Below are 89409 nucleotides of genomic sequence, written 5' to 3'. Positions count from 1 at the left end.
ATTTTGTGGGTGACTGTTTTTCAGACGTGTGCTCTCCCTATTTGTTCGCCGTGGCCCACCCGACCCTGGGGTCGGACTCACCCGCGGCCGACGGCGCCGGCCCGGGGCCGGCGCCGTCGGCGAGTCGATCACTGACCGCGGACCTCGGACTTCACCTGCTGCCCGGACTGGCGGGCGTGCTGGCCGACCTCCTGGGCCGAGCCCTTGGCCTGCTCGACGGTCGTCTGCGTGGCCTCCTGGGCGACCTGCTTGACCTGGTCGGCGGCCTCGCCGACCATCGTGCCGGCGTCGTCCTTCAGCTTCTGCGCGGACTCCGTCAGCGCCTCCTTCACCGGCTCGACGGCGCCACTGGCGCGTTCGCTGAGCTGTCGGACGGCGTCCTGCTCGGCCCGCGTCGCCGGGATCAGCGTCGCGACCAGCGCACCCGCGCCGAACGCGATCAGCCCCGCCGCCAGCGGGTTGCCGCGGGCCTGTTGCCGTGCCTGGTGGGGCGCCTGCTGCACGGCGTGCGCGGCCTCTTGTGCCTTCTCGCCGACGGTGGACGCGGCCTGCTGGGCCTTGTCCCCGACGGTCGAGGCGGCGTCCTGCGCGCGCTCGCCGACGGTGGTGGCCATGCCCGCCGTCCGGTCCTGCACCGTGGCGGCGGTCTCCGGAACCGTGCCCATGACTCGCTCCTTCAACGTGCTCATGCGGTGTCGGACCCGGTCGGCCCGGCGGTGCGCGATGTTGCGCGGCCTGGCGTGGTCGACGATCCGGTTGGCGTCCGCCACCAACTCGGCGCGGGTGCGGTCGATGTCGTGCCTTATTTGGTCGGGTGACGGGCCCATTCCGCGTCCTCCTTCAAGGTCTCGATGGTGCGCTCCGGCTTGGGGTTGACCTTCCGCAGCCGAGCGCGGCCGGTGGAGAACAGGGCGAACCCGGCGACGGCCCACAGCACGGCGACGACGAGCGTCGCCCAGCCCAGGCCCATGAACGTCGCCAGGCCGAATGCCAGCGCGAGGCTGAGCAGCACCGCGGTCATGTAGCCCGCGAAACCGGCCGCCCCGAGCATCCCGGCGGCCTTGCCCGCCTTGGTCGCCTCCTGCCGGATCTCGGCCTTGGCGAGCTCGAGCTCCTGGCGCATCAGCCGGGACAGGTCTTCGGCCAGGTCGCCGACGAGCCGGCCCAGCGAGGGCTCCTCATCGACCGGCGGCACGGCTCCGGGAGGCGGTGTCGCTCCGGTCGCCGGTACCGCGCCGCTCGGCACGCGGCTCTCCGGCACCTGCCCCCGCGGTACCCGCCCACCGGCCAAGCGGGTCGTCTCAGCGCTGGACATACGGCGATCCCTCCGGCTGGTAAGGGGCGCGCGGCGTCGGCGCGCCGTACTCGGACGGCACCGGCGACGGTGACGACGGCGTCGCGCTCGGCGGCGGCACGGCGGTCGGCGTGGTCACCGGCGTCGTCGGCACCTGGTCGGTGTAGCCGCGCTGCACCTGCTGCGGCTGGTCGGAGGCGCTCATGCTCTTCGCGGCGCGGGCGACCAGGAAACCGGCCACCGCCGCGCCGATCAGGAACGTCCCCGGCTTGCGCCGCGCGAAGTCCTGGGCGGAGTCGAGCAGCCCGCGCGCACCCCGTTCGTCGAGGTACCGCGCAGCCTGCCGACCGGCGTCGGAGACCTGGCGCAACGCGCCCGCGGTCAGCGAGTCGGGGCCCGAGCCGTCGGCCATCGTGCCCAGCTCGTCGGCGATCCGGTCGATCTGCCGCGACACCCGCCGCGCCTGCTCCTCGGCCTCGGTCGCGACCCGCTCCCGCATGTCGTGCACCACGTGCTTGGCCTGGCCCGTCGCCTCGTGGGCCACCTGCCCGACCTGCTCGCGCGCGGTCGAACGCACGTCACCGGCCGCCTGCCTGGCGTGCTGCGCCACGGCCGCGCCCTCCTGTCCGGCGGTCTCGCGGACCGCACCCACCTGGTTCTCGTCCACGACTGACTCCTCAAGGTCGGCGTGCTCTCCCTACCCAGCTACCCCCGTGGCCGACGCCTAATCACCCTCGCGACGACGGCGATCCCGACGCGCGCCGCCGTTCGCGCGCTGCCGCGGAATAGTCGAAAAATGTGTGACGACCCTGCGGCCGGTGTTTCGGCCGCAGGGTCGTCGTGGGTAGTCGGTTGATTATCCGGTCAGTCGGTCAGAACGAGAAGACGGTGCCCGTCTCCTGCTCCATCACGCACTCGTTCGGGAATTCCTCCACGTACTGCACGGGAGTGCCGCGCCAGGAGCCGAACGCGACCACGGTCACCGGCCGGTAGTCGAACGTGCACACCTGCGGCTCGGTGCCCGCCAACTGCGTGAAGTCACCGTCGGCGGCCGCGATCTCACCGCAGGCGGCCTGCGCCGCGCGGTGGTCGCCCGCCGCCGGGTCGCAGGTCAGCCGGGTGCTCTCGACACCGGTCTCCTCCTGGTAGACCGCCAGCACGAGGTCCGTCTCCGGCGGCGCGGCGGCCGCCGTCCCGGTGGCGATCAGCGGAGCGGCCAGCAGGCCGGACGCGAACAGGGAAGCCATGAGGGTTCGTGTTCGTCGCATGGCCCCGGGGTGACCCGATCGGGTGGCACGTATTCGGACGGATTCCCATCTCACCGGGATGTCGTAATCTGTGAATTAACGTTTCCAATTCGTCCGGAATAGCTCACCAAGTGGGTCGCGCGCTGATCCCGCCGTCCACCACCAGGTCATTTCCGGTGATCCAGGACGCCATCGGGGAGGCGAGGAAGACGCAGGCGTCACCAACGTCCTCGGGTCGACCGAGCCGGCCGAGCGGCGCGGCCCTCGTCCACCGGTCGACCCCGTCGGGCCAGTCCTCGGCCAGCCCGGGCCGGTCGACGAGGCCGGGTGAGACGGTGTTGACGCGGATGCCGCGCGGCCCGTACTCCAGCGCGGCCGACCGCGCGTGCATGATCAGGGCGGCCTTGGACGCGCTGTAGTGCGCGTGCCCGGCGGCGGGGCGCGAGCCCTCGACCGAGGCGATGTGGGTGACCGAACCGCCCGCCGGCAACACCTCGGCGGCGGCCTGCGTGCAGGAGAACGCGCTGGTGAGGTTCACGTCCACCACCTCGCGCCACTGCGCGGCCGTCATGCCCGGCAGGTCCTGCACCGGCTGCACGCCCGCGTTGTTGACCACCGCGTCCAGCCGGCCACCCCACTCCGCCGCTTCACGCACCAGCCGACGGCACTCGTCCTCGTCGGCGAGGTCGGCCCGGATCCCGATCGCCCGGCCGCCGCTCTCCGTGATCCGCGCGACGAGCTCCGACACGTCACTGCGCCGGCTGTGCGCCACCACCGCCGCACCGGCCCGCGCGAACCGCGCCGCGATCCCGTGCCCTATGAGCCCACCGGCCCCGGTGACGAGCGCGACCGTGTTGACGAGAAGTCCTGTCACGGGCACGGAGGGTAGCGCCACAAGGGCGCGCGCCCTTCGCGCCGGCCGAACCCGAGTTCGGGTGCTCACCAAGGGTTCCCGGTCCGGTCACCGGGCCGAGCGGTACCTTCCGGGTTCTTGCCCTGCCCTTCCACCCGCTCGACCTGGGCGAGGACGCGTTGCGGGCCTTGTTCGGCTTCGTCCTGGAAGGCCTGCCCGACGCGGCGGACGTCGACGCGGACCAGGTGCTCCTGCACGGGTTCCGGGTGACCGACCCGAGGTGAAGGCCGGGTCTCAGACCGGTGCGAGGGGGCTGTGGGGTTCGCTGGGGAGCTCGACCCGGATCTCGTCGCCGGGGCGGATCTCGCCGCCCACGAGGACGACCGACATGATGCCCGCCTTGCGGACCACGTTGCCGTGCTCGTCGCGGCCGACGACCTGCTTGAGCAGGCCGTCCTGGAACCCGTCGATCTGCGGGCACGGGTTGCGCAGGCCCGTCACCTCGACCACGGCCTCGGCGCCCAGGTGCAGGCGGGTGCCGGTCGGCAGCGCGAGCAGGTCGACACCGCGCGTCGTCACGTTCTCGCCCAGTTGGCCCGGTTCGACGGGGAAGCCCGAGGCGTTCAGCTCGTCGTGCAGCTCGGCGTGCATCAGGTGGACCTGGCGCAGGTTCGGCTGCGTGGGGTCGCGCTTGACGCGCGACCGGTGCTTCACCGTGACGCCCTGGTGCACGTCGCCCTCGACGCCGAGCCCGGCGAGCAGGGTGATCGAGTCCTGGTTGGGCTTGGTGAACGTGTACTCCCCGCTCCGGCTCACGGCCGTGATCGTCCCCATGCGCCCGACCCTACCGAAGTAAGACTTTCGGGCCCGGCGGCGATATGAGCAGTGCACACCTTTCTGGGGACGACGGTGAAGATCATGGATGACGAGTTGAACCACCGGGCACGCGCATTGCTGCGCGCGGTCGCCGCGGGACGCGCCGAGGTGACCCGCAGCAGCGAGCCCGACCTGAAGGTCGACGGCCTGCTGTGCTGCGACCAGGGCGCGGCGCGGGAGCTGGCGCACGCCGGGCTGCTCCGTCCGGCGCAACGCGACGACTCCGGGCCGTGGGTCCCGGCCGAGCTGACGCCCGCGGGCCGCGCGGTGCTCGCCTGACCCGTGCCGGCCGACGCCCGAACGGGGCGCGCCTGTCCGGGTCGTCCTCGGCTTCCCGACTCTTGACGCTGCGTGCACGGAGCGGTTGACTGCGTGTCCGTAACCGGTTTCGGTACCGGTTCCGGGTCGCCGTTGACCGTAGTCGAGGAGTGCACTGTGCGAGTCACGATCGCCGAAGTCGCCCAACGCGCCCAGGTGAGCAAGGCGACCGTGTCCCGCGTCCTCAACGGCAAGCCGGACGTCGACGCGGCGACCGCGGCACGCGTGCGCCAGGTGATCGCGGACGTCGGGTACGTGCCCAGCGCGCGTGCGGTCGGGCTGGCGCGCGGGCGGGCGAGGACGGTGGGGATGCTGGTCCCGTCGTTGACCTGGCCGTGGACCGGTGAGGTGGTGCAGGGCGCGGTGGACGAGCTGGAGGCCGAGGGCTACGGGCTGCTGCTCTACACCGTGAACCGGGGTGCCGAGTCGTTGGCGCAGTTCGCCAGCCACGTGTCCGCGAAGGCGTTCGACGGGCTGCTGGTGATCGAGCCGCCGGACACGTTGAGCTACATCGAGACCCTGCACGACCAGGGGCTGCCCGTCGTGATGATCGACGACCGGGGCAGCCGGCCCGGGTTCCCGTCGGTGTGCACGACGAACCGGGAGGGCGCGCAGGCGGCGGCGCAGCACCTGGTGGCGGCCGGCCGCACGGGGTTCGCCGTGGTGACCGGGCCGGCGAACTTCGGGTGCGTGCGCGAGCGGTTGGACGGGTTCCTGGACGCGCTCGGGGCCGCGGGCGTGCACGTCGACCCGCGGCTGGTGGTGGAGGGCGACTTCGGCACCGACCGCGGCGCGGTGGCGACCGAGAAGCTGATGGCCACCGGGTTGCGCTTCGACGCCGTCTTCGCGCAGAACGACCTGTCCGCGCTCGGGGTGATCCGGGCGCTCAACGCCGCCGGGCGGAAGGTGCCCGACGACGTCGCCGTGGTCGGCTTCGACGACATACCGATCGCCGCGCACGCCGAGCTGACCACGGTGCGCCAGCCGATGCGGGAGATGGGCGAGGCCGCCGCGCGCCTGCTGCTGTCCCGGCTGGAAGGCGCGGCGCCGACGCGGGAACCGGTCGTGCTGCCGACGACCTTCGTCGCCCGCCGCACGGGCTGATCGGCGCTTTTCGTCGCCGACGACACGTTTCGGCTTGACGGCGGTCCGTCCCGGGTACCACCCGGGTGATCGTCAGGGGGACGGAACGACGTTGGGAGTCGACAATGCCTTGGGTTGAACGCCATCGCCGCCGCCTGCCGCACAGCTGGTTCCGCACCACGTCCGTGGAGCGGCACTACCGCAGGTCGCCCGCCACCATCCCGACCGTGATCGCGGTGGTCCTCGCGATCGTCCTGCTGATCGTGCTGTTCTGACGGCGACGCCGCGCTGGAGCGGGTCGCGATGACCCGGTACGACGTGGTGGTGCTGGACCGGGACCTGCCCGAGGTGCACGGCGACGACGTGTGCCGGGCCGTCGGGCAACGGTGGCAGGGCTCGGTGCGGGTGTTGAGTTCGCTGGTGCTGTCGCCGCGTGTGGGTGGCGGGATCGTTGCTACGGAGGGGTTTTCGCCGAAGTCCTGTTGATGTCGGTGTCGCCGGCTTCGCCCTGCCGGCGAGCGCCGTCGCCGAGGAATCCGCATGACCGACGAGAACCGCACCGTGCCGTGGGTCGCGACCGGCGGCACGGCGGTGCTCAAGCGCGGCGAGCGGGTGTCGGCCTCGGAGATCGCGCAGGGCGACCGCGTCACCGCGATCAACACGCCGGGTGGCAAGGCGGGCGGCGCGGCGCGTCATCATCCACGGCGCCGAGGACGACTAGTGAGCTAGCAGCACTTCGCCCCGCTGTTCCCGATCCTCCGAGGGCTCCCGGCTGTTCCAGTTCTGGGAACGGCCGGGAGCCCGTCGAGCTGACGCGGCCGGTCCTGCTGGTCGAACAACCCCGCCGGGCGGCGGCACGCCGACCCGTTCGCGCACAGCGGCTCCACGCACCAGGCGTCCCGGCCAACCGGCGGCGTCAGGACCGCGTGCCCGACCAGGCCGCCCACAGCTCGGCGTACCGACCGCCGGCGGCCAGCAGCTCCTCGTGCGTGCCGCTCTCCACCACCCGGCCCGCCTCCATCACCACCACGCGGTCCGCCGTCACGGCCTGGGTCAGGCGGTGCGCCACCAGCAGACCGGTCCGCCCGTCCAACGCCCGCGCCGCCGCCTCCTCCAGCTCGCGCGCGCCCGCGCTGCCCGCGTCGGCGGTCGCCTCGTCGAGGATCGCCACCGGCGGATCGGCCAGCACGAGCCGTGCCAGCGCCAGCTGCTGCGCCTGCGCCACGGTCAACCGGTGCCCGCCCTCGCCGACCACGGTCGCCAGGCCCGACGGCAGCGCGGAGGCCCAGCCGAGCGCCCCGACCCGCGCCAACGCCGCCCCGATCTCGTCGTCGGTGGCCCCCGGGCGGGCCAGCCGCAGGTCCTCGGCCAGCGGACCGGCGAAGACGTGCACCTCCTGCGTGATCAACGCGACCGACCGCTCGGCGGACGCCAGCTCCACCCCGCCGATGCTGATGCACCCCGTAGTCGGCTCGTGCACCCCCGCGATCAGCTTCGCCAACGTGGTCTTGCCCGCGCCGGAGGCCCCGACCAGCGCCACCCGCTCGCCCGCGGCCAGCTCCAGGTCGACGTCCCGCAGCACCGGGTGACCGTCCACGTAGGAGTACGAGACGCCGGCCAGCTTGATCGTGGTGTCCGCGGGCCGCACCCGGCCCTCCAGCACGGGCATCGGCTCGTCGGTCACGCCCACCAGCCGGGACAGCGACGCGGTGGCGGCCTGCGCGTCGTCGGCCAGCGCCAGGGCGGCGTTGATCGGGTTGAACAGGCTGTGGAAGTACAGCGCCGCGGCGGTCGCCGTGCCCACCGACGCCGTACCGGCGCCGACCAGCCAGAACCCGGTCACCAGCACGCCCGCCAGCCCGATGAACTCGGCCGCGTTGAGCCGACCGTAGAACCGGGTCAGCAGCCGGATGCCGCGCAACGCGAGGTCCACCGCCTGCTGCGACCGCGACCGGACCTGCGCCACGTGCGCCGGGGCCAACCCGAACGTCCGCACGGTCGCCGCACCGCCGATGGAGTCCAGCAACTGCTGTTGCTGCACGCCCACGGCGACGCGCTGCGCCGCGTACAGCTTCACCGCGCGCCCGCCGTACCACCGCACGGTGTGCACGTGGATCGGCATCGCCAGCAGCACGGGGATCAGGAACCGCCAGTCCAGCACCGCGATGCCGACGACGGTCAGCCCGATGGTCAGCGCGGAGCGCGCCATCACCGGCAACGCGTTGCGCACCGCGTCGGCGATCACCTGCACGTCCCGCGTCACCCGCGAGGTCAGGTCGCCGGAGCCCGCCTTCTCCACCCGCTCCAGCGGCAGGTGCAGCGCCCGTTCCACGAACTTCTCGCGCAGGTCGGCGAGCATCCCCTCGCCCAGCCGCGCCACCAACGACGTGCCGAACGCCGTCGACACGCCCTGGACGACCGCGACCAGCACCAACACCACCACGGGCCATGCGATGGCGGAGGACCCCGCGCCCACCAGGTCCACGATCCGGCCGAGCACCGGCGCGGTGAGCAGCCCCACCGCCGTGCCCGCCAGCAGCACCAGCAGCGCCGCCCACGCCAACGCGCGGCGCGGCCGGACCAGGTCGCCGACCGCCGCCCACGTCCGGGCGGCGGAAGCGGTCGCCAGCAACTCGCGCATCAGCCCAACACCACCAGTCGGTAGTCCTCGTCCGCCACCAGGTCCGCGTGCGCGCCGGACGAGACGACGGCGCCGTCGGCCAGGAACACCACGCGGTCCGCGGCGGCCAGCAGCGCCGGGCTCGTGGCCACCACGATCGTCGTCGACCCGGCCCGCATCCGCTTGATCCCGGCGGCCAGCGACACCTCCGTCACCGCGTCCACCGCGGTCGTCGGGTCGTGCACCACCAGCACCGGGGGAGCGGCGGCCAGGGCGCGCGCCAGCGCCACCCGCTGCCGCTGCCCGCCCGACAGCGACCGGCCGCGTGCCGAGATCACCGTATCCAACCCGTCGGGCAACGCCCGCGCCACGTCGTCCACCCGTGCCGCCTCCAACGCCTCGCCCAGCCTCGCCCCGCCGGCCGCCACGTTGTCCCGCACCGACCCCTCGAACAGGTCCGCGTCGTGCGCCGCGACCAGCACCGCCGCCCGCAGCGCCGAACCCTCCACAGTGGACAGCGGCACGCCGTCCACCGCCACCGCGCCGGCCGCGGGGTCCACCTCCCGCGCCAGCACGGCCAGCAACGACACCGCGTCCGCCGGATCACGGGCGACCACACCGAGCAGCTCGCCGGGCGACGCGGTCAACGACACACCGCGCAACGACCCGGACACCACGTCGGTCAGCTCGACCCGCCCGGCCACCGGTGACGGCAGGGGCGACGAACCCGGCGGCACGTCCGGGGGAGCGGCCAGCACCTCGGCGACCCGCGCCGCCGACGCCCGGCCCTGCGCCAGCAGCCCGTTGACCCAGGAGAAGATCGACAGCGGCCACAGCAGGAACTGCGCCAACCCGACCGCGGCCACCAACTGGCCGACGGTGATCGTCCCCGCCGCGGCCAGGTGCCCGCCGACCAGCGCCACGATCGCCAGGAACACGCCGGTCATCGCCAGCATCGAGCCGTCCAGCCAGGCCCGCGACTTGGCCGCGCGGATCGCGGCCTCCATGGACGACCGGCTGGTCACCCGGTACCGCCGCGCCGCCGTGGCCTCCGCGCCGATGCCCTTCAACGCCCGCAGCCCGGCGACCAGGTCGGCCGCGACCCCGGACGCCAGCGCGGCCCGGTCCTGCTCGGCGTCGCTGCGCCGTTCGAGTGGTTTGCCGAGCACGTGCGCCAGGCCGAGCAGGACCGGCGCGGCCACCAGCACCAGCAGCCCGAGCACCCACGACACCCGCAGCAACGCCACCGCGCCCACCAGCACGCCGATCACCGCCGAGAACGCGATGGGCAGCGCCAGGTTCACCTGCCCGACGCGCTGCGCGTCGCTGGTCGCGATGTTCGCCAGCTCCCCGGACAGCCTGCCGTGCGCCGCGCCGCCATCCGCCGAGAGCACCCGCGCGGCCAACGTCGACCGCACCTCGTGCGCGGCCTGGTGCGACGCCTTCTCCCCGCTGCGCAAGGAGAAGCGGAAGCTCAACGACAGCGCCACGAACACCGCGGCCAGCACGCCGATCCAGAGCACCAGCCGCCCGCTCGCGCCGGTGCGCACCGCTTCGTCGATCACCACGCCGATCAGGAGGGGCACTGCGGCCTCGCCGGCCTGGTGCGCCGCGCCGAGCGCCGACGCGACGGTCACCGACTTCCACTGCCCGGTCACCGCACCCTTGAGGACATCGGTCCTGAGGTCGGTTCTCACCCCTGTGCCCGCCTTCCGCTGAGTGCTAGGTGAGGCTACCCTAATCAGAAGAGAGGCCTGGATCACTCCCGCGGAGGATCAACTTAGGTTAGGGTAACCAAAGTTTGATCACGCCCTGTTCTCGCACCGATGGGACAGCCATGCCACAGCCACCGGTCTTCGACGTCCTCGGCGTCGGCTTCGGGCCCTCCAACCTGGCCCTCGCGATCGCCGTCACCGAGTACAACGCCACCGCGCGTGCCGAAGACGTGGTGACCGCCCACTTCCTGGAACGCCAGCCGCGGTTCGGCTGGCACCGCGGGATGCTGATCGACGACGCGACCATGCAGGTCTCGTTCCTCAAGGACCTGGTGACGCTGCGGAACCCCCACAGCACCTTCACCTTCCTGAGCTACCTGCACAGCAAGGGCAGGCTGGTCGACTTCATCAACCACAAGAACCTGTTCCCGCTGCGGGTCGAGTTCCACGACTACTTCGAGTGGGCCGCCGGCCGCGTCGACGACCTGGTGTCCTACGACCACGACGTGGTGGAGGTGCGGCCGGTGGTCGAGGACGGCGTGATCACGCACTTCGACGTCGTCTCGCGCACGTCGACGGGCGAGGTGGAGGTGCGCCGCGCCCGCAACCTGGTGCTGGCCACCGGCCTGCGCCCGGCCCTGCCCGAGGGCGTCCGGCCGTCCGAGCGGGTCTGGCACAACCGGGACTTCCTGCACCGCGTCGAGTCGCTGGCCGACCCGCGCCGCCTCGTCGTGGTCGGCGCCGGGCAGAGCGGCGCCGAGGTCACCGCGTTCCTGCACGAGAGGTTCCCGGCCGCCGAGGTGTGCGCGGTGTTCGCCCGCTACGGCTACAGCCCGGCCGACGACAGCTCGTTCGCGAACCGGATCTTCGACCCCGCCGCCGTCGACGACTACTTCGCCGCGCCCGAGCAGGTCAAGCGCAAGCTGATGGACTACCACGGCAACACCAACTACGCGGTGGTCGACAACGAGCTGATCGCCGAGCTGTACCGGCGGGTGTACCGGGAGAAGGTGCTGGGCGAGCAGCGGCTGCGGCTGCTCAACCTCTCCCGCGTGGCCGAGCTGGACGACCGCGGGGACGGCGTGGTGGTGACCGTCGAGTCGCTGAGCACCGGCGCGCGCGAGGTGCTCGACGCGGACGCGATCGTCTACGCCACCGGCTACCGCGAGGCCGACCCGACCGGGCTGCTCGGCGAGCTGGCCGGCCGCTGCGCCCGCGACGCGCACGGCAGGCTCGGCGTCGGCCGCGACTACCGCCTGGACACCGACGACGACCTGCTGGCCGGCCTCTACCTCCAGGGCGGCACCGAGCACACCCACGGCATCTCGTCGTCGTTGCTGTCCAACACCTCCGTGCGGGTGGGGGAGATCCTCCAGTCCGTGCTCGGCCGCCGCACGCCGGCAGTGCCCTCGCCGCCCGAATACGCGATCAGCGTCTCACGGGTGAGCTGAAACGCCCCGCAGTTTGTTAGGTTTCGCAAACCTAACCTGGTACAGCGGCGCGCCGCCGCGCCTCCGAAAGGGAAACCCTGTGATGTCCACGAAGTTCAAGCTGGTCGCGGCCGTCTCGGCCGCAGCGCTGGCGCTGGCCGCCTGCGGGGGCGGCGGCGACGCCGGCTCCGGCGGGACGAGCCAGACCAACGCGGCCTCCACCGGCGCGTTCCCGGTCTCGGTCGAGCACAAGTACGGCACCACCGAGATCAAGGCCGAGCCGAAGAAGGTCGTCACGCTCGGCCTGTCCGACCAGGAGCCCGTGCTGGCCCTCGGGGTCAAGCCGGTCGGGGTCGTGGACTGGTTCAAGGAGCGGCCCTACGGCAACTGGCCGTGGACCAAGGAACTCTGGGGCTCCACCCAGCCGGAGGTCGTCGGCGAGCGCGACGAGTACAACCTGGAGAAGGTCGCCGCGCTCAAGCCCGACCTGATCCTCGCGGTCTACTCCGGCATGAAGCAGGAGCAGTACGACACGCTGTCCAAGATCGCGCCCGTGGTCGCGCAGCCCAAGGCGTTCCCGGACTACGCCGCGCCGTGGCAGGACCAGACCCTGCACATCGGCAAGGCGCTGGGCAAGGCGAAGGAGGCGCAGGCGCTGATCGACGGCGTCGCGAAGAAGTTCGGCGAGGCCAAGGCCGCGCACCCCGAGTGGGCCGGCAAGAAGATGGTGGTGGCCGACAGCTTCAAGCCCGGCCAGTACTCCGCGTTCGCGCCGACCGACCCGAAGGCCATCTTCATGAAGGAGCTGGGCTTCACCCTCGTGGACGAGATCGGCAAGCTCGCCGGCCAGCTGAACGTGGCCGAGTTCAGCGAGGAGCGGTTCGACCTGCTCGACGCCGACCGCCTGGTGTGGCTCATGTTCGACCAGAGCGCGTGGGAGCGGGTCAAGTCCGTGCCCGCCTACCAGCGGCTCAAGGTCGTCAGCGAGAAGCGCGACCTGTTCCTCACCTACATGGACCCGCCGATCGGCGCGGCCATGTCGTTCAACACGGTGCTGAGCGTGCCCTACGGCATCGAGCAGGTCGTGCCGCTGCTCGAAGCGATCAAGAACTAGTCGGCGGATCCACCGCGGGTGGGGGTGCCGGCGTGCACCCCCACCCGCGGTGTGCGTGCGGGGAAGTCGGGAAGGAACGGGAAGGTCGTGACCATGGCGCTGCCCTTGACCGGTGCGCAGACCGGTGTCTGGTTGGCACAGCAGCTGGAGCCCGACAACCCCGTCTACAACGTGGCGTGGTACCTGGAGCTGCGCGGACCGGTCGACCACGACCGGCTGGAGGCGGCCGTCCGGCAGGTGATCGGGGAGACCGGCGCGCTGCACGTGCGGTTCACCGAGGACGGCCAGGTGCCGACGCCGCCGACCACCGACGTCACGCTCCTGTCGTTCGACTCGCTCGCCGACGCGCGGGCGTGGATGGACGACGACCTGGCGCGGCTGACGGACATCACCGCCGGACCGCTGTTCCACCACGCGCTGCTGCGCATCGCCGACGACCACGTGCTCTGGTACCAGCGCTACCACCACCTCGCGGTCGACGCCTACGGCTGCGTGCTGATCACCCGCCGCGCCGGCGAGCTGTACGAGGGCGCCGCGGAGCCGCGGCCCAAGCCGATCCAGGCGCTGGTCGACGCCGACCTCGCCTACCGCGACTCGGCGGCCCGCGAGGAGGACCGGGCGTTCTGGCACGCGAAGATGGCCGACCACCCCGAGCCGGTGCGGCTCGTGCCGCGGGCCGCCGGGCAGGTGCGCGAGGTCGTCCGCCGCACCGTCGAGCTGCCGGACCCGTTGACCTCGCGGCAGGTCATCGCCGCCGTCGCCGCCTACACCCACCGCGTGACCGGCGCGTCGGACCTGGTGCTGGCCATGCCGGTGACCGGTCGGCGCGACGCGGTCAGCCGGGTCACGCCCGGCATGGCGTCCACCGTGCTGCCGCTGCGCGTCACCGTGCGGCCGGACAGCACCATCACCGGCCTGATCGCCGACGTCGACCGCGAGATCCGCGAGGTCGTCCCGCGCAGCGCCTACCGCGGCGAGGACCTGGCCCGCGAGCTCGGCCTGCGCGACGGCATCCCGGAGCTGGTCGGGCCGACGGTCAACTACCTGGGCTTCGGCCGGGAGATGGGCTTCGCCGACCTCGACCCGGCGTTCCACACGCTGTCGCTGGGCCCCGTCAACGACCTGACCACCTCGTTCCTGCAACGCGCCGACGGCAGGCTGGTCGTCACGTTCGAGGCGAACGCCGCCGTGTGCACGCCGCAGGAGCTGGCCGACCACCAGCGCCGCTTCCTGCGCGTGCTCGACGCCGACCCGGACCGGCCCGTGGCGTCGATCGACCTGGTGGACGACGCGGAACGCTCGCGGCTGCTGGACTTCGGCACGTCGCCGCGCGAGGTGGACGAGGTGACGTGGCCCGGCGCGGTCGAACGCCAGGCCGCGCTGCGCCCGGACGCCGTCGCGGTGGTGTGCGAGGACGTGTCGCTGACCTACGCCGAGCTGAACGCCGCCGCCAACCGGCTCGCCCGCGCGCTCGTCGCCTCGGGGGTGCGGGCCGAGGACGTCGTGGGCGTGGCCCTGCCCCGGTCGGTCGACCTGGTCGTCACGCTGCTCGCGGTGATGAAGGCGGGCGCGGGGTACCTGCCGCTGGACCTCGACCACCCGCGCGACCGGGTCGACTACATGGTCGCCGACGCGGGCGCCCGGCTCGTCATCACGCCGGAGACCCGGTTCGACCTGCCCGCCGACGGCTCCGACCTGGGGTTGGACATCGCGCTCGACCAGGCCGCGTACGTGATCTACACGTCCGGCTCGACCGGGCGGCCCAAGGGCGTCGTGGTGACGCACGAGGGCATCGGCAGCCTCATCGCGACCGCGGTGGACCGGATCGGCATCACGCCGGACAGCCGGGTCGTGCAGTTCGCGTCCGTCGGGTTCGACGTGGCCGTGTGGGACCTGTGCATGTCGCTCGGCGTCGGCGGGCGCGCGGTCGTCGTGCCGTCGCACCGGCGGGTCGCGGGTGGGGAGTTGACCTCCTACATCGCCGCGCACGAGGCCACGCACATGATCCTGCCGCCGTCGCTGGTCGCCGCGCTGCCGCCGGAGTGCGAGCTGCCCGAGGGCGCGGTGCTGGTCGTCGGCACGGAGACCGTGCCGACCGAGCTGATCGCCCGGTGGGCGCGGCGGTTGCGCGTCGTCGCCGCGTACGGCCTGACCGAGGCCACGGTGAACTCCACGCTGTGGGCCGCCCAGCCCGACTGGACCGGGCCCGTGCCGATCGGCGTGCCGGACCCGAACACCCGCTGCTACGTCCTCGACTCGGCGCTGCGGCCGGTGCCGGTGGGCGTCGAGGGCGAGCTGTACGTCGGCGGGCGCGGGCTCGCGCGGGGGTACCGGGGACAGGCGGCGCTGACCGCGTCCCGGTTCGTCGCCGATCCCTTCGCCGGACCCGGTTCCCGCATGTACCGGACGGGCGACCGGGCGAAGTGGCGCGCCGACGGGAACCTCGACTTCCTGGGCCGGTCCGACGGCCAGGTGAAGATCCGGGGTTTCCGGATCGAGCCGGGCGAGGTCGAGAGCGTCCTCATGGCGCACCCGGAGATCGCGCAGGCCGCCGTGCTGGTGCGGGAGGACCACCGGCGGGTGAAGCGGCTGGTCGCGTACGTGGTCGGCACGGCGTCGCCGGCGGACGCGCGCGAGCACGTCTCCTCGGCGTTGCCGGAGTACATGGTGCCGTCGGTCGTGGTGCCGATGGCGGGGCCGCTGCCGCTGACCCCGAACGGCAAGCTGGACCGCGCGGCGCTGCCGGAGCCGGACTGGACCGCCCTGGCCGGTGACGCGCCGGCCACGAACCCGGTCGAGCGGACGTTGGTGGAGCTGGTCGAGGCGGTGCTGGGGCTGACGCCCGGGATCCACGACAACTTCTTCGAGCTGGGCGGCGACAGCATCGTCACGATGCAGTTGGTGTCGCGGGCGCGTGACGCGGGCCTGGAGTTCACCCCGCGCGAGGTGTTCGAGCACCGGACCGTGGCCGGGTTGGCGCGGGTCGCGCGGGTGGCCGGGGCCGACGAGGTCTCGCTGGACGGGTTCTCCTCGGACGTGCTGCCGGCGTCGCCGTTGCAGGAGGGCTTCTTCTTCCACGCGCGGTACGACGCCGACGACTCGTACGTGGTGCAGGAAGTGCTGAGCCTGGACGTCGACCGGGACGCCGTGCAGGGGCTGCTGGACCGGCACCCGTTGCTGCGGGCGGGTTTCCGCCAGACCGACCGCGGGCGCGTGGAGCAGGTGATCGCGGAGGCGTCGACGCTGCCGTGGCGCGAGTACCCGGCCACCGACGACGTCGAGGCCGTGCTGGCCGCGGAACGGGCGGAGCCCTTCGACCTGTCCCGGCCGCCGTTGATGCGCGCGGCCCGGCACGGCGACCGGCTGGTGCTGACGCTGCACCACATCCTGCTGGACGGGTGGTCGGTCGGGCTGCTGCGGCGTGAGCTGGTCGGCGGCCGGCTGGAGCCGGTCGACCACCGGCGCTACTTCGCGTGGCTGGCGAGCCGCGACCGCGACGCGGCGCACGAGGCCTGGCGCGCGGCACTGTCCGATGTGGACGAACCGACGAAGGTGGTCGGCACGGTCTCGCCGCGCCACGGGCAGCACCGCGTGCGGCTCCCCGCCGAGCTGAGCGCGGCGTTGTCGGGCCAGGCGCGGCGGCGCGGCCTCACCCTGAGCACGGTCCTGCACGGCGCGTGGGGCCTGCTGCTCGGCGGCCTCACCGGGCGGGCGGACGTCGTCTACGGCACCACCGTGGCCGGGCGGCCGGCCGAGGTGCCCGGCATCGAGAACGCGGTCGGGCTGTTCATCAACACCGTCCCCGTCCGCCAGCGCTGGCGGGGCGCGGACAGCCTGGCGACCACCTTCCAGCACCTGCAGAGCGAGCAGGCGCGGCTGCTGGACCACCAGCACCTCGGCCTCGCCGAGATCCAGCGCGTCACCGGGCACGGCGAGCTGTTCGACACCCTCGTCGTGGTGGAGAACTTCCCCGACCTGGTCGACGACGTCGAGATCCGCGACCAGGTGCACTACCCGCTGGCCCTGGTCGCCCTGCCCGGCGACCGCATCGAACTGCGCCTCAAGCACCGCCTCCCCGACGCCGAGGCGGCCGCCCTCGCCCAGCGGCTGGTCCGGCTGCTGTCCGCGTTCGCCACCACCCCCGACCGGCCGGTGGCGAGCCTCGACCTCGTCTCCGACGCCGAAGCCGAGTGGCTGGGGCGGCTCAACGCGACCGCCGTCGACGTGCCGGAAGGCACGCTCGTCAGCCGGATCGCCGACCAGAGCGCCCGCACCCCGGACGCCGTCGCGGTCGTCTACGACGACGTCACCCTCACCTACGCCGAACTCGACCGGCGCTCCACCGCGCTGGCCCGCAGGCTGCGCGGCCACCGCGTCGTCGGCGTGGCCGTGCCGAGGTCCGCCGAGCTGCTGGTGGCGCTGCTGGGCGTGCTCAAGGCCGGCGCCGCGTACCTGCCCCTCGACCTCGACTACCCGGCCGAGCGCGTCGAGTTCATGCTGGCCGACTCCGGCGCGACCACCGTCGTCCGGCCCGAGGACTGCGCCGACACCGAAGCCCCGCCGGTCGACCTCCCCGCACCCCACCCGGACCAGCCCGCCTACCTGATCTACACGTCCGGCTCGACCGGGCGGCCCAAGGGCGTCGTCGTCACGCACCGCGCGATTGTGAACCGGCTCGCCTGGATGCAGCACGAGTACGGCCTCACCGCCGACGACCGCGTGCTGCAGAAGACGCCCTCCAGCTTCGACGTCTCGGTGTGGGAGTTCTTCTGGGCCCTGTGCGAGGGCGCGGCCGTCGTGCTCGCCAAGCCGGACGGCCACCGCGACCCCGCCTACCTCGCCGACCTGATCCGCCGCGAGCGGATCACCACGCTGCACTTCGTGCCGTCGATGCTGGCCGCGTTCCTCGGCGTCCCCGAGGTGCACGAGGACGCGGCGTGGTCGGCGAGCCTGCGCCGCGCGTTCAGCAGCGGCGAGGCGTTGACCGGCGACGTGGCCGCCCGGTGGCTCGCGCTCACCGCCGTGCCGCTGCACAACCTCTACGGCCCCACCGAAGCCGCCGTCGACGTCACCTACTTCGAGTACGACGCCGCACCGGATCCGGCCGTGCCGATCGGCCGCCCGGTCTGGAACACGCGGCTGCACGTGCTCGACCCGTTCCTGCGGCCCGTCCCCGCCGGCGTGCCGGGTGAGCTGTACCTGGCGGGCGTCCAGCTCGCCCTCGGCTACCACGGCCGGTTCGCGCTCACCGCCGAGCGGTTCGTCGCCGACCCGTTCGGCGCGCCCGGCGACCGCATGTACCGCACGGGCGACCTGGTGGTGCGCCGCCCGGACGGCGTGCTCGTCTACCTCGGCCGCACGGACCGGCAGGTCAAGGTGCGCGGCAACCGGATCGAGCTGGGCGAGGTCGAGGCCGCGCTGGTCAGGCAGCCCGGCGTCCGGCGGGCCGCGGTCATCGCCCGGGACAACCAGCTCCTCGCCTACGTGACACCGGCCGACGTCGACCTCGACGCGGTGCGGGCCGGCGTCGCCGACGCCCTGCCCGCCGCGATGGCGCCGCACGCGATCGTGGCGCTGCCCGACCTCCCGCTCACCCCCAGCGGCAAGCTCGACCAGAACGCGCTGCCCTCGCCCACCCTCGCCAAGGCCGAACGCCGTGCGCCGCGCAACGACCGCGAACGCCTGCTGTGCGAGGTGTTCGCCGACGTGCTCGGCCTGGCCGACCTCGGCGTGGACGACGACTTCTTCGTGCTGGGCGGCGACAGCATCACGTCCATCGCGGTGTCCAGCCGGGCCCGGAGGCTGGGCGTCGAGATCAGCCCGCGCGACGTGTTCGAGCACCGCACGGTCGCCGCGCTGGCCGCCGTCGAGACCACCGCGGACACCGCCGACGACGCGCCGCTGCTCGTGCTGACCGACGAGCAGCGCGCCGCGCTGCCCGAGGCGGAGGACGTCTGGCCGCTCTCGCCGTTGCAGGAAGGCCTGTACTTCCACGCCAGCTACGACACCGGCGCGCTCGACGTCTACCTCTCCCAGGAGACGATGGACTTCGCCGGCCGGCTGGACGTCGAACGCCTGCGCCGCGCGGGCGCCGCGCTGCTGGACCGCAACCCGAGCCTGCGCGCCGGGTTCACCAGCGACGGCGTGCCGTCACCCGTGCAGTTCATCGCGCCCGGCCTGGAGATCCCGGTGCGCGTGGTCGAGGCCGAGGACGCCGACGTGCCGGACCTGCTGGCCGCCGACCGGCGCGAGCGGTTCGACCTGGCCGCGCCGCCGCTGTGCCGGTTCCTGGTGCTGCGGCTGCCCGACGGCCGCGACCGGCTCGTCATCACGCACCACCTGATCCTGTGGGACGGCTGGTCGGCGTGGCTGTTCCTGGAGCAGCTGCTGGAGCTGTACCGCGACGTCGACGCCGAGCTCCCGCCGCCCGGCAGCTACCGCGACTACCTGGCCTGGCTGGCCCGGCAGGACCACGACGCGGCCCTGCGGGCGTGGCGCACCGCGCTGTCCGGCCTGCGCGAGCCCACCCTGGTCGCGCCCGTCGACCGGTCGCGCGAGCCGGTCATCCCGGCCGAGTTCCAGCAGGAGCTGACCGAGGAGCTGACCGAGCGCATCCGGGCGCAGGCCCGGCGGCACGGCCTGACCGCGAACGCCGTGTTCAACGCCGCGTGGGCGATGGTGCTGGCGAGCCAGGTCGGCCGCGACGACGTGGTGTTCGGCACCGCCGTCGCGGGCCGCCCGGTCGAGGTCGACGGCGTCGAGCACGTCATCGGCATGTTCCTCAACACCATCCCCACCCGCATCGCGATCGACCCGCGCGAGACCGTGCTGGAGCTGCTGCGGCGCGTCCAGGCCGAGCGGACCGCGCTCATGTCCTACGAGCACGTCGGCCTCGGCGAGATCCAGCAGGAGGCGGGCCACCGGCAGCTGTTCGACACGCTGTTCGTGCTGCGCACCGGCGACGGCGACGACCGCCAGGGCGGGTTCGCGGCCCGGCACGGCGTGCTCGAAGTGTCCAATGTGGACGGCACGCACTTCCCGCTGACGCTCATCATCACGCCCGGCGCGCGCACCCGCGTCACGCTGGCGTCCCGGCCGGACGTCTTCACCGCCGACGCCGCCGAGGCCCTGCTCACCCGGTACACCACCGTGCTGCGCCGACTGGTCGAATCGCCGGACGCGCTCCTCGGCGCGCTCGACGTGCTGCCCGACCGCGAACGGCGCGCGCTGGAGGCCGAGTGGGACGGCAGCGCCAACCCCATGGTGTCCGAGACCATCGCCGACCTGCTCGTCGCCCAGGCCCGCAAGACCCCGGACGCGACCGCGCTCGTGTTCGGCGACCAGCGGCTGACCTACGCCGAACTGCAGGACCGGATCGACGCCCTGGCCCGGCTGCTGATCAGCCGGGGCGCGGGGCCGGAGCGGGTGGTCGCGCTGGCATTGCCGCGCACGATCGAGATGGTGGTGGCGTTGTTCGCGGTGCTCCGCACCGGGGCCGCCTACCTGCCGCTGGACCTCGACCACCCGGCCGACCGGCTGCTGCTGATGATCGAGGACACCGCGCCGCTGTGCGTGCTCTCGACCACGGCGGTCGGGCTGGTTCCGGACGCGCTGTGCCTCGACGACCTGCCGGAGGGCCCGCGGGACGTCGAGTGGCCCACGTTCTCGCTGGACCACCCGGCGTACGTGATCTACACCTCCGGCTCCACCGGCCGGCCGAAGGGCGTCGTCACGCCGTACCGCGGCCTGACGAACATGCAGCTCAACCACCAGCAGGCGATCTTCGCGCCCGCCATCGCGGCGGCCGGCGGTCGGCGGCTGCGCATCGCGCACACCGTGTCGTTCGCGTTCGACATGTCGTGGGAAGAGCTGCTGTGGCTGGTCGAGGGCCACGAGGTGCACGTGTGCGACGAGGAGCTGCGCCGGGACGCGGCGGCCCTGGTGGCGTACTGCGACGAGCACCTGGTCGACGTGGTCAACGTGACCCCGACCTACGCCCAGCTGCTGATCGAGGAGGGCCTGCTGGAGGGCCACGTGCCCGCGCTGGTGCTGCTCGGCGGCGAGGCCGTGCCGGAATCGGTGTGGCAGCGGCTGCGCGAGACGCCCGGCACGTACGGCTACAACCTGTACGGGCCCACCGAGTACACGATCAACACGCTCGGCGCGTCCACCGAGGACAGCGAGACGGCGACCGTCGGCAAGGCGATCTGGAACACCAGGGCCTACGTGCTGGACGCGCGCCTGCGGCCGGTACCGCCCGGCTCGCCCGGCGAGCTCTACATCGCGGGTGTCGGCCTGGCCCGCGGCTACCACGACCGGTTCGGCCTGACCGCCGAGCGGTTCGTCGCCGACCCGTACGGGCCGCCCGGGACCCGCATGTACCGCACGGGTGACCTGGTGCGCGCGCGGGCCGACGGCAACCTGGACTTCCTCGGCCGCACCGACGACCAGGTCAAGATCCGCGGCTACCGGGTCGAGCTCGGCGAGGTCGAGTCGGCCCTGGCCGCCCAGCCGGGCGTGACGCACGCGGCGGTCGTCGTGGACGCGGGTCCGGGCGGGGTGAAGCGCCTCGTCGGGTACGTGGTCGCCGACACCGATCCCGCGGCGCTGCGGGAGAACCTGAAGCGCGGCCTGCCCGACTACATGGTGCCCGCCGCGATCATGCCGGTGGACGCGCTGCCGCTCACCGTGAACGGCAAGCTCGACGTGCGCGCCCTGCCGAAGCCGGTGGTCTCCGGCGCGGTCTCGTCGCGCGCCGCCGCCACCCGGGAAGAGGAAGTGCTGTGCGGCTTGTTCGCCGACGTGCTCGGGGTGCCGTCGGTGGGCGTGGACGACAACTTCTTCGACCTCGGCGGCCACTCGCTGCTCGCCACCCGGTTGGTCAGCCGGGCCCGCACGGCGCTGGGCGTGGACCTGGCGATCCGTGACCTGTTCGACGCGCCCACGGTCGCGGAACTGGCCCTGCGGGCCGGTGGTGGGTCGGTTCGGCCGCCGCTGGCGCCGGTCGAGCGGCCCGCCGAGCTGCCGCTGTCGTCGGCGCAGCAGCGGTTGTGGCTGATCCAGCAGATGGAGGGCACGTCCGCCGCTTACAACTTCCCGCTGGTGTTCACGCTGCACGGCGCGCTGGACGTGGCCGCGTTCACCGCCGCCGTCGGCGACGTGGTCGACCGGCACGAGGCGCTGCGGACGGTGTTCGGCGAGCACGAGGGCACGCCGTTCCAGCGGGTGCTGCCCGACGCCACGCCGGTCGTGGCGGTCCGGGAGGCGTCCCGCGAGGACGTGCCGGACATCGTGCGCGCCGAGGTCGAGCGGCCGTTCGACCTGCGCACCGAGCTGCCGCTGCGGGTGACGATCGCGTCGTTGGCGCACGACGAGCACCTGATCGTCATCCTGCTGCACCACATCACCACCGACGAGTGGTCCGACCGGCCGTTCCTGCGCGACCTCGCGACGGCGTACCGGGCGCGGCGGGCCGGTGAGGCTCCCGGGTGGGAGCCGCTGCCCGTGCAGTACGCGGATTACACCGTGTGGCAGCGGGACGTGCTGGACGTCGTCGGCGAGCAGCAGCTGGACTTCTGGGCGCGGGCGCTGGCCGGCGCGCCGGAGGAGCTGGAGCTCCCGGTGGACCGGCCGCGGCCGGGACGCCCCACGTTCCGCGGCTCGGACCTGGAAGTGGTGTTCGAGCAGGCCGCGGCCGATCGGCTGCGGGCGTTCGCGCAGACGTCCGGCGCGTCGATGTTCATGGTGCTGCAGGCCGCCGTCGCCGCCCTGCTGAGCAGGTTGGGCGCGGGCGAGGACATCCCGTTGGGCGCGCCGATCGCGGGCCGCACCGACGAGGCGCTGGACGACCTGGTCGGCTTCTTCGTCAACACGCTCGTGCTGCGGGCCGACCTGTCCGGCGACCCGGGCTTCGCCGAGCTCGTCGGGCGGGTGAAGGAGACGTCGCTGGCGGCGTTCTCGCACCAGGACGTGCCGTTCGAGGCCGTGGTCGACCGGCTGAACCCGACCCGTTCGGCGGCGCGCAACCCGCTGTTCCAGGTGATGGTCGGCTACCACAGCCGCGGCGGCGACGCGGGCTCGTTCGACGGCCTGCCGGTGACGTGGGTCGGCCACGAGACCACGACCGCGAAGTTCGACCTGGTGTTCAGCTTCACCGAGGTGGTCGACGGCCCGGTGGTGTGCCGGCTGGAGTACGCGACCGACCTGTTCGACCGGGTGACCGTCGAACGGCTCGGCGCGCGGCTGACCACGCTGGTCGACGCCGTGCTGGCCGCGCCGTCCGCGCCGGTGAGCGCGGTGGACCTGCTCGCGCCCGACGAGCGCCGGCGCGTGGTCGACGAGTTCAACCGGACCGCCAGGGCGGTGCCGGAGGAGGCGTTCACGACGATGTTCGCCCGGTGCGTCGCCGAGAAGCCGGACGCGGTCGCCGTGGTCGACCGCCACCGCTCGGTCGACTACGCCTGGCTGGACGCCCGGTCCAACCGGATCGCCCGCCTGCTCGCGGCACGCGGGGTCGGCCGCGAGTCCGTGGTCGGCATCGCGGTGCCCAAGTCGGCGGACATGGTCGCCACCGTGCTGGCGGTGCTGAAGCTCGGCGCGGCCTACCTCCCGCTCGACCTCTCGCACCCGGCGGACCGGATCGCGTACCTGATCGAGGACTCGGCGGCCTCGGTCGTCGTGACCACGTCCGACGCCCCGGTGCCGGCGCCCGCCGTGCTGCTGGATTCCCCGGACGTGGTCGAGGAGCTGGCCGCGCTGGACGGGACCGCGGTGGGGGACGGGCCGCTCGGGCTCGACTCGGCGATGTACGTGATCTACACGTCCGGCTCGACCGGTCGGCCCAAGGGCGTGGTGGTGCCGCACGAGGGCATCTCCAGCCTCGCCGCGACCGCCATCGACCGGATGGGGCTCACCGCCGAGAGCCGGGTGCTGCAGTTCGCCTCGGTCGGCTTCGACGTGGCGGTGTTCGAGCTGACCATGGCGCTCTGCGTGGGCGGACGGCTGGTGTTCGCGCCGGACGAGGTGCGCGTGGCGGGCCCGGAGCTGACCGACTTCCTGCGCGACCGGCGGATCACGCACATGATCCTGCCGCCGTCGCTGGTGTCCGCGCTGCCCGCCGACTGCGAGCTGCCCGAGGGCTCCACCATCCTGGTCGGCACCGAGACCGTGCCGCCGGACGTGATCGGCCGCTGGGCCGGGCGGCTGAACCTGCTCGCCGCGTACGGCCTCACCGAGGCCACGGTCAACTCCACGCTGTGGAGGGCCGTGCCGGAGTGGGACTCGGCCGTGCCGATCGGCGTCCCCGACCCCAACACCACCGTGTACGTGCTGGACGACCGGCTGCGGCCGGTGCCGCCCGGCGTGGTCGGCGAGCTGTACGTGTCCGGTCGCGGCCTGGCCCGCGGGTACATCGGCCAGGCCGCGCTGACGGCGTCGCGGTTCGTCGCCTCGCCGTTCGGCCCGCCGGGAGCCCGCATGTACCGCACCGGCGACCGCGCGCGCTGGCGTGCGGACGGCAACCTGGACTTCCTCGGCCGCGTCGACACCCAGGTCAAGATCCGCGGCTTCCGGATCGAGCTCGGCGAGATCGAAGCCGCCCTGACCAGGCACCCAGCCGTGGCGCAGGCGGCCGTCGTCGCCGACCGCACGGGTGACGTGACCCGGCTCGTCGGGTACGTGGTCGGCTCGACGGAGGACGACCTGCGCGCGCTCGTCGCCGAACGGCTGCCCGAGTACATGGTCCCGGCCACGGTGATCTTCCTGGACGGCCCGCTGCCGTTGACGCCCAACGGCAAGCTCGACCGCCGCGCGCTGCCGCGACCCGACTGGTCCGCGCTGACCGGCGACGACCGGCCGGTCACGCCGGAGCAGAAGGCGATCGCGGAGCTGTTCGCCGAGATCCTCGGTGTGTCGCCGGGTGTCCACGACAACTTCTTCACCCTCGGCGGCCACTCGATGGCGTCCATGCGGCTGGTCGGCAAGATCCGGTCGGTGTTCGGGGTCGACATCGCGTTGCGCGACGTGTTCGACTCGCCCACCGTCGCCGGGCTGGCCGGGCGGCTGACCGGCGCCACGTCGGCCCGGCCGCGGCTGCGCCGCTTCGACCGGCCGGTGGACCTGCCGACGGCGCCGGTGCAGCGGGGTCCGGTCTCCTGGGACCACGCGCTGGCGTTGAAGGCCTCGACGCCGTTCGACGTGCCGGCGCTCGTCGCCGCCTACGCGGACGTGGTCGAGCGGCACGAGCCGCTGCGCACGGTGCTGGACGGTGACGTGCAGCGCGCCGTCGCGGTGCCGCCGCTGGAGGTCGAGCCGGTGGTGGCGCTGGACGAGGCGCTGCCCGCGTTCGCCGCCGGGCCCGTGGAGCCCGGCCGCCCGCCCGTGCGGGCCCGGCTGGTCGTGGACGCCTCCGGCGCGCAGGCGTTGCTGCTGACCATGAGCTACCTCGCGGTGGACGAGTGGTCGGTGGTGCCGCTGTTCCGGGACCTCCAGCGGGCCTACGCGGCACGCCGGCGCGGCGAAGCTCCACAGTGGACCGGCCTGCCCGTGACCTACGCCGACTACGCGCTGTGGTCGGCGGAGGTCGTGGCGGCGGTGGGGGAGAAGCAGCACGCGTTCTGGCGCGACGCGCTGCGCGACCTGCCCGACCTGGCCCTGCCCCGCTCCGGGGACCGGCGGCCCGGCCGCCACCCCGCCGCGGTGGTCCCGTTCTCGCTGCCCGCGTCGCTGCACGCGGCCGTCGACCGACTGGCCACCCGGACCGGCACCAGCATGTTCATGGTGGTGCAGGCCGCCGTGGCCGCCGCGCTCACGCCGTACGGCACGGACCTCCCGATCGGCACGATGGTCGCCGGGCGGACCGAGGAGGCGCTGGCCGACCTGGTCGGCTGCTTCGCCAACCGGATCGTGCTGCGCACCGACACCGCCGGCCGCCCGAGCTACACCGAGCTGCTGGCCCGCGTCCGCGCCACCGACCTGGCCGCGTTCGACCACGCGGACGTGCCGGTGCCCGTGGAACCGCAGGTGATGATCATCCACCACGAGAAGGCGGTCCTGTCGACCCTGGAGGGCGGCACGGGCTCGCTCGAAGCCGTGCCGACCGGCGCCACACCCGCCGAGCTGACCGTCAGCTTCTACGAACCGCGGGACGACGGCCCGGTGCCGTGCTACCTCGTCTACGCGACCGACCTGTACACCCCGACCACCGCCCAACACCTGGTCGACGCGGTGCTGCACCACCTGCACCGCGCGACGACCGACCCCGACCGGAGGATCGAGCCGTGACCAACCCGTTCGAAGACCCCGAAGGCCGTTTCCACGTCCTGGTCAACGACGAGGGCCAGCACTCGCTGTGGCCGTCGTTCGCCGACGTCCCCGCCGGCTGGACCACGCGCTTCGGCCCCGACACGCGCGACGCCTGCGTGGCGTACGTGGAGGAGCACTGGACCGACCTGCGCCCCCTCTCCCTGCGCTGACCTTCTTACTGTTCCAACAGGCTTCGCAGCAGTCGACGGGCGTCGTCGCGGAACACCTCGCTCCACTGGGCGAGGTTCCGCGCGGCGTGCACGCGGACGTGCTTAGGGATCCGGTCGTCGAACGCCACCTCACGTGCCGCGATGACGGCTGATTCCCGGTGCTCGCGGTGGTTGGCGACGAGTGCTTCGGCACTGCGCAGCCGGACCAGCGGCGGGAGGTCGCGATCCCGCGTCATCTCGCGCAACGGGTGCGTGGCTTGGAGTGGTGCGATGGCAGCGATGGCCTTCAACGCGTGCAACCTGTGCAGTGGGTTCTCCGCCGCGCACAGCTCACCGAGGATCTTCAGCGCTTCCGCCCGCCTGCTCCGCGCCGCCTTCTGCAACACTACGGCCGCTCGCACCCGACTGGCCGTCGGCAAGGTGGTGTCCACGGCCATCGAATGCGCGATCTCGGCCGCTTGGGCGCGGCCGGGCCCACCGAACCTGACCAGGTCCGACGCCGCCGCGCACCGCAACGCGGGTTGTTGCGCGACATCGGACGCTATCTCGCGAAGCAGTTCGGCTCCCCTGGCACGGTCATCCGGCCGGTAGTCGACCAACTTCTTCGCGGCGAGCCGTCGGACGATAAGGGACATGCGCTCGTCGTCGCGCACGGCTCGGACTTCGTCCAACCCGTCCACGTGGCGGAGCCTGAACAGCGCGTCGAGCCGTCGGCGCGAGGAGGCCCGCTCGTCCGAAGCGACCTGCCGCAGGAAGTCCAGCACTTCAGCAGGCGGGTTCCGCAGGAGATCGGTGATCAGCTCCACGGCCCGGAACCGGGTGTGCAGCCGCTCCACCTCGTTTTCGACCACCCCCAGGAGGTGGGCTACTGCTTCACGTCGGTGCGGCGTGCCGCAGTCGGCCAGGGCACGCCAGGCGCGGAACCGGATCCTGCTGTCCGAGAGCAATTCGGTCAGCGTGGCGACTGCTTCAGGCACGGACTGGCGCGAGGATCCTACGAGCGCAACCGCCGCCGTGACACGGTCTGCGGATGTCGACTCGACAGCGGTCATCACGTCCCGCGCGACCGCAGTCACCACTTCGGCCAACGGCGGGTCGACGTAACGCGGGAGGCGCACCGCGACGGGCGTAATGGCGTCGGTCACGATCTCCCGCAGGACGGCATTCCTGGCCCGCTCGGTGACGCGGTGGAGTGCCTGGCGCCGGGTGGGCGTGGATGCACTCGGGTGGTGCACGACGGCGAGGTTGAGCTTGTTGATTTCACCCTGTCGAAGCGCTTTGAGCCTGTCGAGTCCCTGGACCAGTTCGAGCTGCTCGGCCAAGGTCACCAGCGGGTGGACGAGCAACCGCCTGAGCGTCGCGACGCACTCGCGCCACCGGGACCGGTCGAGCCGGACCAGGTCGTGCGCGGCTCGACAGCGCTCCTCGACCACGACATCCTTGTCGTTCAGGACCGCTTCGAAGAAGCCGATGGCATCCGTCGCGGACGGTTCGAACCGCGCCAACGTCATGATGGCATCGCTGCGCTCGGCGACAGCGAGGTGGACATCGGCCGCCAGCCGCCGGAGTTCCCGGATCGACCCTTCATCGGGCCGACCGTGCAGATCGATCACCAGTTCCGCGGCTTGCTGCTTCGCATCACGGTCGGTGTCCCGGTTCAACCGCGCGAGGGCGAGTGCAGTGACATCGGCGCCCAATCGCGCGAGCTGGAGCAACTTCAACTTCCACGACAGAGCCGACGCGTGCAGGGTGACGTCGGCTACCAGGTCGAGCGCTTCCGCGATGTGGCGGGGATCAAGCGCGGCCAGGATGGTTGCGGCTTCGGTTCGCTCGTTCGGTTGCACCAGGTGGTCGAGCATGACCTCACGCACCGATGTCGCAGTCGACTCGTCGTGGTGGCCAAGTGCGATCAGCGCCTCGGCTCCCGCTATGACCACGTCGGCATCGGCGCTCGCACCGATCACGCCCTGGATGTGGTCCGCCAGCCGAGCCCGCGCCTGCAGAGCCATCCTTGGGAAGTTGTTTATCACCGATCTCGTCATGCTCGCGAAGTCGGTTCTCCACAGCTCGATGGCGGTGGACAACAAGGCCGGGTGGAATCTGCGATGGAGTCCCACGAGCTGGGAGCACGCCTGGTATCGGGTGATCCAGGGAAGTTTCGTATCGGCGAAGACGCGCAGCAGATGGTCCGCAGCCCGATCGTGGTCCTCGGCGTTTATCTCCAAACTTGCGAAGGCGAACCTCGTGTAGGCGTCTTCGTTCGTCCTGGAGATCAGGAGATCGAGCTGCGCTTCGTCGGCTGCCTCCGCGTATCGGGTGTCGAGTGAGGCGAGCACCCGCCAAGCCCTGGAAGCGTCGTAGTGGCGGAGGTCGCCGCTGAGGACGTCAAGCAGGTTCGCCACCACCTCAGCGTGGAATTCCGGCCCGAGGCGGCTCAACTCGTCGGCTGCGTAGCACCGCAACCCCGGTTCGACCTCCGGATCGACGAGTTCACGGCGTAACCGGTTGATGCCGTTGGTCCGGTGTGGTTCGCCGAACTCAGCCAGGCGACCAAGGGCACCTTCTCTTTCGAACCCGGTGATCAAGGGGTCGTCGGCGATGCGCAGCAGGTGTCGTGCCGCCTCGCTGTGGTAGTCCGGGCTGAAGTCGGCGAGCGTTCGAGCCGCCCAGTAGACCGCGTTCTCGTCGGCCTGGTGATCGTTGATCGTTTCGCGCAGGCGGATCGCCGCGTCGTGAGGGTCGCACGCGCCGAGGTCGATCAACGCCACCAGGACGCTGCGTCGTTCCGAGTGCGACCTGTGGAGTTCGGTCATCATGGCTCGCAGGCGATCCGCGGCGGTGGCGCGGTGCTTCGGCCCCAGTTCGGCGAGCACCTCTGCCGCGGCAACACGGTGGTAGCAGGGGAGCCGCTTGAGCTCTGCTCGTTCGATGAGAGCGGTCGCCGCCTGTTCCAGGTGATGTGCTCCCAGAGAAGCGAGGGCGGTGGCGGCGTCCCTGCGCCCGATCATCGACTCGACCGGATCGCGCAACACCGCCAGGAAGACCTCGGCGCACCTGCCGTGGAACTCGACGCCTATTTCCACCAGGCCGGTCGCGATCTCGACCAGGTCGCCGTTCGGCATGAGCGGGTCGTCGAGGAAGTCCAGCAGGGCCTTCGCGGCGTCGTCGCGTCCCTCGTGGCTGAGGCTCGCGAGGACGACGGCCGCGGTGCGGCAGTCGGACATCACGGCGTACGGGTCGGCCAGCACAGCGCGTAGGCCGCGTTCGGCCGCGTCACGTTCGGAGGGCCCGCACTGCGACAACGCCTCGGCGGCGGCGAGGCGATCGGTCACCGCGACAGTCGTGTCGTCGGCGACGGCGCAGAGCAGCGTGACCGCTTCCGGGGTGTGGGCGGTGCGCAGGCGGGTGGCCAGGGCGGTGGCCGCCTCGATCCGGGACTGCCAGGGTGCACGGTCGTCGCGCGCGAGGTCGAGCAGCCACGACACGAGTGCGGGGTGGTGGGCGGCACGGCTCGCGTGGCGCAGCACCTCCGCTCCCAGGTACTCCGTGGTCATGGCCCACGCCCGCGTCGTGGCCAGGAAGTCGTCGACGACCGCGGGACCGGCCGGGAGGTGCTGGGCGAGGAGCTTCGCCGCCAGGACGTGGTGGTTCACACCGCCTCCCCCGTGCAACCACCGCACCACGTGATCGGCCTGGTCCGGGTGCAGACGCGTGTAGTGCAGCAGCACGGCGCGCGAGTGCCGGCCCTGGTCACCCTGCAACGCGGTGTGCAGCAGGGCGTTGAAGTCGTCGTGGTCGGCGGCGAAGGAGGTAGGCAGCTCACGGGCTCTGGCGGTGGCCGCCAGGTGCTCGGCGAAGCTGTGGTGCAGGAAGCGCAGGTCGTCGCCGCGCTGGACGAGCGGGCCGACCCTGGTGAGGAAGGTGGTCAGCTCGTCGGTCCACCCGACCCGCACCGGCAGGCGTTCGGAGACCCAGGTGCGGGCGGCGGCCATCAGCGAGGTGTCGGTCTGGAGGCGGACGCGGCCCAGGTGCTCCAGCAGGTCGTCGCGCAGGTGGTCGAAGGGACCCGGAGCCGTCGGGTGGGCGGTGAGCAGGTAGTCCAAGTAAGCCTTGTAGAGCTCGTACTGGTTGTCCGGCAGCGGGCGGTCGCCGAACTGCTCGAAGATGATCGCGGCGATGGTCGCCAACAGGGGTACGCGGACCAGTTCGTCGAGGTGCGCGGCTTGGAGCTGCCGGACGAAGCGGTCGGCCTCGCCGGGGCTGTCGTCGAACCAGTTGTGCGCGAAGCGGCGCAGCGCCTCCTCGTCGAACGGTTGCAGCTCGTACCGGGCGGCGGACGCGCGCTGCAGCGGTGCGAGGATCGAGCCCTCGATCGGCCTGGTGGTCACCACGACGCGGTAGGGCGAACCCGGTGCGGCGCAAGCCTCCAGCACGTGCAGCAGCCGGCTCTGGTCGGCCGGGTCGGCGACCTCGTCCAAGCCGTCGATCAGCAAGAGCCACCGGCAGTCGGCTACCCGTTCGGAGACCTGTGCGGCGCTGACCTCGGACCACAGCAGCGAGCCGTAGTCGGCCCCGATGCTGTCCACGAGCGCCTTGGGGAACGGCAGGTCCAGGCGGGTGGCCAGTTCGCGAGCGGTGAGCCGCAGGGGCACCACCGGTTCGGCCAACGGCGGCGGGTCGTCGCTGCCGGACCACTGGGCGGCGATCTCACCCGCGAGCCGGAGCGACAGCGTCGACTTGCCCTGTCCCGGACCACCGGTGACGAGGACGTGCTCATCGTCGTCCAACGCCTGCTGCACCGTCCGCGCCGGCGGCCTGACGGTCAGCCGCGGCTTCGGCGCGGCCCGCTCGCGCAGCAGCCCGCGCTCGTCCAACTCCGGTTCCGTGCGGTGCTGCTCGTCGTGCGCGTCCTCGGTCCCTGCCCCCAGTTCCTGGCGGACGTACACCGTGTCCAACGACGGCGTGCGCGCGCCGGGCAGCCGGTACGGCAGCTTGCGGGCCTCGGCCTCCTGCGCCCGCAGCAGCGACCGCACCTCAGCGGGGAGGGCGGGTAACGACGACCAGTCGTCGGGAGCCTCCCGGCGGCTCGACCGCTCGGCCCTGCGCCGCTGCTCGCGCCCGTCCCACGCCGCCCGCCACAGCCGCACCGCCCGTTCCCGGTCCATGGCCAGCGCGGTGACCAGTGCGTCCAAGACCTGGCGGCTCGGCAGGTAGCGACCTCCGCACACCTCGGACACCTTGGAGCGGGACAGGCCCACCCGCTGCGCGACCCAGTCCTGGGTGACGCGGGCGGCGGCGCGGTGTCGCTCGACCTCGGCGGCGAAGGTTCGTTCCTGCGCAGACGGCTCCACTCGTCACCCCTCGGCGTGTCCCCGGTCGTGTCCCGGAAACGTCCCTCCGCTGTCGGGACGTCCTCCAGTCGACCCACGCTAGCGGCAACGGAGATCACCGGACGGGTGGAAAGGGGACGACATGACGAACGAGCTGTCGATCACCGCAATCATGTGGTTCGCCGTGTGCGTCCTGCTCTCAGGGCAGACGGTCGTGCTCGTCGTCCTGTGCCGCGTCCTGCGCCCTTCCACGATGCCGGTCACCGTCAACGTCGTCGCCGGGAGTGCCGACGACGTCGTGCAGGCGGGCAGCATCGGATCCGGGTAGCGGTGCCATCGAGTGGTGCGGGGACACCCTCGCCACGCCGTGGTCGAGGTCGACCGCGAGCGGTGGTGCGCCCTGGGCGTCTTCCTCGCGCATCACGGCCACGGAGTCGCGGTGGTCGAGTTCCATCCGCTTGGAGCCGTAGAACATCGCCGTGATCTCGTTGACGGTCGTCGTGGCCAGCGGTGTGCCGGCGCGCTTGCGGCGGCGTTGGCGCAGCAGTTCGTAGACCGCGATCCCGACCACCGACAACGTCCCGCCGGGGATGCTCCACGCCAACACCGTCTCCACCGCGTCCACACCACCCGAACGGGCGGGGGAGCGTCGCGGTTCCGGGTGCCTCGTGGGGGGGGGGGGAGCCCCCCCCCGACGGGGGCGGGGGCGTACACCAAGAAAAACCTGGGGGAGGCCGGGTAAACCCCCGCCCCCCCCGCGCCCACCCCCCCCGCCCGGGCGGGGGCGCGGCGGGGTGCGGGGGGCCCGGGGGGGTGGCCCCAACCCCCCCCACGAGGCGCGCGGGTCAGTACACGAAGCACTCCGTGCTGCTGCCCGTGTAACCCGCCGCACGCACGTCGGCCGGGGCGAACGAGCCGGCGAACCGGCGGTCGACCTCGGCGCGCTCGGCGGCGTTCGGCAGGTCGTTGCGGCACGACACCGGCGCGCTGGAGCCGGACATCAGGTCGGCGCACAGGCCGGTCCGCCGGTCCGGCAGGCCGAGGATGTGCCCGATCTCGTGCGTCGAGATCCGCGGCCGGTAGTAGCCCTGCTGGACGGCCTGGCGTCCCATGTAGACGGTGCCGTTGCCGAGCGACGACACGTAGGCCCGCGGCCAGCCGTTGTCCGCGAGGATGCGGATGTTGACGCCGGAGGTGGAGGTCCGGCGGGCCAGCCTGACGTTGGACACCGAGTTGTTCCAGTTCGTCGCGGCGAGATCCCAGTCCGCGGTGAACTCCTGGGCCTGGCTCACGTCGTAGTACAGGGTGCGCACCAGGGCCTGCGGCTCCGCCGACGCGGCGGGCGCCGCCACCGCGACCAGCGGCAGCAGCAGGCCCAGCACGCCGGCGAGGACGCCGACGGCCTTTCGTACGAGCATGGTGGTCTCCTTGGGGTACAGGGAAAGGGAGCCGTGTGACAGGGGAGGCTCCCGCCACCCAACGAACCAGTGCGTAGCCGGTTGTCACCAGCCCCATACGTAGGGTTGTTCGGCTGTGGTCGGGTGCGTCCGCCGTGTGAAGCTGCGGCCATGACAGCCGAGACCACCGTTTCCCAGTGGCGCGACCAGGCGCTCGCGCCCCTCCTGCTCGCCTACCACCTGCGGACCGAGGCCGAGAAGGGCGTCGCGGTGTCCGCCGTCGGGGACCTGCCGCCGCGCTACCGGGCCGAGGTGCTCGACCCGCGGGCCGCGTTCGCCGCCGACACCGTGTGGGTGGCCGAGACCGGCGGGAACGCGGTGGGCTGCGTGGTGGCGTCCCCTTCGACCGGCGGCTCGCTGGAGGCCAAGCGGCTGTGGGTGGACCCGGCCCGGCGGGGCAAGGGGGCGGCGAAGGCGCTGGTCGGCGCGGTGCTCGGACACGCCGCCGACATCGGTGCGGCCTCGGTGCGCTTGTCCGTGTGGCACTGGCGGCAGGGCGCCATCGGCCTCTACGAACGCCTCGGCTTCACCCGGGTCGGCTCGTGGGACGACCGGCCCGGCCTGGTGTGCATGGAACGCCGGCAGGAATAGTTGACTCTGACTAGTTGCTCATGAATAGTCAGAGTTGACTAGGAGGTGGCGGTGAAGTCCAAGCGGAAGGTCGGCAACCTGCTCGGGTTGGCGGTGCTCGGCTATCTCGTCCGCGAGCCCCTGCACCCCTACGAGCTGAGCCGGCTCATGCGGGCGCACGGTGACGATCGCAGCATCAAGTTCACCCACGGCTCGCTCTACATGGTGTTCGGGCAGCTCGCGAAGGCCGGGTTCATCGTGGAGCACGGGACGTCCCGCGAGGGGCAGCGGCCGGAGCGCACGGTCTACGCGTTGACCGACGCCGGCCGCGCCGAGCTGAAGGACTGGATGCGCGAGCTCGTCGCCGAACCGGTGCACGAGCACCCGCGGTTCGTCGCGGCCCTGTCCATGATCGCGGCCCTGCACCCGGACGAGGTCGTCGTCCTCCTGCGCGACCGGCTGGACGGGCTGCGCCGGCAGCTGGACGAGGCCGAGGCGATCCTGGCCGGCGCCGACGCGCACCCGCTCTTCCTGGTCGAGGAGGAGTACCGCATCGCGCTGCTGAACGCCGAGGTGGCGTTCGTCCGGCACTTCCTGGAGCGCATCGACGACTGGCGCCCGCTGTGGGCGGGCTTCCACGAGGAGGAACGATGAGAGCGACCGTCATCGGCGGCGGCATCGGCGGGCCCGTGGCCGCGCTGGCCCTGCGCAAGGCCGGGATCGAGGCGACCGTCCACGAGCGGTACGACCGGACGGCCGACGGCTCGGGCGGCGCGCTCAGCATCGCGCCCAACGGCTTGCAGGCCCTGGAGGTGGTGGGCCTGGCCGACGCGGTGCGCGAGATCGGCACGCCGATCACCGCGATGGAGTTGCAGAGCTGGACGGGCAAGACGCTCGGCCGGTTCGGCAGCGAGCCGCCGCAGCTGCTGGTGTGGCGCTACGACCTCTACCGCGTGCTGCGCGACGAGACGGTCCGGCGCGGGATCGCCATCGAGCACGGCCGGGACCTCGTCGACGCCGTCGACCGCGGCACGCACGTCACGGCGCGCTTCGCCGACGGCTCCGAGGTGGACGCCGACCTGCTGGTCGGCGCGGACGGCATCCGGTCGACCGTGCGGCGGGTCATCGACCCGGGCGCGCCGGGCCCGCGGCACACCGGTCTGCTCGGCTTCGGCGCGCGGTTGGCGCGGACCGGTGAGCCGTCCTCCGGCGGCGCGATGCGGCTCGTGTCGGGCAAGCGCGCGTTCTTCGGCTACCAGGTCGACGACGACGGCTCCGGCGGCTGGTTCGCCAACCTGCCCCGCCGGACACCGCTGACCACGGCCGAGGCCAGGGCCACGAGCCCGCGGCGGTGGCTGGCCGTGCTGGGCGAGGCCTTCGCCGCCGACCGCACGCCCGCCGCGCGGATGATCGCCGCCACCGACCCGGCCGACCTGGTCGTGACGGGCGCGTTGGAGGACGTGCCGAGCGTGCCGAAGTGGAGCCGCGGCAGGCTGGTCCTGGTCGGCGACGCCGCGCACGCCACGTCGCCGAGCTCGGGCCAGGGCGCCTCGCTGGCGTTCGAGAGCGCCGTGCAACTGGCCCGCTGCCTGCGCGACCTCCCGTACGACGAGGCGTTCCGGGCCTACGAGGCGCTGCGCCGCAGCCGGGTGGAGCGGATCATCGCCCAGGCCGCGCGGACCAACCGCGACAAGGCCGCCGGTCCCGTCGGCCGCCTGCTTCGGGACGCCCTGATGCCGCTGGCGTTCAAGTTCGTCGACCCGGCGAAGTTCACCTGGCAGTTCGACCACCGGATCGAGTGGGACGACACCCTCAGCCACGCCTAGTGCCTGAGGCGAGCCCTTCCGGTCTCAGTGCGTCTTGTCGTAGCGATCGGCCATCGCCTGGTAGGCGTTCACCGCCGTGACCTCGCGGAAGTGCTTCGCGGCCTTGTCCCAGTCCCACGTCAGCTTGTCCCCGTGGTACTTCATGTCCAGGCCGCTGAAGGTCAGCTCGAGCATGAAGTCGCGCTTGGTGTCCACGATGAAGGCGCTGAGAGTCGTGCCGGTGCCGGTGTCCCCCAGCAGGACGGTCGCCTTGTCCCACGGACCGTCCGCGGTGCGCTCGGCCGCGTTGCCGCCCGATTTCGCGTAGACGTCGCGCATGAGCTGCAACTTCAGGTCGTAGCGCCCGGTCGGCGTCTTGTACTTCTCTTCGTGGTAGAGGTGGCCCTCCATGTTGGCGTTGCCGAACCCGATGGAGATCCTCCCCTCGGCGTCGCTGCTCGCGTGCCTGGGGTCGTCGTAGAAGAGGGCACGCCCCTCGCAGAGCTTGACCCCGGCCGTGTTCGTGCCGTTCGTGCTGAGCAGGTCGTCGGCGAACTTCTGGTAGTCGAGGAACTCGGCGAGCTCGCGCACGTGGTCGGCGAACATCTCGCAGGCGTCCCAGCCCTCGATGGTGCCCGCCTTCACCTCTTCCATCGACCGGACGCTGGGAGCGGTCGGAGGAGCCGGAGGCGTGCCCCCGTTGCCGCCGCCACCTCCGCACGCGGCGAGCAGGAGACCGGTGGCGAGGACCGCCACGAAGCCCTTGCCCGGCCTTCGCCGACGACCGGGTGTCGATGGGGTGGTCACGGCGCGCGTCCTCCGGGGTGGGTGTCGATCGGGGAGTCCGTCGTCTTGGCGGCGGGTGCCCGCGCGCCGGTGCGACAGCTGATCGTCACGTTAGGGGACCAGCGGTTCCGCCGGTGTCCGGCGAACACCCGACACCGGCCGCCGTCGTCTCGCGGAGCACCGCCCACGCGTCCGCCACCGGGCCGACGTGCCCGAGCTTGTCGGGGTTGATCACCGTGCGGATCGTCCGGACCCGGCCGTCGAGGATGTCGAGCGCCCAGGTGTTGACCACCTTGCCGTCCCGGTCGCGGAACACCGCGCCCGGCTCGCCGTTGACCTGCCGCGGCTCGACCACACCGCCGATCCGGACGAACGGCGGCACGAGCGCGGCGAGCACCCGGGCCACCTTCTCCGCGCCGACGAACCGCCCGGCCCACTGCGGCGCCTTGCCGCCGGCGTCGCCGACCAGGTGCACGTCGGCGGCGAGCAGCTCGCGCACGCCGTCCACGTCCCCTTCCCGGAAGGCGTCGAAGAACCGCCCGGCGAGTTCCTCGCGCTCCCGCCGGTCGGCCTCGAACCGGGGCCGGCCCGCGTCCATGTGCCGGCGCGCCCGCACCGCGAGCTGGCGGCACGCCGCCTCCGACCGACCCACCGCCGCCGCGACCTCGGGGAAGCCGAACCCGAACACCTCCCGCAGCACGAACACCGCCCGTTCGATCGGGGAGAGCCGCTCCAGCAGGAGCAGCGCCGCCATGGACAGCGAGTCCGCCAGCTCCGCCGACCGCTCCGGGTCCTGGTACGGGTCGGTGAGCAGCGGTTCGGGGAACCACGGCCCGACGTACCGCTCGCGCCGGACGCGGGCCGAGCGCAGCACGTCGATCGAGATCCGGGTGACCACCGCGGCGAGGAACGCCTTGGTCGACGCCGGTCGGGTCGGGGAGGCGTCGTGGCGCAACCAGGTCTCCTGGACCGCGTCCTCGGCCTCGGCGACGCTGCCCAGGATCCGGTAGGCGATCGAGAACAGCAGCGGCCGCAGCTGCTCGAACTCCTCGTCACGGGTCACCAGGACACCGGGCCTTCCGCGCCGAAGAACCCACCGGTCGGTCCGTCCGCGCCGAGCGTGGCCAGCTGCACCACGACCGAGGCGCCCTGCTCGACGGTGAGGAACCCGGTGTGGTTGTTGCTGTCGGTGTCGACGTAGCCGGGCGCGACCGCGTTGACGAGCACGCCGTCCTTTCGCAGCTCGTTGGCGTACTGCACGGTCAGCGCGTTCAACGCGGACTTGGACGGCGAGTACGCCGCCGACGGCAGCAGCGCGGCGAACGGGCCGGCGGGGTCGCTGGTGAGGGTCAGGGACGCGGCGTGGCTGCTGACGTTCACCACGCGCGGCGCGGGTGAGCGCCGCAGCAGCGGCAGCACGGCGTTGGTCACCGCGATCACCCCGAAGACGTTGGTCTCGAACACCGCCCGGACCATGTCCAGGTCGACGGTGCTCGGCACCTGGTCGTGCGCGTCCGCGGGCGAGACCTGCCCGGAACCGGTGATGCCCGCGTTGTTGACCAGCACGTCGAGGCGGCCGAAGCGCTCCTCGACCTGCCTCGCGACCTCATCGACGGTGGCCTGGTCGGTGACGTCCAACGTGACCGCGTGCGCGTCGCCACCCGCCGCGCGCAACGCCTCGGCGGCCTCCTCGCCGCGCCGCCGGTCCCGCGCGCCGACCAGGACCGTGAAGCCCAGCGCCGCGAGCCGCCCCGCGACCCCGCGCCCGATCCCCTTGTTCGCCCCGGTGACCAGCGCGACCCCGTGCTCGCCCATGACCTGCTCCTGTCCCGCGTCGAATCCTTGTCGCAACCCGAGACGAGACAGCACCGGCACCTGTGACATCCGGCCGGGCAACACCGGGGCTGCGACGGCGTGCGGTGCCCGCAGCAGGTCGGTAGCTTGCGGTATGGCCTTCACCGATGAGGAGATCGCGTACCTGCGGTCGCAGCCGCTCGGTCGGTTGGCGACCCTCGGCGCGGGCGGGCAGCCCGACGTGGTGCCGGTGGCCGTCGAGTTCGACGGCGAGGTCCTGTGGGTCGGCGGCGGCGCGACCGTGCGCGACACCCGGAAGTTCCGCAACGTCGCCGCCGGGAACCACAAGGTGGCGCTGGTGGTCGACGACCTGGTGTCACTCGAACCGTTCGTGGCTCGCGGCATCCGCGTGTACGGCGACGCGGCCCAGCCGTTCGACCGGGTCGGCATGGTCGGGCCCGGCACCTACCTGCGCATCACGCCGACCGTGTCCTGGAGCTGGAACCTCGCGGGCGAGCCCGTCGGTGACGAGTGGTACGCGGCGCGGAAGACCGTGCACTAGGAGAAGCGGCCCAGCAGCAGGTCCAGGCGGGCCCGGCGGTGGCCGGGGCGCAGGCGGCGACCGTGGTCGAGGGTGGCCTGGCCGTGCAGCGCGCTCCAGAACACCTCGGTCCTGGTCTCCACGTCGTCGTCACCGGCCAGGGGCCCGACGGCGGCCACGAACTCGCCGAACGCGGCCCGCAGCTCGGGCGGCGACTCGGCGGTGCCGAACGACAGGTCGACCTCGCGCACGAACATCGCCTCGTACAGCGCGGGCCGCTCGGCGGCGAAGTCCAGGTAGGCCATCGCCAGGGCGCGTAGCGCCCGCGCGGGCGAGCGGTGGGCCGTGCGGGCGGCGCGCAGGCGCTCGGTCATGTCGGCGAAACCCTGCACGGCCACCGCGCGCACGATCGCGTCCTTGCCCTTGAAGTGGCTGTAGAGCACCGGTTGGCTGTACTCGACGCGCTCGGCCAGCCGACGGGTGGTGACCGCGTCCCACCCCTCGGCCTCGGCCAGCTCCCTGGCCGCGTCGACGATCAGCCGCCCGCGCTCGGCGCGTTCGCGCTCACGGCGCTCCTGGATGGACACACCCCGGATGCTAGCAGCGCTAGACATTCGAGCGCACGGCGAGCTAGTGTCGCTCTCGTACCTAGCACTGCTAGCACCAGGAGTCGGGACATGTCACACCACCGGATCAACACGGTCCTCGCCGCGCTCGTCGTCCTCGCCGGCCTCTACTTCGGCCTCGGCTTCCTGCTCGACCCGCAGAGCGCGGCGGCGGGGTTCGGCATCGACCCCTGGCCGCGGGAACCGGGGTACTTCGTGGTCAAGGGCGTCCGCGACATCGCCTACGCGCTCACCGCGCTGATCCTGCTGCTGTTCCGGCACCGCCGCGCCCTCGGCTGGGTGGTGCTGGCCGACGCGGTCATCCCGATCGGCGACTGCGTCGCCGTGTTCACCAACGGCGGCACGGTGGCCTACGCGCTGGCCGTGCACGGCTCGGCGGCCGTGCTGGTGCTCATCGTGGCGGCGTCGCTGCTGTGGGAGACCCGGAAGCGGGCGACCCCGCGGCCGTGAGCAGGAACGCGGGGGACCACCAGTAGTCGTGCAGCCGGGTGACCCGGACCTCGGTGAACCCGGCCCGCTCGACCTGCTCCGCCCACCGCGCCGCGGGCTGCTCCCAGGTGGCCCGGGTCGCGCCCGGCACCAGCTGGCCGGTCAGCACCGGCATCAGGAACCCCTGCGCCACCAGGTCTCGGTCCTCCTCGTACTCGGCCAGCCCGCGTTCGTAGGCCTCGGCCAGGAACCTGAGGTGCTCCGGGCTCGCGGGCGGCAGGTCCGGCACGTCGAACTCGACCACGGCGAGCACCCCGACGTGCCCGACCAGGTCGGCCAGCACGCCGTCGCGCACCTCGTGCGGCAGCGTGTGCAGGGCGAACGTCGACTGCGCCACGTCGAACACCGCGTCCGCCGGCAACGCCGCCGCGAACGGCTCCACCCTCGTGCGCCGGGCGTCGACGTCGTACCCGGCCAGCGCCCGCACCGCCTCGTCGAGCAGCGCCGCGGACGGCTCGACCAGCGTCACCGAGGCCGGCGCGTGCTCCGAGGCCAGGACGGGCCGCAGCGCCCGCCCGTCACCGCAGCCGACGTCCAGCAGGCTCGACGGCCGCGTCCGCGCGTACACCCGCGCCAACGCCTCGGTGACCGCCCGGTACAGGCCCACGTTGCCGCCACCGTCGATGAACGCCTCGAACGCCGCGGGCTGGTCGTACACCGAGCCGGTCCGCGCCGCCGCCAGGTGCTCGGCCAACGCCGCCGCCAGCGGTGTGCCCCCACCGCGCAGCGCCTCCCTCGCGCCGTCGACGTCGCCGCCCGCCAGTGCCCGCAGAGCTTCCTCGCTGTGGTTCGTCACGCCCCGAGCATGCCAAACGCCGCGGGTCGTCACCGGGAGTTGGCCGGACGTTGGTCAGTCGTTGGCGTGTCGCGCTGCACTGTCACCTGAACGAATCCGAGCAGGGGGAGAGATTTCCGTGGGAACGCGAGGGCACGGCGGCGACGCGGCCGGGGAGGGCCGGCGATGACCGACCAGTGGACCGGAGCCGGGATCTTCGAGAGCTACGCGAGCTTCGTCAAGACGATCGAGGGTGACGCGCAGAGCGAGACCGAACGCGTGCTGGACATCACGTTCGGCGCGATCGACGTGGTCGCCTCGACGGTGGCGCTGGCGATCGACCCGATCGGCACGCTGCTCGCGGCCGGGATCGGGTGGCTGATCGAGCACGTCAGCTTCCTGCGCGAGCCGCTGGACATGCTGATGGGCGACCGCGACGCCATTCAGGCGCACATCGAGCTGGTGAAGGCCGACGCCAAGCAGATCCGCGACCAGGCCGAGCTGCACAAGACGGCGATGGACCAGTTCACCGGCTGGGAGGGCAAGGCGGCCGAGGCGTTCAGGCAGAGCATGGACCGGCTCGGCGGCGAGCTGGACTCGCTGGCCGAGGTCGTGGACGGCACGGCGCGCGTCACGGCGGTGACCGGCACGCTGATCATCATCCTGCGCGACATCGTGCGCGACCTGATCGCCGGCCTGCTCGCCCAGCTCGTCAAGGGCGCGTTGATCGCGGCGGCGGCCGCGGTGTTCACCCTGGGCGCGTCCATCGTCGGGTTCATCGGGTACGCGGTCGGGGCGGCCACCGCGCTGGCCGTGCAGATCGGCGCCCGGATCGCCAAGCTGATCGCCGCGCTGGGCAGGCAGGCCGCGCGGCTGGGCAAGCTCGGCGGTTCGATGGGCTCGATCGCGCAGGGCTTCTCGCGGTTCGGCGACGCGGGCGGCATCGTGCACGAGTCGGTCAAGGCGGGCGGCGGGTACGGCGACTTCTACGGCGACGGCAAGAGCGGCGCGCCGGACCAGTCGAAGGCGGCCGTCTGATGGCCCGCCACGGAGGCGGTGGCTCCACGCCGCCGCCCGGCAGCCCGGACAGCACCACCAGCACGACCAGCAACCCGTTCAGCGACCGGTACGAGGTCAGCCCGCCGCCCTCGCCCAACCCGTTCTCGGACTTCTACCAGATCAGCGACAACGGCAGCGCGATGAGCCTGGACAACCTGGACTGGCAGGCGCAGAACCTCGACAACCTGGGCGCCGGCCTCACCACGACGAGCCAGAACCTCGGCTCGCACCAGGCCACGGCCGACGCGTACGGCGCGTTCGGCAGCATGATCGCGTCACCGCTGAACACGACGATCAGCCAGGGCGCGGACACGACCAAGGCCGCCGCGGACGCCGCCGCCAACGCCGCCCAGAAGGTCCGCGACTCGGCCGAGACGATGCGCACGACCGACAGCGACATCACCGACGACCTGAACAGCATCGGGCAGGACAACGACGTCTACCAGGGACCGCCCGGCTCGTCGGGCGGGCGTTCCGACGGCGGCACGGGCGGTCAGGGCGACCGCGCCGACGGCGACAACGGCACCGTGCCGCCGCCTCCCGAGGTGACCGGTGACGGCCCGATGGCGCCACCGCCGAACGCCACGCCGATGCCGAACCCGGACCCCAGGCCGATCGGCGACCGCATCGGCGACATCCGGCAGCAGCTCGGCGTGAACAACGACGTCGGCGCGGTCGTCGTGCCCACGGGCAACCGGCCGGACGGCCGCCCGTACACCCTCGACACGCCGGTCATGGACCTGCCGCCGGGCAACCGCCACGGCCTCACCCCCGAGCAGCAGGGGATGACCCTCGGCGAGATGATGGGCTTCCCGCCGGACCTCATGGCCGACCCGGACTTCGCCGGCACCCCGGCCAAGGACGCCCTCGACATGCAGGGCGGCGGCGCCTACAACGGCGACAGCAACCTGCTCATGCTCGACGACCAGCACAACGACAACGCGACGCTGGTGCACGAGGTCGGGCACGCCAGGCAGAACGAGCACGGCTTCAACCACCACAACTCGCACAACACGTTGCTGGAGTACCAGAACGTGCTGGTCAACGAGAACGCCCACCACGACGCCAACGGCAACCCGCCGCGACTGGCCTACCAGCCGCCGCCGGGCCAACCCCCGACCGACTGGAACGGCCTGCGCGACTACGTCCAGGGCAACCCGGTGACCCTCAACGGGCAGCAGCTCACCCCGAACCCCGCCCACCGGGACCAGAACCTGGTCCTGCTCGACCAGATCGAGCAGCTCACCGGACCCGGCGGCCCGTACGCCGCGGACGGCGCACGGGTGCGCGACAACCTGATCAAGGAGTTCTTCGCCAAGGAGAAGCAGTTGCAGGGGTAGTGCGCGCGCCCGCCCCCGGCTAGCCGCGGCCGGGGGCCGGGCTGCGCATCACGATCAGGTCGCCGTGACCGCCGTACCCCAGCACGTGCTCGGCGTACTGCGTGCCGTCGAACGTGATCAGCCACCACTCGCGGCCGACCGGCAGCAGCATCGGGTGCGGGATGTTCGTGCCGTACGGCGCGTCGAGCGTGCCCAGCTTGCGCATCGCCAGGTCGTACACGGGGTAGTTGCGCGCGTCGCCGTCGCTGGCGAAGAGGTACCACTCGCGGCCGACCCGCTGGATGATCGTGCCCTCGGTCTGGTCCACGGCGGTGTCCGCGCCGACCAGCCGCGTCCGCGTGTAGTCCGCGCCGGGGGCGGCGACGGCGAGCGCCGGGTGGAAGACGAACGCGGGCTGCTGCGCCTCGCTCTCCACGAACGCGAGGTGCCAGCGGTCGTTCACGCGGGTCAGCGCCGGGTCCCACGAGCTGACGGAGGTCGGCAGCGGCAGCCGCTCGGTGCGCAGCACGTGCACGCCGCGCAGCACGTTCGCGGTGGTCGCGGCGTGCCGGATGTGCACGCCCCGGAACGCGAAGTCGCCCCACGAGCTCATGAGCAGGATGAACCGGCCGGTGCGGTCGTCGTACACGACCTGCCCGGCGTGGTCGCCCAGCACCACGCCGTCGCGCTCGAAGAACAGGATCGCGACCTGCTCCAGGCGGGACGGGTCGGCCAGGTCGATCGTCCACACCGCCCAGTGCGCCTGCTGGAAGAAGCCCAGCCCGGCGTTGGTCATGGTCAGGTACAGCTTGCCGTCGCGGATGAACGGCCTGCCGTCGGCGTGCTGCACCACGTGCGGGTCGCGGACGCCGGCCTGGCCGAAGTAGCCCGCGCGCACCCGGCCCAGCCGCACGTCGCCGCCGCGCCCGCCGTAGGCGTAGTCGAGGCCGCCCAGCACCGCGGGCACCCGCAGGTCGACCAGCGCGCGCACGCCGTCCCGCTCGGTCAGCACGGGCTGCCAGCCGGTGCCCGTGCCGGTGGTGTCGACCAGGACGGTGACCGCGTTCTCGTTGACCACGACGGCGAACCGGAACGCGCCGGTCACGCGCACGTCGGCGGACTTCAGCGTGGTCGTCGCGCCGCCGGTGGTCACCTCGATCGTCGCCTTGCCGGTGGTCGCGTCGAGCGTGCCGAGCACGGACGTGCCGCCGCCGGCCAGGCCCGCCACCACCACGCCCTCGGCGCGCTGCACCTCCACCAGCACCGACCCGAACGGCGCACGGGGCCGGACACCGGTGCCGACCAGCGTGTCCGCCGTGGTGACCGGTGGTGTGATCGCGCTGTCGTACTGCACGAACCGCGGCGCGACCAGGTCGAACGGGCGGTGCTTGTGCGCCACCGCGAAGTGCAGGTCGAACGGAGTCGTCGCCGGCTGACCCATCGCGGGCACGTTACCGAACAGCGTCGAGAGCGCCCCGACCGCACCCGCCGCCCCGGCGTGGCGCAGCAACGCGCGTCGATCCATGTCCCGTGCCGCCATCGGACCTCCTCGGACTCCTGCCGGTACTTGTCAACCATGTGTTACAGGCAGGTGTGACCAAGTGTCCAGGGCTCAGGCGGTCAGCACGAGCTTCCCGCGCCCGTGCCCCTCGGCGGCGGCCCGGTGCGCCGCGGCGGCGTCGGCCAGCGGGAACGCCCGGCCGACGGTGGTGACGAGCTCGCCCTTCGCGGCGAGATCCGCCACTTCGGCCAGGCGTTCGGCGGACCGCCGCGGCGGCCCTTCGGTGAACACCACGCCCAGCTCGGCGGCGGCCGCCCCGTCGGCGATGGTGACGATGCGGTCCGTGCCGCCGCGCAGCTCGATCGAGGCGGGCAGCGCGCCCTTGCCCGCGACGTCGAACACCGCGTCGACACCCTCGGGCGCCAACGCGCGCACCCGCCGCACCAGGCCCTCGCCGTACGTCGTCGGCGTGGCGCCGAGCGCGGCGACGTGCTCCTGGTTGGCCGGGCCGGCGGTGCCGATGACCCGCAGCCCCGCCAGCACGCCCAGCTGCACGGCGATCGTGCCGACACCGCCCGCCGCGCCGTGCACCAGCAGCGTCTCGCCCGGCTCGACGCCGAGCAGGCCGAACACGCGGTCGGTGGTCTCGACGGCCACGGGCAGCGTCACGGCGTGCTCCCACGACAGCCCTTCCGGCTTGCGCGCGACCGTGGTGGCCAGCGCGTACTCGGCGTACGCGCCGGTGTCGGACCAGCCGAGCACCTCGTCGCCGACCGACCAGCCGTCGACCTCCGAGCCGACCGCGTCGACCACGCCCGCGACCTCGACGCCGAGGATCGTGGGCAGCGGCGTGCTGAAGAACGCTTCCATGGCGCCGGCGCGGACCTTCGCGTCGTACGGGTTCACCCCGACCGCCCGCACCCGCAGGCGCACCTGGCCGGGCCCCGGCCCGGGCTGTTCGACCTCGTCCAGGCGCAGGCTCTCGGGCCCGCCGAAGCGGCTCAGCACAACGGCTTTCACGGTGTCTCCTCTGCGGGGCGGAGCTTGGCGACCAGTTCACCGCGGCTGCGCACGTCGACCTTGCCGAACACCGACTTCAAGTGGTCCTGCACGGTGTGCGCGGAGATGACGAGCCGGGCCGCGATGTCCGAAGTGGACCGCCCGGCGATGACCTCGTGGCACACCTCGCGCTCCCGGGCGGTGAGGCCGTAGGCGGCGAGGAGCAGGCCGAGCAGCTCGGCGCCGGACGCCCGTTCGACGGTCACCACCGTCTCGCGGTCGTCCTCCGCGATCAACCGGCAGGCCTGCAGCAGGACCCAGCCGCCGGACGCGTCGCGCACGCGCGCCCGGAACGTGCCGGACGGCGCCGCCCGCGCCCCGGTCACCACGGCACGCAGCATCAGCGCGAACCGGCCGGGCGCGATCGCGTCCAGCTCCTCCCGCCAGGTCCGGGCGGCCGCCGTGGCCGCACGCGGCTCGCCGTCCGGGCCGACCACCACGATCGCCGGCTCGCCACCGGCCCGGGGGTTCCCACCCCGCGCCGCCACCCTCGTCGCGGCGGCCAGCGCGGGCGCGACGGAGGCGACGAAGTCGACCTCCCGGTCGGTGAACTCGCCGCGCCGCACCAGGCCCGCCGCGCCCCAGCACGTGCCGTCCACCCGGAACACCACGCGCAGCTCGTGGCTCAGGCCGAGCGGTCGCCACACCTCGTTGAGCCTGCCGCTGCGGGCGCCGTCGCGGCGCGGCACGTCCGACAGCCGCGCCACCGGCTCCGGGCGGCGGGCCAGCTCGGCGAACGTGTGCGGCTCGTCGCCGCCGTACTCGCAGGCCGCCAGCAGCGGCTCGTACTCGGCGGGGATGGCGTTCGGGCCGCTGGTCATCGTGCTGATCACGGCGGTGTCCGGGTCGAGCGACGCCCAGCAGGTCAGGTCGGTCGGCACGACCCGCTCGACCACGTCGATCGCGGCCCGGTGCAGCTCGGCGACCCCGAGGCCCGCCGCGGCCAGCGCGGCGATCTCGCGCCGCGCGCCGACTGCCCGGCCTTCCCACATGCTCGGAGTATGCGCCGGTGACGGCCGCGCTTCCATCCCACATTTCCGGGATGGCGGCCGGTCGCGGACCGCTCCTACCGTCGGGCCATGGAGGCACACCTGCGCACCGCCCGCCAGGGCTTCGAGGGGGAGTGGTCGTCGTGAACGCCGTCGCCCAGGTCGCCGCCGGGGTGGCGGCGGGGATCCACGTGCTGGTGTTCGTGTGGGAGACGTTGCTGTTCCGGCGGCCCGGCGTCCACTGGGGCGTGTTCAAGGTGCCCACCGAGGACGTCGAACCGGTCCGGCTGTGGTCGTTCAACGTCGGCCTGTACAACCTGTTCCTCGGCTCCGGGACGATCGCCGGCCTGATCGCGCTGAACACGGGCGACGAAGCGGTCGGCCGCGCGCTCGTGTTCTACACGTGCGGGTTCATGGTCCTGGCCGGCATCGGCCTCGGCGTGTCGGACCGGCTCGCGCTGAGCCGCCCCAAGGGCGCCGGGGTCGGCGGCACGATCGCGCAGATCACCCCGGCACTCGTCGCGATCGTCGCGCTCGCCCTCAGCTGACCACCCGTCGCCGGCCGATCACCGGTGGACGCAGGAGACCAGCGCGGTGAACGCCGCCCAGGCCTCCTCGGGACCGAACAGCCGCGGCGGCAGCACGTAGCGCACCGCCTCGTACGACAGGTCGCCCCATGGCTCACGCCGGTGCACGCGGCCCAGGACGCGATCGCAGCCGGTGCACGCGAGCCACGGGACCACGACGAGGCCGTCCTCCGCGACCGGCTCGCCGTCGACCACCCGGACCCGGCCGCCGTCGCGGGACCGGCAGCGGCGCAGGGTCGGTTCCACCGACTCGCGCACGCCCCAGACCTCGGCGATGACGGCGATGCCCGCCCGCTCGTCCCCGCTGATCGCCACGTCGCCGTCGACCAGGCCGGTGACGAGCAGGTCGATCCCGGCCTCCTGCTCGCCGATGTCCCGGCACTCGAGCACGTCCCTCACCCGGTCGGGCGGCAGCAGCGCCGCCAGCCCGCGCCACGCGGCTGCCTCGTCCTCGTCCACGTCGCCGAGGCTAACCGGACGATCGACTCACCCGATGTGTCGGTTAGCCTTACCTAAACTTCGGGGAGGTGCGGGTGTCGCGCGACGCGGTGCGAGGGGTCGGCCTGCTGGTGTCGATCGGCGTGCTGGGCCTGATCGTGCTGCTCAGCCTGTGGATCGGCACCAAGAGCATCCCGTTCGCCGACACCTTCGCCCTGCTGCTGGCCGACGACGGCACCGGCGACGCGGCCATCGTGCGCGGCGTCCGCGTGCCGCGGGCCGTGCTCGGCCTGCTGGTCGGCGCGGCGCTCGGCCTGTCCGGCGCGGTGATGCAGGCGTTGACCCGCAACCCGCTGGCCGACCCCGGCCTGCTCGGCGTGAACATGGGCGCGGCGGCGGCGATCGTGTCCGCCATCGCGTTCTTCGGGATCACCAGCCCCACCGGGTACGTGTGGTTCGCGCTGCTCGGCGCGGCGGGCACGGCGACCGTCGTCTACGTCCTGGGCGCGGCGGGCCGCGGCACGGCCACCCCCGACCGGCTGGTGCTCAGCGGCGCGGCGATGACCGCCGTGCTCTACGCCTACGTCTCGGCGATCCTGCTGCTGTTCACGCACACGTTCGACTCGTTCCGGTTCTGGAACGTCGGCTCGCTCGCCGGCCGCGACTTCGAGCTGATCGGCCAGGTCTCGCCGTTCGTGCTGCCCGGCATCCTGATCGCGTTCCTGCTCGCCCGGAACCTCAACGTGCTGGCGCTCGGCGACCACACCGGCAAGGCGCTCGGTGCGAACGTCCACCGCACGCGCGCGTTCAGCGTCCTCGCCGTCACGCTCATGGCGGGCGCCGCGACCGCCGCCGCCGGGCCGATCGCGTTCGTCGGGCTGACCGTGCCGCACGTGGCCCGCATGATCGGCGGCAGCGACCAGCGCTGGGTGCTCGCGTACTCCGCGGTGCTCTCGCCCGTCCTGCTGCTCGGCTCGGACATCGTCGGCCGCGTCGTCATCGCGCCGCAGGAGATGGAGGTCGGCATCATCACCGCGTTCATCGGCGCGCCGGTGTTCATCGCGCTGTGCCGGCGTCGGAAGTTGGCCACGCTGTGAAGACCATCCGCACCCCTGCCGTCTCGCTGCGGATCAGCGAACGCGCCCTGCTCGTCAGCACGGCCATCGTGCTGCTGACCGCGGCCGCCGCCGTCGCCACCATGGTCACCGGCGACTTCCCGCTCACCGTCGGCGAGGTGCTGGCCACGGTCGTCGGGCAGGGCGACGGCTACGCCGACTTCGTCGTCTTCACGCTGCGCCTGCCACGCCTGATCACCGGCCTGCTGGTCGGCGCGGCGCTCGCGCTCAGCGGCGCGATCCTGCAGAGCCTGTCCCGCAACCCGCTGGCCAGCCCCGACATCATCGGCTTCACCCAGGGCGCGGCCACCGGCGCGATCGCGGTCCTCGTGCTCGCGCAGGGCAGCATGGCGGCCACCGCGCTCGGCGCGACCGTCGCGGGCCTGCTCACGTCCACCGCCGTCTACCTGCTGGCGCTCAAGCAGGGCGTGCAGGGCTTCCGGCTGGTGCTCATCGGCATCGGCGTGAGCGCGATGCTGCTCGCGGCCAACTCCTACCTGCTCACGCGGGCCACGCTGGAGAGCGCGCTGGCCGCGCAGGCGTGGCTGGTCGGCGGCCTGAACAACCGGGGCTGGGACCAGGCCCAGGTGGTCGCCGCGGTGCTGGCCGTGCTGCTGCCGTGCGCGCTGGCGCTCGGCCGGCGGCTGGCGCTGCTGGAGATGGGCGACAGCGCCGCGACCGGCCTCGGGGTGAACGCCGAGCGGACCCGCCTGGCGCTGCTCGCGGTGAGCGTCGGCCTGGCCGCCGTCGCCACGGCCGCCGCCGGGCCGATCAGCTTCGTGGCCCTGGCCGCGCCGCAGGTCGCCCGACGGCTCACCGGCGCGTCCGGACCCGGTCTGGCCGCCTCGGCGCTCACCGGGGGTCTGCTGCTGGTCGTCAGCGACTTCGCGGTGCAACGGCTGTTCCCGACGACCCAGCTGCCGGTCGGCATCGCCACCGGCGCGATCGGCGGGCTCTACCTGGTGTGGCTGCTGGCCCACGAGTGGCGGAAGGGGAGCACGACGTGACCGTGCCCGAGGCGGAGCCGACCGGACGACTGCGCGGTGCGCGACTGACGCTGTCCTACGACGAGCGCGTCGTCGTGTCCGGGTTGGACGTCGAGATCCCGGACGGCTCGTTCACCGTCATCGTGGGCCCCAACGCCTGCGGCAAGTCCACCGTGCTCAAGGCGTTGGCGCGGATGCTCAAGCCGCGCGCCGGCGCGGTGTACCTCGACGGCCAGGCGATCTCGACGTACCGCTCCAAGGAGGTCGCCCGCCGGTTGGGCCTGCTGCCGCAGACCTCCATCGCGCCCGGCGGCATCACCGTCGGCGAACTCGTGGCCCGGGGCCGCTACCCGCACCAGCGGCTGCTGCGGCAGTGGTCCGTCGAGGACGAGGAGGTCACCGCGGGCGCGATGCGGATGACCGGCGTGCACGACCTGGCCGACCGCCTGGTGGACGAGCTGTCGGGCGGGCAGCGGCAACGCGTGTGGCTGGCCATGGTGCTGGCGCAGCAGACGTCGATCCTGCTGCTGGACGAGCCGACCACGTTCCTCGACATCGCCCACCAGGTCGAGGTGCTCGACCTGTGCGCCGACCTGCACGAGGACGGCAACCACACCCTCGTCGCCGTGCTGCACGACCTGAACCAGGCGTGCCGCTACGCCACCCACCTGATCGCGATGAAGCCCGGCGTCGGCGTGGTGGCGCAGGGCAGGCCGGCCGACATCGTGACCGCCGAGCTGGTGGAGGACGTGTTCGGCCTGCCGTGCCGGGTGATCGCCGACCCGGAGACCGACACCCCGCTGATCGTGCCGTTGCGGCGGCAGCGCGTCGCCCAACCGTCCACCGCGTAGCGAGCCCTCGGCTCAGACCTGCCACCTCGCGCGGCCCGGGGGTTCCGGGGTCAGGTCGGAGTCGAAGGCGGCGGCGATGGCGTCCACGTCCCACGAGTCGCGGGTCAGCACGGGCTGCTTCACGGCGTACTGCGAGATCACGTGCAGCTTGTCCGGCAGGAAGCGGATCAGCTGGCTGGTCACGCCGCCGGCCAGGTCGCTGAGCAGGTACGTCACCAAAGGCGCCATCCTGTCGGGCGTCTGGTCCCGCGAGCTGATCTCCTCGGCGCGGGGGTCGAGGTCCATCATCGGGGTCCACGCGAGCGGCGCGACGGCGTTGACGCGGACGTCCCGCGCGGCCAGCGAACCGGCCCACGACAGGGTCAACGACGCCACCGCGCCCTTCGACGCCGAGTAGGCCGCGGCGCCGGCGCGGCCCAGCATCGCGCCCGACACGACGTTCACGATCGAGCCGCCGCGCATCACCTTCGCCGCCGCCGTGCCGCAGTACATCGTGCCGAGCACGTTCACCTCGACCACCGAGCGCAGCACGTCCGGCTCGTCCTCCCACGGCTCGGCGAAGTGCGTGACGCCCGCGTTGTTCACCAGCCCGTCGACCCGCCCGAACGACGACGCGCACAAGTCCACGAGCGCCTGCGCGACCGCCGGATCGGTCACCGACCCGGTGTGCGCCACGGCCTCGCCGCCCGCGTCCACGATCGAGGCGACGACCGACGGAGCACCCTCGACGTCGTTCACCACGACCCGCGCGCCCGCCGCCGCCGCGTGCCGCGCGTACGCCTCGCCCAACCCGCGACCCGCGCCGGTCACGATCACGGCCTTGCCGTCCAGGATCCCCATGCCTACCCCCGATAACCGGCCTTCGCGTCGTCCGCCCGCACCCGGTCGAGTTCGGCGCGGTCCAACCGCGCCGTCACGACCCGCGGGCCCGTGCCCGCCTCGACCACCCGCCGCCCGTCCGGGTGCCACACCCCGCTGCCGCCGCACGAGCGCCAACCGGGGCCCGCGCCCGCCAGGTTCGCCACCAGCGCGTACATCCGGTGGTCCATCGCACGGGCGGCGGGGTGCACGTCGAGCCGCCGTTCCTGGCCCTCGGTGTACAGCGCCGACACCGCGTAGACGTCCGCGCCCCGCCGCGCCACCTCCAGCGCGTGCTCGGGCACCGCCGCGTCGTAGCAGACCGCGAGCGCGACCCGCCACCCGCGGACGTCCAGCGGCGGCGCGGGCTCACCCGGCTCGAACAGCTCCCGCTCCGCCCGGCTCGGGTACTGCTTGCCGACCACCTCGACCGAACCGTCCGGGGCCAGCGCCACCGACGCCAGCAACCGGCGACCGTCCGGCCCGAGCCACGCCGCGCCGACCACCGCCGTCGCCCCGTGCGCCCGGCACGCCTCGCGGACCACGTCCAGCCTCGGGTCGTCGGCCGTCACCCAGCACGCCGGATCGGCGAGCCGGTCCAGGTCGTAGCCGGTCAGCGACAGCAGCGGGAACAGCACCAGGCCGGCGCCCTCCGCCTCGGCGACCGTGAGGGCCGCACGGCGCGCGTTCTCCGCCACGTCACCGGGCACGGGCGCGTGCTGCGCGACGGCGACCACCAACTCGTCGGATTCCACATCACCGATCATTTCACGCGATCGGGCGACGCGGGACAGGGTCCCCGCGAAACGCTCACGAAAACGTGGTAAACATAAAGGTTGACTTCGCCGGAAATGGCGGAATTGGAGATGGTTCGAGTATATCACAGGGGGCAAGCGTGACCACCGGTGAATTGTCGGCCGAACAGCGGCGGATCGCCTTCCTGCACGACCGGCTGGAGCTGGAGCGGGCCGCCGCGCGAGCGGAGCTGGATGCCGCGCTCAAGGATGGCCACGAGCAGCGCTGGCACCGCGAAGTGGCCGTCCGAACGCTGTCCGAGCAGGTCAGCCGCCTGGGCGTGGCGGAGGAGAACCTGTGCTTCGGCCGCATCGACACCACCGAGGACCGCGTCTACGTCGGCCGGATCGGCTTGTTCGACACCGAGCGCGACTACGAGCCGTTGTTGACCGACTGGCGCGCGCCGGCCGCCCGCCCGTTCTACACCGCGACCGCGGCGAACCCGGAAGGAGTGACGCTGCGCCGCCATTTCCGCACCAAGGGCAAGCACCTGGAGAGCTTCTACGACGACGAGCTCCAGCTCACCTCGAAAGCGCTGCTCGACGCGTTGAACGCACCCCGCTCCGACACCATGCGCGACATCGTGGCGACCATCCAGGCCGAGCAGGACGAGGTGATCCGCCTCCCGCACCGGGGCGTGCTGGTGATCGAGGGCGGGCCGGGCACGGGCAAGACGGCGGTGGCGCTGCACCGCGTGGCCTACCTGCTCTACGCGCAGCGCGACCGGCTCTCCCGCCACGGCGTGCTGGTGGTCGGCCCGAACCCGGGCTTCCTGCGGTACATCGGCGACGTGCTGCCGTCCCTCGGCGAGACCGACGTCGTGTTCGCCACGCCGGGCGAGCTGTTCCCCGGCGTGCGGACCGAACGCGAGGACACCCCGGAGCTCCAAGCCCTCAAGGGCGGCCTCACGGCCGTCGACCTGCTGGTGGCGGCCATCGCCGACCGGCAGGAGACGCCCGTCGAGCCGATCCCGGTCGAACTGGAGGACGTCACCGTTCCGCTCACCGCCGAGATCGCCGCTTGGGCGAGGGAACGGGCGCGCGCCGCCGGGCTCAAGCACAACGAGGCCCAGCCCTTGTTCCACGAGGCCCTCGTGGACGCGCTGGTCGCACCGGCGCTCGACCTCATCGGCGAGGACTGGCCCGAACTCGCGGCCGACGTGCGCCGCGAACTCGCCGGCCACCCGGACGTGCGGCGGGCCGCCACCGCGCTGTGGCCGATCCTCACCCCGCAGCAACTCCTCGCCGACCTCTACGCGGGCCGCTGCTCCGCCCTCGGCCACCCCGAACTGCACCGCGACGACCCGCACGCGTGGACGGTCTCCGACGTGCCGCTGCTGGACGAGGCCGCCGAACTGCTCGGCTCCGACGGCCGGGCCGAACGACGCGCGGCGCGGGAGCGCAGGCGGGCCGTCGAGTACGCGCAGGGCGTGCTGCACGTCATCGACACCGACCAGGCCATGCACGAGGACGAGCTGCGGGCCGTCGACCTGGTCGACGCCGAGTGGCTGGCCGACCGCCACACCGCCGTCGACCACCGCGTCCTCGCCGAGCGCGCCGCCGTCGACCGGGAGTGGACCTACGGCCACATCGTGGTCGACGAGGCGCAGGAACTGTCCGAAATGGACTGGCGGCTGCTGGCCAGGCGCGGGCCGAACCGGTCCATGACCGTCGTCGGCGACCTGGCCCAACGCCAATCCGCCGCGGGCGCCCGCGACTGGCGGACGGTGCTCGAACCCCTCGCCCGCGACCGCTGGCAGTACCGCCGGCTCACGGTCAACTACCGCACTCCCGCCGAGATCATGGCCTACGCCGCGGGCGCGCTGGCCGAAGTGGACCCGACCGCCGTCCCGCCGACGTCCGTGCGGCACGGCGAAGCGCCGCTCGAAGTCACCGGCGCCGACCCGGAGTCGTTCCGCCCGCCCACCGGCACGTTCGCCGTGATCGCACCGGCCGGCCCCCTCACGCCGCGTGCGGCCAAGGGCCTGGAGTTCGACACCGTCGTCGTGGTCGACCCCGACCGCATGACACCGGCCGAGCGGTACGTCGCCCTGACCCGCGCCACCCGACGCCTGGTCGTCGTGCGCACGTCTGCGGAGGAGCGGTGCGCACCGCTCCCCGGTGGGTCGGCGACGGAGACCGCGGTCGGGTGTCAAGCGGGCCGGGCGTGGTGATCAGGACACTCGTCAGGCACCTGCCGTGCGCGTACTGGATCACCAGCTCGTGTCGATCGGTGGTGGGCCCAACGCGCGGCAATGGCCGGGCCCGCTTCGCGCAACCTGCGGAAGTAGGTCACTTCCGTCCGGCGATATGTCAGGATTGCCCTATTCTCGGCGGTCGAGCGTCCCGGTGGATCGGTGTCGTGCGGCAAAGCGGTAGCCCTCGACAGTTCGGGCAGTTAATTGCGACAGTTGCAGTTGGTGAGGAAGTTTCCGCCAAGCGGCCGGGGTCGTCTGCTGACGTGCCCCCGCGGGGTGGGCGCCGGAGTCCCCGCCCCGCGGGTCGTTCTGGCTCACGGGCCGTGACCGAGGGGGTCATGGCGGCCAAGCGGTCGTTGTGGTCAGCGGTAACCGCAGGCGGCGGGGTCGCCGGAGGCCATGTTGCGGGCGCCCCACTCGTTCAGCGGCTCCAGTGCGGCGTTCAGCGAGTGCCCCAGTGGCGTCAGGGAGTACTCGACCCGGGCGGGTACCTCGTCGAACTCCTCGCGGCGGACCAGGTTGTCCGCCTCCATTTCCCGCAGGTGCTGGTAGAGCATTTTCTCGCTGATTCCCGGAATGAGTCGCCTCAATTGGCCGAACCGCTTGCTCTCGTCGGCGATGGCCCAGATTATGAGTACCTTCCACTTGCCCGCAATAAGGTCCACTGCGGCGTCCAATCCGCAGACGTAACTCTTGGTCTTCATGTTCATCCCCCTGACGACTTGGTAAGTGCTTACCTTCCCGTAAGTACTTGTCCGCACCTGAACACCGGATACTGTAACGAGCGTGCGGAGCATTGTGTAACGGTTGCTGCGGTGATGTCGAGGATGCCGGACGGAGGATCGATGAGCGGGACCAGCGCCAGATGCCGGCAGTCTTCGTCGCCGGGGCACCTCTGTCGTGGGGGTGACCCGGATCGGGCCCGCAGGGCGGACGAGGTCGCGAACCCCGTGGCGCGGACTTCCGCAGTGGCGACCCCTGTGCTGGTAGTGGCGCCATCCCGCCGGTCCGCACGGCGGGCCGCGAGAGACCCTCGTCGCCGACACCACCCCGATTTCCGGCTTCGGGACCACACCTATCAGGTCTATCCCGACTGATGTTAGCAAGGTTGTCCGCAGGTCGGGATCGTGCATACGAGCGGCGGCTCGGCGCAGCCGAGGGGCGCCGCTTCGGGTTTCACCTGTTCGGATCAATGGGGCCGAAACAGGTGACTCAGCGTGTCCGGGTGTGTAGTGTCATTCGCGCCGGTCTTCACGTCCTAATCGCCGGTGCGGACTCCGTGGAATTGCGATATCCGACACCGAAGCGTCTCGTCGGAGCCTTGTGGCGTTAGCCGGGACGTGCACTTCCGGCGTGGTAAGCTGAATTTGCACTCCGGTGGAGGTCAATGGTCGTTGACATCAACGGATTTGTGCCGCAACCGTAATGGCCTTATTTGGGGCGTCGTCCACGCGCATATCGGATCGGTGGGGTCGGTCCGGCAGCCGGGCGACCACGAGGCCGCTTGGTGGTCGGACACGACTGCCTGAAGACGAATCGTAGGCTTGGGGGACACGATGCGGTTTCAGATGTTAGGCCCGCTGACGGCGTTAGACGACGATGGCCACCCGATCCCGCTGGGAGGCGCTCGGCAGCGCGCCACCCTCGGCCTGTTGCTGCTGCAGGCCAACCAGGTGCTGGCCACCAGCCAGTTGTTGCGGGCGCTGTGGCCCGGTGATGACGCGCCGACCTCGGCGCGGAAAATCCTGCAGAACGCGGTCTGGGGACTGCGGACCGTCCTCTCCGCCTACGGCGGTGAGGAGGGAGCGCCCAGCCTGGTGACGCAGCCGCCGGGCTACGTGCTCCGGCTCGACGTCGACCAGGTGGACCTGCACCGCTTCACGCGTCAGGCTTCCGAGGGCCAGGCGCTGCTCACGAGCGGTGAACCCGCCAGGGCGACGGAGGTGTTGCGCGAGGCGCTGTCGATGTGGCGCGGTTCGGTGCTGGCGGATCTGGTCGAGTCCGGCGTCAACTGGCCGGAACTCACCGCGGTGCAGCAGTCGCGGCTCGACGCCATGGAGAACCTGTTCGAAGCCGAGCTGGCCTGCGGGCGTCACCACGCGGTGCTGGGGCCGCTGCAGACCATGGTGGAGACCGAGCTGCTGCGCGAGCGCTCGTGCGGCCAGCTCATGCTCGCCCTCTACCGCTGCGGGCGGCACGCCGACGCGCTCACCGTCTTCACCAGGACGCGAGCCGCGCTGGCCGATCTCGGTCTGGAACCCGGCCACGGCTTGCGGGCGCTGCAGCAGGCCATTCTCACGCACGACCCGGCGCTCACCCCGGCTGAGCGGATCGCGGTGGTGTCGACCGAGGCGGAGTCGGTGGCGCCCGCCACCGAACCGGTTCCGCCCGCACCGCCCGCGCTCGAACCGGGCCGCGTCCAGGTCGCGGACGAGCCCGCCGAGCCGGATCGCCCCGACAGTAGGCCGGCACGGCAGACCGTGAGCGTGCTGCTGGTCCGTGCGCGCCCGGCGGTGGCGGACGATGTCGTCCCCGCCCAGCGCATGGACGTCCACTTCGACATCATCGCCGTCGACGTGCGCCGGGCCGTGCAGGCGAAGGGCGGCCTCATCCTGGCGTCGATCGGCTCGGTCACCGCCGTGCTGTTCGACGCCCCGCACGGCGGCGGGCACGCCGAACGCGCGGTCCGCGCCGTGGACGGGTTGGCCGAAATCCTCGGCAGCCGCGTCGCACCGGGGCTCCGGCCCGAGGTCACCGCCGCGATCGTGACGGGCGAGGCCACGGTCAGGTACTCGCGCTCCGGCGAGGCCGTGGTGGTCGCGGGCACGCTCGTCGAGCAGGCGCAGTGCCTGCTGGCCGACGTGCCGGCGGGCGAGGTCCGGGTGTGCGGGCGGACGTTGTGGATGACCAGATCGCTGTTCACGTACCGGGTCGCTCGCAACGGCGAGTCGGCCACCCTCGGCGACCCGCCGGCGGGTAACGCCCTGCCGTTCGCGGACCGCGAGCGCGAGATGGACCTGCTGGCCGGGATGTTCGACCGGGTCCGCCACCGTGCCCGTCCGGACATGGCGACCATCCTGGGCGAGGAGGGCATCGGCAAGACGCACTTCCTCATGGAGTTCGTGCGCCGACTGGAGAAGGGTGAAGACGCCACCGTCCTGGTCGGACGGCCGTCGGTGCGGTGCGGGCACGACCCGCTGGCCCTGCCCAGCCAGATCGTCGTGGAGTACTGCGGCATCAACCCGGGGGACTCCTCGGCCACGGTGTCGGCCAAGCTGTCGTACGTGCTCGACCAGGTGGTGGCCGACGACGAGGAGTTCCGGTCGCTGCGCTACTGGTTGCGCCACTGCGTCGATCCGGAGCGCGACGGCGCCGCCGGGTCGAACGTCGGCGAGGTCCTGCGAGCGTGGCGGCTGTTCGTGGAGGACATCGCGCTCACCAAACCGGTGATGATGGCGGTGGACGACCTGCACCTGGCCCACCCCGCCGTGATGGACGCGGTGGAGGCCCTCGTCGAGACCCCTCGCACGGTGCCGCTCCTCGTGGTCGCCACCGCGCAGCCGCGCCTGCTGGACCGCAGGCCGGCCTGGGGCAGTGGGAAGCGGCAAGCCACGACCATCACCCTGGACCCGCTCTTCGGCGACGGCGGAGAGCGGGCGGTCGAACCGCGCAGGGGCGGCAAGGCGTCGCGCCTCGTCACCCCTGCGCCCATGATCGAGCCGGAGTTGGACTACCTGGCCCGCTGACCCGCGGTGGTGGTGGTGATCGTGCCACCACCACCGTTCTCCGCCCTGCCGACAGGGCCGGCACGGCACCGTTCCGCTCGGAGACGGGACCACCGCACCGCCCGGGTACGACGACACCGCGTGTCCGGGCCGCAGCGGCCCGGACACGCGGTGCCGTCAGAGAACCCTTACCGGGCAACCCTCACAGCGGGATGGTCTCCAGGGCGACGGGGCGGTCGACCGCCATGATCCACTTGCCGTCGGGCTCGCGGATCAGGACGTCGGTGCAGATGCCGTTGATGCGCACCGGCTTGCCGTCGTCGTCGGTGACCTCCAGTCGGAAGTCCACCACGATCAACGACGTGTGCCCGCCCGCCACGTAGGCGTACTTCACCGTGGAGTCCAGCTTGGGGTTGCGCGCCAGGAGCTCTGTGATCGCGGCGGTCCGGTCGGCGCCCGTGCGCGGGGCGCCGGTCAGGTTCGAGATGGCGTCGTCGCGGTAGAGGCTGTCGAAGATGGCGCCCTTGCCGGAGTTGAAGGCGGCCAGGAAGACCGCGTTCTGCACCTCCGGGTCGTCGGTCAGTTCCAGGTTGTCCAGATCCAGTTGCGCCGTCATGAGCGGCTGCTCGCTTTCTCTCGGTCGGTGACTCTTGCCCGGTCCCGCCGGACGGGGCCGGATCAGAGGAAGTAGTTCCGGGGGTCCAACCCGAGCAGGACGCGGCCCTGCACCTCCAGGCTGGTGGTCGCGTTCAGCAGGCCGTGCTGGGCCATGCCCCGCACGTCGCGCTGGAACCGCTGGAGGGGGACGTTGCGCGCGATCACCGTGGCACCGCTGGCGCTGTAGAGCAGGTCCACGGCCTCCTTGGCCAGCTCGATGGCGAACGCGCTCTGGCCGCGGATGTCCGCGCGTTCCTCCCACGTGGGCTGCACGCCTTCGTCGGCGCGGCGCTGGACCAGGCCGACCATGCGGTCGAGCATCGCCTCGGCGGCGGTGATCTTGTTCGCCGCGGTGGCGACCTGGACGTGGGTCAGCGGGTGGTCGCTTTGGTCGGTCCAGCTCGAGTAGGAGATGCCGCGACCGTTCAGCCGGTCGACGAACAGCTCGTACGCGCCGCGCGCCATGCCGACGAACGCGGCGAGCGACTCGGCCAGCACCAACGGGTAGAGGCAGTAGTCGCGGCCGGTGGCGCCGGTGTTCGACCGGTCGTCCAGCGTCCCCAGCACGGCCTTCTCGGCGTCCGCGACCCGGTGCGCCGGGACGAAGACGTCCGTGGCGGTGCTGCTCACGCTGCCAGTGCCGCGTGCTGCCGACACGTCCCAGTCGTCGGCGAGGGTCATGTCCGACAGCGGCACCAGCGCCACGGACTCGCCCACCGGGCCGTCCGGGCCCTCCACGATGGCGGCCATCATGTTCCAGTCGGCGGCCTTGGCGCCGGTGTTGAACCGCCACGTGCCGCTGAGCCGGTAGCCGCCGTCGACCGGGGTCAGCGTGCCGCCCGGCGTGAACCCACCGGAGACGCGGACCGCGCCCGAGCCGTAGACCTCTTCCTGCGCCTTGTCCGGGAACAGCGACACCATCCACGCGGTGCTCACCCACACCATCGACACCCAGCCGGTGGAGGGGCACCCGCGCGCGATCTCGGCCAGCACCGCGGCCTTCTCGGCCAGCGGCAGGTCCAAGCCCCCGAACCGACTCGGCACGGCCATGGCGAAGACACCGGCCTGCCCCAGCAGGTCGATGTTCTCCTGGGGGATCCAGCCGTTCGCGTCCGCCTCCGCGCCGTTGGCGCGCAGTGTGGAAACGAGGTCCCGCACCGCTTCCAGAACCGCCGGACGGGCGGTGTCGGTCGTGGTCACCATGCCTCCTTCGCGCTTTCGCACGGGTATGACGGCGAGGTCGCCCGGCTTGGTCGCCGGCGCCGAACGCGTCCCACCCCCGGGCCGTTCACCGGCGGGTTGTCGACGCTTGCCGCCAAAGCTACCGAGGCACGTTGCGAAGGTGTCCAACACGCAATCACTGCGCGGTAACCCCGCAGGTCGCGCGACTCCCCGCGGAGGCGCTGACCAGCCGATGAGCAGCCGGTTACCGATCTCCGACCCGCCCGCGACCGTCGATGACCAAACGGTGGAGAATACTTTTCCCGCCATCTCGAACGAGTACCGCAGCGCTGCTTCACTGATGGTCATGACGACCAACAAACCCATCCTGGTGCTCGGTGGAACAGGCAAGACCGGAAAGCGGGTTGTCGCACGGCTCCGTGCCCGCGGGTTCACCGCGCGCGCCGCGAGCCGCAGCGGCGAGACGACCTTCGACTGGCACGACGAGAGCACCTGGGACGCGGCCCTCGACGGGGTCGGGGCCGTCTACATGGTCGACCTGGTCGACGAGGCGGTGGAGTGGAACCCGGCGGTCTCGGTGCGGTCGTTCTGCGAGAAGGCCGTCGCCACCGGCGTCGAGCGCGTGACCCTGCTCCAGGCCCGGACCGATGAGGAGGCGGGTGGCAAGTCGCTGACCGGCAGCGAGGACATCGTCCGCGCGTCCGGTCTCGAGTGGACCATCCTGCGGCCGACGTGGTTCACGCAGAACTTCGACGAGGGCGTGTTGCTCGACAGCATCATGGCCGGTCACCTGCGAGTGCCCGCGGGTGACGGCCTGGAGCCGTTCATCGACTGCGACGACATCGCCGAGGTCGCCGTGGCGTCGCTGACCCAGGAGGGTCACGCGGGCCAGGTCTACGAGCTGACCGGTCCCGAGGCGATCACCTTCGGCCAAGCGGTCGCGGAGATCGCCCGCGCCACCGGCCGCGAGATCCGCTACGAGGCCGTCACGCACGAGCAGTACGTCGACGACCTGGTCGCCGTCGGCGCACCGCGCGAGTACGCCCAGCTGCTGGCCGACCTGATCGGCCAGATCCGCGAGGGCAAGAACGCCCACCTGTCCGACGGTGTGCAGCGCGCTCTCGGTCGCGAACCGATCAGCTTCGCCGAGTACGCCAAGAACGCCGTCGCCAACGGCGCCTGGCAGGTGTGAGCCCGGCGGGCCGCACGTTCCCCACCGCACCCGGCCTGCTCGTCGAACTCCTGCGCCAAGCGGGCCGGCCGGCAGACCGAGTACGCACAGGAAGGCAAGGCATGTCCGCGCACACCTCCCCGGTGCCGTCCCGCACGGTCGGCGGCGCCGTGGCGCCCGACGTCCTGCGTCGCGTCATGTCCCGGTTCGCCACCGGCGTGGTCGTGCTCACCGTCGGCGGTGAGCACCTCCGCGGCATGACGGCGAACGCGTTCGGCTCGGTGTCGCTGACACCCCCGCTCGTGCTGTGCTGCGTCGCGCAGTCCGCGGTGATGCACGGCGCGCTCACCGCCACCGGCGCGTTCGGGGTGTCGGTGATGGGCGCGGACCAGGAGCAGGTCGCCCGCCACTTCGCGGACAAGCGCCGACCGGACGGCCACGCGCAGTTCGATCCGCTCACCTGGCGTCCCGGACCCCGCACCGGGGCACCGCTGATCGGCGGCGCGCTGGCGTGGCTCGAGTGCGAGGTCAGCGCCGTCCACCCGGCGGGCGACCACTCGGTGATCGTCGGGACCGTGCTGGACGCCGAGACCGCCGCGGAGGGCTCCGGGCTGCTGTTCTTCGAGGGCGCGTTCCGGCGGGTGGCCCCCTTGGAGGCGTTCGGCGCCGGCTGACGGCGGCACGGCCGTCGCACGGTCGGCGCCCCCGCCCAGCCGCCCGCACGTCGCAGTCCACTGAGGATCGGACCGCGCGCCGCCGGGCCAACGCGCGGTGGTGGCGTCCTCCGCCGGCCGGATATCGCTACAGTGGTCGCACAACCGGTTACCCGGAGTTGCGTTCCACCCCCGTCCCCGGTTACCCATGAGGAGCACAGATGAACGAGCCCGGCGCGGAGCCGGTCACCGACAGCCCGTACGCGGCGGTCGCCGAGCACGTCGCGCGGTACCTCGCCAGCGACGGGCGCGACGGTCACCTGGAAGCGGGTGTCCCGAACCTCGTCCTGACCACCACGGGGCGCAAGAGCGGCAAGCTCCGCAGGACCGCCATGTTCTACACGAAGGACGGTGAGCGCTACGTCATCGTCGCCTCCCACATGAGCGGCGGCCCGAAGCACCCCGACTGGTACCTCAACCTGGTCGCCAACCCGGAGGTGCTCGTCCAGGTCGGCTCGGACAAGTTCACCGCGCGTGCGCGCACGGCGGACGCGGGGGAGAAGCCGCGGCTGTGGGCCCTGATGACGAAGCTGTGGCCCGCGTACGACACCTACCAGGCCACCGCGTCCAGGGATATCCCCGTGGTGGTCCTGGAGCGCGTTTAGCGACCGAGGGGGAACGTCCCGCAGGGGGCGGACGGCAGCTGCCGTCCGCCCCCTGCGGCGTTCCCGGGAGGGAGCGGCTCTGAGTCGAAAGTGGACGGTCCATTACCGACGATGAGCGGCCGGTGGTCGGCACCTGGTTACGGTCTCGGGGTCCGGTGTGAGGACAGGGGGTCCGGGCATCGCGGCGTGATGTCCACCGTGGACTGACCGGTCCCACTTCGAGTACCTCAGGAGGAACGCGTGACCACCGCGCACTACGACACCATAGTCATCGGAGCCGGCTTCGCCGGCATAACCGCAGCGCGTGAACTCGGCTCGCAGGGCAAGCGCACACTGGTGCTGGAGGCCAAGGACCGGGTGGGTGGTCGCGCCTACACCGAGACGCTGGCCGGTCACCTCGTCGAGCTCGGCGGCGCGTGGGTCCACTGGACCCAGCCCCACGTGTGGACCGAGATCACCCGTTACGGCCTCGGCATCGTGCCCGACGAGAAGGCCGTGTTCGCCAACTTCCCCGGCGCCGACGGCCGGATGAAGACCTACCCGGGTGAGGAGGTCCTGGCGCGGCAGCAGGAGCTGCTGGAGCGGCTCTTCGCGGGCTGGGAGGAGTACTTCGAGCGTCCCCACGACCCGTGGTTCCGGGCGGAGAAGCTGGCCGAGGTCGACAAGCTCTCGCTCCGCGACCGCATCCTGGAGCTGGAGCTGTCGCCCGAGGACGAGAACCTGCTGTGGGGCTGGGCGTCGGGCGAGTCCGGTGGCCGCAGCTCCCGCGGCGCGCTGACCATGCCCGGCCACTGGTGGGCCATGGGCGGGCTCCAGCTGATCGGCTTCGACGCCATCTTCAACCTCCGGTTGGAGGTGGGCATGCAGAAGCTCGCGGAGCTGATGGCCTCCGACGTCGCCGGGAGCGAGTTACGGCTGAACACCGCGGTCAAGGCCGTGCACGCCGACGGCGCCGCGGTGACCGTGACGGCGGCGTCCGGCGAGGTCTTCACCGCGTCGACCGCCGTGGTGACGGTCCCGGTCAACGTGTGGAAGAACATCGAGTTCAGCCCGGCGCTGCCCGAGCCCCACCTGCGGGCCAGCACCGAGACCATCGGCGTGCCGAACGCGGTCAAGCTCGCACTGCACCTCCGCGGTGACTTCGAGGGCGCGTTCTACGCGCAGGGCGAAGAGGGCGCGGCGTTCATCGGGCTCTTCCCGCACCGCGTGCTGCCCGACGGCACCCACCTCGTCGTGGGCTTCTGCGTCGAGGAAGGGGTGGACGTCAACGACCGCAAGCAGGTCGAAGACGCCGTGCGCCACTTGGAGCCGCGGGCCGAGGTCATCGACTACAAGCTCCACGACTGGGGCCGCGACGAGTTCAGCGGGGGTGGCTGGGCCTACCGCCAGCCGGGCCAGCTCACCACCATGCACGAGATCCAGCGGCCGCAGGGCCGGGTGGCGTTCGCGTCGGGTGACATGGCCAACGGCTGGAGCGGCTGCGTCGACGGCGCGATCGAGTCCGGCATCGTGGCCGCCCGCCACGTCGCCGGCCTGCTCGGCCGGGACTGAGCAGCGGCTCCGGGACGACCGGTCCCGGAGTTGTGCTCCGCCGACCGGAAAGCGACGGTCCCGTGGGCGGCGGCTCGATCCCAGTCGCCTGGCGCTACGTACGCGAGGCGCGACAGTGCGCACTCCGCTCAAGCGCCACGCCCTCGACTGCCACGCGACCGGAAGGCGGTCGACCGGGCGCCCACACCGGGCCACCGCGATCACCGCAGCCGTCCTCGTCCTGCACCACGTCGGGACCCGCCGTCATCCACGATGAAAAACGCACACTGACCAATTGGTAAGTACTGACTTTTTTATCAGTAGTTGATCAATCGTCTGCCGCGTGTGATTCTTGCCCGAAGCACGCGCATCATTCGCTCAGCGGAGCTGAACAGGAGATTCCGCACATGTTCACTGGCAAGAGGGCCGTGATCACCGGTGGCACCCACGGGATGGGGCTGGCCATCGTGAAGGCGCTGCTCGCGGGTGGTGCCGAGGTGCTGACGACCGGCTACAACGAGCGCAACGTCGAGGCGGCGCAGCGCGAACTGGGGTCGAAGGCGCACGTGGTGCGCTCCGACACCACGGACCTGGCCGACATCGAGGTCCTGGCCAAGCTGGTCGAGGAGAAGTTGGGCACGGTCGACTACCTGCACATCAACGCCGGGTTCGCCGAGATCGAACCGTTCGACTCGGTCACCGAGGCCGGCTTCGACAAGACCTTCGCCATCAACACCAAGGGCGCCTTCTTCACCGTGCAGCGACTGCTGCCCTTGATCTCCGACGGCGGCGCTGTGGTCTTCACGACCGCGGTCGCGGACGGCACGGGTACCCCCGGCATGTCGACGTTCTCCGGCGCGAAGGCGGCGGTGCGGGCGTTCGCGCAGGTGCTCGCGGCCGAACTGCTGCCGAGGCGCATCCGGGTCAACGTGGTCAGCCCCGGGTTCATCAGGACCCCGACCATGGGTGTGGCCACCGCGAGCCCGGAGTACCGCGAGGAGTTCGAGACGGCGGGCGCGGCGCTGACCCCGCTCGGTCGCATCGGCACGCCGGAGGAGGTGGCGCAGGCATCGCTGTTCCTGGCGTTCGGCGCGACCTTCACCACCGGGATCGAGCTGCCGGTCGACGGCGGCATCGCCCAGGGTCTGGTCCCGCTCGGCGCCGAGTAAGCCCGGATCGACAATACAAATTGCCGTGGAATGCCGGGCCTCACCAGTGGTCCGGTATCACGCGGCTGGACTCGCCGTGCGCGGGAAACAGGAACGACGATGGCGACGACAGTCACCTCATTCACCGAAATCCAGGGCAAATTCTTCGAGTACATCGCGGACATCAAGTACTGCACGATGATCACGGTGGACAAGAGGAACCGGCCCAGGGCCAGGGTTCTGCTGCCCATCTGGGAGGTGGTGGACGACCAGCCGGTGGGGTGGCTGGCCGCCTACAAGACGCCGGTGAAGGCGGCGCACCTGGCGCGCAACCCGCACGCCACCTTCTCGTACTGGTCCCCGCGCCAGAACGTGGTCCACATCGACACCGCGTCGACGTGGGTCGACGACCCGGAGGTCAAACGCGAGATCTGGGACCTGTACCGCAAGGGCTCGCCCGCCACCGTCGGGTACGACCCGATCAGGTACTGGCGAGGTGGCCCCGAAGACCCCGAGTACCACCTGCTCCGCATGGAGCCGTACCGGGTGCAGGTCGTCCGCGGGACGGACTTGTTCGCACGTATCTGGCAGTCGGACACCGCGTGACCGTCCCGCCGACGGCTCTGGTTCGAAGGTCGGCAGGCGACCCGACCAGCGGACGTCGCATCGAGAGCAGCAACACCGTGAACCACCGGAAGGACAAGTGATGTCAGGGGACAACCGCTCGGCCGCGGGCACCGCGGCGACGAACGAACCGGCGGGTGCCGTCGGCGCGGAGGAGGCCGTCGAGGCCCCGAAGAACCCGTTGCGCTGGAAGGCGCTCGTGGTGCTGTGCGCGGCCTTCTTCATGGTCCAGCTCGACGCGCAGATCGTCCTGTTGGCGCTGCCGTCGATGCAGGCCGAGATCGGCCTCACCGCCGCGGGCGCGCAGTGGGTCATGAGCTCCTACCTGCTGACCTTCGGTGGCTTGCTGCTGCTGGGCGGTCGCGCCGCCGACGTCTTCGGCCGGCGCCGCATGTTCGCCGTCGGCATGGCGCTCTTCCTGGTCGCCTCCCTGATCGCCGGTCTGGCCTGGGACCCCACCATCCTGATCGCGGCGCGGGTCGGCCAGGGCATCTCGGCCGCCATCATCTCGCCGACGGCGCTGTCCCTGGTGATGGTCACCTTCACCGACAAGACCGAACTGGGCAAGGCGCTGGCGATCTGGGCTGCCAACGGCGCCGCGGGCGCCATGGCCGCGCTGTTGATCGGTGGTCCGATCAACGACCTCCTCGGCTGGGAGTGGATCTTCTTCATCAACGTGCCGGTGGCGCTGCTGGTGCTGGCGTTGACCCCCAAGCTGCTGCCCGAGAGCAGGGTTGCGGACCAGGGCAAGGGCTTCGACCCGCTCGGCGCGCTCACGATCACCCTGGCGATGGTCGCCTTCATCTACGCCGTCGTGGAGACGCCGGTCGCGGGCTGGCTGAGCGGGCAGACCCTCGGCCTGCTGGCCGCGACCGTCGTGCTGTTCGGGTTGTTCGTCGTCATCGAGAAGCGGGTCTCCGCGCCGATGGTGCCGCTGAGCCTGTTCCGCAACCGCAACCTGGTCGGCGGCAACGTGGTCATGCTGCTCGTCGGCATGGTGACCTTCGGCGCGGTGCTGATCATCTCGCTGTACGCGCAGCAGGTGCTGGGCTACACCGCGCTCGCCTTCGGCGTCAGCACCGTCATCTACACGGTGATGTCGACTATCGGCTCCCAGATCGGCGCCCGGGTCGTCGCCAAGATCGGGTTCCGCACCCTGGCGGTGATCGCGATGGCCCTCATGGCGATCGGCACCCTGCTGCTGACCCAGGTCGACGTGGACGGCACCTACTTCGCCGACCTGTTCTGGGGCCTGCTGCTCTTCGGCCTCGGTCTGGGCATGGGCTTCGTCGGCGTCACGATCGCCGCGCTGGCCGACGTCCCGGGGGAGCACTCCGGTGTGGCCTCCGGCATCAACACCGCGGGCTTCCAGATGGGTGGCGCGCTCGGTGTCGCCGTGGCGACCTCGGTGGCGGTGACCTTCACCCGCGGTGGTGACCAGAAGGTGGCCCTGAACGAAGGCTTCCAGGCGGGCTTCTGGGCGATGACCTTCCTCGCCGTGGCCAGCCTCCTGGTCGGCCTGGTGCTGTTCAAGGCGCCGAAGCCCACCGCGACCGCCGAGAACTAGCGGCTCCCTCCCGTGCGCGGGTGTCCGGCTTCCCCCGGCTGCCCGCGCATTGGTCGCACGGGAGCGCCGACGGCGGCTCGCACGGTCGCCGCCGGCACGGATCGTCCGTGTCCCCTGATGGAGCCGTGCCGGCTCGTGGGCACTCGCTGGAGGCCGTTCCCGCGCAACCAAGGAGGCCGCCGACAATCCAGTCGGCGGCCTCCTCCGTGCGTGCGGGTCAGCCCGGCAGCAGCGCCATCCCGTCGGCTTTGCCCAGGATCGCGCACAACCCTCGCAGGGCTTGGCCGAACCGCTCGATCGCCTCGTCGGTGATACCCAGTGAGGGCTCCACCCGCAGGGTGTGCGCCGCGCTGGCGGTGGGGAAGACCCGGATGGCGTGCTCGCGCAGCAGGTACCCGGCCGCCACGTAGCCGATCAGGCCCGCACGGGCGTTGTCCCGCAGCACCTCCGAGGTCGACTCGGACAGGTCGTGGAACTCGATGCCCAGCATGAGGCCCTTGCCCCGGACCTGCGAGACGACGTCGGGGAACTCCGCGGCCACGGCGTCCAGCTCCGCGCGCAGCCGCGCCCCCCGCGCGACGGCCCGCTCGTACGCCGCGCCGCCGTCCGCCTCCAGCATCTCCACGACCTTGATGCCGATGTGGCAGGACAGCGCGTCCTTGGCGAACGTCGAGCTGTGCACCAGCTCGAAGTCGCTGCGGTAGCGGCTCTGCCGCACCAGCAGCGCCGCGGTCTTGGCGATGCCGCCGCCGAGGCCCTTGGCCAGCACGAAGTAGTCGCCGAGCAGACCGACGCCGGAGGCGGAGAACAGCCGCCCGGTGCGCCCCATGCCGCTCTGCACCTCGTCGACGACCACGGGGAAGCCCACGGCGTCGGCCGCGGCGCGGATCTCCGCCGCCGACTCCGGCGACAGCACGTGGATGCCGCCCTCACCCTGCACCGGCTCGACGAAGAACGCGCCGATCGCCGGGTACTCGCGCTCGACCAGTGTCACCTGCCCGTCGACCACGACCGGGGACGGCAGGACCGTGCGCTCCTCGGCCAGCACCTCGGCGAGCGCGCCCGGCTCGCCGACCGGGACGAACCTGGCCTGCGCGGCGAGCGCGCGGAACGGCGCCCGGTAACCCGCGTGGTGGGTGAGCTGCACGCTGCCCGCCAGCTTGCCGTGGAAGGAGCCCTCCAGCGTCAGGAAGACCGGGCCTCGGCCCAGGATCTCGCCGTGGCGGCGGCCGAGCTCGGCCACCAGGGCGTCGAAGTCCGAGCCCTCGGCCAGGCCGAGTCGGGCACGCGCCTCGGCGGACACGGTGGCCGTGCCGTCGGCGACTGCGGCGCGGGCGGTCGCGATGTCGGCCTCCACCGCCGCGTGCAGCTCGCCGACGCGGATCACCCGGTCCAGCTCGGCGTGCTTCATCGCCGTCTCGATGCCTTCGGCGCCGCTGTTGGCGAACACCGCCGAGTAGGGCTCGTCGATGCCGAACTCGCGGTGCAGCACCCGGTTCAGCGCGGCGGCCAGCTCGTTGGCGTAGGGGTGGTAGGAGAGCTGCGCGTGCAGGGGCACTCGCTTCGCCAGCAGATCACGCGCCAGCGCCACCAGTTCGGGGTGGTTGTGGCCGAACACCAGCGTGCCGTAGCCGCCGACCAGGTCCAGTACGGCGACCTCATCACCATTGTGGTCGCGGTAGTAGAGGGTGTCGCCCTCACCGCGCACGTACTCCCGGTCGAGGCCGAGGCCGGCGAGCAGCCTCCGCATGTGGGCCTCGGCGAGTTCCGGTTCCATCGTGGGAGCAGCCATGTGCCCTCTCCGTCGTGCTCGCTCGGGTCATCGCCGTCCGGGGCGGGGCGGGCGGACGATTACCCGCCGATGACCGCGTTGCGTGTGGTCGTCCTGTCTGCCCGGCCGGCGCCGGGGCCGGTGGACGCGTGCGGGCGGGGGAGGGCCCGAGCCCGCCCCCGCCGTCGCGCCCCGCGGTGTCGCTCGTGTCGCTCAGGCCTCGCCGAACGGGTTGTCCACGACGTAGCGCCAGCGCCCGTCCTCGCCCAGGCGCAGCACGTCCAGGCCGATACCGGTGTGGTGCTCGGCCTCGAAGCCCTGGCCCGCCGGGATGTCCAGCTCCCAGTCGACCACCAGCAGCGCGGTGTCGTCGGTGACGAAGGACTCGCGCAGCTCGGCCTTCATCGACGGCTTGCGGGCCAGGTAAGCGCGGAGGCCGTCCTCGTGTTCCTTGCCGCTGACCGGGTTGCCCGGCTCCCACACCGAGACCGCGTCCTCGGTGTAGAGGCCCAGCACGGCCTCGACCGCGCCGGAGTTCATCGCGCGCACGTAGGTCGCGGTCATCTCGCGGGGGTCCGTCACTGGGCCGATCTCGTCCACGATGCTCGTCATCTGCCGGTCTACTCCCTCGTCGGTGAGCTGTGCCGGGACCGCACTCCCGGTCGCGCCCAACGTAGCCAGGACTTCCCACTGCGAATCCACGCTCGGGTAACCGCCGCGCGCCGCGGTGGGCGAGCGGAACGGGTATGTCCTTTGTGGATGGTTTTCGGTCGACGCGCGGTCTGCGACCGGTAACCGGACGGTCATCACTCTTCCGAGTGCTGCCCAGCACCTCCCTCCGGCCCGCGGTCACCGTTGGTCCACGGGACGGGCAGGGACGGTGCACGTGCAGGTACGTGGAGCGATTGCCGAGCGGTGAGTGCGCGTTGGACCTTTGCGCCGGCAACGCCGTTATGGTCGATTTCGGGACGATCGCAGGAGCGGGTCCGTTGGTATTCGCCAACCTTCCACATTTCGCATGAAGAGGTGGCCGAGCGCGATGACGACACAGCACGACAGGGTTGCGGACGAGGCGATCGCCGTCGTCGGACTGTCCTGCCGGCTCCCGTCGGCGGCGGACCCGTCGGCTTTCTGGCGGTTGTTGACCAACGGTGGCAGTGCCATCACCGACGCTCCCGAGGGGCGGTGGGACGACCACCGCGGCGAAGGCGGCGGCGACATCCGCCGAGGTGGGTTCCTGGCCGAGCCGGACGCGTTCGACGCCCGGTTCTTCGGCATCTCGCCGCGCGAGGCGACGGCCATGGACCCCCGGCAGCGGTTGGTGCTCGAGCTGGCCTGGGAGGCGTTGGAGGACGCGGGCATACGACCGGCAACCCTGAGCGGCAGCCGCACCTCGGTGTTCGTCGGCACGCTGCGCGACGACTACGCGGGGCTGCTCGGAGACCAGGCGATCACGCGACACTCCCTGCCCGGCCTCAACCGGGGTGTCATCGCCAACCGCGTCTCCTACTTCCTGGGGCTGCGCGGTCCAAGCCTCACCGTGGACTCGGCCCAGTCGTCGTCGCTCGTCGCCGTGCACCTGGCAGTCCGCAGCATCCTGTCCGGCGAGTCCGACGCGGCGCTGGTGGCCGGCGTCCACCTCAACCTGTCCACCGAGGGCGCCATCGCCACCGAGCGGTTCCGCGGGCTGTCCCCGGACGGCACCGCCTACGTCTTCGACGCGCGCGCCAACGGTTTCGTGCGGGGCGAGGGCGGGGGCGTCGTCGTGCTCAAGCCGCTGGCGAAGGCCCTCGCGGACGGCGACCGCGTGCACGGCGTCATCCTGGGCACCGCGGTGAACAACGACGGCGCGACGCCCGGCCTCACCGTGCCCGGCCGCAGCGCCCAGGAACAGGTCCTGCGCGAGGCCTGGCAGCGCGCCGGGGTGACCGCGGACGACGTCCAGTACGTCGAGGCGCACGGCGCCGGCACCCCCGTCGGCGACCCGATCGAGGCCGCCGCCCTGGGTGCGGCGCTCGGCGCGGACCGCACCTCGCCGCTGCGCATCGGCTCGGCCAAGACCAACGTCGGCCACCTGGAGGGCGCGGCGGGCATCGTCGGCCTGCTCAAGGTGCTGCTGGCGCTGCGCCACCGGGAGCTGCCGCCGAGCCTCAACTTCGAGCACCCCAACCCGGACATCGACTTCGCCGCGCTCAACCTGGCCGTGCAGCGCGAACTCACGCCGTGGCCACACCCGGAGCGCACCCTCGTCGCCGGCGTCAGCTCGTTCGGCGTGGGCGGCACCAACGGGCACGTCGTGGTCGCCGAGGCGCCGGTCACCGCCGCGAACGACGACAAGGGCACCCGCTCCGTGCTGCCGTGGGTGCTCTCGGCCCGGTCGCCGGAGGCTCTGCGGGCACAGGCCGAACGGCTGCGCGCAGCCGCCGTCGACCTCCACCCCCTCGACGTGGCGCACTCGCTGGCGGCCACCCGCACCGCGTTCGACCACCGCGCCGTCGTGCTCGGCAGGGACCGCGAAGCGCTGCTCGCGTCCCTGGACCAGGTCGCCGCCGGCCTGCCGTCCGCCGACGTGGTCGTCGACGAGGCACAGGACGGCCCGCTCGCCGTGGTGTTCACCGGACAGGGCGCGCAGCGCGTGGGCATGGGCCTGGAGCTGTACGCCGAACTCCCGGCGTTCGCCGCCGCCTTCGACGAGATCTGCTCCCACGTCGACCCGCTGCTGGGTCGCGAGCTGCGCGAGGTGATCGCCTCCGGCGAGGGCCTCGACCGGACCGAGTACACGCAGCCCGCCCTTTTCGCCGTGGAGGTCGCGCTCTTCCGGTTGGTCGAGTCGTGGGGCGTGCGGCCGGCCGTCGTGGCCGGCCACTCGGTCGGCGAGTTGGCCGCCGCGCACGTCGCCGGGGTGCTGTCCCTGTCGGACGCGGCCAAGCTCGTCGTCAGCCGCGGCGCCCTGATGCAGGCGCTGCCCGAGGGCGGCGCGATGGTCGCCGTGGAGGCCTCCGAGGCCGAGGTGCTGCCGTACGTGGTGGACGGCCTCTCCATCGCCGGGATCAACGGACCCCGCGCGGTCGTGCTCTCCGGCGACGAGGAGATCGCGCTCGCCGTCGCCGCCCGGTTCGCCGGGCAGGGGCGCAAGACCAAGCACCTGAAGATCAGCCTCGCGTCGCACTCCGAGCGCGTGGAGCCGATACTGGACGAGTTCCTCGCCGTCGCGTCCACGCTCACCTACCACGAGCCCGCCCTCGACCTCGTCTCCACGGTCACCGGCGACGCCGGGGCCGACTGGACCGCACCGGGGTACTGGGTCGACAACCTGCGCCGTCCGGTGCGCTTCCTCGACGCGGCCCGGACGCTGGAGACGCGGGGCGTGCGCACCGTGCTGGAGCTGGGCCCGGACGGCGTGCTGTCCGGCATGGTCGCCGACTCGGTGCTCGACCCGACCGCGGTTCGCGCCGTGTCCGCGCTGCGCAAGGGCCGCCCCGAGGTGAAGTCGCTGCTGACCGCCCTCGCCGCCGTGCACGTGCGCGGCGGCGCCGTCGACTGGGTGGCGGCGCACGTCGGCCTCGGGGCGGAGCGGGTGGACCTGCCGACCTACGCGTTCCAACGGGAGCGGTATTGGCCGGACACCACCCGTGCGCCCGCCGTGACCGCGTCGCCGGCCGGCACCGCGACGACGGCCCCCGTGCCGGCGCCGCGCACCCCGGTCGACCGCGACCTCGCCGCGTTGGTCCTCGCGCACGTCGCCGCCGTCCTCGGGCACGACGACCACCGGCAGGTGGACCCGCGGAGCACGTTCGGCGACCTCGGCTTCGACTCGCTGACGGGCGTCGAGTTGCGGGACGCGCTGGCCGCGGCCACCGGACGGCGACTGCCCGGCGGCGTGCTGTTCGACCACCCGACCCCGGCCGCGCTGATCGAGTTCCTGACCGGTGACGGTGAGCACGACGACGAGGTCGCCGCCACCGACGCGGACGAGCCGATCGCCATCGTCGGCATCGCGTGCCGCTACCCCGGCGGCATCGCGGGGCCCGAGGACCTGTGGCGGCTCGTCGAGTCCGGCGGCGACGCGATCTCCGCGTTCCCGACCGACCGCGCCTGGGACGAGGACCTGTTCGACGCCGACGCGAGCCGCGGCGGCAAGAGCTACGTCCGCAGCGGCGGGTTCCTGCACGACGCGGCCTCCTTCGACGCCGGGTTCTTCGGGATCTCCCCGCGCGAGGCGCTCGGCATGGACCCGCAGCAGCGCCTGCTGCTGGAGGCGACCTGGGAGGGCTTGGAGCGCGCGGGCGTGGATCCGACCGCGCTGCGCGGCTCCCGCACCGGCGTGTTCGTCGGCGCGACCACGATGGACTACGGCCCGCGCATGCACGAGGCCGCCGAAGGCGTGGACGGCTACCTCCTCACCGGCACCTCGCCGAGCGTGATGTCGGGCCGCATCGCCTACCAGTTGGGCCTGGTGGGCCCGGCGCTCACGGTGGACACGGCCTGTTCGTCGTCGCTCGTGGCGCTGCACCTGGCGGTGCGGTCGCTGCGCTCGGGCGAGTCGACGCTGGCCATCGCGGGCGGCGTGGCGGTGATGTCCAACCCGGGCATGTTCGTCGAGTTCTCCCGGCAGCGGGGGCTGGCCCCGGACGGCCGGTGCAAGTCCTTCGCCGCCTCCGCCGACGGCACCGCCTGGTCGGAGGGGGTGGGCGTGCTCGTCGTCGAGCGGCTGTCCGACGCCCACCGCAACGGGCACCCGGTGCTGGGCATCATCCGCGGCACGGCGATCAACCAGGACGGCGCGTCCAACGGCCTGACCGCGCCCAACGGCCGGTCGCAGCGCCGCGTCATCCGCCAGGCGCTGGCCGACGCGGGGCTGCGTCCGTCCGATGTGGATGCCGTCGAGGCGCACGGCACGGGCACCGCGCTGGGCGACCCGATCGAGGCCGAGGCGTTGCTGGCGGCCTACGGGCAGGAGCGGGAGACGCCGCTGTACCTGGGTTCGTTGAAGTCGAACATCGGTCACGCCCAGGCGGCAGCGGGTGTGGGTGGCGTGATCAAGATGGTCGAGGCGATGCGGCGTGGTGTGCTTCCCCGCACGCTGCACGTCGACCAGCCGACGCCGCACGTCGACTGGTCGTCGGGCTCGGTGGAGCTGCTCACCGAGGCCCGTGAGTGGCCCGAGGTCGACCGGCCCCGGCGGGCCGCCGTGTCGTCCTTCGGCATCAGCGGCACCAACGCGCACGTCATCGTCGAGCAGGCGCCCGCCGAGGACGAGCCGGTCGCCCAGCCGGTGACCGCGCCGGTGCCGTGGGTGGTCTCCGGCCTGGACCGCGCCGCGCTGCGCGCCCAGGCCGGGCGACTCCGGTCCTTCCTCGCCGAGCGCCCGGAACTGTCCTCGGCCGCCGTCGGCCGAGCCCTGGCCGCCCGGACCGCGCTGCCCGAGCGCGCCGTGGTGCTCGGCCAGGACCGGGACGACCTGCTGGCCGGGCTGGACGCGGTGCGCGACGGCGCCGACGCGCCCGGCGTGGTGATCGGCACGGCGGGTCGGGGCAAGACGGCGTTCCTGTTCACCGGCCAGGGCGCGCAACGTCTCGGCATGGGCCGCGAGCTGCACGAGACGTCGTCCGTGTTCGCCGCCGCCCTGGACGAGGTGTTCGCCGCCTTCGACCCCCACCTGGACCGGCCGCTGCGCGAGCTGGTCTTCGGCGAGGGCGACGAGCTGCACGAGACCCGCTACACGCAGCCCGCGCTGTTCGCCGTCGAGGTGGCGCTGTACCGGCTGGCCGAGCACCACGGCCTCGTCCCCGATCTGGTGGCGGGCCACTCGATCGGCGAGCTGGCCGCCGCGAACGTGGCGGGCGTGCTGTCCCTGGACGACGCGGCCAAGCTGGTCGCCGCCCGCGGCCGGCTGATGCACCAGGCGCGCGCCGGCGGCGTGATGATCGCGGTCGAGGCGACCGCGGAAGAGGCCGCGGAGTCCGTGGCCGGGCACGAGGACCGGGCCGCCGTCGCCGCCGTCAACGGGCCGTCCGCCGTGGTGCTCGCCGGTGACGCCGAGGTGGTCGAGGCCATCGTCGCGACGTGGCGGGAACGCGGCCGGCGCACCCGCGCGCTGCGCGTCAGCCACGCGTTCCACTCGCCCCACATGGACGACGTGCTCGACGAGTTCCGCGCCGTCGCCGAGACCGTCGAGTACCGCGAGCCGGTCGTCCCGATCGTCGCCGGGAGCACCGGCGACCTCACCGACGTGGGCTCGGCGGACTACTGGGTCCGGCACCTCCGCGGCACGGTGCGGTTCCTCGACGTCGTCCGGTTCCTGGAGGCGGAGGGGGCGGTGGTGTTCGTCGAGATCGGTCCCGACCCGGTGCTGACGGCGATGGCGCGGGAATCGGCCGCGGGCGAGGTGGTCGCCGTGTCGCTGCTGCGGTCCGGCCGGTCCGAGCAGGAGACGTTCCGGGCGGGCCTGGCCACCGCGTTCGCCAACGGCGCGCCGGTCGCACCCGGGACGTTCTTCGGCCCGGCGCCGCACGTCGAGCTGCCGACCTACGCGTTCCAGCGCAGCCGCTACTGGCTCGCCGCCACCCCGCGCCGCGCCGACTCCGGCCACCCGTTGCTCACCGGGTCCGTGGACCTCGCCGACCGTGACGAGGTCGTGCTCACCGGCCGCATCTCCGCCCGCGAGCACCCCTGGCTGGTCGACCACCGGATCAGCGGGTCGGTGCTCCTGCCCGGCACCGCGTTCCTGGAGCTGGCGCTGGCCGCCGGTGAGCGGGTCGGCGCGGGCCGGGTCGAGGAGCTGGTCCTGGAGGCGCCGCTGCAGCTCGACGAGCCGGTGACCGTGCAAGTGGCGCTGGGGGAGGACACCGCCGCGGGCCGGCCGTTCACCGTGCACTCGCGCGTCGACGGCGCCTCCGACTGGGTCCGGCACGCCTCGGGCCACCTCGCCGCGGGCGAGCAGGTGGCGGGGGAAGACCTGCTCGACTGGCCGCCCGCCGGCGCGGAGGAGCAGCCGCTGGACGACGTCTACGACCGGCTCGCCGAACTGGGCTACGAGTACGGCCCGGCATTCCAGGGACTGACCGCGTGGTGGCGCGACGGCACGGACCTGCTGGCCGAAGTGCGGCTGCCCGTCGAGGGACCCCGGTTGAGCCTGCACCCGGCGCTGCTGGACGCCGTGCTGCACCCGCTGGTGTTGGTCGCCGCCGGGCGCGGCGCGGCCGGCGAGATCCGGCTGCCCTACTCGTGGGGCAACGTCACCCTGCACGCCGCCGGGGCGACCGCCCTGCGGGCCAGGCTGTCCCCGACCGGGCCGGACACCGTCGCCATCACCCTCACCGACTCCGCCGGCGCGGCCGTCGCGACGGTCGGCGAGCTCGCGCTGCGGCCGGTGGCCCGGGACAAGGTGGGCGGGGTCGACCCGGTGTACGCGCTGACCTGGCCGCGCGTCGAGCGGCCCGCGCCGGGCGACGTCGCCGACCTCGACGTGGTGGTGCTGCCCGCAGGGGGTCCGGACGCCGCCGCCGCGCACGACGCCACCCACCGCGTCGCGGCGGCCGTGCGGGAGTGGATGGCGCGGCAGGACGCGCGCGACCGCCTGGTGCTCGTCACGCGCGGCGCGGTGGCCGTGCGGCCGGACGAGGGCGTCGCCGATCTGGCCAACGCCCCGGTGTGGGGCTTCGGCCGCGTGGTGCAGGCGGAGCACCCCGGCCGGGTCGTGCTGCTGGACGTCCCCGTCGACGAGGATCCAGACCGCTGGCTGCCGCTGGTGGCGGGTTCGGCCGAGCCGCAGCTGGCCGTGCGCGACGGCGGACTGCACGCCCCGCGCCTGACCCGTGCCTCGACCACCGCCGCGCCCGCCCTCGACCCCGGCGGCACGGTGCTGATCACCGGCGGCACCGGCGGCCTCGGCGCGCTGTTCGCGCGCCACCTCGTCACCACGCACGGCGCCCGCCGCCTCGTGCTCACCAGCCGACGGGGTCCCGCGACGCCCGGTGTCGACCGACTCGTCGCCGACCTGACCGCCCGCGGCGCGAGCGTGGAGGTGGTGGCGGCCGACGCGGCGGACCCGGTGGCGATGGGCGGGTTGCTGGCCGGCATCCCCGACGCCCACCCGCTCACCGCGGTCGTGCACACGGCGGGCGTACTGGCCGACGGCACCGTGGAGCAGCTCACCGCCGAGCGGATCGACCGGGTGCTCACGCCCAAGGTCGACGCGGCCCACCTCCTGCACGAGCTGACGAAGGACCGGCCGCTCGCCGCGTTCGTGCTGTTCTCCTCCATTTCCGGCGTCGTCGGCATGGCGGGCCAGGCCAACTACGCCGCCGCCAACACCTACCTCGACGCCCTCGCCGGGCACCGTCGCTCCCTCGGCCTGGCCGCCACCTCGCTGGCCTGGGGCCTGTGGGCCGGCGCGGGCGGCATGGGCGGCACGCTCACCGAGTCCGACGTGGCCCGGTGGACGCGGCTGGGTGTCGTGCCGCTGACCCCGGAGCAGGGCACCGCCCTGTTCGACGCGGCACTGGCCACCGGCGAGGCCTTGCTGGTGCCGGCTCGACTGGACCTGGCCGCGCTGCGCGAGGACCCGCCCGCCGTGGCGCGCGCCCTGGTGCCCGCCCGCTCGAGGAAGGCCGCGAAGGCGGAGTCGAACTGGACCCGGCGGATCGCGGCGCTGCCCGAGGCCGAGCGAGCCGGCGCGGTGCTGGACCTGGTCCGCTCACTCAGCGCGGCGGCCGTGGGCCACGCGGACGCGGCCGGCATCGACCCGGCCAAGGCGTTCCGCGAGCAGGGCTTCGACTCGCTGGCCGGCGTGGAGCTGCGCAACAAGCTCATCGCCGCGACCGGGTTGCGGCTGTCCACCACGGTGGTGTTCGACCACCCGTCCCCCTCCGCGCTCGCCGCGCACGTGCAGCAGCACGTGGCGGGTGCGAGCGCGGTCGCGGTGCGGGCCACCAGGCAGGTCCGGACCGACGAGCCGATCGCCATCGTGGGCATGGCTTGCCGGTACCCGGGCGGCGTGCGGTCGCCGGGGGACCTGTGGCGGCTCGTCGAGGAAGGCGTCGACGCCGTCAGCGGGTTCCCGACCAACCGCGGCTGGGACGTCGACGCGCTCTACGACCCCGACCCGGAGCGGACCGGCACCTCCTACACCCGGCACGGTGGGTTCCTGCACGACGCGGACAAGTTCGACGCCGACTTCTTCGCCATGTCGCCGCGCGAGGCCACGGCCACCGACCCGCAGCAGCGGCTGCTGCTGGAGACCGCCTGGGAGACCTTCGAGTCCGCCGCCATCGACCCGGAAACGCTGCGCGGTTCCCGCACCGGTGTGTACGCGGGCGTGATGTACGACGACTACGCCTCGCGGCTGCCCGCCGTGCCCGCCGAGTTCGAGGGCCTCGTGTTGGCGGGCAACCTGTCCAGCGTCGTCTCCGGCCGGCTGTCCTACGCCTACGGCCTGGAGGGGCCCTCGGTCACTGTGGACACGGCGTGCTCGTCGTCGTTGGTGGCGATGCACCTGGCGGCCAAGGCGCTGCGCGACGGCGAGGCCGACTTGGCGTTGGCGGGCGGCGTGACCGTGATGGCCGGGCCCAGCACGTTCGTCGGGTTCTCGCGGTTGGGTGGTTTGTCGGTTGACGGTAGGTGTCGTTCGTTCTCGGCTGGTGCGTCTGGTACGGGTTGGTCGGAGGGTGTGGGTCTGCTGTTGTTGGAGCGGTTGTCGGATGCGCGTCGCAACGGGCACCAGGTGTTGGCGGTGGTGCGTGGCAGTGCGGTGAATCAGGATGGTGCGTCGAATGGTTTGACTGCTCCGAATGGTCCGGCGCAGGAGCGGGTGATTCGTGCCGCGTTGGAGGGTGCGGGTCTGGGTCCGTCCGATGTGGACGCGGTGGAGGCGCACGGGACGGGTACGCGGTTGGGTGATCCGATCGAGGCGCAGGCGCTGCTGGCCACCTACGGCGAGGACCGGAAGACCCCGCTGTACCTGGGTTCGTTGAAGTCGAACATCGGTCACGCCCAGGCGGCGGCGGGTGTCGGCGGGGTGATCAAGATGGTCGAGGCGATGCGGCACGGTGTGCTCCCCCGCACGCTGCACGTGGACGAGCCGACGCCGCACGTCGACTGGTCGTCGGGCTCGGTCGAGTTGCTCACCGAGGCCCGGCCGTGGCCGGAGACCGGTCGCCCGCGCCGGGCGGGCGTGTCCTCGTTCGGCATCAGCGGCACCAACGCGCACGTTGTCATCGAGCAGCCGCCAACCGAGCCCGTGCCCGAGCGGGAGCCGGTCGACGGGCCGGTGGCGTGGGTGCTGTCCGCCAAGGACGAGGCTGGCCTGCGGGCGCAGGCCGCGGCGTTGCGCGAGTTCGCCGCGGCGGCTGTGGCCCCGGAGCCGGTGGACGTCGGCTTCTCGCTGGCCACCGGCCGGGCGGTGCTGGAGCACCGGGCCGCGGTCGTCGGCGACCGGGACGGCCTGCTGCGCGCGCTGGACGTGCTCGCCCGGGGCGAAGTGTCCCCGGCGGTGCTGCGCGGCGACGGACCGCGGCCCGGGAAGGTCGCGTTCCTCTTCACCGGCCAGGGCAGCCAGCGGCTCGGCATGGGCCGCGAGCTGTACGAGACCTCGCCGGTGTTCGCCGCCGCGCTCGACGCCGTGTGCGAGCACCTGGACCCGGTCCTGGCCCGCCCGCTCAAGGACGTGCTGTTCGCGCCGGTGGACTCGGCGGACTCGGCGCTGCTGGACCAGACGTCGTTCGCCCAGGCCGCGCTGTTCGCCGTCGAGGTGGCGCTGTTCCGGTTGCTGGAGCACTGGGGCGTGCGCCCGGACTACCTGCTCGGCCACTCCATCGGCGAGGTGATCGCCGCCCACGTGGCGGGCGTGCTCGACCTGGCCGACGCCGCGAAGCTGGTCGCCGCCCGGGGCCGCCTCATGCAGGCCGCCCGCGACGGCGGGGCGATGGTCGCCCTCCAAGCGGGCGAGGAGGAGGTGCTCGCCTCGCTGGCCGGGCGTGACGGCACCGCGGTCGTCGCCGCGGTCAACGGCCCCTCGGCCACGGTGATCTCCGGCGACGAGGACGCCGTGGAGGAGGTCTCGGCGGGCTGGCGGGCCGCGGGCCGCAGGGTCAAGCGCCTGCCGGTGAGCCACGCGTTCCACTCCCCGCACATGGACGACGTGCTCGACGAGTTCCGCGCCGCGATCGCGGACCTGACTTTCCACGAGCCGCGCATCCCGGTCGTGTCCAACCTGACCGGGGCGCTCGCGACCACCGGGCAGCTCACGTCGCCCGACCACTGGGTCCGGCACGTGCGCGCCGCGGTGCGGTTCTCCGACGGCGTGCGGTTCCTGGAGGCCGAGGGCGTCACCGACTACCTGGAGGTCGGACCGGACGGCGTGCTGTCCGCACTGGTCCGCGAGACCGTCACCGGCCCGGTGGGCGCACTGGTCCCGGTGCTGCGCTCGGGCCGCCCGGAGGGCCTGACCGCGCTGACCGCGATCACCGCGCTGCACGTGCGCGGTCGTGCGGCCGACCCGGCGCGGCTGTTCCCCGGCGGCCGGCGGGTCGACCTGCCCACCTACCCGTTCCGGGGCGAGCGCTACTGGTTGGAAGCCCCGGCCGCGGCGGGCGACGCCACCGACCTCGGCCTGACCGGCGCGGAACACCCCTTGCTGGGCGCGGTGGTCGGACTGGCCGGCCGGGACGAGGTGGTGTTCACCGCGCGGCTGTCCCGCCGCACCCACCCGTGGCTGGCGGACCACGTCGTGCGCGGCTCGGTCCTGGTGCCCGGCACCGGGTTCGTCGAGATGCTGTTGCGAGCGGGCGAGCAGGTCGGGTGCCACGAGGTGGAGGACCTGACCCTGGCCGCGCCGCTGCCGCTGCCCGGGCGCGGCGGCGTGTGGGTGCAACTGGTGGTCGGCGCGCCCGACGCCGCCGGCCGCCGGGAGGCGCGGGTCCACTCACGGGTGGACGACGACGAGTTGTGGACCGCGCACGCGACCGCCGTGCTCGCCCCGGCCTCCGAACCGGTGGTAGAGGGCTTGGCGCAGTGGCCGCCCGCCGCGGACGAGGTGAACCTCGACGGCGTCTACGACCGCCTCCGCGAGCACGGCTACGACTACGGGCCGGCTTTCCAAGGCCTGCGCCGGGTGTGGCGGGGCGAGGGCGAACTGTTCGCCGAGGTCGGGCCCGCCCGGGACCGCCACGGTGACGCGTTCGTCCTGCACCCCGCCTCGCTGGACGCCGCGTTGCACGCCCTGCTGCCCGGTGTCGCGGCCGAGGCCACCCCGGCGTGGCTGCCCTTCGCCTGGAGCGGCGTGCGGGTGGCCGCCTCGGGCACGTCGGCGCTGCGGGTGCGACTGTCGATCACCGCGTCCGCCGAGGACTCGCAGACCGTGTCGCTGGTGGTGGCCGACGGTGTCGGCGCGCCGGTCGCGGCGGTCGACTCGCTGGTGCTGCGCCCGGTGTCGGGCGTGGCGCGGGCCGCCGACGGCCTGTTCGTGTCCCGATGGGTTCCCGTGCCGGACGCGACCGCGGGCGCGGGGATGACCGTCGAGCGGGTGCCGTCCGGCACCCCGGGCGAGGTCGTGCACGGCCTGCTGGCCACCCTGCGGCGGTGGTTGGCCGAGCAGTCCGGGCAACTGGCGGTGGTGCTGCGGTCCGACGACCTGTCCCACGCGGCGGCGCGTGGCCTGGTGCGGACCGCCCAGACCGAGCACCCCGGCCGCTTCGTGCTGGTCGAGATCGACGACGACCCGCGCTCGGCGGCGCTGCTGGACACGGCGCTGCGCACCGGTGAGCCTCAGGTGGCCGTCCGTGCCGGCGATGTGGTCGTGCCGCGGGTGGTGCGGGCGGCCGGCGACCCGGGACGAGCTCCGGACTGGCGCCGGGGAACGGTGTTGATCACCGGTGGCACCGGTGCGCTGGGCGCGGTACTGGCCCGGCACCTCGTGGTCGAGCACGGGGCCACCGACCTGGTGCTGCTCAGCAGGCGCGGTCCGGCGGCACCCGGCGCGGAGCGGCTGGCAGCCGAGCTGACCTCGCTCGGCGCGGCGGTCGACGTGGTGGCGTGCGACGTCACCGACCGGGACTCCTTGGCGGCGGCCATCGGAAGCCGGCGGTTGGGCGCCGTCGTGCACACCGCCGGGCTCACCGACGACGGCGTGCTCACCGCCCTGGAGGCGGTGCAGGTCGACCGGGTGCTGCGGCCGAAGGTGGACGCGGCCTGGCACCTGCACGAGCTGACCCGCGACCACGACCTGTCCGCGTTCGTCGTGTACTCGTCGGTCGCCGGCCTGCTGGGCACGGCGGGGCAGGCCAACTACGCCGCCGCCAACACCTGGCTCGACGGCTTGGCCGAGCACCGACGCGCGCTGGGCCTGCCCGGCACGTCGCTGGCGTGGGGCCTGTGGGCGGAGGCCAGCGAGCTGAGCGGCCATCTGTCCGAAGTGGACCGACGTCGGCTCGCCCGGTCGGGGCTGAAGCCGCTGGGCAATGCCGAGGCGATGGCGCTGTTCGACGCCGCGCTCGCGTCGTCCGAGCCGGTGCTGGCGGTGACCAGGCTGGACACCGCGGCCCTGCGCGCCTTGGGTGACGAGCAGCCCGTGCTGCTTCGTGGCCTGGTACGGGCGCCGCGGCAGCGGACCGCCGCCTCGACCGCGACCGGCGGCGAACCCGCGCTGCCGCAGCGCCTGGCCGGCCTGGACCGGGTCGAGCGGCTGCGGGTGCTGACGGACCTCGTGCGGTCCAGGGTCGCCGCGGTGCTCGGCCACGCCGACGCGAGCGCGGTCGACCCGGACCGCGCGTTCCAGGAGTTGGGCTTCGACTCGCTGACGGCGGTCGAGCTGCGCAACCAGGTCGCCTCGGCGTCCGGGCTGCGGCTGCCCACCACGCTCGTGTTCGACTACCCGTCACCCGCCGCGCTGGCCGACCACCTGCACAGCCGGCTCGGGGTCGACGACGAGCCCGACGTGCTGGCCGACCTCGACCGGCTGCGCATCGCGCTGCGCTCGGCCGGCGACGACGCGGAGCGCTCCGGCGCCATCGCCGACCGGTTGCGCGAGCTGCTCGACCTCGTCGCGGGCCACCCGCGCGACGAGGAGACGGACGACCTGGACGTGGCCAGCGACGAGGACCTCTTCGCGCTGGTCGACGACTTCGACTGAGTATCCGACTATCCCGCCCGGACACGACCGGCCCGGACACGACTGGGGAGCGAGAACACGTGGCTGACGAGGCGAAGCTTCGCGAGTACCTCAAGCGGGCGATCGCGGATGCCCGGGACGCGCGCAGGAAGCTGCGTGAGTTGGAGGACAAGGACAGCGAGCCGATCGCCATCGTGGGCATGGCTTGCCGGTACCCGGGCGGCGTGCGGTCGCCGGAGGACCTGTGGCGGCTCGTCGCCGACGGCGTGGACGCCGTCAGCGGGTTCCCGACCAACCGCGGCTGGGACGTCGACGCGCTCTACGACCCCGACCCGGAGCGGACCGGCACCTCCTACACGCGGCACGGTGGGTTCCTGCACGACGCGGACCAGTTCGACGCCGACTTCTTCGGCATGTCGCCGCGCGAGGCCTTGGCGACCGACCCGCAGCAGCGGCTGCTGTTGGAGACCGCGTGGGAGGCCTTGGAGACGGCGGGACTGTGGCCGGGGTCCCTGCGCGGCTCGCGCACCGGCGTGTTCACCGGCGTGATGTACAACGACTACGGCTCGCGACCCCGGCTGTCCTCGTCGGACTTCGAGGGCTACTTGTTCAGCGGCAGCGCGGGCAGCATCGCGGCGGGCCGGCTGGCCTACACGTTCGGCCTGGAGGGGCCGGCGGTCGCGGTGGACACGGCGTGCTCGTCGTCGTTGGTGGCGATGCACCTGGCGGCGACGGCACTGCGCCGCGGTGAGTGCGACCTCGCGCTCGCGGGCGGTGTGACGGTGATGTCCACGCCGACCGCCTTCGTCGAGTTCTCGCGGTTGGGTGGTTTGTCGGCTGACGGTAGGTGTCGTTCGTTCTCCGCTGGTGCGTCTGGTACGGGTTGGTCGGAGGGTGTGGGTCTGCTGTTGTTGGAGCGGTTGTCGGATGCGCGTCGTCATGGGCACGCGGTGTTGGCGGTGCTGCGGGGCAGCGCGGTGAACCAGGACGGGGCGTCGAATGGTTTGACTGCTCCGAATGGTCCGGCGCAGGAGCGGGTGATTCGTGCCGCGTTGGAGGGTGCGGGTCTGGGTCCGTCCGATGTGGACGCGGTGGAGGCGCACGGGACGGGCACGCGCCTCGGTGACCCGATCGAGGCGCAGGCGTTGTTGGCGGCTTATGGGCAGGGGCGGGAGAGGCCGCTGTACCTGGGTTCGTTGAAGTCGAACATCGGTCACGCGCAGGCGGCGGCGGGTGTGGGTGGTGTGATCAAGATGGTGGAGGCGATGCGGCGTGGTGTGCTGCCCCGCACGCTGCACGTCGATGAGCCGACGCCTCACGTTGACTGGGAGTCGGGCGCGGTGGAGCTGCTCACCGAGGCCCGGCCGTGGCCCGAGACCGGTCGCCCCCGCCGGGCGGGCGTGTCCTCGTTCGGCTTCGGCGGCACCAACGCGCACGTGATCGTCGAGCAGCCACCGGACCCCGAACCGGTCGAGGCGGAGTCGGTGTCCATCGTGCTGCCTGTGGTGCCGTTCGTGGTGTCCGGCCGGACCGAGGCCGCCGCCCGCGCCCAGGCCGCGGTGCAGGCCACCGCAGAGGGCTCCGACCTCGACGTGGCGTACTCGCTGGCCACCACCCGGCAGCCGGCTGCCTGGCGGGCCGCCGGCGTGGACCGTGCGGTCGGCGAGCCGGCGGTCGTCGCCGGGGGCGGCACGGCGTTGCTGTTCACCGGCCAGGGTTCGCAGCGGGTGGGCATGGGTCTGGAGCTGGCCCGGACCTTCCCCGTGTTCGCCGCGGCCCTGGACGACGTGCTGGCCCGCTTCGACCCGTCGCTGCGCGAGGTGATCGCGTCCGGCGAGGGCTTGGACAGAACCGGTGCCGCCCAGCCCGCGCTGTTCGCCGTCGAGGTGGCGCTGTTCCGGTTGCTGGAGCACTGGGGCGTGCGGCCGGACGTCCTGGTCGGGCACTCCATCGGCGAGTTGGCCGCCGCGCACGTGGCGGGCGTGCTGTCCCTGGACGACGCGGCCAAGCTGGTCGCCGCCCGGGGCCGGCTGATGCAGGCACTGCCGGAGCGCGGCGCGATGGTCGCCGTCCAGGCCGAGGAGGGCGAAGTCCGGCCGCTGCTGGGCGACCGGGTCTCCATCGCCGCGATCAACGGCCCTGCCTCCGTCGTGCTGTCCGGTGACGAGGACGCCGTCCTCGCGGCCGCCGCGACACTCGGGGAGCAGGGCCGCCGCACCAAGCGGCTGCGGGTCAGCCACGCGTTCCACTCCGCCGAGATGGACCCGATGCTGCCGGAGTTCCGCTCGGTCGCCGAGGGCTTGACCTACCACCGGCCGGAGGTGCCGGTGGTCTCCACCGTGACCGGCGCGATCGCAGACCGGCTGACCGAGCCCGGCTACTGGGTCGAGCAGGTCCGTCGCGAGGTCCGCTTCGCGGATGCCGTGGACGCCGTACGCGCGTTGGGCGTGACCACGCTGGTCGAGTTGGGGCCGGACGGCGTGCTGTCCGCCATGGTCGGCGACGGCGTGCCGATGCTGCGCGCGGGCCGTCCCGAGGCCGAGACCGCCATCGCGGCGCTCGCCGAGGTGCACGCCCGCGGCACGGCCGTGGACTGGGAGGCGTTCTTCGCGGGCACCGGAGCCACCCGCGTGCCGCTGCCCACCTACCCGTTCCAACGCGAAAGCTACTGGCTGCGCCCGGGTTCCGGCGGCGGGGACGTGGCGGCGGCGGGACTCGACGCGGCCGACCACCCGCTGCTGGGCGCGGTCGTCGAGGTCGCCGACGGTGGCTCCGTCGTGCTCACCGGCCGGCTCGGCGCCGACGGCTGGCTGGGCGACCACAGGGTCGCAGGCGCGGTCGTCGTGCCCGGCACGGCGCTGCTCGAACTGGCGCTGCGCGCCGCCGCCGAGGTGGAGCTGGATCGCGTCGAGGAACTGACCGTCACGGCGCCCTTGGTGCTGCCCGAGGGCGGGGCCGTGCAGGTGCAACTGCTCGTGGGCGAGGCCGACGATCGAGGCAGACGACCCCTGGAGGTGCACGCGCGATCGACCGGCCGGGCCTGGCAGCGGCACGCGACGGGCGCGCTGGCTCCGGCCGACGTCCCGGTGTCGGCCGACCTGCTGGCGTGGCCGCCCGAGGGCGCGACCGAGGTGGACCTGACCGACCTCTACGACCGCGTGGCCGAGGACGGCTACGCCTACGGCCCCGTGTTCCGCGGCCTGCGCCGGTTGTGGCGGCACGACGGCGACCTGTTCGCCGAGCTGGCACTGCCCGACTCGGCCCACGCGGAGGCCGCCGGGTTCGCCGTGCACCCGGCGCTGCTCGACGCCGCCGCGCACCCGCTGCTGCCCGGCGTGACCGACCCCGACCGGCCCGCGCTGCTGCCGTTCTCGTGGTCCGGCGTGACCGTGGTGGCGCCCGGCGCGACCGCCCTGCGCGCCCGCATCACCCAGACCGGCGCCGAGTCGGCCTCGATGGTGCTCGCGGACACCCTCGGCGCGCCGGTGGCGGCAGTGGAGTCGTTGGCGCTGCGGCCGTTCAAGCTCGGACCGACCACCCTCGACACGCTGTTCGAGCCACGCTGGACCCCGATCGCCGCCGGCACGCCGTCCGCCGCGGCGTTCGACGTCGTCCCGATCGCCCTGCCCGGCACCGACGACGTGGTGGCCGCCACCCACGCCGCCACCCGGCAGGCCCTGGAGCTGGTGCGCGGTTGGGTCGCCGAGGACCGCGACGGGCAACTGGTCGTGGTGATTCGCGCGGACGTGCCCGCGCACGCCGCGGTGCGCGGTCTGGTGCGCACCGCGCAGACCGAGCAACCCGGCCGGGTGGTGCTGGTGGAGACCGACGGCACGGACGCGTCCACCGCCGTCCTGGACGCCGCGCTCGCGACCGGCGAGCCGCAGATCTCGTTGCGCGACGGCGATGTCCGGGTGCCCCGCCTGTCCAGGCCGGAACCGGTGGACGCGCCGGCCGGGACGCCGTTCGCCGACGGCACGGTGCTCGTCACCGGCGCCACCGGCGCGCTGGGCGCCGTCATCGCCCGGCACCTGGTGGTCGCGCACGGCGCCACCGACCTGCTGCTGGTCAGCCGACGTGGCGCGACGGCCCCCGGCGCGGCGGAGCTGGAGGCCGAGCTGACCGAGTTGGGCGCGGCGGTCACCTTCGCCGCCTGCGACGTGGCCGACCGCGCGGCGCTCGCCGAGCTGGTGGCGCGGCGCCCGGTCAAGGCCGTCGTGCACACCGCGGGGGTGCTGGCCGACGGCGTGCTCGGGTCGCTGACCGACGAGCAGGTCACCGCCGTGCTGCGGCCCAAGGTGGAAGCGGCCTGGAACCTGCACGAGGTCACCCGCGACCTCGACCTGTCCGCGTTCGTGCTGTACTCGTCGCTGGCAGGCCAGCTCGGCAACGCCGGGCAGGCCAACTACTCGGCGGCCAACACCTTCCTCGACGGGCTCGCCGAGCACCGGCGCGCGCTGGGGCTGCCCGCCGTGTCGCTGGCGTGGGGCCTGTGGGAGCGGGCCAGCGACATCACCGGCCACCTGGCCGACGTGGACGTCAAGCGGATGGCGAAGGCCGGTCTCCTGGCGCTGTCCACACAGGACGCCCTGATCTCGTTCGACGCCGCGCTCGCACTCGACGTGCCGGTGGTCGCGATTACCGGCGTCGACCCGGCGACGCTGGCGGCGCTGGGGGAGGACGCCCCGGTCGTCCTGCGGGGGCTCGTGCCTCCGGCCCGTCGGCCCCGGCGCGCCGACGGCTCCCTCGCCGAGCGGCTGGCCGGCCTGACCGGCGCCGAGCGGGACCGGGTGCTGGTGGGCCTGGTCCGCGCCGCGGTGGCCGCGGTGCTCGGGCACGCCCACGCGGACGCGGTCCCGGCCGACCGGCCGTTCCAGGAACTGGGCTTCGACTCGCTGACCGCGGTCGAGCTGCGCAACCAGCTCGGCGCCGCCACCGGCCTGAGGCTGCCGACCACGTTGGTGTTCGACCACCCGTCACCCGCCGCGCTGGCCGCGCACCTGTCCGGCGAGCTGTTCGGCGGCGCCCGCGAAGCGGTCGCCGCGACGGCGATGAGCGGGGACGACAGCCCGATCGCCATCGTCGGCATGGCGTGCCGCTACCCGGGCGGCGTGCGCTCGCCGGGCGAGCTGTGGGACCTCGTCGCCAGTGGCGTGGACGCGATCTCGCCGTTCCCGACCAACCGGGGCTGGCCCGACCTGTACGACCCGGACCCGGAGCGGGTGGGCCGGTCCTACTCGCGCGAAGGCGGCTTCCTGCACGACGCCGACCTGTTCGACGCGGAGTTCTTCGGCATGTCGCCGCGCGAGGCGCTGGCCACCGACCCCCAGCAACGGCTGCTGCTGGAGACGGCCTGGGAGACCCTGGAGAACGCCGGGGTGGACCCGGCCGGGCTGCGCGGTTCGCGCACCGGCGTGTTCACCGGCGTGATGTACCACGACTACGGCTCGGGCCTGGTCGAGATCCCTCGGGACCTGGAGGGCTACCTGGCCGGCGGCACGCTCGGCAGTGTCGCGTCGGGTCGGGTGTCGTACACGTTCGGGTTCGAGGGTCCGGCGGTCACGGTGGACACGGCGTGCTCGTCGTCGTTGGTGGCGTTGCACCTGGCGGCGCAGTCGTTGCGCCAGGGCGAGTCCGACCTGGTGCTGGCGGGCGGCGTGACGGTGATGTCCACGCAGACCGCCTTCGTCGAGTTCTCCCGCCAGCGCGGCCTCGCTCCGGACGGTCGGTGCAAGTCCTTCTCCGCCGACGCGGACGGGACGGGCTGGTCGGAGGGTGTGGGGCTGGTGTTGTTGGAGCGGTTGTCGGACGCGCGTCGCAACGGGCACCCGGTGTTGGCGGTGCTGCGGGGCAGCGCGGTGAACCAGGACGGGGCGTCCAACGGCCTGACCGCGCCGAACGGCCCGTCCCAGGAGCGCGTCATCCGGCAAGCGCTGGCCAATGCCGGCCTGCGTCCGTCCGATGTGGACGTGGTGGAGGCGCACGGGACGGGTACGCGGTTGGGTGATCCGATCGAGGCGCAGGCGCTGCTGGCCACCTACGGCGAGGACCGGAAGACCCCGCTGTACCTGGGATCGTTGAAGTCCAACATCGGTCACGCCCAGGCGGCGGCGGGTGTCGGCGGCGTGATCAAGATGGTCGAGGCGATGCGGCACGGCGTGCTGCCCCGCACCCTCCACGTGGACGAGCCGACGCCGCACGTCGACTGGGAGTCGGGCGCGGTGGAGCTGCTCACCGAGGCCCGTGAGTGGCCCGAGGTCGACCGGCCGCGCCGGGCGGGCGTGTCTTCGTTCGGCATCAGCGGCACCAACGCGCACGTCGTCATCGAGCAGCCGCCGGCTGAGCCGGAGCTGGTCGCCGAGGTCGAGCTGCCGATCGCCCCGTGGGTGCTGTCCGGCCGGACCCCCGAGGCGGTGCGCGAGTCGGCCCGCCGGCTGGCCGCGGTGGACGCGGCCGACCTCGACGTCGCCTTCACCCTCGCCACCGCGCGCTCCGCGCTGCCGCACCGGGCTTCGGTGGTGCGCCGCGACGACCTGGCCGCGGTCGAGCCGGTGCTCGCCGCCGACGGTCGTACCGGGTTCGTGTTCGCGGGTCAGGGGTCGCAGCGGGTGGGGATGGGGTTGGGGTTGGCGGAGTCGTTTCCGGTGTTCGGTGCGGTGT

At 72.8% G+C, this 89409-nt stretch carries 58 protein-coding genes and 1 pseudogene; 32 read left to right on the top strand and 27 right to left on the bottom strand.

Translation table 11 applies throughout. The features are described 5' to 3' along the window. Positions 1-128: 128 nt before the first annotated feature. The 5 genes from ABTZ99_RS21150 to ABTZ99_RS21130 form a co-directional block, all read right to left on the bottom strand. On the bottom strand, positions 129-827 hold the full coding sequence (locus tag ABTZ99_RS21150; protein WP_498773282.1) for a DUF3618 domain-containing protein: 699 nt from the start codon (positions 825-827) through the stop codon (positions 129-131). Beyond that, positions 803-1315: a phage holin family protein gene (locus tag ABTZ99_RS21145; protein WP_499613196.1), complete on the bottom strand. Its 513-nt coding sequence runs from the start codon at positions 1313-1315 to the stop codon at positions 803-805. Before ABTZ99_RS21145 ends, ABTZ99_RS21150 begins: the two co-directional genes overlap by 25 nt. Next, positions 1302-1961, bottom strand: coding sequence for a hypothetical protein (locus ABTZ99_RS21140; RefSeq protein ID WP_498773286.1), 660 nt, complete (start codon positions 1959-1961; stop codon positions 1302-1304). Before ABTZ99_RS21140 ends, ABTZ99_RS21145 begins: the two co-directional genes overlap by 14 nt. Before the next feature lie 205 nt (positions 1962-2166). Continuing rightward, positions 2167-2541: an SSI family serine proteinase inhibitor gene (locus ABTZ99_RS21135; RefSeq protein WP_498773288.1), complete on the bottom strand. Its 375-nt coding sequence runs from the start codon at positions 2539-2541 to the stop codon at positions 2167-2169. Between the two features lie 124 nt (positions 2542-2665). Continuing rightward, positions 2666-3415, bottom strand: a complete 750-nt coding sequence (locus ABTZ99_RS21130) for an SDR family NAD(P)-dependent oxidoreductase (protein ID WP_499613192.1) — start codon at positions 3413-3415, stop codon at positions 2666-2668. Between ABTZ99_RS21130 and ABTZ99_RS21125 the strand changes: the two genes are divergently transcribed. Beyond that, positions 3409-3678 carry a DUF6928 family protein gene (locus tag ABTZ99_RS21125; RefSeq protein WP_499613203.1) on the top strand — a complete coding sequence of 90 codons (270 nt, stop codon included), beginning with the start codon at positions 3409-3411 and terminating at the stop codon, positions 3676-3678. The two genes, ABTZ99_RS21130 and ABTZ99_RS21125, sit on opposite strands and share 7 nt — an antisense overlap. Positions 3679-3688: 10 nt before the next feature. Here the strand turns inward: ABTZ99_RS21125 and ABTZ99_RS21120 are convergent, their stop codons facing one another. Further along, positions 3689-4228 carry an MOSC domain-containing protein gene (locus ABTZ99_RS21120; protein ID WP_498773292.1) on the bottom strand — a complete coding sequence of 180 codons (540 nt, stop codon included), beginning with the start codon at positions 4226-4228 and terminating at the stop codon, positions 3689-3691. 84 nt (positions 4229-4312) lie between these two features. On the opposite strand from ABTZ99_RS21120, the gene ABTZ99_RS21115 reads away from it, so the two are divergent. The 5 genes and pseudogenes from ABTZ99_RS21115 (at position 4313) to ABTZ99_RS21095 (ending at position 6400) form a co-directional block, all read left to right on the top strand. After that, a complete protein-coding gene (locus tag ABTZ99_RS21115) occupies positions 4313-4549 on the top strand; it encodes a hypothetical protein (protein ID WP_498773294.1) in 237 nt (78 codons plus the stop codon). A gap of 156 nt (positions 4550-4705) precedes the next feature. Further along, positions 4706-5692 (top strand): LacI family DNA-binding transcriptional regulator, encoded by a 987-nt coding sequence (locus tag ABTZ99_RS21110; RefSeq protein WP_499613188.1) that lies wholly within the window; start codon positions 4706-4708, stop codon positions 5690-5692. 104 nt (positions 5693-5796) lie between these two features. After that, positions 5797-5946, top strand: coding sequence for a hypothetical protein (locus ABTZ99_RS21105; protein WP_499613185.1), 150 nt, complete (start codon positions 5797-5799; stop codon positions 5944-5946). Next, positions 5945-6050 (top strand): annotated as a pseudogene (locus ABTZ99_RS21100) (response regulator transcription factor); the annotation flags it as partial. The gene ABTZ99_RS21105 and the pseudogene ABTZ99_RS21100, both read left to right, overlap by 2 nt. Positions 6051-6211: 161 nt before the next feature. Then, complete coding sequence (locus ABTZ99_RS21095; RefSeq protein WP_498773298.1) at positions 6212-6400, top strand: hypothetical protein; 189 nt, start codon at positions 6212-6214, stop codon at positions 6398-6400. Positions 6401-6587: 187 nt separating this feature from the next. On the opposite strand, the gene ABTZ99_RS21090 is transcribed toward ABTZ99_RS21095, so the two are convergent. Next, complete coding sequence (locus ABTZ99_RS21090; protein WP_498773468.1) at positions 6588-8315, bottom strand: ABC transporter ATP-binding protein; 1728 nt, start codon at positions 8313-8315, stop codon at positions 6588-6590. After that, positions 8312-9988, bottom strand: a complete 1677-nt coding sequence (locus tag ABTZ99_RS21085; protein WP_499613182.1) for an ABC transporter ATP-binding protein — start codon at positions 9986-9988, stop codon at positions 8312-8314. The genes ABTZ99_RS21090 and ABTZ99_RS21085 overlap by 4 nt, the downstream gene beginning before the upstream one ends. Positions 9989-10128: 140 nt before the next feature. Here ABTZ99_RS21085 and ABTZ99_RS21080 point away from each other — a divergent pair, with 140 nt between their 5' ends. The 4 genes from ABTZ99_RS21080 (at position 10129) to ABTZ99_RS21065 (ending at position 26022) form a co-directional block, all read left to right on the top strand. After that, the gene (locus ABTZ99_RS21080) at positions 10129-11457 is read left to right on the top strand and encodes a lysine N(6)-hydroxylase/L-ornithine N(5)-oxygenase family protein (protein ID WP_498773302.1); all 1329 of its coding nucleotides are present in this window, start codon (positions 10129-10131) and stop codon (positions 11455-11457) included. A gap of 82 nt (positions 11458-11539) precedes the next feature. Beyond that, positions 11540-12550, top strand: a complete 1011-nt coding sequence (locus tag ABTZ99_RS21075; protein WP_498773304.1) for an iron-siderophore ABC transporter substrate-binding protein — start codon at positions 11540-11542, stop codon at positions 12548-12550. A 93-nt stretch (positions 12551-12643) separates the two neighbouring features. Then, on the top strand, positions 12644-25831 hold the full coding sequence (locus ABTZ99_RS21070) for an amino acid adenylation domain-containing protein (RefSeq protein WP_499613177.1): 13188 nt from the start codon (positions 12644-12646) through the stop codon (positions 25829-25831). After that, positions 25828-26022 carry an MbtH family protein gene (locus ABTZ99_RS21065; RefSeq protein WP_498773308.1) on the top strand — a complete coding sequence of 65 codons (195 nt, stop codon included), beginning with the start codon at positions 25828-25830 and terminating at the stop codon, positions 26020-26022. The genes ABTZ99_RS21070 and ABTZ99_RS21065 overlap by 4 nt, the downstream gene beginning before the upstream one ends. A 5-nt stretch (positions 26023-26027) precedes the next feature. Here ABTZ99_RS21065 and ABTZ99_RS21060 read toward each other — a convergent pair whose 3' ends face one another. From ABTZ99_RS21060 to ABTZ99_RS21050, 3 genes are all read right to left on the bottom strand, one after another. Further along, complete coding sequence (locus ABTZ99_RS21060) at positions 26028-31373, bottom strand: NACHT domain-containing protein (RefSeq protein ID WP_499613174.1); 5346 nt, start codon at positions 31371-31373, stop codon at positions 26028-26030. Positions 31374-31551: 178 nt separating this feature from the next. Next, complete coding sequence (locus tag ABTZ99_RS21055) at positions 31552-31968, bottom strand: DUF6191 domain-containing protein (RefSeq protein ID WP_499613171.1); 417 nt, start codon at positions 31966-31968, stop codon at positions 31552-31554. Between the two features lie 229 nt (positions 31969-32197). Further along, complete coding sequence (locus ABTZ99_RS21050; RefSeq protein WP_498773312.1) at positions 32198-32770, bottom strand: snapalysin family zinc-dependent metalloprotease; 573 nt, start codon at positions 32768-32770, stop codon at positions 32198-32200. A gap of 150 nt (positions 32771-32920) precedes the next feature. On the opposite strand from ABTZ99_RS21050, the gene ABTZ99_RS21045 reads away from it, so the two are divergent. The 3 genes from ABTZ99_RS21045 to ABTZ99_RS21035 are packed head-to-tail and all read left to right on the top strand — an operon-like array spanning position 32921 to position 35205. Continuing rightward, positions 32921-33400 carry a GNAT family N-acetyltransferase gene (locus ABTZ99_RS21045; protein WP_499613168.1) on the top strand — a complete coding sequence of 160 codons (480 nt, stop codon included), beginning with the start codon at positions 32921-32923 and terminating at the stop codon, positions 33398-33400. Positions 33401-33451: 51 nt separating this feature from the next. Next, the gene (locus ABTZ99_RS21040) at positions 33452-34033 is read left to right on the top strand and encodes a PadR family transcriptional regulator (RefSeq protein ID WP_498773316.1); all 582 of its coding nucleotides are present in this window, start codon (positions 33452-33454) and stop codon (positions 34031-34033) included. Next, on the top strand, positions 34030-35205 hold the full coding sequence (locus ABTZ99_RS21035) for an FAD-dependent oxidoreductase (protein WP_499613164.1): 1176 nt from the start codon (positions 34030-34032) through the stop codon (positions 35203-35205). The genes ABTZ99_RS21040 and ABTZ99_RS21035 overlap by 4 nt, the downstream gene beginning before the upstream one ends. A gap of 24 nt (positions 35206-35229) precedes the next feature. Here the strand turns inward: ABTZ99_RS21035 and ABTZ99_RS21030 are convergent, their stop codons facing one another. From ABTZ99_RS21030 to ABTZ99_RS21020, 3 genes are all read right to left on the bottom strand, one after another. After that, positions 35230-35838: a hypothetical protein gene (locus ABTZ99_RS21030; protein ID WP_499613161.1), complete on the bottom strand. Its 609-nt coding sequence runs from the start codon at positions 35836-35838 to the stop codon at positions 35230-35232. Positions 35839-36076: 238 nt separating this feature from the next. After that, positions 36077-37033 (bottom strand): RNA polymerase sigma-70 factor, encoded by a 957-nt coding sequence (locus ABTZ99_RS21025; RefSeq protein WP_499613158.1) that lies wholly within the window; start codon positions 37031-37033, stop codon positions 36077-36079. Continuing rightward, positions 37030-37785 (bottom strand): SDR family NAD(P)-dependent oxidoreductase, encoded by a 756-nt coding sequence (locus ABTZ99_RS21020; RefSeq protein ID WP_498773323.1) that lies wholly within the window; start codon positions 37783-37785, stop codon positions 37030-37032. Before ABTZ99_RS21020 ends, ABTZ99_RS21025 begins: the two co-directional genes overlap by 4 nt. 133 nt (positions 37786-37918) lie before the next feature. On the opposite strand from ABTZ99_RS21020, the gene ABTZ99_RS21015 reads away from it, so the two are divergent. Next, positions 37919-38326 (top strand): PPOX class F420-dependent oxidoreductase, encoded by a 408-nt coding sequence (locus tag ABTZ99_RS21015; protein ID WP_498773325.1) that lies wholly within the window; start codon positions 37919-37921, stop codon positions 38324-38326. Here ABTZ99_RS21015 and ABTZ99_RS21010 read toward each other — a convergent pair. Next, a complete protein-coding gene (locus tag ABTZ99_RS21010) occupies positions 38323-38892 on the bottom strand; it encodes a TetR/AcrR family transcriptional regulator (RefSeq protein ID WP_499613154.1) in 570 nt (189 codons plus the stop codon). The genes ABTZ99_RS21015 and ABTZ99_RS21010 overlap by 4 nt on opposite strands. A 90-nt stretch (positions 38893-38982) precedes the next feature. Between ABTZ99_RS21010 and ABTZ99_RS21005 the strand changes: the two genes are divergently transcribed. After that, positions 38983-39381: a DUF4267 domain-containing protein gene (locus ABTZ99_RS21005; RefSeq protein ID WP_498773328.1), complete on the top strand. Its 399-nt coding sequence runs from the start codon at positions 38983-38985 to the stop codon at positions 39379-39381. On the opposite strand, the gene ABTZ99_RS21000 is transcribed toward ABTZ99_RS21005, so the two are convergent. After that, positions 39323-40216, bottom strand: coding sequence for a class I SAM-dependent methyltransferase (locus ABTZ99_RS21000; RefSeq protein ID WP_499613151.1), 894 nt, complete (start codon positions 40214-40216; stop codon positions 39323-39325). The genes ABTZ99_RS21005 and ABTZ99_RS21000 overlap by 59 nt on opposite strands. 165 nt (positions 40217-40381) lie before the next feature. On the opposite strand from ABTZ99_RS21000, the gene ABTZ99_RS20995 reads away from it, so the two are divergent. Further along, positions 40382-41233 carry a WXG100 family type VII secretion target gene (locus ABTZ99_RS20995; RefSeq protein ID WP_498773332.1) on the top strand — a complete coding sequence of 284 codons (852 nt, stop codon included), beginning with the start codon at positions 40382-40384 and terminating at the stop codon, positions 41231-41233. Then, positions 41233-42594 (top strand): hypothetical protein, encoded by a 1362-nt coding sequence (locus tag ABTZ99_RS20990; RefSeq protein WP_499613148.1) that lies wholly within the window; start codon positions 41233-41235, stop codon positions 42592-42594. The genes ABTZ99_RS20995 and ABTZ99_RS20990 overlap by 1 nt, the downstream gene beginning before the upstream one ends. A gap of 19 nt (positions 42595-42613) precedes the next feature. On the opposite strand, the gene ABTZ99_RS20985 is transcribed toward ABTZ99_RS20990, so the two are convergent. From ABTZ99_RS20985 to ABTZ99_RS20975, 3 genes are all read right to left on the bottom strand, one after another. After that, positions 42614-44113, bottom strand: a complete 1500-nt coding sequence (locus ABTZ99_RS20985) for a hypothetical protein (RefSeq protein ID WP_498773336.1) — start codon at positions 44111-44113, stop codon at positions 42614-42616. A gap of 72 nt (positions 44114-44185) precedes the next feature. Further along, complete coding sequence (locus ABTZ99_RS20980) at positions 44186-45094, bottom strand: NADP-dependent oxidoreductase (RefSeq protein ID WP_498773338.1); 909 nt, start codon at positions 45092-45094, stop codon at positions 44186-44188. After that, complete coding sequence (locus ABTZ99_RS20975; RefSeq protein ID WP_499613143.1) at positions 45091-46125, bottom strand: helix-turn-helix transcriptional regulator; 1035 nt, start codon at positions 46123-46125, stop codon at positions 45091-45093. The genes ABTZ99_RS20980 and ABTZ99_RS20975 overlap by 4 nt, the downstream gene beginning before the upstream one ends. A 140-nt stretch (positions 46126-46265) precedes the next feature. Here ABTZ99_RS20975 and ABTZ99_RS20970 point away from each other — a divergent pair, with 140 nt between their 5' ends. After that, the gene (locus ABTZ99_RS20970) at positions 46266-46670 is read left to right on the top strand and encodes a DUF1304 domain-containing protein (protein ID WP_499613140.1); all 405 of its coding nucleotides are present in this window, start codon (positions 46266-46268) and stop codon (positions 46668-46670) included. A gap of 18 nt (positions 46671-46688) precedes the next feature. Here the strand turns inward: ABTZ99_RS20970 and ABTZ99_RS20965 are convergent, their stop codons facing one another. Next, positions 46689-47168: a hypothetical protein gene (locus ABTZ99_RS20965; RefSeq protein WP_499613137.1), complete on the bottom strand. Its 480-nt coding sequence runs from the start codon at positions 47166-47168 to the stop codon at positions 46689-46691. Positions 47169-47242: 74 nt separating this feature from the next. Here ABTZ99_RS20965 and ABTZ99_RS20960 point away from each other — a divergent pair, with 74 nt between their 5' ends. Genes ABTZ99_RS20960 through ABTZ99_RS20950 form a run of 3 tightly spaced genes read left to right on the top strand, consistent with a single transcriptional unit; the run spans position 47243 to position 50099 of the window. Beyond that, complete coding sequence (locus ABTZ99_RS20960) at positions 47243-48244, top strand: FecCD family ABC transporter permease (protein ID WP_499613199.1); 1002 nt, start codon at positions 47243-47245, stop codon at positions 48242-48244. Then, entirely contained in the window at positions 48241-49269 is a 1029-nt protein-coding gene (locus ABTZ99_RS20955) for a FecCD family ABC transporter permease (RefSeq protein ID WP_499613134.1), read from the top strand. Before ABTZ99_RS20960 ends, ABTZ99_RS20955 begins: the two co-directional genes overlap by 4 nt. Beyond that, a complete protein-coding gene (locus ABTZ99_RS20950; protein ID WP_498773348.1) occupies positions 49266-50099 on the top strand; it encodes an ABC transporter ATP-binding protein in 834 nt (277 codons plus the stop codon). Before ABTZ99_RS20955 ends, ABTZ99_RS20950 begins: the two co-directional genes overlap by 4 nt. A 12-nt stretch (positions 50100-50111) precedes the next feature. Here ABTZ99_RS20950 and ABTZ99_RS20945 read toward each other — a convergent pair whose 3' ends face one another. Both ABTZ99_RS20945 and ABTZ99_RS20940 read right to left on the bottom strand, forming a co-directional pair. Then, on the bottom strand, positions 50112-50939 hold the full coding sequence (locus ABTZ99_RS20945) for an SDR family NAD(P)-dependent oxidoreductase (protein WP_499613131.1): 828 nt from the start codon (positions 50937-50939) through the stop codon (positions 50112-50114). Positions 50940-50941: 2 nt separating this feature from the next. Further along, positions 50942-51712, bottom strand: a complete 771-nt coding sequence (locus ABTZ99_RS20940; RefSeq protein ID WP_499613128.1) for a carbon-nitrogen hydrolase family protein — start codon at positions 51710-51712, stop codon at positions 50942-50944. Between the two features lie 140 nt (positions 51713-51852). Between ABTZ99_RS20940 and ABTZ99_RS20935 the strand changes: the two genes are divergently transcribed. Continuing rightward, positions 51853-53925 (top strand): UvrD-helicase domain-containing protein, encoded by a 2073-nt coding sequence (locus ABTZ99_RS20935; protein WP_499613125.1) that lies wholly within the window; start codon positions 51853-51855, stop codon positions 53923-53925. Between the two features lie 386 nt (positions 53926-54311). On the opposite strand, the gene ABTZ99_RS20930 is transcribed toward ABTZ99_RS20935, so the two are convergent. Further along, positions 54312-54746: a winged helix-turn-helix transcriptional regulator gene (locus tag ABTZ99_RS20930; RefSeq protein WP_498773356.1), complete on the bottom strand. Its 435-nt coding sequence runs from the start codon at positions 54744-54746 to the stop codon at positions 54312-54314. 855 nt (positions 54747-55601) lie between these two features. On the opposite strand from ABTZ99_RS20930, the gene ABTZ99_RS20925 reads away from it, so the two are divergent. Beyond that, on the top strand, positions 55602-57695 hold the full coding sequence (locus tag ABTZ99_RS20925) for an ATP-binding protein (RefSeq protein ID WP_499613122.1): 2094 nt from the start codon (positions 55602-55604) through the stop codon (positions 57693-57695). Positions 57696-57876: 181 nt separating this feature from the next. Here ABTZ99_RS20925 and ABTZ99_RS20920 read toward each other — a convergent pair whose 3' ends face one another. Next, the gene (locus ABTZ99_RS20920; protein ID WP_499613119.1) at positions 57877-58290 is read right to left on the bottom strand and encodes a YybH family protein; all 414 of its coding nucleotides are present in this window, start codon (positions 58288-58290) and stop codon (positions 57877-57879) included. 62 nt (positions 58291-58352) lie between these two features. After that, on the bottom strand, positions 58353-59531 hold the full coding sequence (locus tag ABTZ99_RS20915; protein WP_499613116.1) for an acyl-CoA dehydrogenase family protein: 1179 nt from the start codon (positions 59529-59531) through the stop codon (positions 58353-58355). A gap of 328 nt (positions 59532-59859) precedes the next feature. Between ABTZ99_RS20915 and ABTZ99_RS20910 the strand changes: the two genes are divergently transcribed. The 7 genes from ABTZ99_RS20910 (at position 59860) to ABTZ99_RS20880 (ending at position 66871) form a co-directional block, all read left to right on the top strand. Beyond that, the gene (locus tag ABTZ99_RS20910; protein ID WP_498773363.1) at positions 59860-60705 is read left to right on the top strand and encodes an NAD(P)H-binding protein; all 846 of its coding nucleotides are present in this window, start codon (positions 59860-59862) and stop codon (positions 60703-60705) included. Positions 60706-60806: 101 nt separating this feature from the next. Next, entirely contained in the window at positions 60807-61358 is a 552-nt protein-coding gene (locus ABTZ99_RS20905; RefSeq protein ID WP_498773365.1) for a flavin reductase family protein, read from the top strand. Between the two features lie 200 nt (positions 61359-61558). Further along, positions 61559-62002 (top strand): nitroreductase family deazaflavin-dependent oxidoreductase, encoded by a 444-nt coding sequence (locus tag ABTZ99_RS20900; protein WP_498773367.1) that lies wholly within the window; start codon positions 61559-61561, stop codon positions 62000-62002. A 240-nt stretch (positions 62003-62242) separates the two neighbouring features. Next, positions 62243-63553, top strand: coding sequence for a flavin monoamine oxidase family protein (locus ABTZ99_RS20895; protein ID WP_498773369.1), 1311 nt, complete (start codon positions 62243-62245; stop codon positions 63551-63553). A 386-nt stretch (positions 63554-63939) separates the two neighbouring features. Then, complete coding sequence (locus ABTZ99_RS20890) at positions 63940-64701, top strand: SDR family oxidoreductase (protein ID WP_498773371.1); 762 nt, start codon at positions 63940-63942, stop codon at positions 64699-64701. Positions 64702-64800: 99 nt separating this feature from the next. Continuing rightward, a complete protein-coding gene (locus tag ABTZ99_RS20885; RefSeq protein ID WP_498773373.1) occupies positions 64801-65286 on the top strand; it encodes a pyridoxamine 5'-phosphate oxidase family protein in 486 nt (161 codons plus the stop codon). Between the two features lie 100 nt (positions 65287-65386). Further along, a complete protein-coding gene (locus ABTZ99_RS20880) occupies positions 65387-66871 on the top strand; it encodes an MFS transporter (protein WP_498773375.1) in 1485 nt (494 codons plus the stop codon). A 217-nt stretch (positions 66872-67088) separates the two neighbouring features. Here the strand turns inward: ABTZ99_RS20880 and ABTZ99_RS20875 are convergent, their stop codons facing one another. Both ABTZ99_RS20875 and ABTZ99_RS20870 read right to left on the bottom strand, forming a co-directional pair. Next, positions 67089-68663 carry an aspartate aminotransferase family protein gene (locus ABTZ99_RS20875; RefSeq protein ID WP_499613109.1) on the bottom strand — a complete coding sequence of 525 codons (1575 nt, stop codon included), beginning with the start codon at positions 68661-68663 and terminating at the stop codon, positions 67089-67091. Positions 68664-68855: 192 nt separating this feature from the next. Continuing rightward, on the bottom strand, positions 68856-69254 hold the full coding sequence (locus ABTZ99_RS20870; protein ID WP_498773379.1) for a YybH family protein: 399 nt from the start codon (positions 69252-69254) through the stop codon (positions 68856-68858). A gap of 427 nt (positions 69255-69681) precedes the next feature. Between ABTZ99_RS20870 and ABTZ99_RS20865 the strand changes: the two genes are divergently transcribed. Then, entirely contained in the window at positions 69682-82770 is a 13089-nt protein-coding gene (locus ABTZ99_RS20865) for an SDR family NAD(P)-dependent oxidoreductase (RefSeq protein WP_499613105.1), read from the top strand. Between the two features lie 59 nt (positions 82771-82829). Then, on the top strand, positions 82830-89409 hold a 6580-nt coding region (locus tag ABTZ99_RS20860; protein WP_499613102.1), incomplete at its 3' end, for an SDR family NAD(P)-dependent oxidoreductase.

This window comes from Actinosynnema sp. NPDC002837 (genome assembly GCF_040295345.1).
In the GTDB taxonomy this organism is placed as follows: domain Bacteria; phylum Actinomycetota; class Actinomycetes; order Mycobacteriales; family Pseudonocardiaceae; genus Actinosynnema.
This window is presented reverse-complemented; position numbering and strand designations above follow the sequence as displayed.

Coding starts and splice junctions, on each gene's coding strand:
- ABTZ99_RS21150 (WP_498773282.1), bottom strand. CDS start 827: ATGGGCCCGTCACCCGACCAAATAAGGCACGACATCGACCGCACCCGC.
- ABTZ99_RS21145 (WP_499613196.1), bottom strand. CDS start 1,315: ATGTCCAGCGCTGAGACGACCCGCTTGGCCGGTGGGCGGGTACCGCGG.
- ABTZ99_RS21135 (WP_498773288.1), bottom strand. CDS start 2,541: ATGGCTTCCCTGTTCGCGTCCGGCCTGCTGGCCGCTCCGCTGATCGCC.
- ABTZ99_RS21120 (WP_498773292.1), bottom strand. CDS start 4,228: ATGGGGACGATCACGGCCGTGAGCCGGAGCGGGGAGTACACGTTCACC.
- ABTZ99_RS21115 (WP_498773294.1), top strand. CDS start 4,313: ATGGATGACGAGTTGAACCACCGGGCACGCGCATTGCTGCGCGCGGTC.
- ABTZ99_RS21105 (WP_499613185.1), top strand. CDS start 5,797: ATGCCTTGGGTTGAACGCCATCGCCGCCGCCTGCCGCACAGCTGGTTC.
- ABTZ99_RS21095 (WP_498773298.1), top strand. CDS start 6,212: ATGACCGACGAGAACCGCACCGTGCCGTGGGTCGCGACCGGCGGCACG.
- ABTZ99_RS21080 (WP_498773302.1), top strand. CDS start 10,129: ATGCCACAGCCACCGGTCTTCGACGTCCTCGGCGTCGGCTTCGGGCCC.
- ABTZ99_RS21075 (WP_498773304.1), top strand. CDS start 11,540: ATGTCCACGAAGTTCAAGCTGGTCGCGGCCGTCTCGGCCGCAGCGCTG.
- ABTZ99_RS21070 (WP_499613177.1), top strand. CDS start 12,644: ATGGCGCTGCCCTTGACCGGTGCGCAGACCGGTGTCTGGTTGGCACAG.
- ABTZ99_RS21050 (WP_498773312.1), bottom strand. CDS start 32,770: ATGCTCGTACGAAAGGCCGTCGGCGTCCTCGCCGGCGTGCTGGGCCTG.
- ABTZ99_RS21045 (WP_499613168.1), top strand. CDS start 32,921: ATGACAGCCGAGACCACCGTTTCCCAGTGGCGCGACCAGGCGCTCGCG.
- ABTZ99_RS21035 (WP_499613164.1), top strand. CDS start 34,030: ATGAGAGCGACCGTCATCGGCGGCGGCATCGGCGGGCCCGTGGCCGCG.
- ABTZ99_RS21030 (WP_499613161.1), bottom strand. CDS start 35,838: ATGGAAGAGGTGAAGGCGGGCACCATCGAGGGCTGGGACGCCTGCGAG.
- ABTZ99_RS21020 (WP_498773323.1), bottom strand. CDS start 37,785: ATGGGCGAGCACGGGGTCGCGCTGGTCACCGGGGCGAACAAGGGGATC.
- ABTZ99_RS21015 (WP_498773325.1), top strand. CDS start 37,919: ATGGCCTTCACCGATGAGGAGATCGCGTACCTGCGGTCGCAGCCGCTC.
- ABTZ99_RS21005 (WP_498773328.1), top strand. CDS start 38,983: ATGTCACACCACCGGATCAACACGGTCCTCGCCGCGCTCGTCGTCCTC.
- ABTZ99_RS20995 (WP_498773332.1), top strand. CDS start 40,382: ATGACCGACCAGTGGACCGGAGCCGGGATCTTCGAGAGCTACGCGAGC.
- ABTZ99_RS20990 (WP_499613148.1), top strand. CDS start 41,233: ATGGCCCGCCACGGAGGCGGTGGCTCCACGCCGCCGCCCGGCAGCCCG.
- ABTZ99_RS20985 (WP_498773336.1), bottom strand. CDS start 44,113: ATGGCGGCACGGGACATGGATCGACGCGCGTTGCTGCGCCACGCCGGG.
- ABTZ99_RS20975 (WP_499613143.1), bottom strand. CDS start 46,125: ATGTGGGAAGGCCGGGCAGTCGGCGCGCGGCGCGAGATCGCCGCGCTG.
- ABTZ99_RS20945 (WP_499613131.1), bottom strand. CDS start 50,939: ATGGGGATCCTGGACGGCAAGGCCGTGATCGTGACCGGCGCGGGTCGC.
- ABTZ99_RS20930 (WP_498773356.1), bottom strand. CDS start 54,746: ATGCTCCGCACGCTCGTTACAGTATCCGGTGTTCAGGTGCGGACAAGT.
- ABTZ99_RS20920 (WP_499613119.1), bottom strand. CDS start 58,290: ATGACGGCGCAACTGGATCTGGACAACCTGGAACTGACCGACGACCCG.
- ABTZ99_RS20910 (WP_498773363.1), top strand. CDS start 59,860: ATGACGACCAACAAACCCATCCTGGTGCTCGGTGGAACAGGCAAGACC.
- ABTZ99_RS20905 (WP_498773365.1), top strand. CDS start 60,807: ATGTCCGCGCACACCTCCCCGGTGCCGTCCCGCACGGTCGGCGGCGCC.
- ABTZ99_RS20900 (WP_498773367.1), top strand. CDS start 61,559: ATGAACGAGCCCGGCGCGGAGCCGGTCACCGACAGCCCGTACGCGGCG.
- ABTZ99_RS20890 (WP_498773371.1), top strand. CDS start 63,940: ATGTTCACTGGCAAGAGGGCCGTGATCACCGGTGGCACCCACGGGATG.
- ABTZ99_RS20885 (WP_498773373.1), top strand. CDS start 64,801: ATGGCGACGACAGTCACCTCATTCACCGAAATCCAGGGCAAATTCTTC.
- ABTZ99_RS20880 (WP_498773375.1), top strand. CDS start 65,387: ATGTCAGGGGACAACCGCTCGGCCGCGGGCACCGCGGCGACGAACGAA.
- ABTZ99_RS20875 (WP_499613109.1), bottom strand. CDS start 68,663: ATGGCTGCTCCCACGATGGAACCGGAACTCGCCGAGGCCCACATGCGG.
- ABTZ99_RS20870 (WP_498773379.1), bottom strand. CDS start 69,254: ATGACGAGCATCGTGGACGAGATCGGCCCAGTGACGGACCCCCGCGAG.
- ABTZ99_RS20865 (WP_499613105.1), top strand. CDS start 69,682: ATGACGACACAGCACGACAGGGTTGCGGACGAGGCGATCGCCGTCGTC.